This window comes from Paraburkholderia sp. Tr-20389, assembly GCF_017104565.1.
Classification (GTDB): domain Bacteria; phylum Pseudomonadota; class Gammaproteobacteria; order Burkholderiales; family Burkholderiaceae; genus Paraburkholderia.
In genome coordinates this window covers 56395-163137 of sequence record NZ_JAAGPD010000019.1, presented here as the reverse complement: position 1 = coordinate 163137, position 106743 = coordinate 56395, and the positions used below count along the sequence as shown (strand labels likewise).

The following is a 106743-nucleotide window of genomic DNA, read 5'->3' as shown; positions in this document are numbered from 1 at the left end:
ACTCCACCGGAAAGCCCGTCAATGCTGGCTCTCCCGCCCTTCTCCGTTTCTCCCGCGCCGCGTTGGCCGCAGCGCGAAAGACCGGAATTCTAGGCGCCTGAAGCAGCGCTTGCAAGCACTTTTTTGACGAATCCGATCAACGATGTTTGAAGACCGGTTTGCGCTTTTCAACGAAGGCCGCCATCCCCTCTTTCTGATCCTCAGTCGCAAACAGCGAATGAAACAGCCTGCGCTCGAAATGCACCCCTTCGGCCAGCGTCGTCTCATACGCGCGATTGACGGACTCCTTCACCATCATCACAGCCGGAATTGGAAACTCCGCGATCGTCGTGGCTGCAGCAATCGCCTCGTCGATCAGATTCGCAGCGGGAATCACGCGCGACACCAATCCCGATCGCTCCGCCTCGGCGGCATCCATGAACCGCGCAGTCAAACACAGATCCATTGCCTTCGCCTTCGACACAGCGCGAGGCAAGCGCTGCGTACCGCCCGCTCCCGGCATGATGCCCAGCTTGATTTCTGGTTGACCGAACTTCGCGGTGTCGGCGGCGAGGATGATGTCGCACATCATCGCCAACTCGCAGCCGCCACCCAACGCGAATCCGGCTACCGCCGCAATGATCGGCTTCCGAACTGATCGGATTGCCTCCCAGTTTCTTGTGATGTACTCGCCCTTATAGACATCCATATAGGAATAAGTCGCCATCATTCCTATATCAGCGCCCGCCGCGAATGCCTTTTCGCTTCCGGTGATGACAATGGCACCAATGTTTTCATCCGAGTCGAACGCGCGCAACGCCTCTCCCAGTTCGTCCATCAGAGCGTCGTTAAGCGCATTCAGCGCCTTCGGACGATTCAGCGTAATCAAACCTACGCGGCCACGTGTCTCAACCAGAATGTTCTCGAATGCCATGCACTCCTCCTAAGTGTTTACCTGCAGACGCAAGGGGCTCGCGTCACATCTCAATAATGCTAACATTCACCAACCAACCGGTCGGTCAATAAATCGACAAGGTTCCTTCCACCGTTCAGTCTGAAACTTGCCCGCCATGACCCACTCACTCTTCACGAAGCACGAAGACACGCTGCAGAAAGCGCTCGCCGCCATCGAAACCCGCGGCTACTGGAGCCCGTTCTCCGAAATGCCGAGTCCCAAAGTGTACGGGGAAACCGCCAGTGCGGACGGCGAATCGGCATTCAAAGCCCACCTGAACAAGAACTTCGAACTCGACCAGCCGAGCACGGGCGAAACGGTTGGCGCCGAGCAGTCGCCGTTCGGCTTTCCGCTGGGCATTCGCTACCCGAAATCGGATCCCGACGCGCTCGTCGCCGCAGCATCCCGCGCTCAGCGCCAATGGCGCGAAGCCGGCCCGAAAGCCTGGGTCGGCGTAAGCCTCGAAATCCTCGCGCGCATCAACCGTCTGAGTTTCGAGATCGGCTATAGCGTGATGCACACTACAGGCCAGGCATTCATGATGGCTTTCCAGGCGGGCGGCCCTCACGCCCAGGATCGTGCGCTCGAAGCCGTCACCTATGCCTGGGACCAACTGCGCCGGATTCCGGCCGACGCCCATTGGGAAAAGCCGCAAGGCAAGAACCCTCCGCTTGCGATGCAGAAGCGCTTCAACATCGTGCCGCGCGGTACGGGCCTTGTGCTCGGGTGCTGCACGTTCCCGACGTGGAACGGCTACCCTGGCCTCTTCGCAGATCTGGCGACCGGCAACACCGTGATCGTCAAGCCGCACCCGGGCGCAATCCTGCCGCTCGCCATCACGGTCCGCGTCGCCCGTGACGTCCTGCGTGAAGCCGGCTTCGATCCGAACATCGTCACCTTGCTCGCAACGGATCCAAACGACGGCGAACTCGTTCAGGCCCTCGCACAGCGCCCGGAAATCAAGCTGATCGACTTCACGGGCAGCACGCAAAACGGCACCTGGCTCGAACGCAACGCACATCAGGCCCAGGTGTTCACTGAGAAGGCCGGCGTGAACCAGATCGTGATCGACTCGGTCGACGACATCAAATCCGCCGCGCGCAACATCGCCTTCTCGCTCGCGCTGTACTCGGGCCAGATGTGCACGGCGCCGCAAAACATCTACGTGCCGCGCGACGGCATCCGCACGGCCGAAGGCCAGCTTCCGTTTGAAGCCATTGCCGAAGCGATCGCAAGCGCAGTCCAGAAGCTCGGCTCGGACCCGGCACGCGCAGTCGAACTGCTGGGTGCGATCCAGAACGAAGGCGTCGCACAGCGCATCGACGAAGCGCGCAAGCTCGGTCACGTTCTGGCTGACAGCCAGTCGCTCGAACACCCCGCATTCGCCGGCGCCCGCGTGCGTACTCCGCTGGTTCTGCAACTCGATGCCGCGAAGGACGAAGCGAAGTTCACGAAGGAATGGTTCGGCCCGATCTCGTTCGTGATCGCGACGGACTCGACCGGGCAGTCGCTCGAACTGGCCAGCCGGATCGCCGCCGAACACGGCGCGCTCACGCTCTCCGTTTACAGCACCGACGACAGCGTGATCGAAGCCGCCACGGAAGCTTCAATTCAAGGCGGCGTCGCGCTCTCGATCAACTTGACGGGCGGCGTATTCGTCAATCAGTCGGCAGCGTTCTCAGACTTCCATGGCACGGGAGCCAACCCCGCTGCCAATGCCGCGCTCGCCGATGCCGCCTTCGTCGCGAACCGCTTCCGTGTCGTTCAGAGTCGGGTTCATGTTGAACCGAAGACAGTCGCCGCATAAGCCGGCCGAACGATATAGGACGTTTGACCGACGTTTTGGCCTATAACTTCAGGCCCACTGAACATGCGTCAGACGTCGAACTAACATGCAGTCAAGGGCGAGCACATTCGCCCGCCTCTCCTCGCAGGAACTCCGACATGACCGACGCTTTTATCTGTGACGCGATCCGCACCCCCTTCGGCCGCTACGGCGGCGCATTGAAAGATGTCCGCGCGGACGATCTAGGCGCCATCCCGATCAAGGCGCTGATCGAACGGAATCCAGGCGTGGACTGGCGCGCGCTTGACGACGTGATCTACGGCTGCGCCAATCAGGCGGGAGAAGACAATCGCAATGTCGCGCGCATGTCGGCGCTGCTGGCAGGTTTGCCGACTGACGCCCCGGGCTCCACGATCAACCGGCTTTGCGGATCGGGCATGGATGCAGTCGGCACGGCAGCCCGCGCGATCAAGGCGGGCGAAGCACGCCTGATGATCGCGGGCGGTGTCGAAAGCATGACGCGCGCCCCCTTCGTGATGGGCAAGGCCACGTCGGCGTTCTCGCGCCAATCGGAGATTTACGACACGACCATCGGGTGGCGCTTCGTCAACGCGCAAATGAAGCGCGCACACGGCGTCGATTCGATGCCCGAAACAGCAGAGAACGTCGCCGTCGATTTCAACATCAGTCGCGCCGATCAGGACGCATTCGCGCTGCGCAGCCAGGAGAAGGCAGCGCGCGCGCAACGCGACGGCACGCTCGCGCAGGAAATTGTCCCCGTCGATATCCCGCAGAAAAAGGGCGAGCCGGTCCGCGTCACGCTAGACGAGCATCCGCGCGAAACGTCGCTCGAAGCGCTTGGCAAACTAAAGGGCGTGGTGGGTCCGGACGGTTCGGTGACGGCGGGTAATGCGTCGGGCGTCAATGACGGCGCGTGCGCACTGCTCATTGCCAACCGGGCAGCAGCCGAACAGTATGGCCTGCGTCGCCGCGCTCGTGTGATCGGCATGGCGACTGCCGGCGTCGAGCCGCGCATCATGGGTATCGGCCCGGCACCCGCCACGCAGAAACTGCTCAAGCAACTCAATATGACGCTCGGCCAGTTCGACGTGATCGAACTCAACGAAGCGTTCGCGTCGCAAGGTCTGGCCGTTCTGCGCCAACTCGGCTTGCGCGACGACGATCCGCGCGTGAACCCGAACGGCGGCGCTATCGCGCTGGGTCACCCACTCGGCGCTTCCGGCGCGCGTCTGATTACGACGGCGCTCTATCAGCTCGAACGCATCAGTGGCCGTTACGCGCTGTGCACGATGTGTATCGGTGTCGGTCAAGGCATTGCGCTCGCTATCGAGCGCGTCTGAGCGACCCGACATTCGAAACGTATGCAGACGAGGAGACAATCGATGGCCTTTGAAGCGATCCGCGTAGACATCGACGCCGCCACGCGCGTCGCCACCGTGACACTGAATCGCCCCGACAAGCTGAACAGTTTCACACGCGCGATGCATGATGAACTGAGCGCAGCGCTAGACGAAGTCGAGGCTTCCGGCGCCCGAGCCCTCGTGCTGACGGGTGCCGGTCGCGGGTTTTGCGCCGGCCAGGATCTGGCCGACCTCGACTTCACGCCGGGCGCCATGACGGACCTCGGCGACCTGATCGACAAGCACTTCAATCCATTGATCCGCCGTTTGCAGGCGCTGCCGCTGCCGGTCATCGCTGCGGTGAACGGCACCGCGGCGGGCGCAGGAGCGAATCTCGCGCTCGCCTGCGACCTGGTGTTGGCCGCGCGTTCTGCCAGCTTCATCCAGGCGTTCGTCAAAATCGGCCTGGTGCCCGATTCGGGCGGCACGTGGTTCCTGCCGCAACGCGTCGGCATGGCTCGCGCATTGGGACTGGCGATCACGGGCGACAAGCTCAGCGCCGAAAAGGCTGAAAGCTGGGGACTCATCTGGCAAGCCGTCGACGACACCGAACTGCAGGCGGCAGCCGGCAAGCTCGCTGCGCAACTCGCGCAACAACCCACCCGGGCGATCGCAGCCATCAAGCAGGCCATGCGCTCGAGCGCGACCCAAACGCTCGATCAGCAACTCGATCTCGAACGTGACATGCAGCGTGAACTCGGCGCGTCGTATGACTACGCGGAAGGTGTCCGCGCGTTCATCGAAAAACGCGCACCGCGCTTCGAGGGGCGCTGACATGTCCACGCAACCCGACTTGAGCAACACGATGACACCCGACGAACTCGCCCGCGCAACTGCCGAAGCCATGTATGCAAACGACGCCTGCAGCAAGGCGCTCGGCATCGAAATCGTCGAAGTACGCGCTGGCTACGCGCGCCTGCGCATGAACGTACGGCCCGACTTCCTGAACGGTCACCAGATCTGTCACGGCGGTCTGATGTTCACCCTGGCCGACTCGGCATTCGCGTTCGCCTGCAACTCGTACAACGTCAACACCGTCGCAGCGGGCTGCTCCATCGAATTCCTGCGCCCCGTGCAAGGTAATGACGTCCTCACTGCGGAAGCAGTCGAGCAGACATTGAGCGGCCGCAACGGCGTCTACGACATTCGCGTCACGAATCGCGCGAACGAGACCGTTGCGATGTTTCGCGGCAAGTCCGCGCAGATCAAAGGCACGGTGATCCCCGTCGACAACTGACGGGCCGCGTCACACCTTCACGTAATTGCGTCGCCTTTCGCGCGGCATCCTATTCTGATAAGCAAGGAGACATTCGATGACAACCCCGCTCCCGCTCGACCCGATCGAAAAGGCGAGCCGCGACGAACTTGCCGCGCTTCAACTCGAACGGCTGAAATGGTCGCTCACGCACGCGTATGAAAATTCGCCCGTCTATCGACGCAAATTCGACGAAGCAGGCGTGCATCCGTCCGAGCTGAAGACGCTCTCTGACCTGTCGCGCTTTCCCTTCACAACCAAGAAGGACCTCCGCGACAACTATCCGTTCGGCCTGTTCGCCGTGCCGCAAGAACAGATCTCGCGCATTCATGCGTCCTCCGGCACCACGGGCAAGCCGACCGTCGTCGGCTACACGGCGCGCGACATCGACAACTGGGCGAATCTGGTCGCGCGCTCCATCCGCGCGGCAGGCGCGCGACGCGGTGACAAGGTGCATGTGAGTTACGGCTACGGCCTCTTCACAGGTGGTCTCGGCGCGCACTATGGTGCCGAGCGGGCGGGCCTGACAGTCATTCCGTTCGGCGGCGGACAGACCGAGAAGCAGGTGCAGCTGATCCAGGATTTCCGTCCCGACATCATCATGGTGACGCCGAGCTACATGCTGTCGATCGCCGACGAACTTGAACGTCAGGGCGTCAATCCCAAAGATTGCTCGCTGCGCATCGGCATCTTCGGTGCCGAACCGTGGACCAACGACATGCGTCGCGCGATCGAAGAACGGATGGGCATCGACGCCGTCGACATTTACGGTCTGTCGGAAGTGATGGGACCGGGTGTGGCGTCCGAATGCGTCGAGACCAAGGACGGTCCGACGATCTGGGAAGATCACTTCTATCCCGAGATCATCGATCCCGAAACGGGCGAAGCGCTGCCTGACGGCGAACTGGGCGAACTCGTGTTCACATCGCTGACGAAAGAAGCGCTGCCGATCATCCGTTACCGCACGCGCGACCTCACGCGTCTGCTGCCGGGCACGGCGCGCACGATGCGTCGAATGGAGAAGATCACCGGTCGCTCGGACGACATGATGATCATCCGCGGCGTCAACGTGTTCCCGACGCAGATCGAAGAGCTGCTGCTCAAGCAGCACGCGCTCGCGCCGCACTATCAGATCGTGCTGACCAAGGAAGGTCCGCTGGACGTAATGACGCTGAACGTCGAACCCTGCCCGGAAACCGCGCCGGACACGGCCGCGCTGACGGCGGCGAAACAGGCGCTGGCTTATGACATCAAGGCGCTGATCGGCGTGACGGCGAACGTGGTGCTGCTCGGCGTGAACGGCATCGAGCGCTCGGTGGGCAAGGCGCGTCGCGTGGTCGACAAGCGCAAGGCGGGCGCGTAAGCGTCGATGCCGAAGGCAGCCGACTGAAAAAAGCAAAAGCCCGACGGCTGTGACAACAGCCGTCGGGCTTTTCAATTCAGGCAACGGCTCAACCGCAACCCGTTCTCACGACAACCTCAAGAATTAGGCAGTAGCAGCCACATCCGGCCCGCCTGCTTCATCTTGCCGGCCAGATCCCCTGCTTCATCGCCGAGTCCCCAGAAATAATCGGCACGCACGCCCCCCTTGATCGCCGACCCCGTGTCTTGCGCGAACACCAGGCGATTCATCGGTGCGTTCGTCAACGGACGCGTGGTTTGCAGGAAGACGGGCGTCCCGAGCGGAATCGACGACGGATCGACGGCAATCGACCGCTCGGGCGTCAGCGGCACACCAAGCGCACCGATCGGGCCGTCTGCACCACCGGCCGGCGCCGGTTCGTTCGACGCCATCTCGCGGAAAAACACGAAACGCGGATTCGTATCGAGCAGCGCATCGACGCGCGTCGGGTTCGCGCGCGCCCAGCCCTTGATTCCTTGCATCGTCGCCTGCGCCGGCGTGAGTTCACCGCGATCGAGCAGCCAGCGGCCGATCGACTTGTACGGCTGATTGTTCGTCCCGCCGAAACCGACCCGCATCACGCTGCCGTCTTCCATCACGATGCGTCCCGAGCCTTGCACCTGCAGGAAGAAAGCCTCGATGGGATCGTCGACCCAGACCAGTTCATTCCCGTTCAGCACGCCAGAGCGCTCGAGCTGCGCGCGCGCCGGCATCGGCGAACCGGGACGGTAGGCAGAAGGCCAGCGGTACAGGGCCGTCTGATACACCCCGCGACGCACACGCGAACCGCGCAGCAGCGGCTCGTAGTAGCCCGTCACGAGTCCGTCGAGCGTCCCGTCGGTGTTCGCGAACTGGAATGGCGTGAAGTAGGTTTCGAAAAAGGTGCGCGCGCTGGCCACGTCGAGATCGTCCAGCATCAGCGCGGCAGCGCAGGCGCGCCGCCACGTCGGCTGGGCCGCGAGGCGCGCACAGTTCTGGCGCAACGCCGCAGCGGCGCCGATCAGCGAATCGTCCTGCCAGCCCGGCACCTGTTGCCACGCTACCGCCGTCAACCGCTGCGAAGCGATCTGGCCGGGGATGATCGCGGCGCCCGTCGGCGGCGAAACGGAAGGCCGAACCACACCGCCGCCGCCGCACGACGCAAGCAGCACGGCAAACGACAGCGCTCCCGCCCAGCTCGCAGCCCGGCGGACAATGCGAATACAATGATTGTTCTCGATGGAAACTGCCATGTCTGATCTGCTCGACGAATACCCGATGCTCATCTTCGCGCTGGAGTCGCTCCTCGCGCTTTCCCTGCTGATTTTCATCGTTGTGTGGACAGCGTCCGGCAAGAAAAAGAATGCCGCACGCCAGAAGCAGGACGCAAAACAGGTCCCGCCGCAGCAACAGCCGCGTCGCTAACAGACTGCGCGCGGCGCTTTCCGTTCAATGCAGCGTGCGCGGCATGCGCAGAACGAATTCCGGCACGGGCGCGTCCCAGCGCTCGCCATCCTCCGCCACGCAGAAATACTCGCCGCGCATCGTTCCGACGGGCGTCGCGATCACGGCATAGCTCGTGTACTCGAACTGCTCGCCCGGCTTCAGCAGCGGCTGATGCCCGACCACGCCCAACCCTTTCACTTCCTGAACGCGATTTTCGCTATCCGTAATCACCCAGTGGCGCGCGATCAGTTGCGCGGTCACCTGGCCCGTGTTGCGGATGGTGAGCGTGTAAGCGAAAGCGTATTTCCGATGCTCCGGGTCCGACTCTTCGGCGATATACCGGACCTGGGAGGACACGCTGAATTCGTACTGACTCATGCTGATTCCGATGGTGAGCGTAGCGCGCGATGGGTCCGCGCGAGGCCGTGTGCTGGCGGCTCGCACGCGGATGACTGCGTGCCGGCGCAGGGCGTTGACATGGTTTGGCATTCTGCTTGATGCCGCGCAGGCCCGCAACCGCGACGGCCAACGGGACAAGGCCCGGGAAGATTACGCCTTGCATGCTGCGCGGGGCGCTCGCGCGAGGCCGCGGCGCGCCTGCCGGCGCTAAAATAGCGGTTTTCCGTCTCCCGCCCCACCCCACGCCATGACTCAATTCCGTATCGCTCCCAGCATCCTGTCCGCCGACTTCGCGCGGCTCGGCGAAGAAGTCCGCAACGTTGTCGCCGCAGGCGCCGACTGGATTCACTTCGATGTGATGGACAATCACTACGTCCCGAACCTGACGATCGGCCCGCTCGTATGCGAAGCGATCCGCCCGCATGTGCAGGTGCCCATCGACGTGCATCTGATGGTTCGCCCCGTCGACCGCATCGTCCCCGACTTCGCGAAGGCCGGCGCGAATCTGATCAGCTTCCATCCGGAAGGCTCGGACCACATCGATCGCACGCTGTCGCTGATCCGCGATCACGGCTGCAAGGCCGGCCTCGTGTTCAATCCCGCGACGCCGCTCAACTACCTCGATCACGTGATGGACAAGCTCGATCTCGTGCTGATCATGTCGGTGAATCCGGGCTTCGGCGGGCAGTCGTTCATTCCCGAGGCGCTGAACAAGCTGCGCGAAGCACGCGCCAAAATCGACGCCTACACGGAAAAGACCGGCCGCGAGATTCACCTCGAAGTGGACGGCGGCGTGAAGGTCGACAACATCGCGGAAATCGCGGCAGCGGGCGCGGACACCTTCGTGGCGGGCTCGGCAATCTTCGGCCATCCTGACTACAAGGCGGTCATCGACAAAATGCGCGGCGCACTGGCATCGGTTGAGCGCTGATATGGAAGCGACGCCTCGTTACCCTGCTCCCGCGTTCACGGCCGGGAAGATCCGCGCGGCTATCGTCGATCTCGACGGCACGATGGTCGATACCGCCGACGATTTCACGGCATCGCTGAACGGCATGCTCGCCCAGTTCGACGCGGAAGAAACCTCGCGCGAAGAAGTGATCGACTATGTCGGCAAAGGCTCCGAGCATCTGATCCGCAGCGTGCTCGCACCGCGCTTCGAGGCCGAGTTCGCGCAGTCGCGTTTCGACGAGGCGCTCGCGATCTATCAGGAGGAATACGCGAAGATCAACGGTCTGCACACGCGACTCTATCCCGATGTCGAAGCTGGCCTGATGGCACTGCGCGACGCAGGTCTCGAACTCGCGTGCGTGACCAACAAGCCGCACCGCTTCGCGAAGCAACTGCTCGAGCATCACGGGCTGCTGCGCTACTTCAGCGTCGTGCTGGGCGGCGACAGCGTCGCGGCGAAAAAGCCCGATCCGCTGCCGATGCTCACCGCGTGTGAACGGCTCGGCGTATCGCCCAAAGAAGCCGTGGCAATCGGCGATTCGCAGAACGATGCGTTCGCGGGCCGCGCGGCCGGCATGGCGACCCTGACCGTGCCGTATGGCTACAACCACGGCGAAGCTGTGCAAACCATAAAATCGGATGGTATAGTTGTGTCGCTGTTGGGCGCCGCCAAGGCGATCGCAGCGCACAATGCAGTAAAATGAGCGCCACCCAAGCAGCACTTAATCATTCGACTTAACAAAGTCTTCCTCATGTTTCTGAATAAAAAACGGAGTCTGAGCACGATCGACCGGGGAGCCTGGCCCTGGCGTCGCTGGTCGCGCTGATACCTCGCCCGAGGTACGCTGAAGCTCGTCTTTGGCACCCGTTTTTTCATTCGCTGCGCTTCCGCGCTGTTCCCGAACTGCCGGTTTCGACCGGTGCAACCTCGCTGTATCGAGTTTCAGCTAGCCGTCGCGTACCTTGCGTACTATCGTCGTGCTGTGAAGCCGTGCATGCGTCGTTGGGAAAGCGCGCGCCGGTCTCTTACCTGTGACGAGCACATTCGACCGGTAACGCAGCCATGCCATGTCCGACGCACCACACCGCCGGACACACGAACAGGATCGGAACATGACCGAACTCGAATTTCAGTCCCTCGCGAACGAGGGCTTCAATCGCATCCCGCTGATCGCCGAAGCGCTGGCCGACCTCGAAACGCCGCTCTCGCTGTATCTGAAGCTCGCGCAAACCGAGCGCAACGGCGCGAACTCGTTTCTGCTCGAATCGGTGGTGGGTGGCGAACGCTTTGGCCGCTACTCGTTCATCGGCCTGCCGGCGCGCACGCTGATCCGCACGAACAATGGCGTGACGGAAGTCGTGAAGGACGGCAAGGTCGTCGAGACGCACGAAGGCGACCCGCTTGAATTCATCCAGCAGTTCCAGGGCCGCTTCAAGATCGCGCTGCGTCCGGGCCTGCCGCGTTTTGCGGGCGGTCTGGCCGGTTATTTCGGCTACGACGCGGTGCGCTACATCGAAAAGAAGCTCGCGCACACGGCTCCGCCGGACGACCTGAATCTGCCCGACATCCAGCTGCTGCTGACGGAAGAAGTTGCCGTCATCGACAACCTCGCGGGCAAGCTGTACCTCGTGATCTACGCCGATCCGGCGGCGCCCGAAGCGTACACGCGCGCCAAGCAGCGTCTGCGTGAACTCAAGCAGCGCCTGCGCACGACCGTACAGCCGCCCGTCACGTCGGCGAGCGTGCGCACCGAAATCTTCCGCGAGTTCAAGAAGGACGACTACCTCGCCGCCGTGCGCAAGGCGAAGGAATACATCGCCGCGGGCGAACTGATGCAGGTGCAGGTCGGCCAGCGTCTGACCAAGCCGTATCGCGACAATCCGCTCTCGCTGTACCGCGCGCTGCGTTCGCTGAATCCGTCGCCGTATATGTATTACTACAACTTCGGCGATTTCCACGTGGTCGGCGCGTCGCCGGAAATTCTGGTGCGTCAGGAAAAGCGCAACGAAGACCGCATCGTCACGATCCGGCCGCTGGCGGGCACGCGTCCGCGCGGCAACACGCCCGAACGCGACGCCGAACTCGCCACTGAACTCCTGAACGATCCGAAGGAAATCGCCGAGCACGTGATGTTGATCGACCTCGCGCGCAACGACGTGGGCCGCATCGCGGAGATCGGCTCGGTGGCCGTGACCGACAAGATGGTGATCGAAAAGTACTCGCACGTGCAGCACATCGTGAGTTCCGTCGAAGGCAAGCTGAAGCCGGGCATGACCAATTTCGACGTGCTGCGCGCGACGTTCCCGGCGGGCACGCTGTCGGGCGCACCGAAGGTTCGCGCGATGGAACTGATCGACGAACTCGAACCCGTGAAGCGCGGCCTGTACGGCGGCGCCGTCGGTTACCTGTCGTTCACGGGCGAGATGGATCTCGCCATCACGATCCGCACGGGCGTGATCTGCAACGGCAATCTGTACGTGCAGGCGGCCGCGGGCGTGGTCGCCGACTCGGTGCCCGAATCCGAATGGCAAGAGACCGAGAACAAGGCGCGCGCCGTGCTGCGCGCCGCCGAGCAGGTCCAAGACGGCCTCGATAGCGACTTCTGACGGAGACTGACCATGCTGCTGATGATCGACAACTACGACTCGTTCACCTATAACCTGGTCCAGTACTTCGGCGAACTCGGCGAAGACGTGCGGACTTATCGCAACGACGAAATCACCCTCGACGACATCGCGAAGCTCAACCCCGAGCGCATCTGCCTGTCGCCGGGACCGAGCAATCCGCAACACGCGGGCATCACGCTCGACGTGCTGCGCGAATTTTCCGGCAAGTACCCGATTCTCGGCGTGTGCCTCGGCCATCAGGCGATCGGCGAAGCATTCGGCGGCCGCGTCGTGCGCGCGCAAACCATCATGCACGGCAAGGTGAGCCAGATCGAAACCGACTGCAAGGGCGTGTTCGCCGACCTGCCGAAGCATTTCACCGTCACGCGCTATCACTCGCTCGCGATCGAACGCGAGTCGCTGCCCGATTGCCTCGAAGTGTCCGCATGGACCGACGACGGCGAAATCATGGGCGTGCGTCACAAGACGCTGCCCGTCGAAGGCGTGCAGTTCCATCCGGAATCGATCCTGTCGGAACATGGCCACGCGTTGCTCGAAAACTTCGTGAAGCAGTCGAAAACTGCGGCACGCAGCGCCTGATTAAAAGAGGAGACGTCATCATGATTACGCCCCAGGAAGCGCTGCAACGCACGATCGAGCATCGCGAGATTTTCCACGACGAGATGCTGCACCTGATGCGCCTCATCATGCGCGGCGACATGTCGCCCGTGATGGCGGCCGCGATCATCACCGGCCTGCGCGTCAAAAAAGAGACCATCGGCGAAATCACCGCGGCCGCCACGGTGATGCGTGAGTTCGCGCGTCACGTCGACGTGCAGGACAACTCGAACTTCGTCGATATCGTCGGCACGGGCGGCGACGGATCGCACACGTTCAACATCTCGACGGCCACGATGTTCGTAACGGCGGCAGCGGGCGCGAAAGTCGCGAAGCACGGCAACCGCGGCGTATCGAGCAAGTCGGGCAGCGCGGACGTGCTCGAAGCACTCGGCGTCAACATCGATCTGCAGCCGGAACAGGTGGCGGCATCGATCGCCGAAACGGGCATGGGCTTCATGTTCGCGCCGAACCATCATCCCGCGATGAAGAACATCGCGCCCGTGCGGCGCGAACTCGGCGTGCGGACCATCTTCAACATCCTTGGTCCGCTGACGAACCCGGCCGGCGCGCCGAACCAGCTACAAGGCGTGTTTCACCCGGACCTCGTCGGCATTCAGGTTCGTGTGATGCAGCGTCTCGGCGCGCGGCACGTGCTGGTCGTGTATGGTAGGGACGGCATGGACGAAGTGTCGCTGGGCGCGGCGACGCTGGTCGGCGAACTGCGTAACGGCGAAGTGACCGAGTACGAGATTCACCCCGAGGACTTCGGCATGCAGATGGTGTCGAACCGCACGCTGAAAGTGGCGGACGCGACGGAATCGAAGGTGCTGCTGCTCGAAGCGCTCGACAACAAACCGGGCGTCGCGCGCGAAATCGTCACGCTGAACGCGGGCACGGCGCTGTACTCGGCGAACGTCGTGGAGTCGATCGCGGACGGCATCCAGCTGGCGCGCGAGGCGATCGCGAGCGGCAAGGCACGCGCGAAAGTCGACGAACTGGTCCGCTTCACGCAGCAGTTCAAGCATTGATCAAGTAACGGAATTCACATGAGCGATATTCTCGACCGCATCATCGACGTCAAGCGCGAGGAAGTGCGCGCCGCGCAGAAAAGCGCGCCGCTCGAAGAACTGCGTCTGCAGGCATCCACGCGCGATCTGCGCGATTTCGTCGGCGCGATCCGCGCCAAGCAAGAGGCCGGTCTGGCGGCCGTCATCGCCGAGGTCAAGAAGGCCAGCCCGTCGAAAGGCGTGCTGCGCGAGCACTTCGTACCCGCCGACATCGCGCGTTCGTACGCGAAGCACGGCGCGGCGTGTCTGTCCGTGCTGACCGACGTGCAGTTCTTCAAGGGCAGCGCACAGTACCTGGAAGAAGCGCGCGCCGCGTGCGAGCTGCCCGTGCTGCGCAAGGACTTCATCGTCGATCCGTATCAGATCCTCGAAGCGCGCGCGATGGGTGCCGACGCGATCCTGCTGATCGTCGCCGCACTCGAAACCTCGCAGATGCAGGATCTCGAAGCGTACGCGCATTCGCTGGGTCTCGCGGTGCTGGTGGAAGTGCACGACAAGAACGAACTGGTCGAAGCATTGACGCTGAAGACGCCGCTGATCGGCGTGAACAACCGCAACCTGCGCACGTTCGAAACGTCGATCGACACGACGCTCGGCCTGCTGGACATGATGCCGGCCGACCGCATCGTCGTGACCGAGTCGGGCATTCTGTCGCGCGTCGACGTCGAGCGGATGCGCGCGATGGACGTGAACACGTTCCTCGTCGGCGAGGCGTTCATGCGCGCCGAGGAGCCGGGCGCGGAACTTGCGCGAATGTTCTTCTGAGTACGGCGAACGTCTAAAGCGAGTCTGACGATGGGCATGGAACACGAGATCAAGCTGGCGCTGCCGACCGATCAGGTCGGCGCGGCGACGCAATGGTTCATTCAGCGCGCGGGCGGCGCAGGCCGCACGATCACGCTGGAAAACAGCTACTTCGACACGCCGTCGCTGACGCTCGCGCGCGCAAAAAGCGCGGTGCGCGTGCGCCGCACGCCGGACGGCTGGCTGCAGACGTACAAGACGGTCGGCGCGTCGAATGGTGGTTTGCATAGCCGCCATGAGTGGGAATTGCCCGTCAAGGGCAACGCGCTCGAAATCGACGCGCTGCTCGAAGCGTGCGACGACGAGCCGTCGAAAGCCGCGTTGCGCAGCGCCCGCGACGAACTGATTCCGCTTTTCGCCACGAATTTTTCGCGGACGATCTGGCACGTGAGCGTGGACGGCGCGGATATCGAAGCAGCCATCGATCAAGGCGCGGTACTCGCCGACGTGAACGGCGAACAGCGCCGCGCGCCGATCTGCGAGGTCGAGCTGGAATTGAAGCACGGTGACGCGAGCGCGCTGAGCACGTTGTCGGCAGAACTGGCGAAGGCGGTTCACGGCCTGCGTCCCGATGACGTCAGCAAGGCGCAGCGCGGCTATCGTCTGCGCGAAGGCGGCACGACGTAACCAACGACGCGGGTCGAAAGCGGCAGCAAACCTGCAAGCGAACGCGACGAACCTTGAGTGCGTCCGCGTTTGCTGCCACACTAGCCCGCCATGAATTCCGCAAAACGCTCCCGCATTCCGCCGACGCAGCCGTCGCTTTTCACCGACGACGACACCAGCGCCGCGCCTTCCCCCACTGTCGACACCCAGAATACCCAGACGCTCGAATCGCAATTCGAAGCGTTGCCGCCTGCATGGCGTGCGCATCTGAAGCCGTTCATCGACAGCGACACCTACACGCCGCTGTGCCGTTTCGTCGATGGCGAGCGTGCGGCCGGCAAGACCGTCTATCCCGCCGACGTGTTCCGCGCACTGCGTCTGACCAGTCCCGACGACGTCAAGGTCGTGATTCTCGGCCAGGATCCGTATCACGGCGAAGACCGAGGCACGCCGCAGGCACACGGACTCGCATTCTCGGTGCCGCCTTCGGTGCGCCCGCCGCCGTCGCTGCGCAACATCTTCAAGGAAATCGCGGCGAGCCTCGGCTATGAGACGCCCCAGCACGGCTGCCTCGACGCGTGGGCGCGCCAGGGCGTGCTCCTGCTCAACACGGTACTGACGGTCGAACGCGATCGCGCGGCGAGCCACGCGAAGCGCGGCTGGGAAAAGTGCACCGACACGCTGATCCACGAACTCGCGATGCGTCACGAAGGGCTTGTCTTCATGCTGTGGGGCGCGCATGCGCAGGCGAAGCGTGCGTTGCTCGAAGGCAAGTCGCATTGTGTGCTGGAAGCGCCTCATCCTTCGCCGCTGTCCGCGCATCGGGGCTTTCTCGGCTGCCGGCACTTCGCGCTCGCAAACGAATTTCTGGAAGCGCACGGCCGGCCGGCCATCGATTGGCGTTTGCCGGAAACGGGCGAAGTGTTCGCCTGAAGCGCCGTCCAAGGTTCAACAGAAGCCCCAACGAAAAACGCCACGGAATCATGTTCCGTGGCGTTGTATTTTGCCGTCTCGATTCGGCCGATCACCGGATCGGACAGGCGGGCGGCTCGCCGGATGGCTTGCCGCGCGACTGCTCAGACGTCTCAGGCTGCGGCGATCGCTTCGCGTGCACCGGCCAGTGCCGCGTTCGCTGCGTCCGGGCCCATGTTCAGGCCTTCCGCGTAGATGAAGTTCACGTCCGTCATGCCGAGGAAACCGAGGAACGTCGTCAGGTAAGGCGTCTGCGAGTCGCCCGGCGTGCCGACGTACTTGCCGCCGCGTGCCGAAACCACGAACACCTTCTTGCCCGTCACGAGGCCTTCCGGACCATTCGCGCCGTACTTGAACGTGATGCCGGCACGTGCGATGAAGTCGAAGTACGTCTTCAGTTGCGACGAGATACCGAAGTTGTACAGCGGCGCGCCGATCACGACGATGTCGGCGGCTTGCAGTTCGGCGATCAGCGCTTCGCTGCGCGCTGCAATCGCTTGCTGCTCGGCCGTGCGCTGTTCCGCCGGCGTAAAGAAGGCGCCGAGAATCGCGTCGTCGAGGTGCGGCAGCGCGTCTTCTTGCAGATTGCGGACGACGACTTGCGCGCCCGGATTCGATTGTTGCAGCTTTGCCGTCAGTTCGTTGGCGAGCAGCGTCGATTGAGCGCCTTGCGAGCGAGCCGACGAGTTGATTTGCAGGATCGTGGTCATCTGTGACTCCAGTGAGGGGCGCGCTGTGTTGCGCGAGTGGAGTCATTGTGTTTTTTTACCCGCCCGGGAAAAAGTAGCGCGGCGGCGACGGATTGTTGCAACGGTAGAACAATCCGCCGCCGGGCTTTTGGCTGGCGGACGGTGAGCGGACCCTTATTGACGCCCAGCGAAGCCTTGTTGACGGTGGGCGCGAACCCTTACTTGCCGCCGAGCCAGCGCTTGCGAGCCGTCACGGCCGCTGCCCGCTTGTCATTCGCGGCGAGCTTGTAGCGCGAGACTTCGGGGCCGTCCAGCCTGACCTGCGCGACGCGCAGCTCATCGCGCCGGAACGCGTGCACCTCGACCTTCGCGCCCGGCTGATAGCGCGACAGCAGCGCGTCGAGATTCGAACCCGTCACGCGCAAGCCGTCGACGGCGATCAGCACGTCGCCCGCCGAAAGGCCCGCCTTCTGCGCCGCGCTGCCGTCGTGAACGGCCGCCAGCGTGCAGTCTGCGCCACCGCGCACCCGCGCGCCGAGCGACGGCTTGCCCTTGGGATCGACATCCGGCTCGACCGTCACGCCGAACGGCGCGAGCAGCGTGTCGAGCGGCAGATCGCGCGTGCCGCGCACGCCGTCCGCGAACAGCTCGGACAAATCGGCGCCCGTCGCTTCGGCGAACAGCGCCTCGACGTCCGCTTCCTCGATACCCTCGCCCTTGCCCTTGTAGAAATCGCGTCCATAGCGCTGCCACAGCAGGCGCATCACGTCGTCGAGCGATTTGCGGTTCTGCGTTTGCGCGCGAATCGTCAGATCGAACGCCAGCGCGACCAGCGAGCCCTTCGTGTAGTAGCTGACGATCGCGTTCGCCGCGTTCTCGTCCTGCCGGTAGTACTTGACCCACGCGTCGAACGAACTTTCGGCGACCGTCTGCTTCAGACGCCCGCTGCCGCGCAGCACGCCGCCAATCGTCTTGCCGAGCAGCGTGTAGTAGTCGGCTTCCTTGATGAGACCGCTGCGTACCAGCATCAGGTCGTCGTAGTACGACGTGAAGCCCTCGAACAGCCACAGCAGCGACGTGTAGTTCTCCTGGGTCAGATCGTAAGGCGCGAACACCGCCGGCTTGATGCGCTTCACATTCCAGGTGTGGAAGTATTCGTGGCTGCACAGACCGAGATACGTGCGATAGCCGTCCGTCGTCTCGTCACGGCCGGTCACAGGCAAATCCGAGCGGTTGCAGATCAGCGCCGTCGACGCACGATGCTCCAGTCCGCCGTAGCCATCGGTGACGGCCTGCGTCATGAACACGTAACGGTCCATCGGCGCCTTTTTCGTGCGCGGCTCGAACAGTGCGATCTGAGCCTCGCACACGCGCTTCAGATCCGCCGACAGCCGTTCCATGTCCAGCCCGATCACACGTCCCGCGATCACGATGTCATGCGGCACGCCGTGCGCCTTGAATGTGGCGAGTTCGAATTCGCCGAGCGTGACGGGATGATCGATCAGCTCGTCGTAGTTCTGTGCGGTGTATTCGCCGAAGCCGTAGCGCTTCGTCGCGCGCGCTTCCGTGAGCGCCGTCGCGACGCGCCAGTTGCGGAACTGCGGACCGGCCGGCTTCTGGATATCGACGACGCACGGTGCGCCCTCGAAGCCGAGCGGCGACAGAAACACGCTCGTGCCGTTGAAGAAGCCCGTCGTGTCGTCGAGATGCGCGGCGCGCACTGACATGTCCCACGCGTAGACCTCGTAGCGCAACGTCAGCGCGCCCTTGACGGGCGCTGCCTGCCACGCGTGCTTGTCGGTCTTTTCGATGCGCACCTTGCGGCCCGCGTCGTTGAACGCGCGCAGCGTGACGATGTTGCGCGCGAATTCCCGGACCATGTAGCTGCCCGGAATCCACACTGGCAACATGAAGCGCTGGCCCGCCGGATCGGGTTCGGCGACCGTGACGGTGACTTCGAAGAGATGGGCGGCGGGTTGCTTCGGAACGATGGCGTAGCGGATCGGCTTCATCGGCGCTCGTGTGTGGAAATTCGTGAGGAGATTCGGAAGGCTTCAAAACACAGGAGGCGCCGCGCGCCTCCTTTCAACAACATTCAGACGATGCGCGCCACTCAGCGCACCGACGACAGCGCCTTATCCAGTTCGTCTGCCGGAACCGCGCCCGGCAGGCGGCGGCCGTCCGCGAGGAATACAGTCGGCGTGCCGCTCACGTTCATCGACTGGCCGAGTGCGAGATTCTTGTCGATCGCGGCTGTATCGCAGGTTCCCGGCGCGGTCGGCGCGCGGTGATCCTGCATCCACGATTCCCACGCCTTCGCGCGGTCGGCGGAACACCAGATCGACTTCGACTTCACGGTCGAATCCGGCGACAGCACCGGGTACAGGAAGGTGTAGACGGTGATGTTGTCCATCGACTTCAGCGTCGTTTCGAGTTGCTTGCAGTACGGACAGTTCGGATCGGAGAACACGGCGATCTTGCGGCTGCCGTTGCCCTTCACCACCTTCACCGCGTTCGCGAACGGCAGGCTCGCGAAATCGATGCGGTTGGTTTCGGACAGGCGCGCTTCCGTCAGGTTCTTGCGGGTCTTCGAGTCGACCATGTCGCCGAGAATCAGATGGTCGCCCGATGCGTCGCTGTAGATGATCTGCGAGCCGAGGTTCACTTCGTAAAGGCCGTCGATCGGCGACTTCGACACGCTCTTGATCGTCGCTTCGCTGAGACGGGCCTGCAGCGTCGATTTGAGCTTGTCGGTGGTCTGATCGGCCTGCGCCGAACAGCCGAGGCCGATGGTCGCGACGGCCAGCGCCAGCGCGGCGATACGGATATGTTTCTTCATGCTGCTGCTCCTGATTCAGTTCGGCGCGCGGCCGTTTGCCGCTCGTTAGCGCCTGTGTTCAAGTTCCGCGCGCCTTGCGCAGATGGTATGCCTTGCGTGCGATCCTGTCAGACGTGCGCGCCGCCGTGCGGTTCAACGCGCGCGCCGTCAGCCGAAGCGTCAGCCCAGCGCCGCCGACACCAGCCAGCGCTTGATCAGCGGCTGCGCGCCGACGAACGCCATGCCCGTATTGCGGACCGCGCGCGCGATATTGCCGGGCAGCCCGAACAGCTTTTGCAGGCCGTCGGTGGCGATGGTCAGCGCGCGGATGTCTTCGCTGCGCGAACGCTCGTAGCGGCGCAACAGCACCATGTCGCCGATATCGCGGAACGCCTCCTTCTTCACGATCACATCGACCAGCGACGCCACATCGCGCAACCCCAGATTCATGCCCTGCCCGGCGAGCGGATGGATCAGATGCGCGGCATCGCCGACCAGCGCGACGCGCGGCGCGACCAGCCGGTCGACCGTTTGCAGCGCGAGCGGAAAGCCCTGGGCGGGTGTCACGCATTCGAGCGTGCCGAGTGCGCCCATCGTCGCGCGCTCGACTTCCGCTGCGAGTTGCGCCGGATCGAGCTTGACGAGGGTATTCGCGTGATCGGTCAGCGCCGACCAGACTAGCGACACGTGACCGTTCGGCAGCGGCAGCAGCGCGATGATCTCGCCGTCGCGGAACCACTGGTACGCGGTCTCACCGTGCGGACGCTCGGCCTTGAAGTTCGCGACGACGCCCGTCTGCCGGTAGTCGCGCCGGTTCACCTTCGAGCCGATCTGTGCACGCACCCAAGAATGCGCGCCGTCCGCGCCGACCACGAGGTCCGCTTCGAGCACATTGCCGTTTGCAAGACCGATCGTCGCGCCGCCCGTCTTGACGTCGAGTCCCTGCGCGCGCGTATCGATCCACGTGAGATTGGGCTGGAAACGCAGCGCGGCATCGAGCGCATGCTCGATCAGCGACGATTCCCCGATCCACGCGAGCTGCGGCACCGAGGCCTGAAACGCTGAGAAATGCAGTTCGGCGTGAGCGTCGCCGTAGACGCGCATGTCGTACACGGGCGCGAGCCGCGATGCGTCGAGCGCCTGCCACACCCGCAGGCGTTCGAGCAGCGCCTGCGAACTCGCGGACAGCGCGTAGACGCGCGAGTCGAACACGGCGCCGGCGGGCAGCGGCTGACAGTGCTGCGCGAGCAGCGCGACGCGCAGTCCGCTCTGCGTGAGCGCGAGCGCCGCCGTCTTGCCGACGAGCCCGCCGCCGATCACGGCGACGTCGAAAGACTGATGGTGAGCATTCATCCGGGCATTATAGCCGCGAGGGGTGGCGGGGACGGATCGGCCGGGCCGTCTTTCGAGGGCATTTTGGCTTTGTTTGACGGGGTGTTTGATGCTGGTCGGGTGCAAATGTGAGCGAGTGGGAAGGGCTCGCCCGTGGCGAGCCGGCGACAAGCGGCATGCGTGTCCACGCCTGCGCTGCCGCGAATGCAGCGCCGGACAGGGTTACAATTGCGGTTTTCGGTTATCCGGCACCCCGGCGCGCGTTTTCAGCGCGGCGGGCGTCATACGACAGTCCGCCTGTGCCGCGCCATCCGGCGAGCGGACCTGCGGGCCGCAGCCGGCATCGCGTCGCGCTGCGTGCAGCCCGTGCGGCAAGTCCGCTCCGTTCGCCGAAGCCTGTCACCACCTGATTTGTAGAGAACCTTCATGAGCCTCAAATGCGGCATCGTCGGCCTGCCTAACGTCGGCAAGTCCACCCTGTTCAACGCGCTGACCAAGGCGGGCATCGCCGCCGAAAACTATCCCTTCTGCACGATCGAACCGAACGTCGGCGTGGTCGAAGTGCCGGATGCGCGTCTGAAGGCGCTCTCCGAAATCGTCAAGCCGGAGCGCATCGTGCCCGCCGTCGTCGAGTTCGTCGACATCGCGGGCCTCGTCGCTGGCGCAAGCAAGGGTGAAGGCCTCGGCAACCAGTTCCTCGCGAACATCCGCGAAACCGACGCGATCACGCACGTCGTGCGCTGCTTCGAAGACGAGAACGTGATTCACGTCGCGGGCAAGGTGGACCCGGTGTCGGACATCGAGGTCATCAACACGGAACTGGCGCTCGCCGACCTCGCCACCGTTGAAAAGGCGCTCACGCGTTATGCGAAGGCCGCGAAGTCCGGCAACGACAAGGAAGCGGTGAAGCTCGCAGCCGTGCTGGAGAAGGTTCGCGTGCAGCTGGACCAGGCCAAGCCGGTGCGTGGCCTCGACCTGACGGAAGAAGAGCGTCTGCTGATCAAGCCGTTCTGCCTGATTACAGCCAAGCCGGCCATGTACGTCGCGAACGTCAAGGAAGACGGCTTCGAGAACAATCCGCATCTGGACGCGGTGCGTAACTATGCGGAAACGGAGAAAGCGCCCGTGGTCGCCGTGTGCGCGGCGATCGAGGCGGAAATCGCCGACCTCGCCGATGAAGACAAGGAAGTGTTCCTCGCGGACATGGGCATGGACGAACCCGGCCTGAACCGCGTGATCCGCGCCGGCTTCAAGCTGCTCGGACTGCAGACCTACTTCACGGCGGGCGTGAAGGAAGTGCGCGCGTGGACGATCCATATCGGCGATACCGCGCCGCAGGCGGCGGGCGCGATCCATACGGACTTCGAACGCGGCTTCATTCGCGCGCAGACGATCGGCTTCGACGACTACATCACGTACAAGGGCGAGCAAGGCGCGAAGGAAGCGGGCAAGATGCGAGCCGAAGGCAAGGAGTACATCGTGCACGACGGCGACGTGATGAACTTCCTGTTCAACGTCTGACGATCAATTGTCAAATGTGTCCCCGCCGCCCCGAGCGGGGTTCGCACATCACATCAGGCCGCGCTACGACGCGGCCTTTTTTTCGCCTTCGTTGCCCGCGCATCCATCGGTGCTCCGGGTAATCGCGCTTTCTCCAGTTATTCTTACGATGTTAAATTGCCCGTTCGACGACGAGACTTACACATCGAAAACTCACCGACGCTTTCCTGTCATCGACCACAACTAGAATCGCGCGACCGCGATTTCGCGCTTTCCACCATCAGGAGACTCTCGATGCATTGCAAGCCGCTGTTCCGTTCGCTGTCCGTTGCTGCCGTCCTCGGCTTCGGCGCATACCAAAGCGCCTACGCCGCTACTGAAATCCAGTTCTGGCACGCGATGGAAGCCGCGCTCGGCGAGCGCCTGAACACGATCGCCAACGACTTCAATGCATCGCAGAGCGATTACAAGATCGTCCCGGTCTTCAAGGGCACCTACGACCAGACGCTAGCGGCAGGCATCGCCGCCTATCGCAGCGGCAACGCGCCCGCGATCCTGCAGGTCTACGAAGTGGGCACGGCGACAATGATGCAGGCGAAGAAGGCCGTCGTCCCGGTCTCCGATGTGTTCAAGCAGGCGGGCATGACGCTCGACGAAAAGGCGTTCGTGCCGACCATCGCCAGCTACTACAGCGACTCGAAGACGGGCCATCTGATCTCGATGCCGTTCAACAGTTCGACACCCGTCCTCTACTACAACAAGGACGCCTTCAAGAAGGCCGGTCTCGATCCGAACACGCCGCCGAAGACCTGGGCCGAACTCGAACAGGACGCGCAAAAGCTGAAAGCAGCGGGCATGTCGTGCGGCTATTCCTCGGGCTGGCAAAGCTGGATTCAGCTGGAGAACTACAGCGCGTGGCATGGCGTGCCGTTTGCGACGGAAAACAACGGCTTCGACGGCGCCGACGCGAAGCTCGAATTCAACAAGCCGCAACAGATCGCGCACATCACCTTCCTGCAGAAGATGGCCAAGGATGGCACGTTCACCTATGCGGGCCGCAAGGACGAGCCGGTGTCGAAGTTCTATAGCGGCGACTGCGGGATCATCACGAATTCGTCCGGCTCGCTCGCGACGATCCGCAAGTACGCGAAGTTCAACTTCGGCACGGGCATGATGCCGTACGACGCGAACGTCAAGGGCGCGCCGCAGAATGCAATCATCGGCGGCGCCAGCTTGTGGGTGCTGTCGGGCAAGGACCCTGCCGTCTACAAGGGCGTCGCGAAGTTCCTCGCGTATCTCAGCTCGGCGCCTGTCGCCGCGAAGTGGCATCAGGACACGGGCTACCTGCCCGTCACCACGGCCGCCTACGAACTGACACAGCAACAAGGCTTCTACGAGAAGAATCCCGGCAGCGACACGGCCATCAAGCAGATGCTGAACAAGCCGCCTCTGCCGTACACGAAGGGCCTGCGTCTGGGCAACATGCCGCAGATCCGGACGATCATCGACGAAGAACTCGAACAGGTCTGGGCCGACAAGAAGACGCCCAAGGATGCGCTCGATTCGTCGGTGTCGCGCGGCGACGAGCTGCTGCGCCGCTTCGAGAAAGCGGGTAGTTGATCCGCGCGTTAATTCACGCACCGGGCGTGCCTTGCTGCGAGTCATGACGCGTGGCAAACCAGGGCGCGCCCGCCTGGTCACTTTTGAAAGGGACGTCGATGGACAAGCGCTCCCGCTTCGGCACCGGCTTGCTGCCGTACCTGCTCGTCGCGCCGCAGCTCGCGATCACGCTGCTGTTCTTCCTGCTGCCTGCGGGTGAAGCGCTCTGGCAATCGACGCAGACGCAGGACGCCTTCGGCACGTCGAGCGAATTCGTGGGCTTGGGCAACTTCAAGCAGCTCTTCGCCGACCCGCTGTATCTCTCGTCGTTCGAAACGACGCTGATCTTCTGCACGCTCGTCACCGTGTGCGGCCTCGCGATTTCGCTGCTGCTCGCCGCGTGCGCCGATCGTGTGACGCGCGGCGCCAAGGCCTATCAGACGCTGCTGATCTGGCCGTACGCGGTGGCGCCCGCGATCGCCGCCGTGCTGTGGTCGTTCCTGTTCAATCCGAGCATCGGCCTCGTCACGTACTCGCTCGGCAAGGCGGGCATCGTGTGGAATCACGCGCTGAATCCGGGGCAAGCGATGTTCCTCGTCGTGCTCGCGTCCATCTGGAAACAGGTCAGCTACAACTTCCTGTTCTTCTACGCGGGCCTGCAGGCGATTCCACGTTCGCTGATCGAAGCGGCCGCGATCGACGGCGCAGGGCCCGTGCGTCGCTTCTTCGGCATCGCGCTGCCGCTGTTGTCGCCGACCACGTTCTTCCTGCTCGTCGTCAATCTCGTCTACGCGTTCTTCGACACTTTCCCGATCATCGACGCCGCAACCGGCGGCGGTCCCGGCCAATCGACGCGCACGCTGATCTACAAGATCTTCGCCGAAGGGTTCCAGGGACTCGACATCGGCAGTTCGGGCGCGCAGTCGGTCGTGCTGATGCTGATCGTCGTCGGGTTGACCGTCGTGCAGTTCCGTTTCATCGAGCGGAGGGTTCAATACTCATGATCGAGAATCGCCGCGGCTTCGATATCTTCTGCCACGCCGTGTTGATCGTCGGCGTGCTGCTGGTCGTGTTTCCCGTCTACGTCGCGTTCTGCGCGGCGACGATGAACGAGCACGAAGTGTTCAGCGTGCCGCTGTCGCTGGTGCCCAGCACGCATCTGTTCGAGAACATCGCCAACATCTGGACGCACGGCACGGGCAACGCCGCCAGCCCGTTCGGCACGATGCTGCTCAACAGCCTCGTGATGGCGCTCGTGATTGCGATCGGCAAGATCGCCGTGTCGATCATTTCGGCATTCGCGATCGTGTTCTTCCGCTTTCCGGGCCGCAACGTCGCGTTCTGGCTGATCTTCATCACGCTGATGCTGCCCGTCGAAGTGCGCATCTTTCCGACGGTGCAGGTCGTGTCGTCGATGCATCTGAGCAATACGTACGCCGGCCTCACTTTGCCGCTGATCGCGTCGGCCACCGCGACGTTCCTGTTCCGCCAGTTCTTCCTCACGCTGCCCGATGAACTGATGGAAGCGGCGCGCATCGACGGCGCGGGGCCGCTGCGTTTCTTCTGGGACGTCGTGCTGCCGCTGTCGAAGACGAACCTCGCGGCGCTCTTCGTGATCACCTTCATCTACGGTTGGAATCAGTATCTGTGGCCGATCCTGATCACGAACGAGCAGTCGCTGACGACGGCTGTGGTCGGCATCAAAAGCATGATCGCATCGGGCGACACCGCCACCGAATGGCATCTGGTAATGGCGGCCACGCTGCTCGCGATGCTGCCGCCGCTCGTCGTCGTGCTGACGATGCAGCGCTGGTTCGTGCGCGGTCTGGTCGATGCTGAAAAATAAGGATAAACAGTCATGTCTGCACTGACGCTCAAGGGCGTGAAGAAATCGTACGACGGCAAGCAGAATGTTCTGCACGGCATCAACGCGGATGTCGAGGACGGTGAATTCGTGGTGATGGTCGGGCCGTCGGGCTGCGGCAAGTCGACGTTGCTGCGGATGGTCGCGGGACTCGAAGCGATCACGGAAGGCACGATTTCGATCGACGGCAAGGTCGTCAACGAATTGGAGCCGAAGGACCGCAACATCGCGATGGTGTTTCAGAACTACGCGCTCTATCCGCACATGACGGTCGCGGAGAACATGGGCTATGCGTTGAAGATCGCGGGACTGCCGAAATCGAAGATCGAATCGCGCGTTTTGACCGCGGCGAAGATTCTTGAACTCGAACCGTTGCTTGCGAGAAAGCCGCGCGAACTGTCGGGCGGACAGCGGCAACGTGTGGCGATGGGGCGTGCGATCGTGCGCGAGCCTGCCGTGTTTCTGTTCGACGAACCGCTGTCGAATCTCGACGCGCGTCTGCGCGTGCAGATGCGGCTTGAAATCCAGCGTTTGCATGGGCGGCTCAAGACGACGAGTCTGTACGTGACGCACGATCAGGTCGAAGCGATGACGCTGGCGCAGCGGGTGATCGTGATGAACAAGGGACACGCTGAGCAGATCGGTGCACCGACCGAGGTTTATGAGCGGCCTGCTACGACATTCGTGGCGGGATTTATCGGCTCGCCGGGGATGAATTTGCTGAGCGGCTGGGTGTCGGAAGATGGCGCCTTCTTCGAAGTCGCGGGTGAAGGGCCAAAGCTCCCGCTCGATGGCGTGCCTTGCATCGGCCGCGAAGTCGCGAACGGGCGTAGCTGCGTGCTCGGTATCCGGCCGGAGCATATGGCGCCCGGTTTGGCCTCTGACACGTCATCGGCGACGCTTGCAGTCGATTCGTGCGAGCTACTCGGTGCCGATAATCTCGCGCATGGGCGCTGGGGAAAGCATGATGTCACCGTGCGGTTGCCGCATGGGCACCGGCCTCGCGCCGGTGAAATGCTGTCGGTCGCCTTGCCGGCGGGGCATTTGCATTTCTTCGATGAGGAAAGTGGGCGGCGGTTGAACTGAGGTTTTTTCTGTCTGCGACGCAGTCGCCATTCTTGCCTTCTCGGCGCGGGCTTCGCCTTTTGGTTTTCGCTCTGCGCTTTCGCTGGCGTCCGCGCTTTCGTAGTGGTTGTTCAGGCGTTGCCCCTGTGCGGGGCGGCACTTACTTTCTTTGCCGCCGCAAAGAAAGTAAGCAAAGAAAGCGGGCTCACACCGCCAGCCCGTGTTTTTGCCTGCGGGCCCCCAACGGGTCCCGCACTCCACACGGCATCACGCTGATTTGCGCCCGTTGCCAACGCCTTGAACTGGCGCATCACCCACTCCAATTACCCGCAGGCAGCCAGCGGCAGCGACTCGTCTGCGCCGCCCAGGTGGCAAACTGTGTGTAGGTGATCGCACCACATGCGTTGGCACTCCTACGACACCGATCCCGCTTTTCAGTCCGGAGTGGTGCACTTCCATCGCGACGGCCTACACACAGTTTGCCACCTGGGCGGCGGTGGACGTTTGGTAGCTCGGTCTGTGACGCGGGAGTGCGAAGCGGGTGATGCGTGAGTTAGCACGCTGGCAACGGGCGTGAAATACCGCGATGCCGTGCGAAGGACGGGGACGTCGAGAGACCTTGGGCAATCGCAAGAGCTAGCGGTGTGAGCGGCTTTCTTTTGCCTACTTTTCTTTGCCGCTGCAAAGAAAAGTAGGTGCCGCCCCGCACAGGGGCAACGTCAGCAGACCAGAAGCAAAACGCGGATGCCCGCAAAAGCGAAAGCGCTGAGCAGAAACCAAAAGGCCCAGCCCGCGCCGAGAAGGCAAAACACGGCGACTGCGTCGCAGACAAAAAGCCAGAACGAAGCCCAGCGAGTTCAAGAAGTACAATGCCACATCCATCCGCCCCAACCGGCGCCGAGCACGCGCAGTGCCAAACCCCATTCCATCTGTCAAGCAAAAATGGCCCAATACGTCTTCACCATGAACCGGGTCGGCAAAATCGTGCCGCCCAAACGCCACATTCTGAAAGACATCTCGCTGTCGTTCTTCCCCGGCGCGAAGATCGGTCTGCTCGGCCTGAACGGCTCGGGTAAGTCCACGCTGATCAAGATCATGGCCGGCGTCGACAAGGACATCGAAGGCGAAGCCACGCCGATGCCGAACCTCAACATCGGCTATCTGCCGCAGGAACCGCAGCTCGATCCGCAAAAGACCGTGCGCGAAGCCGTCGAAGACGGCCTCGGCGACGTCTTCCAGGCGCACAAGAAGCTCGACGAAATCTACGCCGCCTACGCCGAGCCGGACGCCGACTTCGACGCGCTCGCCGCCGAACAGGCGAAGTACGAAGCTATCCTCGCGACGTCGGACGGCGGCAGCCCTGAACAGCAGCTCGAAGTCGCCGCAGACGCGCTGCGCCTGCCGCCGTGGGACGCGAAGATCGAACACCTGTCGGGCGGCGAAAAGCGCCGCGTCGCACTGTGCAAGCTGCTGCTCGAAAAGCCCGACATGCTGCTGCTCGACGAACCGACCAACCACCTCGACGCCGAATCCGTCGAATGGCTGGAGCAGTTCCTCACGCGCTTCCCAGGCACCGTCGTCGCCGTCACCCACGACCGCTACTTCCTCGACAACGCCGCCGAGTGGATTCTCGAACTCGACCGCGGCCACGGCATTCCGTGGAAAGGCAACTACAGCAGCTGGCTCGACCAGAAGGAAGACCGCCTGAAGCAGGAAGAAGCGTCGGAATCCGCGCGTCAGAAAGCAATCAAGAAGGAACTGGAATGGGTGCGCCAGAACCCGAAGGGCCGTCAGGCAAAGTCGAAGGCGCGTATCGCCCGCTTCGAGGAACTGAACAGCCAGGAATACCAGAAGCGCAACGAAACCCAGGAAATCTTCATCCCCGTCGGCGACCGCCTCGGCAATGAAGTGGTCGAATTCAAGAACGTCAGCAAGTCGTACGGCGATCGCCTGCTCATCGACAACCTGAGCTTCAAGATTCCGGCAGGCGCGATCGTCGGCATCATCGGTCCGAACGGCGCCGGCAAGTCGACACTGTTCCGCATGCTGACGGGCAAGGAACAGCCGGACTCGGGCGAAATCGTTCAGGGTCCGACCGTCAAGCTCGCGTATGTGGATCAGAGCCGCGACGCGCTCGACGGCTCGAAAACCGTGTTCGAAGCGATCTCCGGCGGCGCAGACGTGCTGACGGTAGGCAAGTACGAAACGCCGTCGCGCGCGTATATCGGCCGCTTCAACTTCAAGGGCGGCGACCAGCAGAAGATCGTCGGCAACCTGTCGGGCGGCGAACGCGGCCGTTTGCATCTGGCGAAGACGCTGATCGCCGGCGGCAATATGCTGCTGCTCGACGAACCGTCGAACGACCTCGACGTCGAAACGCTGCGCGCGCTCGAAGACGCGCTGCTCGAATTCGCCGGCTCGGTGATGGTGATCTCGCACGACCGCTGGTTCCTGGACCGCATCGCGACGCACATCCTCGCGTTCGAAGGCGATTCGCAAGTCACCTTCTTCGACGGCAACTACCAGGAGTACGAAGCGGACAAGCGCGCGCGCCTGGGCGAAGAAGCGGCCCGTCCGAAGCGTCTGCGCTACAAGCCGATCAGCCGTTAAGCGTTCGTTGCACGACCATCCGCAATCGGGCCGCGCTCGCGGTTCGATGCGGACGGCATAAGAGTTGCTCCCCAATCCTCGCAGGATCGCATACGGTCCTCGTAGTTTTCCGATGCAGGCCTTCGCTGCCTGCGCCGCGCCTCGCGTGCACTCTTGTGCATCCTGCGCGGCACTCCGCGACACATAACCCGAACCACGGCCTGACAAGGACGAGGAGGTGGCATGGCGATGTCGAAGAGCAGCCGTGTGTTAGCGGCCATCGCAGGCGCGATCGTGCTGCTCGTCGTGCTCGCGCTGGGCGGATTGTATTTCGTGCAACGCGAAGTGAAAGCACGCGTCGTCGATGCGCTCGCGCCCGTTGGCACGGCTGACTCGATCGACGTTGGCTTTTCGGCGATCACGCTGCATCGTGTGCGGCTGACGGCGCCGAAAGACTGGCCGACGCCCGACGCCCTCACCGCCGACGAAATCACCATGACGCCCGACGTTCGCGATTACCTGTTCGCGCATCGGATGCATCTGCAGAGCGTCGTGGTTCGCGGCTTCAATCTCGCGCTCGTGCGCACCGCGAGCGGCAGGCTGGAAATTCTGCCGAAGCTGCGTGACTCGATGAGCCAGCCCGCGCAACCGGCAAGCGAGGCGAGTGGCGCCGTGTCGAACAAACCGCCCTTACCCGCCGAGAAACTCATCGACCACATCGCGTTCGCGGACGGCCAGTTCGTCTTCTACGACGAGACGATCAGCAAACCGCCGTACAAGGTAGTCGTCAGCGATGCGAGCGCGAGCGTCGACCACATCCATCTGCCCGACCTCACCGAGCCGACCAGTCTTTCGATGAAAGGCGCGATCAAGGGTCCGTCACACACCGGCCGCGTGACGTTCGACGGCTGGATGACAATCGCGAGCAAGGACTCGAAGACGACCACGACGCTGCACGGCGTCGACGTCGTCACGCTCGATCCGTATCTGTTGAAGAAGGCCGGCGCGAAGACGCAGGTAACGGGCGGCACGCTCGACCTCAATCTGCAGGCCACGGTGACGAGCTATCACATCCATGCGCCGGGCACGATCACGCTGCATCATCTGCAACTAGCCGAAACGGATGATCCGCTCGATACGTTCATGCAGATACCGACGCGCGCCGCCGTCGCCGCATTGAAAAAACATGGCGACGACATCACGCTGCACTTCACGATCGACGGCAACCTGCGCGATCCGAAGTTCAAGCTGAACGAAAGCGTGATGACGGAGTTGCGCGCGAACTTCGCGAAGGCGCTGGGTGTCAGCGCCGAGGGCGTCGCGAAGGGCGCGGGAGAGACGGTGAAGGGCTTGGGCAACGCGCTGAAAAATCTGCTTGGGCAATAACGCCCCTTCAGCGCGGCCTTCGTCGGCTCAGACGGGCAAACCGAGTTCGCGCAGTTTTGCTTCCGTCTGCGCGGCGTCCGTGTGATGCACGCCGTGCCAGCCGAGTTCGGTCGCGGCGCGCGCGTTCGCGATGTTGTCGTCGATAAAGACGAGTTCGTGCGCTTCGATGGCCGGCAGATGCGCGCGAATCCGGCGCAGCATCTCGGCAAAGATGGCGGGATCGGGCTTGACCATCTTCACGCGCCCCGACACGACGATGTCCTTGAAGCGCCGCAGCACAGGGTAATGCTCCCACGCATACGGAAAAGTCTCGTCCGACCAGTTCGTCAGGCCGAACAGCGGCACGTTCGCGTCTTCGAGCTTTTCGACGGTGGCGACGCCATCGTCGAGCACGCCCGCGACCATTTCATGCCAGCGCTCGTAAAACGCGCGAATCAACGCTTCATGCTCGGGAAACTTCGCGACCAGCTCGGCCGTGCCTTCCGCGATCGGCTGGCCGCCGTCCTGGCGGACCACCCAGTCCATCGTGCAGACGTTCGACAGAAACCATGCGCGCTCGGCGTCGTCGGGAATCAGCCGGCGATACAGATACTGCGGGCTCCAGTCGATCAGCACGCCGCCGAAGTCGAACACGACTGCCTTGATGCTCATGCGAACTCCGTTTGCAGAATGTCGGCGAGAGGGCGCACCTTGACGCGCCTGCCCGTCATCGACGAGTTGGACCAGACGAAATTCTGGTGCTCGACGATCTTGTCGGCGGCGAGATGCGGCTTGTCCTGCGTCGTGTGCAGGTCCGCGACGACCGTCGTGCGCAAGCCGAGCAGTTCGGCGCGCCGCGCCGTAGCGTTCACACAGAACTCGGACGCGTAGCCGCATATCAGCACGCTATCGATGTCTTTTTGACGAAGCTGATCCGCGAGCGGCGTCTCATGAAACGAGTCGCCGACGGTCTTGTAGATGGATGCGTCCGCTTGCTCGCGAACAAGTGCCGCAGGCAATTGCCACGCGTCGCTGCCGCGCGCGAGCGGTCCGTTCGCGTCGCTCTCGTGCTGCACGAAAAAGACGGGCGCGTTCGCCTTGCGCGCGGCCGACGTGAGCCGGTTGATGCCGTCGATCACTGCCTCGCCGCGATACGCGGGCGACGGCCCGCTGAAGAACATCTGCTGTACGTCGATCACGATCACGGCAACACGGGACATGCGAGCCTCGCTATTCATTGGTCGTTTCTTTCTGGGGCAAAGCTGGCGGCATCGAGCGAGCCGCCGTTTCGCGGCGGCTCGTCAGCGCAGCGTCAGACCGGCTGCGTACGGGTTTCGAGCCACGCCTTCGCGTCACCCGACACGCGCGGCGAGACGCGCTCGCGCACCATCGCGTGATATGCGTTGAGCCACGCGCGCTCGTCGTCGCGCAACAGGTTCAGCGCGACGCAGCGCGTGTCGATCGGGCACAGCGTCAGCGTTTCGAACTCGAGGAAATCGCCGAACTCGGTCTTTTCAGCCTCGCGGTTCAGCACCAGATTCTCGATGCGGATGCCCCACTTGCCCGGCCGATAGAGACCCGGCTCGATCGACGTGATCATGCCCTCTTCCATCGCCGTCCAGCTTTCGGCGGGCGCGTAGTGCGAGATCACCTGCGGGCCTTCATGAACGTTCAGGAAGTAGCCGACGCCGTGACCCGTGCCGTGGCCGTAGTCCGCGCCCGCTTCCCAGATCGGCGCACGCGCGATCGAATCGAGCATCGGCGAACGGATGCCGCGCGGAAACTTCGCGCGCGACAACGCCATCGTGCCCTTCAGCACCGTCGTGAAGTCGCGGCGATGTTCGTCCGTGATCGTGCCGACGGGCACGACGCGCGTGATGTCGGTCGTGCCGCTCAGATACTGGCCGCCCGAATCGATCAGCAGCAGGCCGTTGCCTTCGATCGTCGAATGCGACGCGGGCGTCGCGCGATAGTGCGGCATCGCGCCGTTCGCATTGAAGCCGGCGATGGTCGCGAAGCTCAGCGTGACGAAACCCGGCTGGCGTGCCCGCGCCGCCGTCAGCTTTTCGTCGATGGTCAGTTCGGTGACTTTTTCGCGGCCCAGCGCGCCTTCGAACCACGCGAAAAACTCGGCCAGCGCAGCACCGTCCTGCTCCATCGTCGCACGCACGTGCGCGGCTTCCGCTTCCGTCTTGCGCGACTTCAAGAATGTGGACGGATTCACCGACTCCACGATCGCCACCGACCCCGGCACCGATTGCAGCAACCCGAACGTGATGCGGCGCGGGTCGATCAGCAGCGTCTGTCCGTTCGGCAGCGCGGCGAGCGCATCCGCCGCCTTCGCGTAGGGCTCGACCTTGATGCCGTCGCGTGCGAGCGATTCGGCGAGCTGCGCGGGCACCTTGCCGTCCACCACGAACAGCGATGCACGCTCCAGCCCGATCAGCGCATGCGCGACGAACACCGGGTTGTAGTTCACGTCGGCGCCGCGCAGATTCAGCAGCCAGGCGAGGTCGTCGAGCGTCGAGATGAAATGCCACTGCGCACCCTTCTCCTGCATCGCACGGCGGATCTGATCCAGCTTTGCCGCGCGCGACACGCTCGCGTGCGGCGCGACGTGTTCGTAGACGGCCGCCGTCGGCAGCGACGGACGCTGCGGCCAGATGCTATCGAGCAGATCGAAATCGGTGCGCAGCTTCACGCCGCGCGCTTTCAGCGCGTCGTTCAGCGCACGCGCCGCCGCGACGCCGAGCACCGCGCCGTCGACGCCGACCGTCGCGCCCGACGGCACGTTCTGCGCGAGCCAGTCGATATGCGGCGCCGTCTGCTGGCCACCGAACATCTTCATCAGCTGAATGCCCGTGCCCGCCAGTTGCGTTTCGGCCTGAACCCAGTAGCGGCTGTCGACCCACAAGCCCGCGAAATCCGCCGTCACGACCAGCGTGCCGACCGAGCCGGTGAAGCCGGACAGCCATTCGCGCCCTTGCCAGCGGCCGGGCAGATATTCGGAAAGATGAGGATCAGCCGATGGCACCAGCCAGGCGGCGAACCCTTCCTGCTTCATTGCGCTGCGCAGTTGCGCGATGCGCTCAGGAATCGAGGCGGTTTCGGAGAGTCGTACGTTCATCGGTTTCACCTGCAAGAATTCATCGACGGGAAAACAGGCCGACCGTCACGGCAACGGCAACCAGCGCGATAGCAGTGCAGACGGGCCACTCGAGCGTGTCGCCGTCGTGGAAAAGCTGAATGACATTGCCTGCCATGTGCGCGATCACGGCACCCGCCACGCCGACCAGCATTGCCAGCCACAACGCGACGCGGCTCGCGCGCCTCAGCGGATGCAACCACCAGCTGGCTGCGCCGACGACGGCGCCGAGGATGATCAGTCCCGGCCAGCCCATCAGCACGCACCGCCCGTCAAATTAAGACTGCTCTGATAGGCGGCTGTTTTATCGATGGTTAGCATTTTTTTCTCATTCACCAGAAGGTCTGCACGGCTTTCTGCGTAGCGGTTGAGTTTAGGGGCCGGGGTAAGGTTAAGCAAGCTGAAAGCCTCCGCGCCAGATCGCTGCGCCCATCCCACCATCCATGCGAATCGCCCTTATTGAGCCTGACCTCCGGCACGCGGAAATAGTCGGCCGGCTCCTGCTTGCCGGGGGCCACGCCTGCCACCACTTTCCCGCCAGCGCGCCCTTTCTCGCGGGCGCCGAACACGAATTCTTCGATCTCCTTGTCACCGACGCGTTTTGCGGCGACGCCCCCGCGGAAGACGTTATCGTGCGTGTGCGGCAGGTTCTGCCGGGCCTTCCCGTCGTCGCCCTGATGAACGCCCCGCGCGAAAGCGAACTGGTCGCGATATTGCAGGCAGGCGCCGACGACTGCCTGTCCAAGCCTGTACGCGGCCCCGAAATGCTCGCCCGCATCGAAGCGCTGATGCGCCGCGCCGGAATCCGCCGGCCGCGTAACCGCGTGCGCGAGATGTTCGGCGAATACGCGTTCGATGCCGGCCGCTCCATCGTCAGCTTTCGGGGACAGAGCATCACGATGACACCGAAGGAACTCCAGTTCGCGCTGTTGCTGTTTACCAATATGTCGAGGCCGGTGTCTCGGGCGCATATCCTCGAAACGGTGTGGTCGCGCCGCCGCGACGTAAGGTCGCGTACGCTCGACACGCATGCATCGCGCATCCGCACCAAGCTCGAGCTGCGGCCCGAATTCGGCTACACGCTGACGCCGCTGTACGGCTACGGCTACCGTCTCGACCGGATTCCCGTCGAGAACCCGGATACCACGGATAAACCCTCGCCAACTGAAAGAATCGTGGAAACGCTATAATATTGGGCCTAACCATAGCCCCAATACGTCGCGCCAAAATCGCCGTAGCGTCCCCGTGCAACTGCTAACGATCGGAATCAATCACCACACCGCGCCTGTCGCCCTGCGCGAACGCGTGGCGTTTCCGCTCGAACAGATCGCGCCGGCGCTGTCGACGTTCAAGGACATCTTCCTCGGCCGCACGGCTCGCACCGCCCCGGAAGCGGCGATCCTCTCCACCTGCAACCGCACCGAACTCTACTGCGCCACCGACGACCACGCAGCCCGCGAAGCCGCGATCCACTGGCTGTCGAAGTACCACAACATCGGCATCAACGAACTCGCGCCGCATGTTTATGCGCTGCCGCAATCTGAAGCCGTGCGCCACGCGTTTCGCGTCGCGTCGGGGCTGGACTCGATGGTGCTGGGTGAAACGCAGATCGTCGGCCAGATGAAGGACGCCGTGCGCACGGCAACGGAAGCCGGCGCGCTCGGCACGTATCTGAACCAGTTGTTCCAGCGCACTTTCGCGGTCGCGAAGGAAGTCCGCACCACGACTGAAATCGGGGCGCAATCGGTTTCGATGGCTGCGGCGGCCGTGCGCCTCGCGCAGCGCATTTTCGACAAGGTGTCGAACCAGCGCGTGCTGTTCATCGGCGCGGGCGAAATGATCGAACTGTGCGCGACCCACTTCGCCGCGCAGCAGCCGCGCGAACTGGTGGTTGCGAACCGCACGGCCGAACGCGGCCAGCGCCTCGCCGAGAGCTTCAACGGCCGCGCGATTCCACTGTCCGAATTGCCGACGCGCATGCACGAGTTCGACATCATCGTGTCCTGCACGGCGTCGACGCTGCCCATCATCGGTCTCGGCGCCGTTGAGCGTGCAGTAAAAGCGCGTCGTCACCGCCCCATTTTCATGGTCGATCTCGCGGTGCCGCGCGACATCGAACCGGAAGTCGGCCAGCTCGAAGACGTGTTTCTGTACACCGTAGACGATCTCGGCGCGATCGTCCGCGAGGGCAATGCCTCGCGGCAAGCCGCCGTCGCGCAGGCAGAAACGATCATCGAAACGCGCGTGCAGAATTTCATGCAGTGGCTGGACGCACGCAGCATCGTGCCCGTCATCCGCCACATGCACACCCAGGCCGACGCGCTGCGCCGTGCCGAAGTCGAAAAGGCGCAAAAGATGCTCGCACGCGGCGACGATCCGACCGCCGTGCTTGAAGCGCTGTCGCAGGCGCTGACCAACAAGCTGATCCATGGTCCGACGCACGCGCTCAACCGCGCCAGCAGCGAAAACCGCGACCAGCTCATCGAGTTGATGGGCGGCTTCTACAAACACGCTCACTCTTCTTCCGAGCGTTAGCGGCGCTTCTCGCCGCGGCAGCGCGCGGGTGGCCGACCAGGCCCGCACGGTGCTTCATCTGCAGTGACACGGGTGCTTCCACCCGCTTCCCCGAATCCAGCCGTTCTTTCCGGACCCCGCTCCGACCGCCCCAATGAAAACGAGCATGCAAGCCAAGCTCGACCAGCTGACCACACGGCTGGCCGAACTGAACGACCTGTTGAGCCGCGAAGACATCACGGCGAACATCGATCAATACCGCAAGCTCACGCGTGAGCACGCGGAGTTGCAGCCGGTCGTCGAGCAATACGGTCTGTGGCGTCAGACGATGAACGACGCGGCCACTGCGCAGGAACTGCTGTCCGATACGTCGATGAAAGATTTCGCGGAAGAGGAAATCCGCGCGTCGCGGGAGCGGATGGAAACGCTCGAAAGCGAACTGCAGAAGATGCTGCTGCCGAAAGACCCGAACGACGACCGCAATATCTTCCTCGAAATCCGTGCGGGCACGGGCGGCGACGAATCGGCGCTGTTCGCTGGCGATCTGCTGCGCATGTATCTGCGTTACGCGGAACGCAACCGCTGGCAGGTCGAGATGATGTCGGCGAGCGAATCGGACTTGGGCGGCTACAAGGAAGTGATCGTGCGGATCGCGGGCGACGCCGCGTATTCGAAGCTCAAGTTCGAATCGGGCGGACACCGCGTGCAGCGCGTGCCTGCGACGGAAACGCAAGGCCGCATCCACACGTCCGCCTGCACGGTTGCGGTGATGCCGGAAGCGGACGAAATCGGCGAAGTCGAGATCAATCCCGCCGATCTTCGCATCGACACGTTCCGTGCGTCCGGCGCGGGCGGTCAGCACATCAACAAGACTGATTCCGCCGTGCGCGTGACGCACTTACCGACGGGCATCGTCGTCGAATGTCAGGACGACCGCTCGCAGCACAAGAACAAGGATCGCGCGCTGAAAGTGCTCGCGGCGCGCATCAAGGACAAGCAGTACCACGAGCAGCACGCGAAGGAAGCCGCGACGCGCAAGAGCCTGATCGGTTCGGGCGACCGTTCGGAGCGCATTCGTACGTACAACTTCCCGCAAGGCCGTCTCACGGATCACCGGATCAACCTGACGCTGTATCGCCTCGAATCGATCATGGAAGGCGATCTCGACGAACTGATCGCGGCGCTCGTGTCCGAGCATCAGGCGGAACTGCTCGCGTCGCTCGGCGACGCGGACTGAGCGGCGCGCATGGACAACTCCCAGACCGTCGATACCGTCGCCACACTGCTGCGCGCGTCGCCGCTGCCGGCGCTCGAAGCGCGCATTCTGCTTGGACACGTGCTTGGCTGGCGGCGCACGGAGCTGATCACGCGCGCAGACCATCCGCTGGATTTGGACCAGGTAGCGGCTTTTCGCGATCTGGAAACGCGGCGCGTGGCGGGCGAGCCGGTCGCGCAGCTGATCGGCTCGCGCGAATTCTTCGGGCTCGATTTCGAAGTCACGCGCGATGTGCTGATTCCTCGGCCGGAAACCGAACTGCTGGTCGAAACGGCCGTGCAGGCTTTGGAAGAACACAATGCGCGTTCGCGCGTGCTCGATCTCGGCACGGGCACGGGCGCGATCGCGGTGTCGATTGCGTGGTCGCGGCCGGACGCACGGATTTGGGCCGTCGATCGCTCAGAGGAAGCGCTGTCCGTTGCACGACGCAACGCGGTCAGGCTTCTTGAGCCGAAACGTCCCGGCGGCGATCCGCAATTCGCACAGAGCGACTGGTACACGGCGCTCGACGCGTCACTAGTCTTTGAAGTGATCGTCAGCAATCCGCCGTACATCGCGAGCGGCGACCCGCATCTGTCGCAAGGCGATTTGCGCTTCGAGCCGCGCGGCGCGCTCACCGACGAAGCCGACGGCCTGTCTGCGATCCGCGCGATCGTCGCTGGCGCCCCGTCGCGGCTCGTGCCGAACGGCGTGCTGTGGATGGAGCACGGCTACGATCAGGCGCAAGCCGTGCGAGCAATTCTCGCCGCGCAAGGTTTCGCCGACGTGCGCTCGGAATGCGACCTCGCCGGCATCGAGCGCATCAGCGGCGGACGCTGGCCCGGCTGATGCGCGTGTGACAACGCGCGCGCAGCCGTTCCAGCCGTCGGTCGGCATCGGCGAAATCCGCTATCATTTGTCTCTATCCCCAACAAACACCGGAATCGCAAGGTCAGTCATGGACACGCAACAACGCATCAAGCAAATCGTCGACGAAAATCCCGTCGTGCTCTTCATGAAAGGCAACGCGCAATTCCCGATGTGCGGCTTCTCGGGCCGTGCGGTGCAAATCCTGAAGGCATGCGGCGTCGATCAGTTCAAGACGGTCAACGTCCTCGAAGACGACGCCGTGCGCCAGGGCATCAAGGAATTCTCGAACTGGCCGACCATTCCGCAGCTGTACGTGAACGGTGAGTTCGTCGGCGGCTCGGACATCATGATGGAGATGTATCAGTCGGGCGAACTGCAGCAGCTCTTCGCCGCCGCCTGATCCACGCAGACGGGCGCCGCACGTCATGGAAACACGCGTCGCCCGTCAGGAAAACGCACGCCGCCTGATCGTCGCGATCACGGGTGCGACAGGCGCCATCTACGGCATCCGCCTGCTCCAGACGCTGCGCACAATCGGCGGCGTCGAAAGCCATCTGCTGATCTCCAGCGCCGGATGGCTCAATATCCAGCACGAACTCCAGTTGTCGCGTGACGACGTGCATCCGCTCGCGGATGTCGTTCATTCAGTGCGCGATGTCGGCGCGAGCGTCGCGTCTGGCTCGTTCGCCACCGACGGCATGATCGTCGCGCCCTGCTCGATGAAAACGCTCGCGAGCATCGCGCATGGCCTCTCCGACAATCTGATCACGCGCGCCGCCGACGTCACGCTCAAGGAACGCCGAAGGCTCGTGCTGATGATCCGCGAAACGCCGTTCAATCTCGCGCATCTGCGCAACATGACGGCGGTGACCGAAATGGGCGGCGTCATTTTTCCGCCGCTGCCCGCTTTCTACAATCGGCCCGAGACGATCGACCAGATGGTCGACCATACCGTCGCGCGCGTGCTCGATCTGTTCGCGCTGGGTCCGGCGCTGGCGCCCGCGTGGCAAGGGTTGAACCGCCCGCCGCAGTAACGCCCGGCCATCATGGCCCGGGTATTCACAACTGCTGCGAGACAATCAAATGCGGATTCGACCGTTTATCAAACGGCAGTGCGGCCTTATATTCGCTTCAAGCTAACCTTTTCTCCGCACTGCCATGACCCGCTTGCCTTCCCTGTTCCTGTCGCACGGCGCGCCAACGCTGCCGATCGATCCGTCGATGCCCCGCGCGCAATTCGCGTCGCTGTCGTCGGAAGTGCCGCGTCCGAAAGCCATCCTGATGCTGTCCGCGCATTGGGGTACGCTGCAACCCGCAGCGAGCACGTCGGACGCGCCTGAGACGATTCACGACTTCTACGGTTTCCCGCGTCAGTTGTATGAGATCCAATACCCGGCGCCGGGCGCGCCCGACGTCGCGCGCCGCGCCGCTGCGTTGCTCGGTGACGAGGGTATGCCGACGGCGACGCAGCCGCATGGTCTCGATCACGGCGCCTGGGTGCCGATGCTGCTGATGTTCCCGCACGCGGACGTGCCCATCGCACAACTGTCGATCCAGCCCCGGCTAGATCCCGCGCATCATTTCCGCGTGGGCCGTGCGTTGCGTCCGTTGCAGGAAGAAGGCGTGATGATCGTCGGTTCCGGGCAGATCACGCATAACCTGCGCGAAGCGGATTTCTCGGCGCGTCCGGAAGACGCGGATCCGCGAGTCACCGAATTCACCGACTGGTTCGAAACGCGCCTCGCCGAACGCGATATCGATGCGCTGCTCGACTATCGGCGCCAGGCGCCGCACGCCGAGTTCATGCATCCGACTGACGAGCATCTGCTGCCCGTGTTCGCCGCCCTTGGCGCCGCGCCGGATGACTACTCGCTCGGCATTCAATCGCTCGGGACGTTCCAGCGCTCGCTGGCGATGACAAACTACGTTTTCGGCAACGCCTGATCGCCCGCGCGGCACATCGCGTCGCGCAAAGAAAAAAGCCCGTCGGTCATCTGACGGGCTTTTTCTTGGGTCAGGCGGCGAAGCGCCGAGGATCAGGCGCCGATGCCTTCGAGAATCTCATCGTGCGACTCACGCTCGTTCAGATACTCGGTGCGATAACCCGTATGCACGCCCCAGTAGTAGAAGATCAGCGAGAACACGATCACGATCAGCATGTCCCAGCCGTACGGCAGCACGCCCATGCCGCCGAACTGCTTGCTGCCGATCAGCGACAGGATCGCCATCACGGGCAGATACGCCACCAGCCACCACGCCGCCTTCAGATCCTGATTGAAGCCCGAGAAGCCCGACTTCGCCTGGAAGTAGAAGAACACCGGCAGCGCGACGATCATCAGCAGGATGATCTCGCCCGTCAGCGGCCACTTCGCCCAGTACAGGATCAGCGACGCGCACACGAACGCGAACGGTGCGATCAGGCTCATGCCCGGAATGTGCAGCGGACGCTCGATGTCGGTCGCCGCGCGGCGCAGTGCCATCAGGCTGATCGGGCCCGTCAGGTACGAGATCACCGTCGCCACCGAAATCACGGCCGCCAGCGAACTCCAGCCGCGGAAGAAGAACAGGAAGATGAACGACACCAGCAGGTTGAACCACATCGCCGGACGCGGCACGCCGTACAGCGGATGCACGCTGCCGAAGATCTTCGGCATGGTGTTGTTGCGCTCCATCGCGTAGATCATGCGCGTGGTCGTCGCCATGTAGGTCGTGCCCGTGCCGCTCGGGCTCACGAACGCATCGACGTACAGCAGGATCGCGAGCCAGTTCAGATTCAGCGCGATCGCCAGTTCCGCGAACGGCGACTTGAAGTTGAACTGGTTCCAGCCCTTCATCACATCGGCCGGGTTCACTGAGCCGATGTACGCGACCTGCAGCAGCACGTAGATCACCAGCGCCAGCAGGATCGAGCCGATCACCGCGAACGGCACGCTCTTTGCCGGATTGCGCGCTTCGCCCGCCAGGTTGATCGGACTCTGGAAACCGTTGAACGCGAACACGATGCCGCTCGTCGCCACCGCCGTCAGCACCGCCGACCAGCCGTACGGCGCGAACGTCCCCGTGCCGCCAAAGCTGTCGCCGAGGTTTTCCTTGTGAAAGCCGCTCATCATCAGGCCGAGAATCGTCAGGCCGGGAATGATGAACTTGAAGATCGTAATGGCGGTATTGGCGCGCGCGAACACCTTCACGCCCCAGTAGTTCAGCATGAAGTAGATCACCACCAGCACCGCCGACAGCAGCAGACCAGGCGTGGTCAACGAACCATCGATGAACAGGTTATGCGCCCATTCATACGGCCACGTGCTCATGTACTGGATCGACGCTTCGGCTTCGATCGGAATCACCGATACGATCGCGATCCAGTTGGCCCACGCGCTGATGAAGCCCACCAACGCGCCATGAGAGTAACGCGCATAACGCACCATGCCGCCCGACTCGGGGAACATCGCGCCGAGTTCGGCGTACGTCAGCGCGATCGCGAGAATCACCACCGCGCCGATCACCCACGCGCACAGCGCCGCAGGGCCTGCAATCTTGGCCGCCTTCCAGGCGCCGAACAGCCAGCCGGACCCGATGATCGAGCCGAGCCCCGTCAGCATCAGCGCGAATGGGCCGATGTGCCGTTGAATAGAACTTTTCACGTCTTCTCCTATATCTGAAAGCACGCCGCTGCCGCGGCCATGAGACACGGCTAAAAGTCATAGGAAAGACTAGGCATACGGCGGACGGTCGCGAGCGCGATTGCGGGTTTTTACTAGTGCAACCGGTCGCGTGCGGGCCGTAGTTTAACGGTTGCACCATCCGATTGCAGTCGAAATACGCTCGCGCCCTACAAAAAAATCGGGAAAATAGCAAGCTTTGTAAGCAAGCGGTGTGCCTAAAAACCCTCGGCTCATATGAGGATTTAAAGATTACGGTTGACCTTCTCTCGAAATGCCCGTATAAAGATCCTGCAGGATTTCAAGCGGCGAGTGAATTGGTTCTTTCGTAGTTCGCCCATCAACGGTACTCCGGTTGGTCCCATTACCCTTCCTTGATTTTCATGCACCCTCGGGCTTCGGCCTTGTTCACCATTTTTAGGAAAAAGTAATATGGAAACCGGTACCGTCAAGTGGTTCAATGACGCAAAGGGCTTTGGCTTCATCACCCCGGACGCTGGCGGCGAAGATCTGTTCGCGCATTTCTCGGAAATCCGCGTCGAAGGCTTCAAGACGCTGCAGGAAAACCAAAAGGTTACCTACGACGTCAAGACGGGCCCGAAGGGCAAGCAAGCCGCTAACATCAAGCCGGCCTAAGCTTAGCTTCCTTCTGGAACGCAAAAACCCCGCCTCGGCGGGGTTTTTTGTTTTTCGGCCTCAATCGATTTTTCGGCGCGAAATCCGGAATCTTTACCGGAATACGCGTCGGGCGTGAATGCCCAATCCGGTTGCGACGCTGGCGAGCCGGTCGCCGAATACCGGCCGCGCATCGGGAAAAGCCGCTGCCAGCGCGCCCGACAGGAACGCCAGCCCCGTCGAGCCACCCGTGAAGTAGAGCGCATCGACCTCACGCGGCGCGACGCCCGCGCGTTGCACCGTCTCGCGTGCTGCCTGAACGATGCGCTGCGTCTCGTCCTTGCCGGCCGCGATCAGTTGCGCTTCGTCGAAGGCGAGCCGCAAATCTTCCTCGACGATCTCCAGATCGATCAACGTCTCGCCGCCCGCTGCGACGCCGATTTTCGCCTCTTCCGCGTGCGCCGCGAGCGCATGGCCGAAGCGCTGCTCGACGACGCGCATCAGCCGGTCGTGATGCCGCGTGTCCGAATACAGATGCCGCATCAAGCCGAGCTCGGATACACGCTTGGGCGTATAAACCGTGTTGATCAGGTGCCAGGTGGCCAGGTCGAAGTAAATCCGGTTCGGCACCTCGCGCCCTTCCGGATCGAGCGACTGGTAGCCGAGCTCGCGCAGAACGGTCGCAAGTTCGACACGCCTGTCGAAGTCCGTGCCCGCGACGTGCACGCCGTGATGCGCCAGCACGTCGTCCTTGCGCTCGAGGCGCTGCATCCGCTCCGGCCCGACACGCACCAGCGAGAAGTCCGACGTACCGCCGCCAATGTCCGCCACCAGCACCAGCCCCTCTTGGGTCAGATGCGCTTCGTAATCGAATGCGGCTGCGATCGGCTCGTACTGGAAGTGAATTTCATTCAGACCCACCGAGCGCGCCGCCGCTTCGAGCTGTTGCTGCGCGAGTTGATCAGCGCGTGGATCGTCGTCGACGAAAAACACCGGGCGGCCGAGCACCGCGCGACTGATCGGCGTGCCCGCCGTCTGCTCCGCGCAGCGCTTCAGATGCGTGACGAAGATCGCGATCACGTCCGTGTACTTGATCGCCGAGCCGTCGCCGAGATCGGTGGTGTTGTCGGCGAGCGCGGAGCCGAGAATGCTCTTCATCGAGCGCATCAGCCGGCCGTCGAAGCCGTCGATATACGCTTCGAGCGCCGCGCGGCCATACGCACGCGTGTTTTCGTCAGTGTTGAAGAACACGGACGTGGGCAGCGTCGTGTAGGCGCCTTCAACGGGCGCCAGCTTCAGCGTTGCCTGATCGGCCGCCGGGCCGCCAACAGGGACGGCAACTGCCGAATTAGACGTGCCGAAGTCAATCGCGCAATAGGTCATGGCAGGATTCGCCGCTCACGCTGGCGCGAACAGAAAGAGGACGGGCTTTGTAACATGAAAGCGGTGACACCATCAACCGACACCGGACGGTCACCGCCGCCGTGACGGGGAATGCAGTTTGCTTCATCGAAGGGTCGCGCCGGGCTCGAATGAATCCGACAGGATACGCTGTTCGCCCGCCGGCTTATAGGAGCCTCCGAAAATTCGCCGGCTGACCAGTTTGCGTATCAGCATTGGCTTGCTCATCCAAGGAGACCCGATGCAGGAACCCTCCACTGCCACGGTCCGCGCCGAACCGTCCGGCATTGTCGAAACCGATCTGCCGTCGCGCCTCGACCGCCTGCCCTGGGGCCGCTTTCACTCGCTGATCGTGGTCGCGCTCGGCGTGACGTGGCTGCTCGATGGGCTGGAAGTGACACTCGCGGGGTCGGTGGCGAGTGCGTTGAAGTCGAGCGACGTGCTGCGCTTCTCGAACGCGGACGTGGGGCTCGCAGGCAGCGCGTACATTGCCGGCGCTGTGCTGGGCGCGCTCGGCTTCGGCTGGCTGACCGACCGCCTCGGACGGCGCAAGCTGTTCTTCGTCACGCTCGCGCTCTATCTGGCGGCGACGGCCGCGACGGCGTTCTCGTGGAGTCTCACGAGTTTTCTGGTGTTTCGCTTTCTGACGGGCGCGGGCATCGGCGGCGAATACACAGCGATCAACTCGACAATCCAGGAGTTCACGCCCGCCCGCGTGCGCGGCCACACCGATCTCGCGATCAACGGTACGTTCTGGGTCGGCGCGGCGCTCGGCGCGATCGGTTCGCTGGTGCTGCTCGATCCGCATCTGCTGCACGGCGACTGGGGCTGGCGCGCGTGCTTCTTCATCGGGGCGGCACTCGCGCTGGCGATCCTGCCGATGCGCGTCTGGATTCCCGAAAGCCCGCGCTGGCTGCTGACTCACGGCGAAGAGAAGGAAGCGCGCGCGATCGTCGAAGGCATCGAGGCGCGCTTTCGCGCGGAAAACCACACGCTTCCCGACGACGCGCTCAAACGTCTGCGTCTGCGTGCCCGCGAGCGCACGACGCTGCGCGAGGTCTTCCACACTCTTTTCGTGTTGCACCGGCGCCGCGCGCTGGTCGGGCTGTCGCTGATGACGGCGCAGGCGTTCTTCTACAACGCGATCTTCTTCACCTATGCGCTCGTGTTGACGGACTTCTATCACGTGCCGGGCGATCACGTCGGCTGGTACATCCTGCCCTTCGCGCTCGGCAATTTCGCGGGACCGCTTCTGATCGGCAGGCTGTTCGACGTGATCGGGCGCCGCAAGATGATCGCCGCGACCTACGCCATCTCCGCGATCCTGCTGACCGTGAGCGGCTATCTGTTCGAGCAGCAGTTGCTCACGGTGACGACGCAGACGATCGCGTGGATGGTGATTTTCTTCTTTGCGTCGGCGGCGGCGAGTTCGGCGTATCTGACCGTCAGCGAATCGTTTCCGCTCGAAATCCGCGCGCTCGCGATCGCGGTGTTTTACGCATTCGGCACGGCGCTGGGCGGCATCGCGGGGCCGGCGTTCTTCGGCCGGCTGATCGACACGCAGCAGCGCAGCGAAGTGTTTTCCGGCTATCTGGTCGGCTCGGCGCTGATGCTGGCCGCGGCGCTGGTCGCGGCGATCTGGGGTGTCGATGCCGAGCGGCGTTCACTGGAGACTGTCGCGGCGCCGTTGTCGGCCGTCGAGGATGAGTAAGGTCGCCGCGCCATAAAAAAACGCGGCCGAATTGGGCCGCGTTGTATGTTCCTGCCGTCAAGAACTGACGATCGCTCAGAACGCCTTGTTCCACGCGCCCGCAAACGCGACGTCGCCTAAGGGCACCCGCGTGCGCGCCGCCTTTTCCCGCTCGCGCAGCACCGGATCGAGTTTATCGACGTCGCCGTAGTGCGCGATCGAAATCATCGCGATCACCTCGATGTCGTCGGGCACGGCGAACGCCTTGCGGAACGCGTTGACGTCGAAGCCGCTCATCTGATGCGCGGCGAGTCCCAGCGCATGCGCCTGCAACACCAGCGACAGCGCCGCTGCGCCGGCGTCATACGGCGCGCAGCGGTTGATTTCGCCCTTCGGCGTCAGCGTCTGCGCCGTCACGCAGATCAGCACCGGCGCGTTCGCGTTCCAGCCCTGATTGAACGGCACGAGCGTGTCGAACGCCTTCTTGAACGAGACTTCGTCGGTCGAGCGGTCGAACACCACGAAGCGCCACGGCTGCATGTTGTACGACGAAGGCGCCCAGCGCGCCGCTTCGAGCACCGAACGCAGTTGTTCGCGGCTCACCGGCTCGCTCGAATAGGCGCGCGGGCTCCAGCGGCCTGCGATCAGTTCATGAATGGGAACGTCGGTGGGTGCGGGTTTGTTGGTCATGCGCATCTCTCGGTCGGAATTCATGATCGGCGGGCAGCAGCCCGATGGGCCACTAGCATAACCCGAGGCGGACGGTTCCCGCCTTTCAGGTCGCGCACATGCATATCGCGAAAGCCCATAAGAAAAGCGCGGGGCGGCTCGCAAGCCGCCCCGCGCCTCATAGCCGCGCCGGTTACGACGTCACACCGCCTGTGCCGCAACGCTCCGCTCGCCGCGATTGATCCGCAGCACGATGATCGACGCAATGATGCACAGACCGCCCGAAATCATCGACGCCACCGTGTACGTGCCGAGGCTCGCGCGCAGCATGCCCGCGCCGAGCGCCGCGAACGCCGCGCCGAGCTGGTGGCCCGCCACGACCCAACCGAACACGACGGGCGCCGATTCCTTGCCGTAGACGTCGGTGGCAAGACGCACGGTGGGCGGCACGGTCGCGATCCAGTCCAAGCCGTAGAACACGGCAAACAACGGCAGACCGAAAAAGTCGATGCCGAACGCGTGCGGCAGATAGATCAGCGACAGGCCCCGGAGCCCGTAGTACCAGAACAGCAGCACGCGCGCGTTGAAACGGTCCGACAGCCAGCCCGACAGCGTCGTGCCGAACAGATCGAAGATACCCATCGCGGCGAGCAGCGACGCGCCCTGCACTTCCGTCATCCCGTAGTCACCGCACATCGCGATCAGGTGCGTGCCGACGTAACCGTTCGTGCTCGCGCCGCAAATGAAGAAGCTGAAGAACAGCAGCCAGAAGTCGCGCGTCTTGCTGGCCATCGCCAGCGTGCCGAAGGCGATCGCGAGCGGATTCTTGTTGCTGACGTCGGAGCGGATCGGCGCGTCGGCGGGCTCGCCGAACGGACGCAGCGCCATGTCGGCGGGACGCTCCGGCAAGAAAAACGCGACGAGCGGCACCACGACGGCAGCCGCTATCGCGACCGTCCACACGACGGGGCGCCAGCCATGATGCTGCGCAATCGCTGCCAGCAACGGCAGAAACACCAGTTGGCCCGTCGCCGAACTGGCCGTCAGAATGCCCATCACCAGACCGCGGTGCGTGGTGAACCAGCGGTTCACGACCGTCGCCGACAGCGTGAGTGCCGCCACGCCCGTCGCGCCACCCACCATCACACCCCACACGAGAATCATCTGCCACGGATGCGCCATCAGCGACGACAGCGCGACGCCTGCCGCCATCGTACCGAGCGCCGTCAGAATGGTCGGCCGTACGCCGAAACGCTGCATCGCCGCCGCCGCGAACGGGCCCATCAGTCCATACAGCGCGATGTTCACCGAAATCGCCAGCGAAATCGTCGCGCGGCTCCAGCCAAAGTCGTGCTCGAGCGGCACCATCATCACGCTCGGCGTCGCGCGCGTGCCGGCTGCCGCAAGCAGCACCAGAAATACCACCGCCACGGCCAGCCAGCCGTAGTGGAAGCGCCCTCCAATCACTCTTGCTGCCCAGTTCATCGGTTCTCCAAGGTTCCGCTGCGGCTGACGACTATCGCGATGCGAGCCGCATCTCATTCTTACCACTTTCGTAAAGGACTTGTGACTGACCTGTCACAATCGGTCTTGCGATCTTAGTTACCGCTCGGTAACATGTCAAGGCGTCTTAACTTGAACCACAAGACCATCATGGCTAATTCAGGCACCACCAAACCCGTATCGAGTCGCCGTACGCAGACGGCGGGCTCCGACGCGCAGCAGCATCTTCTGCGCGCCGCCGCCGACCTTTTCTACAAGGAAGGCGTGCGCGCGGTGGGCGTCGATGCCGTCGTCGAGCGCGCGGGCGTCAACAAGATGAGCCTGTATCGGCAGTTCTCGTCAAAAGACGATCTGGTGGTCGCGTATCTGGAACAGTCCGACACGCACTTCTTCAGGCGCTTCGACGAAAGCCTCGCCAGGCATCCGGGCGAGCCGAGGAAGCAGATCATCCAGTATTTCGAGGATCTCGCCGGGCGAGCGTCGAAGGAAGACTATCGAGGCTGCCCGTTCGTCAATGTGTCGGCGGAGTTTCCGGACCCGTCACATCCCGCGCGGGTTTGCGTGCTGAACAACAAGACCAGGCTGATGCAGCGTCTGAACGAACTCTGCACGCAAGCAGGCGCGCGCGATCCGGAAGAACTCGCGAACTCTCTCGCGCTGTTGATCGAAGGCGTGTATGCGTCGAGCCAGACGTACGGCCCGGGCTGCGGGCCGATCAAGGTTGCGCCACGCGTCGCGGAACAACTTGTCGCGCAGGCATGTGATGAGGCGTCGGTAAAATAGCGGTTTGGCTTTTTCGCTGGCATCACCATGTCTTCGCCGTCCCCCGCTTCCCACGACAACATTCTCGACGCCACGCGCCACTGGCTGACGCGCGCCGTGATCGGGCTGAACCTGTGCCCGTTCGCGAAGGCGGTGCACGTGAAGAACCAGATTCGCTATGTGATCAGCGAAGCCGCCGACATGGAAGGCGTGCTAACCGATCTGGAAACGGAGCTTCGCACGCTTGCAGACTCCGATGCCGCCGACATCGACACGACGCTGCTGATCATCCCGCACGCGCTCGGCGATTTTCTCGAGTACAACGATTGCCTGTTCTTCGCGGAACGGATGTTGAAGCAGTTGCGTCTGGAAGGCACGCTGCAGATCGCGAGCTTTCACCCGCGTTATCAATTCGAAGGCAACGAGCCGGACGATATCGAGAACTACACGAATCGCGCGCCCTACCCGATCCTTCATCTGCTGCGCGAAGCGAGCATCGAGCGCGCGGTCGACGCGTTTCCGGACGCCGCCGACATCTACGAGCGAAACGAAGCAACGATGCGGCGTCTCGGACTGGAAGGCTTGCAAAAATGGATGAGCGAGCCGGCCAAAGACTGACCGGACCGCGCTCTACCTGTCTCAAGCCTCGGCGTAGAAGCGCTCGCGCAATTCCGTGATGCCGAGCGTTTCCAGCACTTCGTTGAGCCGCTCGGCAGGGCGCCGGCGCGGCAAATCTTTATAGGTCGCGATGATCAGCTCGTTTTTCATCGAGTGCTCCCAGCCGACCAGTTCCGTCACGTTCACCTGATAACCGTGCGCCTCCAGTTGCAGGCAGCGGAGCACATTGGTGATCTGGCTGCCGAACTCGCGCGTATGCAGCGGATGCCGCCAGATTTCCGTCAGCGCGTTGCCGAGCGACTTGCCCTTGTTCTTGCGCAGCACGCCCGCCACTTCCGCCTGACAGCACGGAACGACGACGATGTATTTCGCATGTTTTTCCAGTGCGAAGCGGATTGCATCGTCGGTGGCCGTATTGCACGCGTGCAAAGCCGTGACGATGTCGATGTTCGGCGGAAGTTTGTCCGATGCAATCGACTCGGCTACAGAAAGATTAAGAAACGACATACCCTTGAAGCCTAGGCGCTCCGCCAGCTCCTCCGACTTCGACACGAGTTCCTCGCGCGTCTCAATGCCGTAGATATGCGAGTTATCGCGCAGTTCCTTGAAGAACAGGTCGTAGAGAATAAAGCCGAGATAGGACTTGCCCGCGCCGTGATCGATGAGGGTTAGTTCACCTTTCGTTTCTTTCAGGTCTTTGAGCAAGGGCTCGATGAACTGAAACAGGTGATAGACCTGCTTGAGCTTGCGGCGGCTGTCCTGGTTCATCTTGCCGTCGCGCGTAAGGATATGGAGCTCTTTAAGCAGTTCGACGGATTGATTAGGACGGACTTCGTAGGATTTGCTGGACATCGAATGAGCACGCCACCGATTGCATCGCGAACGTGCGTCAGGTGACGGAAAAAGGGAAAAGTGTCTGTCAGTTTACCCAAAGCGCGAAGGACGGTCCCGATTCTTACGCGTCGACGGCGACACCCTTGCCCCGCCTGGAACGTTTCCTGCACGGAACCGTCGATTTCTAGCCGGCTGGGAAACGTGTCGCATGGCAGTCGTCTGTTGCAAGTCTGAAGGAATCTGACGGCTTGCAGGATGCATGAAGAATGACAAGCTACCGGTTGCTGCGAGCGTCGCGATACGCCGGTACGCGTGGGGGAGGTCGGGCCGGAGCACCGGTTCGAACGTTACGTAACCTGAAGCGCACCGGGACTGAAACGAAGCGCGCTCAGATCTGATGAGGCGGCAAATGGAAACGACACCCAACGGAAACGCCGAGCAGAAGTTTCAGGAGCTCATGGCGAAGCTGCTGGCCACGCCCGAGTGGACGGAGAAGCAGCAACTGGAACTCGAAATGGCGCGCGACATCTCGGTCGAGATGCTGCGTCTCGCGGAAGCCATGCGCGACGGCAGCGTCGACATGGAGACGTGCCTCACCCTGCTCAAATACGCGAAAGTGCTGGACTTCGTGATGACGACGCTCGCGTCGCGCCGCGACATCAAACCCCAGACGCTGCGCGTGATCTTCAAACTGGCCGGGCTCAAGGTCGACGAGGCCTATCCGGGCTGATTCCACGGACGGCTGCGCGACGCGCTCGCGTAGCCGATCCATGCGCTGTTCATTGCGGCTCGCGTTGCCGCTCGTGGACGGCTTTGGTTTTTCGCCCCTTCTCCCGCGCGGCTGCGAATGCCGCGCTCTCCTTGCTAGCGCTTCGAACGCGTCCTCAGCCGCTCTGCATGCCGTGGCGTCGTCGCATGCTTCGGGCGCTTTCAGCGTCGCCAGTCAAGCGGCAGCGGGCGCACCGAGCGGCGGCGTGCCGTCGTGGAACATCGACTTCAGCTGCGCGCGCAGTTCGGGCGAATCGCTGTGCTTGTGCGCCTGGATCGCGTGCGCGACGGCGGCTTCGAGCAGTTCGTTTTCCGAATCGGCGCACAAGGCGACGGTGCAGTTGATGTCGCTCGGGCATTCACGGCAATCGATGTATTTGCGGCCCATGACAGACTCCTCGATCAAAGGCGTCGCGCGCAATACGTGCGCTGACGTGGCCTCACCAAGTTCCGCTCGAGGCTCGGGCAGCGGCTGGATGCGTGAGTTGTGCGCGGCAGTGCGGCGCGAGTGCGCCGGGAAACGAAGGTGGGTAAGAAAAGTATAGGTCGCATGACGGTCGTTTCCTGGTCCCATAGCGGCCGTCTGCTGATCGCGTGTGGCCCGTTTGCCCCGCTCCCGGGCCGGTGGGACAATACCGGCCTTCGCGCCGAACGCGCTTTCCACCATTCATCGTCCACTTTCCATCGATGTCGAACTCGCCCGATCTCACCGCGAATCACGTCCGCGTCGCTGTCATCGGCGGCGGCCCTGCGGGGCTGATGGCCGCCGAAGCGCTGGCTCGCGGCGGCGTGCGTGTCGACGTGTACGACGCCATGCCGTCCGTCGGCCGCAAGTTTCTGATGGCGGGCAAAGGCGGCATGAACATCACGCATTCGGAGCCGATCGAGCCGTTTCTCGACCGCTACGGCAAGCGCCGCGCCGACATCGCGCCGCTGCTCGACGTGTTCGGGCCCGAAGCGCTGCGTGGCTGGCTCGACGCACTGGGCGTCGCGACGTTCGTCGGCAGTTCAGGGCGCGTGTTTCCGACCGACATGAAGGCCGCACCGATGTTGCGCGCGTGGCTACATCGGCTTCGCGAAGCGGGCGTGCAGTTCCACATGCGACACAAGTGGATTGGCTGGTGTGCGTCCGGGTCATCCGATGACCACGGCTTGCGTTTCACGACGCCCGACGGCGAGCGCGAAGTGACGGCTGACGCCGTCGTGTTCGCGTTGGGCGGCGGCAGTTGGGCGCGCCTCGGCTCCGATGCCGCCTGGGTTCCGCTGATGCAGCAACGCGAGATTCCCATCGCGCCTCTCCTGCCGACCAACTGTGGCTTCGACGCCGACTGGACCGACTACTTCCGCGATCGCTACGCGGGCCAGCCGGTGAAGCCGGTTTCGATCGCCGTCGAAGGCGTGGACGGCACGGTCCAGCTTCGACAAGGGGAGTTCGTCGTGACGTCGACGGGGATCGAGGGAAGTCTCGTGTATGCGATGTCTTCGACGATCCGCGACCGCCTTCTGGCTGACCGTGACGTGACCATACGGCTCGATCTCGCGCCGGGTCTGAGCGCGCAACGCGTGATCGACGAAGTGACGCGGCCGCGCGGCTCGCGCTCGATGTCGAGCCATCTGCATAGCCGCATCGGCATCACGGGCGTGAAGCTGGGCTTGCTGCACGAGTGCGTGTCGAAGGACGATTTCACCGATGCCGTGAAGCTCGCACAAGCGATCAAGTCCCTGCCGTTGCGGCTGACACGCACGCGGCCCATCGACGAGGCAATCAGCAGCGCGGGCGGCATCCCGTTCGAAGCGCTCGATGATGCGTTGATGCTTCGCCAGTTACCGGGCGTGTTCTGCGCGGGCGAGATGCTCGACTGGGAAGCACCGACGGGCGGTTATCTGCTGACCGCGTGCTTCGCGAGCGGCCTCGTGGCGGGCAACGGCGCGTCGGCCTACGTCCGGAACGACTGACCCGCCGACTCGCGCCTCACTTGGCCTTGAGCCGCCAAAGCGATGTGATTTCAGCCACGCGCGCCGCATGCAGCGGATCCGAAGCGTCGGTCGACTTCGGATGCCGCGGCTTGATGTCCTCTCTCCCGGCAACTGTCAAACCCGCGCTATCGATGGCCGCGAGCAGCCAGTCGTGCGTGCGCATGCCAAGATGCTCCGCGAAGTCCGACAGGATCAGCCAGCCTTCGCCGCCCGGTTCGAGATGAGCGGCGAGTCCGTTCAGAAAGCCCAGCAGCATGCGGTTTTCGTAGTCGTACACGGCGTTTTCGATCGGCGACGCCGGCCGCGCCGGCAGCCACGGCGGATTGCAGACGACCAGCGGCGCCCGTCCATCGGGGAACAGGTCCGCTGCGATCAGATCGACCTGTTCGCTGTAGCCAAGCCGCGTCAGATTTTCTTCGGCGCACGCGAGCGCGCGCGGATCCTGATCCGTCGCGACGATGCGTTTGACGCCCCGTTTCGCAAGCACCGCCGACAGGACGCCCGTCCCGACGCCGATATCAAAAGCGAGTTCCTGCGACGGCAACGGCGCCCGCGCGACGAGATCCACATACTCGCCTCGCACGGGTGAAAACACGCCGTAGTGCGGATGGATGCGCTCCGCCAGCGCGGGAATCTCGACGCCCTTTTTGCGCCACTCATGCGCACCGATCAGGCCGAGCAGTTCGCGCAGCGAGACCACGGAGGCTTCCTGTGCCGACGGCCCGTAGACCTCTTCACACGCCTGCTGAACGTTGGGCGCGCGGCGCAACGGAATCGTGTAGTCGCCTTCGAGCGGAATCAGCAGCATGCCGAGCGTGCGTGCGCGCTGCGATTGCGCCTGCCGGTGCAGATTGAAGGCATCGAGCGGACTGGCGGCCTGCTTGCGCGGCTTGCGTTCGAGGCGACGCGTCATCGCCTGCAGCAACTGACGCGCGTTCTGGAAATCGCCACGCCACAGGAGCGCCGTGCCTTCGCACGCGAGGCGATAGGCGGCGTCGGCAGTCGTGCGATCGTCTGCGATCACGACGCGCTTCGCGGGCGGCACAGCGGCCTCCGAGCGCCAGCGGGCGGAGCGCGGGCCGTCGGCTTCGGGCCAGGTGAGAGTGGGTTGATCGGTCATGAGTGCGGAGTGTGGTGCGAAAGGCGAGGCATGGACGCATGCATCGCGCGGATTCGCTTCGATCTTCGTATTGTATTGAACGTTCCAGCGATGCCGCGCTTCGGCGGTCGCAACGCTTCGCTCGGTACGGAGCCGCGGAACGCCCCAAAAGCAAAACGGGCCACGCGTTGCCGCGTGGCCCGTTTCTTGATGCTGGCGCCGGCTGCAGGACTCGAACCCGCCACCTCATGATTACAAGTCAAGCGCTCTACCTGATGAGCTAAGCCGGCCTTGAGTCCGCGATTCTACTTCATTTCACGACTTTGAGGTGGCCTCTTCCACCACCTTTCGATCCATCGTCGTCGGGGGCCGGGCCTTCATCCGTTTCACTGACTTTTTCAGCCGCCGCCGCAGGCGCCGCTTCCGGCGCTTCCTCGATCACGGCTTCATTGTCCTCGGAATCCGTCGCCTCGCCGCCTGCCGACTCGACCGGGAACGCCATGCCCTGACCGTTCTCTCGCGCATAAATGGCAAGCACGTTGGCGACAGGCACCTCGATCTTGTGCGACTTGCCGGAGAAACGGGCGTGAAACTCGATCCACTCGTTGCCCATCTGCAGCTGGCTCGTCGCCTCGAAACTGATGTTCAACACGATCTCGTTGTCGCGCACGAACTGGCGCGGCACGCGCGTCTGGTTGTCGACACGCACCGCGATATGCGGCGTATAGCCGTTATCGGTACACCATTCGTACAGCGCGCGCAGCAGGTACGGTTTCGTGGAAATCTCTTGCATCAACTGTCCTCGTGCCGGGCTGGCGCGCGAACCAGAACGTAACGCCGCGCGCCGTACCCGAAGCCAATCTCAAACTCAGCGGCGCATCACCTTTTCCGACGGCGTCAGCGCTTCGATATAGGCCGGACGGCTGAAAATACGCTCGGCGTACTTCATCAGCGGCGCGGCGTTCTTCGACAGTTCGATGCCGTAGTGATCCAGACGCCACAACAGCGGCGCGATCGCGACGTCGAGCATCGAGAACTCTTCGCCGAGCATGTACTTGTTCTTCAGGAAGATCGGCGCGAGCTGCGTGAGGCGGTCGCGGATCGCGAGGCGCGCCTTTTCGTGGTTCTTCTCGGCTGCCTTGCCCTTCTCGTTTTCGAGCGTGCCGACGTGGACGAACAACTCTTTCTCGAAGTTCAGCAGAAACAGACGCGCACGGGCACGCTGGACGGGATCAGCCGGCATCAGTTGCGGATGCGGGAAGCGTTCGTCGATGTACTCGTTGATGATGTTCGATTCGTACAGGATCAGATCCCGTTCGACGAGGATCGGCACCTGGCCATACGGATTCATCACGGCGATGTCTTCCGGTTTGTTGAACAGGTCGACGTCGCGGATTTCGAAGTCCATGCCCTTTTCGAACAACACCAGCCGGCAGCGCTGGGAGAACGGGCAAGTTGTGCCGGAATACAGAACCATCATGTTTGCGTTTCCTCAAAAAACTTAAAGGGCCAGCGAGCGGGAAAAACCGTCATGCAGGTCTTCCCTTGCGCCGGCCCCACACCAGTTACGGCGTGACTATTTGATATCTTTCCAGTACGCGGCGTTCAGTCGCCAGGCGAAAAAGCTCAGAACGCCCAGGAACAGCAGCACCCAGACGCCAAGCTGACGACGGGTTTTCTGCGTCGGTTCGGACATCCATGACAGGTACGACACGAGGTCGGCCACAGCAGAATCATAATCTACCGGCGACATCGTCCCCGGCGTGACCTGCTGGTATCCCACGAATTTCTTGACCTTTTCCTTCGTGTGTTCGTCGATGTCGTCTTCGAACTTCGCCGTTCTCTGCCCCTGAAGCTGCCACAGCACGTGAGGCATGCTCACGTTCTCGTACACCATATTGTTCCAGCCGGTCGGCCGTGTGTCATCGCGGTAGAAACTGCGCAAATACGTGTACAGCCAGTCACGGTTCCTGGCCCGCGCTTCCACCGACAGATCTGGCGGCGTCGCGCCGAACCACGCTTTCGCGTCGTCGGGCCGCATTGCGACCGTCATCGTGCTGCCGACCTTATCTGCCGTGAACAGCAGGTTCTTTTCAATTTCCTTCTGCGAAATGCCGATATCCTGCAATCGGCTGTACCGCATCAGGTTCGCGCTGTGGCAATTCAGGCAGTAGTTTACAAACAATTGGGCGCCATGCTGCAACGAGGCAATATTCTCCGCGTTGTCGGGCGCACGGTCGAGCGGAAACTCGCCTTCCGCGCGTGCAGGCGTTGCGGACAGCGCCAGCACGGTTGCACCGAGCAGCGCGAGCGTCGAAAGCAGTTTTTTCATCTTCGTTTTCTCCTGGCTCGCGGTTAGTGGGGTTTGAACCGCACTCGTTCGGGCGGCTGCTTGAACTTGCCAAGCGGCGTCCAGAACGGCATGCCGAGGAAAAACGCGAAGTAGACCAGCGCGCAAATCTGCGCGATCAGCGTGGCAGCAGGCGATGGCGGTTTCGTGCCGAGGAACGCCAGCGTCAGGAAAGCCAGCACGAAGATCGCGTAAAACACCTTGTGGAAAAACGGCCGGTAGCGGATCGATTTGACGGGCGACCGGTCGAGCCACGGCAGGAAGAACAGCGACACCACCGCGCTGCCCATCACCACGACACCCCAGAATTTCGACTCGGTGAACGCCATCGCGAGAATCACGAGCACGGCGAGCACGGGCAGGCCGAGCTTCCACTTGCCGCGCGCGCGGATCAGCGCGAACAGGCCGAGCAGGCCGATCACGGTCATCAGCACGATCTTGAACGGGTCGGTGGTCGCGCGCAGCATCGCGTAGAACGCGGTGAAATACCAGACGGGCGCGATTTCGGGCGGCGTCTGCAGCGGATTGGCAGGGACGAAGTTGTTCGATTCGAGGAAATAGCCGCCCATCTCCGGTGCGAAGAAGATGATCGCCGCGAACACCATCAGGAACACGCACACGCCCATGAAGTCGTGCACCGAGTAGTACGGGTGGAACGGGATGCCGTCGAGCGGGATACCCTTCGCGTCCTTCTTTGCCTTGATCTCGATGCCGTCCGGGTTGTTCGAGCCCACTTCATGCAGCGCGACGATGTGCGCGACCACGAGCAGCAGCAGCACCAGAGGAATCGCGATCACGTGGAACGCGAAGAAGCGGTTCAGCGTGACGTCGGACACGACGTAGTCGCCGCGAATCCACAGCGACAGGTCCGGACCGATGAACGGGATCGCCGAGAACAGGTTCACGATCACCTGCGCGCCCCAGTACGACATCTGGCCCCACGGCAGCAGATAGCCAAAGAACGCCTCGGCCATCAGGCACAGGAAAATCGCGCAGCCGAAGATCCATACCAGCTCGCGCGGCTTGCGATACGAGCCGTACAGCAGGCCGCGAAACATGTGCAGATACACGACGACGAAGAACATCGACGCGCCCGTGGAGTGCATGTAGCGGATCAGCCAACCCCACGGCACCTCGCGCATGATGTACTCGACCGAGGCGAACGCGAGCGTCGCATCGGGCTTGTAGTTCATCGTGAGGAAAATGCCGGTGACGATCTGGTTGACCAGCACCAGCAGCGCGAGCGAACCGAAGAAGTACCAGAAGTTGAAGTTCTTCGGCGCGTAGTACTCGGAGACATGGGCCTTCCAGGTCGCCGTCAGCGGAAAGCGGCGATCGATCCAGCCCGTAAGACCCGTCGTTTCTACCTCTTTTTCGGTCGTCGCCATTACGCTTCTCCTTTCTCGTCCTTGCCGATCACGAGCGTGTTGCCCGTGATCATGTAAGGCGGGATATCGAGGTTTTGCGGCGCAGGTTTGTTCTTGAAGACGCGGCCGGCCATGTCATAGGTCGAACCGTGGCACGGACAGAGAAAGCCGCCCGGCCAGTCGTCGGGCAGGTTCGGCTGCGCGCCTTCCTGGAAACGCGGGGTCGGCGTACAGCCCAGATGGGTGCACACCGCAACGGCAACGAAAAGGTTCTTGTGGTCGGCGCGCGAGCGGAACTCGTTCTTGCAGTAGTCCGGCTCGGGCATCGAAAAGGGATTCTTGCTTTCCGGATCGGCGACTTCCTTGTCGGCCTTCTGAACGTCGGCCAGCATCTTGTCGGTGCGATTGATGATCCAGACGGGCTTGCCGCGCCAGGCGACGGTGAGCATGTCGCCGGGCTTCAGATTGGAGATATCGACTTCAACGGGGGCACCCGCCGCCTTGGCTTTCTCGGATGGTGCAAACGAACTAACAAAGGGTACGACGGTGGCGACTCCTCCGATGCCACCTGCTACGGTCGTCGCAATCAGCCAGCTACGGCGGCCGCCATCGACGCGTTCATCTTCCTTGTCTCGCATCACACGCCCCACTTCTGAGTTGGATTTTTCCTTCACGTCGGGTCTACCGCCGCTAGTTTGCTCGAATGGAGTCGCCATTTACAAGGGCCGATTGCCAAAAACCGTGCGAAGTCATTGATAAATCAGGGTTTCCCCGCACGAATCGCAAACTTTTTTGCGGCTTTTATTAAGCATTTCCTCCAGTTTTCAAACCTTTTGATCGCGTAATCCGGCCGATATTCAAACCGGGTTGTGAATATCGATAAACAGGTGTTCGAGTTCGAACTGCTCGGACAGATGCGCGCCCAGCGCCTGCACGCCGTAGCGCTCGGTGGCGTGATGGCCCGCGGAGATGAACGCGACGCCGCTTTCCGCCGACATATGCGTGACCGGCTCGGAAATCTCGCCCGTCAGGTAAACGTCCGCCCCCGCTTCGATAGCTGCCTCGAAGTAGCCCTGCGCGGCGCCCGTGCACCACGCGACGCGGCGCAGATTCTTGTCGGGGTCACCCAGTACGAGCGGCGTGCGGCCCAGCGTCTGCTCGACCTCCGCGCTGAAATGCGCGAGCGTGATCGACATGGGCAGCGTGCTCATCCAGCCGATGTCGTTGTCGCCGAAGCGGCCATCGGGAATCAGACCGAACTTCGCGCCGAGCTGCGCATTGTTGCCGTAGAGGGGATGATCGTCGAGCGGCAGATGGAACGCGAACAGGTTCAGATCGTTCGCGAGCAGCGCCTTCAGCCGGTGATATTTGCGGCCCGTGACCTGCGGCGCTTCGTTGCGCCAGAAGTAGCCGTGATGGACGAGAACGGCGTCGGCGCCCCACTCCAGCGCCGCTTCCAGAAAGGCCAGCGAGGCCGTCACACCCGTCGCGATTTTGTCGATTTTGCGCCGGCCTTCGACTTGCAGACCGTTCGGGCAATAGTCCTTGAAGCGCGAGGTTTCAAGGAGATTGTTCAAGTACAATTCGAGTTCGATCCGATCCATATACACCTCTAATTTTCAGATGCTCAGACGCTTTTGGCTGTTCTTCGCCCAGGCGGTGACCGTGCTGCTGGCGCTGATGTTCATCATTGCGACCCTCAAACCGCAGTGGCTGCAACGTCAAGGGCAGTTCGGCAAGCAACTGGCCGAGCCGATCGTCGCGCTCCGAGAGGTGGCACCCGGAATGGGCAGCGGCGGCTCGGTCCAGAATTCCTACGCCGACGCGGCGCAAAAGGCGATGCCCGCCGTCGTCAACGTGTTCTCCAGCAAGGACGGCTCGCTTCCGCCGGATCCGCGCGCCAAAGACCCTCTCTTCCGCTACTTCTTCGGCGACAAGAACAAAAAGCAGCAGCAAGAGCAACCCGCGGCCAACCTCGGCTCGGGAGTTATCGTGAGTTCGGAAGGTTACATTCTAACGAACCAGCATGTCGTCGATGGCGCGGATCAGATCGAAATCGCGCTCGCCGACGGCCGCACGACTAATGCGAAGGTGATCGGCGTCGATCCCGAGACCGATCTGGCCGTGCTCAAGGTCAATATGACCAACCTGCCCACGATCACGCTCGGCCGCATGGACCAGACGCGCGTCGGCGATGTGGTGCTCGCGATCGGCAATCCGTTCGGCGTCGGGCAGACGGTGACGATGGGTATCGTCAGCGCGCTGGGCCGCAATCACCTCGGCATCAACACGTTCGAAAACTTCATCCAGACCGACGCGCCGATCAATCCCGGCAATTCGGGCGGTGCGCTGGTCGACGTGAACGGCAATCTGCTCGGCATCAACACGGCGATCTATTCGCGCTCCGGCGGCTCGCTGGGCATCGGCTTCGCGATTCCCGTGTCGACCGCGCGCAGCGTGCTGGAAAGCATCATCACGACGGGCACGGTGACGCGCGGCTGGATCGGCGTCGAGCCACAGGATGTGACGCCGGAAATCGCCGAATCGTTCGGGCTGGATCAGAAATCGGGCGCGATCGTCGCGGGCGTACTGAAAGGCGGCCCTGCCGACAAGGCCGGCATCAAGCCCGGCGACATTCTGGTGTCGGTCAACGGTCAGGACATCACCGATACGACGCGCCTCCTGAACGTGATCGCGCAGATCAAGCCAGGCACTGACGCGAAGGTGCATCTGGTGCGCAAGAACAAGGAAATGGATCTGACGGTGATGATCGGCAAGCGCCCGCCGCCGCCGAAGCAGCCTTCGGACGAAGGCGACGACGAAGACGGCGGTTGAAGTCTGGTTGCACGGTTCAGGCCGCGCACGCAAGCAAAAAGGGCAGTCTCCAACGGAGCACTGCCCTTTTTGTTGCTGCCTGACCGTATGCGTATGCGTATGCGGTTCAGGAAAAACCGCGCTTTCGACAACGGCGGCTAACTCGCCGCGTTCTCTTCGTTTTCCGCGGTCGCGACCGGCTTGCTGACGAAGAGCCGTGCAGCGATGATGCCCGCCTCGTACAGCACGATAAGCGGGATCGCGAGGATCAGCTGCGAGAACACGTCCGGCGGCGTCACCACAGCCGAAATCACGAACGCGCCGACGATCACGTACGGGCGGATTTCCTTGAGCTTTTTGATGGTCAGCACGTTCATGCGTACGAGCAACACGACGACGATCGGCACTTCGAACGTCACGCCGAAGGCGATGAACATCGTCAGCACGAAGCTCAGGTAGTTGTCGATATCCGTTGTCATCTCCGCGCCTAGCGGCGCGTTGTAGTGCGCCATCACGCGGAAGATGGTTGGAAACACGACGAAGTACGCGAACGCCATGCCGCACAGGAACAGCGTGTAGCTGCTGCCGACCAGCGGCCCGACCAGCTTCTTCTCGTGCTGATACAGCCCCGGCGCGACGAACGCCCAGATCTGATACAGCACGATCGGCAACGCGATCACGAACGCGACAAGCATCGTCACCTTCATCGGCACGAAGAACGAGCCGGTGACGTCGGTGACGATCATCTTGCCGTCCTTCGGCAGATTGTTCATCAGCGGGCGCGCGAGCAGCCGGAAGATGTCGGGTGCCCAGTAGACGAGCCCGACGAACACGACGATCACCGCAATACCGGCGCGGATGATGCGGTCGCGCAGTTCGACGAGATGCGAGATGAAGGTCTCTTCAGCGCCTTCGTTCTGGTTTTGGGGGTCGCTCACACCGGCCCTCGGTTGGAGTTTGATGCACGGGACATCGGAAGATCAGAAGAAGCGTGTCGGCCGACGCAGGCTGACAGGCGTATGCCGTGCGACGCGCGCCGCGCCCGACTGCACGCGGGTGCGCCGCGAAACTGCGCGCTTGTACCAGGTCGGCGTAGCCGTCTGCTTGACGCGCCAGTTCTTGCGTTTCGACGCAGCAGCATTCGAGCGGCGCCACGACGTGCCGTCTGTTCCAGCGGAAGAAATGTCCGTGGCGGAGGCAAGGTCTTCCGTCGCGCCGCCCGCGATGCTCGGCGACACCGACGTGCCTTGCGACCACGCCTCGTTCAGTTCGGTTTCGTGCTTGCGCAGGTTGTCGTGAATCGTGGTCTCGACGTTTTGCGCCGCCGACTCGAACTCGGTCTTCATGCGGCGCAATTCGTCGAGTTCGATTTCACGCGTGACTTCGGCCTTCACGTCGTTGATATAGCGTTGCGCGCGGCCGAATAGCGCGCCCGCCGTGCGGGCCACGCGCGGCAAGCGCTCAGGCCCGAGCACGACCAGCGCGACCACGCCGATCAACGCCATCTTGGTCAAACCGAGGTCCAGCATGGATTGGGCTTCCCGTCAGTGCGCGCGTGTCAGCGCAAGCTCGGCTGGCGCCGGATTAGCGGGAATCGCCGGAATGCGGCGCCTTTTCCTTTGCGTCGACATCGACGGTGTTCGTGCGCGACAGCTGGTCACGCTGCTGTCCTTCGGGCGTTTCGCCGTCCTTCATGCCTTCCTTGAAGCCCTTCACCGCGCCGCCCAGATCGCTGCCGATATTGCGCAGCTTCTTCGTGCCGAACACCAGAGCGACGATCAGCAAAACGATCAGCCAATGCCAAATACTCAACGAACCCATAAAAATCTCCTTAACCCCCGCCGTCGTACTTGAGCGACGGCAACTGTGTGCCTTGCGGCCTGAACCGGAGCGCCTCGTCGGACGCGCCCCATTTGCGATACTACCGCCGGCGCCCGTTTATTGCGCCGGAACCCTCGGTCCCATTATGGACACGTCTGCGAGTCGATGTCGTTACATCCCTACATAAAATAACGACCTCGCAGCGCCGGGCCTGCCATTGTGCGCAGTCAAAAAGCGGATGCGGCGAATCTTTGTCGATCGGCTTCATGGCCGGCATTGGTGACGCGGCCAGTCAGCCGCCCTTGCCCCGACCTGCGCCGGCGGCGCTTAGCCCATCCTCAGCCACGGGCGCGGTCCCGCCAGCAGATGCGCGTGCAAGTGATAGACCTCCTGACCGCCGCCCGGCCCGGTATTGATGACCGTGCGGAAACCCGTCTGGCCGCCCTTGTACGCGACGCCGAGCTGGTCGGCGAGACGTGCAACCAATATCAACATTTTACCAAGCAGGACGGAATCGCTTTCCGTGCAATTGGACAGCGTTTCTATGTGTTTTCGCGGAATCACGAGCACATGCGTTTCGGCTGCGGGGCGGATGTCGCGGAACGCGACGAACTCGTCGTCTTCATGGACTTTCGTCGACGGGATCTCGCCCGCGGCGATCTTGCAGAAAAGGCAGTTCGGATCGTGGCTCATGGTCTTCGTGGACAGCGGGCGCGGTGCGCGCCCGATGCAGCGTGGGTCAGAACCAGCCGCGCGGATTCGTCAGCGGCTTGTTGTCGTACAGATACAGCCAGCCTTTGATGATACGGTACAACGTCCAGATCGCGACAGCCCACAGGATGGGCACGCCGATCAGCACGATGAAGAGCGCGACGCCGATCAGATGGCCGATCAGCCCCATCCAGAACGTGCGGATCTGCCAGTCGAAATGCTGCTCGTACGGCGTGCCGACGGTCTCCGGCCGCTTGATGTAATTGAGGATGATCGCGACCAGCACCGAGATGCCGCCCGTCAGCCAGTACACGGCATAGAGCGCGTAGATGATGTGCGTCAGCGTGCGCAGGCTGCGCTGCCGATCGATCTCGACTGAGCTTTGATACGACGGTGGCGGGTAACCGCCGTGCGACTGTTCCATGCTTGCGTCCTCCTCGAGGGTGCCAGTGGATGCCAATTGCAATGTCGTGCCGACAGCGGATTTTTCAAGCCTGCCGGTTGGTGCGTCGGCGGTTGGTCCTCGCACTCGCAGTGCGAAACATCCGCCTGCGCCCGCTCAGTCGCCGTTCTGCTCGCGCTCTCGGCTCTTGCGCAACGCCTTTTCTTCGATGCCTGACAGGCCTTCGCGGCGCGCCAGTTCGGCGATCACGTCCGCGGGGCTCAAGTCGAAGTGCGACAGCATGACGAGGCAATGAAACCAGAGATCGGCCGTTTCGCTGACAAGCGCCTTGCGCTCCGCGCCGAGGCGCACGTCCTTCGCGGCCAGCACGACTTCCGTGGCTTCCTCGCCGATCTTCTTCAATACCGCGTCGTCGCCCTTGTGAAAGAGGCGCGAGACGTACGAAACATCGGGATCGCCGCCCTTGCGGCTGTCGATGACGGCTGCGAGGCGCAGAAGCGTGTCGCCCGTCGATTGCGTATCTTGCGTCATTTGTAGATGTGTTCGGGGTCTTTCAGCACGGGATCGACGGCAACCCAGTTGCCGGAATCGACCGAGCCTTCGAATTTCTGGAAAAAGCACGAATGCCGGCCGGTGTGACACGCGATACCCGACACCTGCTCGACTTTCAGCAGCACGACGTCTTCGTCGCAATCGAGCCGCACTTCATGAACGTGCTGCACGTGGCCCGACTCCTCGCCCTTGAACCACAGACGCTGACGCGAGCGCGAAAAATAGACCGCGCGGCCCGTTTCGATCGTCTTCGACAGCGCCTCGCGGTTCATCCACGCGAACATCAGCACGTCGTTCGTCGACGCTTCCTGCGCGATCACGGGCACGAGGCCGTTCGCGTCCCACTTCACCTTGTCGAGCCAGCCGACTTCAGACGGATTGACCACGTTACAACCTCACCGAAATGCCCTGATCGGCCATGAAGCGCTTGCACTCGCCAACCGTGTGCTCGCCATAATGGAAGATGCTCGCGGCCAGCACGGCGTCCGCGCGGCCTTGCGTGATGCCGTCGGCGAGATGCTGCAGCGAGCCAACGCCGCCCGACGCGATCACGGGAATCGACACCGCGTCCGACACCGCACGCGTCAGCGCGATGTCGAAGCCGCTCTTCGTGCCGTCGCGATCCATGCTGGTCAGCAGGATTTCTCCCGCGCCGAGTTCGGCCATCTTGCGCGCCCATTCGACGGCGTCGAGCCCCGTGTTCTTGCGGCCGCCATGCGTGAAGACTTCCCAGCGCGGTGTCTCGCCTTCGGCGGACACGCGCTTCGCGTCGATCGCGACGACGATGCATTGCGAGCCGTATTTGTCCGTCGAATCGCGCACGAGCTGCGGATTCGCGACTGCCGACGAATTCATGCTGACCTTGTCCGCGCCCGCGTTCAGCAGACGCCGGACGTCTTCGACCGCGCGCACGCCGCCACCGACGGTAAGCGGAATGAACACCTGCGAGGCGACGGCTTCGATGATCGGCAGGATCAGGTCGCGCTGGTCGGAGGTGGCCGTGATATCGAGGAAGGTGAGTTCGTCGGCGCCCTGCTCGTCGTAGCGGCGCGCGATTTCGACGGGATCGCCCGCATCGCGCAACTCGACGAAATTGACGCCCTTGACCACGCGGCCAGCCGTGACGTCCAGACAGGGAATGATGCGTTTAGCTAAAGCCATGATCTTGCTAGTTCTTGCCAATACCGCTGGTGAGGCCGTCCGCCCGTGAATGATTCGCAGGAGAACGGCGCAAGGCCGGCACGCCGGGCGCTCTTCATCGCACCCTACGCTGCTGGCATGAGGTCAGCAGCGCTGGATGCGCAGTGAACAGGCGCTCAGGCGTCGTCCGATTCGCGCAAGCGATCCGCGTGCGTCTGCGCCGCGGCGAAGTCCAGGTCGCCCGAATAGATCGCGCGGCCGCAGATCACGCCTTCGATCCCTTCGTCTTCCACTTCGCACAGCGCTTCGATGTCGCCCATGTTGGACAGGCCGCCGCTCGCGATCACGGGAATCTTCACCGAGCGCGCGAGGCGCACCGTCGCCTCGATATTGATGCCCTGAAGCATGCCGTCGCGGCCGATGTCCGTGTAGATGATCGACTCGCAGCCATAGTCCTCGAACTTGCGCGCGAGATCGGCGACTTCGTGGCCCGTCAGCTTGCTCCAGCCGTCGGTGGCCACCTTGCCGTCCTTCGCGTCGAGGCCGACGATGATATGGCCGCCGAACGCCGTGCAAGCTTCGAGCAGGAAGCCCGGGTTCTTCACCGCCGCCGTGCCGATGATCACGTACTCGAGGCCGTCATCCAGATAGCGTTCGATCGTGTTCAGATCGCGGATGCCGCCGCCCAGCTGCACGGGAATTTCGCCGCCGACTTCTTCGATGATCGCGCGAATCGCGTCTTCGTTCTTCGGCTTACCGGCAAATGCGCCATTCAGGTCGACGAGGTGCAGGCGACGCGCGCCGCGATCGACCCAATGTCGGGCCATCACCGCCGGTTCCTCGTGGAAAATCGTCGCCTGGTCCATATCGCCTTGTTTGAGGCGTACACACTGACCGTCTTTCAGGTCGATGGCGGGGATCAGCAGCATAGCAATCGGGTGTTGTCAGGGAAAAAAGTTGAAGTTCGGCTGGCGGGAAAACCGTCTGCGGCCCGCGCCAGGCCGTTCCGCTAGTTTAGTACATGTCTTTCGGCGACCTTGCCAACGTTCTTCACATGCGTGTGCATGCGAGCGGGGCGAGGGACGGGGAAGGAAAACATGGACCGTTAAGGAGATGAATGCCGGGACTGACGGCAGTGATCAGGGATTCCAGTGCACGAAGTTGCGATACACTCGCAGGCCCGCGTCGGCGCTCTTTTCCGGGTGGAATTGGGTCGCGAAAATGTTATCCCGCGCCACCGCCGAGGTAAAGGGCACGCCGTACACCGTTTCGCCCGAAGTATGCGCGGCGTTTTCAGGCACGACGTAGTAACTGTGCACGAAGTAGAAGAACGCGTTGTCCGCGACACCGTCCCACAGCGGGTGCGGCTGCGCCTGACGGACACGGTTCCAGCCCATCTGCGGCACCTTGAAGCGCGAGCCGTCGTCCTGCAACTGGCCTTCCAGATCGAATCGCACCACCTTGCCGGGCAGCAGCCCGAGACCGTTGGTGTCGCCTTCCGCGCTCCAGTCGAACAGCATCTGCTCACCGACGCACACGCCCATCAGCGGCTTGTTGCGCGACGCTTCGATCACTGCTTCCTGCAAACCGGATTCGCCGAGCGAGCGCATGCAGTCGGGCATCGCGCCCTGGCCGGGCAGCACCACGCGGTCTGCCGCGCGGATCGCTTCGGGCTTGTCGACGATCGCCACGTCCGCTTCCGGTGCGGCTTTCTTCAACGCCTGGGCAACCGAACGCAGGTTGCCCATTCCGTAATCCACAATAGCTATCGAAGTTTTCATTTCAAGTTAGGCAGCAACGCCTTTAATCCGTTGACGATGAACTCCACCGCCAGCGCCGACAACATCAAACCCATCAACCGCGTGCCGATATTGATTCCCGTCCGACCGACCCAGCGGGCAATCGGTTCAGCAAGACTCAGCGATCCGAAACACAGCGCCGCAATCACTGCACCAATGGCGATCAGACTAATCCGCTCGTACCAATGAGGATAGCTGGCCGAATAGACAAGGACGGTACTGATCGAGCCCGGCCCTGTCAGCAGCGGAATCGCCAGCGGCACGACGGCGATGTTGTCCTTCATTTCGGCTTCGTGCCGCTCTTCCGGCGTCGAGCGGGCGTTGCCGACCTGCGCGTTCAGCATGCTGATCGACATCAGCAACATGATGATGCCGCCGCCTACTTCAAGCGCGCCGATCGAAATCCCGAAGAAGCGGATGATCTGCTGCCCCAGCAAGGTCGACACGGCGATCACGCAGAACACCGAAATCGATGCGACGCGAATGGTACGGCGCTGCTCGGCGATCGATTGCTGCGACGTCAGACTCAGAAAAAACGGTATGGCGCCGACGGGATTGATCAGCGCGAGCAGCGAAATAAACGACTTGATGATATCCATCGCAAGCCGGACGCGCGCGACGCGGCCGGTCCCAGTGGTGACGGTTGGTCGCGCAGTGAGTCGTTTAGAGGCTGCCCTTGGTCGACGGAATCTGCCCCGCCGCACGTTCGTCGAGTTCGGTGGCCATGCGCAATGCACGACCGAACGCCTTGAACACCGTTTCCATCTGATGATGCGCGTTCAGTCCGCGCAGGTTGTCGATATGCAGCGTGACACCCGCATGATTCACGAAGCCGCGGAAAAATTCGATGGAGAGATCGACGTCGAACGTGCCGATACGCGCGCGCGTGAACGGCACGTGAAATTCGAGGCCCGGACGGCCGGAAAAATCGATCACGACACGCGACAGCGCTTCGTCGAGCGGCACGTAAGAATGACCGTAGCGGCGAATGCCCTTCTTGTCGCCGACGGCCTTCGCGATGGCTTGACCGAGCGTAATGCCGACGTCTTCGACGGTATGGTGGTCGTCGATATGCGTATCGCCATGCGCTTCGATGTCCAGATCGATCAGCCCGTGGCGGGCGATCTGGTCGAGCATGTGATCGAGGAACGGCACGCCCGTGGCCAGCTTTTGCTGACCGGTGCCGTCCAGGTTGATCTTCACACGGATCTGCGTTTCGCTGGTGTTGCGAACGACTTCCGCAAGGCGCATGGCAATTCCTCGAATCTGACTTTAAAAAGTATTGGGTTGGAAAAGTGCCGCTTTCAGTTCAGCACGAGTTTCAGTGCAGCGAGCATCTGGGCGTTTTCTTCCGGCGAACCGACCGTCAAACGCACGCAATTCGCGAGCAATGGGTGCATTTTACTCACGTTTTTGATCAAAACCCGCGCTGTGAGCAGGGTTTCGAACGTCGCCGATGCATCCGGCACGCGCACCAGCAGGAAATTACCCGCGCTCGGGAACACTTCTGCGCCCGGCAGCGCGGCCACGGCCTGCGCCAGCTTCGTGCGCTCCGCACGCAGTTGCGCGGCCTGTGCGTCGAGCACGTCAACGTGATCGAGCAGGAAATCGGCCGTCGCCTGCGTGAGCACGTTGATGTTGTAGGGCGGGCGCACCTTGTCGAGTTCGTTGATCCATTCCGTGCGGCCGGCCATGTAGCCAAGACGGATGCCCGCGAGCCCCAGCTTCGACACGGTGCGCATCACGACGACGTTGTCGAACTCGCCCGCGCGCGGCATCCAGCTTTGCTGCGCGAACGGCTGATACGCCTCGTCGATCACGACGAGGCTTCGGTTCGCCGCGGCAATGATGCGTTCGATGGCGGCGGCGTCGTAAAGCGTGCCCGTCGGGTTGTTCGGATACGCAAGATAGATGACGGCCGGTTGATGCTCGGCGATCGCGGCGAGCATGGCTTCCGTATCGAGCGTGAGATCCGCATTCAGCGGCACGCCGACGAACTCCATGTTCGCGAGCTTCGCCGACATCGCGTACATCACGAAGCCCGGCACGGGCGCCAGCACCTTCGCGCCCGGCGTCGCGCAGGCCATCGAAATCATGCTGATCAGTTCGTCCGAACCATTGCCGAGCAGTACTTCGCAATTCTCCGGCACGTTCATCACGCGCTTGAGCTTGTCGAGCAGCGCCTGGGGACGCGGCGCCGGATAACGGTTCAACGCGACGCCCGCCAGATGCTCGCCGAGCTGCGCAGCGAGCGCTTCGGGCAGCGGAAACGGATTCTCCATCGCGTCGAGCTTCACGAGGCCCGTCGCGTCGGCAACGGGATAACTCGTCATCGCGAGCACGTCGCGGCGAATGATGTCTTGTGGTGTCGTCATGGCGTGGGGGCGCGCCTCTCGCAGCAGGTGGCGCAATTGGGGCGACTCGCGGCCGCCCCGGGTTGAACTCTCTGTCTTTCGTGAAGACGTTCGTGAAAACGTCGGCCGTCTCGAATTCAGCGCCCGAAACAACCATCCGTCGCCTGGATCAGCCGTTGTTCTTCATCCGGTATTCGGCGCTGCGCGCATGCGCTTGCAGACCTTCGCCATAGGCAAGCTCGGCGGCGATTTCACCCAGCGTCTGCGCGCCTTCCGCGCTAACCTCGATCAGGCTCGAGCGCTTGAAGAAATCATAGACGCCGAGCGGCGACGAGAAACGTGCGGTGCGCGACGTCGGCAGCACATGGTTCGGTCCCGCGCAGTAGTCGCCGAGGCTCTCGCTCGTGTAGCGGCCAAGGAAGATCGCGCCCGCGTGGCGGATCTGCTGCGCCCACTGCTGCGGCTCCAGCGCGGAGATTTCGAGGTGTTCCGGCGCGATGTCGTTGGCGATCGCGCAGGCTTCCGCCATATCGCGCACCTTGACCAGCGCGCCGCGGCCTTCGAGCGACGCCTGGATCACATCGCGGCGCGGCATCGTCGGCAGCAGTTCGTTGATCGCGTCTTCGACGCGCGCGATGAAGCCATCGTCCGGACACAGCAGGATGGATTGCGCGAGCTCGTCGTGCTCGGCCTGCGAGAACAGATCCATCGCGACCCAGCGCGGGTCGGTCGTGCCGTCGCACAGCACCAGAATTTCCGACGGGCCCGCGATCATGTCGATACCGACCACGCCGAACACGCGGCGTTTCGCCGACGCGACATACGCGTTGCCGGGACCGCAGATCTTGTCGACGGCAGGAATGGTTTGCGTGCCGTACGCGAGCGCGCCGACTGCCTGCGCGCCGCCGATCGTGAACACGCGATCGACGCCGCCCAGCAGCGCCGCCGCCAGCACGAGCGGATTCTTCACGCCGTCCGGCGTCGGCACGACCATGACGATCTCGCGCACGCCGGCCACGCGCGCCGGAATCGCGTTCATCAGCACCGACGACGGATACGCCGCCTTGCCGCCCGGCACGTAGATGCCCGCGCGATCGAGCGGCGTCACCTTCTGGCCGAGCACGGTGCCGTCGGCTTCCGTGTACTGCCAGCTATGGCTGCCGCATTCGATCTTCTGCTTCTCGTGATACGCGCGCACGCGCGCCGCCGCCGCTTCGAGCGCCGCGCGGCGCTTCGGTTCGAGCCCTTCGAGCGCAGCTTCCAGCTCCGACATCGGCAATTCGAGCGCGCCGACGTCCTGCGCGTTCAGACGGTCGAAACGGTTCGTATAGTCGAGCACGGCGGCATCGCCGCGCGCCTTCACGTCGGCCAGAATCTGCGCGACCGAGCGCTCGATCGCTTCGTCTTCGCTCGCTTCGAACGCGAGCACCGCATGCAGCGACTTCTGGAAAGCTTCAGTGCTGGAATCGAGTTTGCGAATCTTGATAGACATGCTGGTATCCGTTTCGGTAAGGCGCGCGCGTCGGCGGCGACGTGCTTCGGTTCGTCAGGCCGTCGCGCCAGTGCGTTGCGACGCGCGCTGGAACGCGTCGAGAATGGGTGCCAGCGCGGCGCGCTTCAGCTTCAGCGCCGCCTGGTTCACGACGAGGCGCGACGAGATATGCATGATCTCTTCGACCTCCACAAGGTTGTTCGCGCGCAGCGTGCCGCCCGAACTGACCAGGTCGACGATCGCGTCAGCGAGGCCGACCAGCGGCGCGAGTTCCATCGATCCATACAGCTTGATCAGATCGACGTGCACGCCCTTCGATGCGAAGTGCTCGCGCGCGGTTTCGACGTACTTCGTCGCGACGCGCAGGCGCGCGCCCTGGCGCACCGCGTTCGCATAGTCGAAACCGGCCGCCACGGCCACCGACATCCGGCAGCGCGCGATATCCAGATCGATCGGCTGATACAGGCCGCTGCCGCCGTGCTCGATCAGCACGTCCTTGCCCGCGACGCCGAAATCGGCGGCGCCGTATTCGACGTACGTCGGCACGTCGGTGGCGCGCACGATGATCACGCGCACGTTCGGGTCGTTGGTCGGCAGGATCAGCTTGCGCGACGTTTCCGGGTCTTCCGTCACTTCGATGCCCGCTGCCGCGAGCAGCGGCACCGTTTCCTCGAAGATGCGGCCCTTGGACAATGCGAGCGTCAGCGGCTTGCCCGCTGCGGGCGACGACGACGTTTGCGGCAATGCGCTCATGCCTGATTACCCTTGATGCGGCGCACCTTCGCGCCGACTGCGGTGAGTTTCGATTCCATCCGGTCGTAGCCGCGATCGAGGTGATAGATACGGTCGATCAGCGTTTCGCCGTCCGCGCACAGGCCCGCGATCACGAGGCTCGCCGACGCGCGCAGGTCGGTCGCCATCACCTTCGCGCCCGACAGCTTCTCGACGCCGTTGACGAGCGCCGTCTTGCCGTCGATCGTGATGTTCGCGCCGAGACGGTTCAGTTCCTGCACGTGCATGAAGCGATTTTCGAAGATCGTCTCGACCACTTGCGACGTGCCTTCCGCGAGCGTGTTGAGCGCCATGAACTGCGCCTGCATGTCGGTCGGAAACGCCGGGTATTCCGACGTGCGGAACGACACGGCCTTCGGACGCTGGTTCATGCGCACGCGCATCCAGTCGTCGCCCTCTTCGATCGTCACGCCTGCGTCGCGCAGCTTGTCCGTGACGGCTTCGAGAATCTGCGGGCGCACATGACGCAGCGTCACGTCGCCGCCGGCCGCCGCGACCGCGCACAGGAAGGTGCCCGCTTCGATGCGGTCCGGCACGACCGTGTGCTTCGCGCCGTGCAGCTTGTCGACGCCTTGAATGACCAGACGATCGGTGCCGATGCCGTCGATCTTCGCGCCCATCGCGACGAGCAGATTCGCCAGATCGCCGACTTCCGGCTCGCGCGCGGCATTTTCGATGATCGTTTCGCCATCCGCCAGCACGGCCGCCATCAGCAGGTTTTCGGTGCCCGTGACGGTGATCATGTCGGTGATGATGCGCGCGCCCTTCAGACGCTTCGCGCGTGCTTCGATGAAACCGTGCTCGATGTTGATCTCGGCGCCCATCGCCTGCAGGCCCTTGATGTGCTGATCCACGGGCCGTGCGCCGATCGCGCAGCCGCCCGGCAGCGACACCTTCGCCTCGCCGAAACGCGCGACGAGCGGGCCCAGCACGAGGATCGACGCGCGCATCGTCTTGACGAGTTCGTACGGCGCGACGAGATTGTCGACCTTCGACGCGTCGAGCGACACCTTGCCGCCGGCGCTTTCCGTGCGCACACCCATCTGGCCGAGCAGCTTGAGCGTGGTGCGCACGTCCTGCAGATCGGGCACGTTGTCGAGATGCACGGGCTCCGCGCTCAACAAGCCTGCGCAAAGAATCGGCAGCGCCGCGTTCTTCGCACCCGAAACAACGATCTCACCAGCGAGCTTCTGCCCGCCTTCAATCACGAGTTTGTCCATGCCTGTTTGTTCCTGGTCTGCCCGTCCGCCAACGGGCGTCTTGTGGGCGGTTGCTGCGGCGCCGTGCGCGGCGTCGCGACTATCTTGTGTGTCTTGTGTGATACGCACTGATGTTCCAGCAAATTTGCAGCTACGTCTGAAGCTTATTGTGCAGCTTGTTTTTCCGCTCTTCCTGCAGCCAGTTTATGAGCGCCGTCCCCCGACAGACAGCATGTCCTATGCGTGACCTTTTATGCGCAAGTCAGGCGCTTTGCCATTCGGCCGGCGTCAGCGTCTTCATGCTGAGCGCGTGAATCTCTTCGCGCATGCGGTCGCCGAGCGCCGCGTACACGAGTTGATGCCGTTGAATCAGGCGCTTGCCTTCGAAATTCGTCGACACGATGGTCGCGAAGAAATGCTGGCCGTCGCCTTCCACTTCGAGATGCTCGCAAGGAAGGCCCGCCGCGATGTAATTCTTGACCTGTTCGGGTGTGGGTAGCATTTCAGTGCTCCTAGTGACGCAGCTTGTAGCCGGACGCGAGCATGCGCATCGCCAGCACGGCCAAGACGACGAAGAAACCGCCGACGATCAGCAGGCTCCACAGCGGATCGATGTCCGACATGCCGAAGAAGCCGTAACGAAAGCCGTCGATCATGTAGAAAAACGGATTGAGCCGTGACACCTCGCGCCAGCCGGACGGCAGCGTATGCGTCGAGTAGAACACGCCCGAGAGGAACGTGAGCGGCATGATCAGAAAATTCTGGAACGCGGCGAGCTGATCGAACTTTTCGGCCCAGATGCCGGCGATCACGCCGAGCGTGCCGAGAATCGCCGAGCCGAGCACCGCGAACGCAATGATGTAGAGCGGCGCCGTGAAGCTCATCGGAATGAACCAGACCGTCACGACGAACACGCCCAACCCGACGCACAGTCCGCGCACGACGGCCGCGAGCACATAGGCTGCGTACATCTCGTAGTGCGACAGTGGCGGCAGCAGCACGAACACGAGATTGCCCGTGATCTTCGACTGAATCAGCGACGACGAACTGTTCGCGAATGCATTCTGCAGCACGCTCATCATCACGAGGCCGGGCACGAGGAAGCTCGTGTACTGCACGCCAGGATAGACCTGCACGTGATCGCGCAGTGCGTGGCCGAAGATAGTCAGATACAGCAGCGCGGTGATCACGGGCGCGAGCACCGTCTGGAACGCGACTTTCCAGAAGCGCAACAGCTCTTTGTAGAACAGGGTACGAAAACCGCTCATGCCAACCCCTCGACCACTTCCGGCCCGCTCATCACCTGCAGGAAAACATCTTCGAGGTCGGCCTTGCGCACCTCGATTTCGTCGAACGTGCAGCCCGCCGCGCGGCACTGCGCAAGAATGCGCTCGACGTCGTCATAGCTCGCGAGGCGCAGCAGATGCTGGCGTCCGTTGACGTTGCCGGGATCGACTTCGAGCGGACGCAATTCGGCGGGCAGTACGCCCTGCGCGAACCGGACGAACAACTGCGTGCCCGCGAAGCGTTCGAGCAGCGTGCTCGTGCGCTCCAATGCAACGACTTCACCTCGCCGCAGCATCGCGATGCGATCGCACAGCGATTCGGCCTCTTCGAGGTAATGCGTGGTCAGCACGATCGTGTGGCCTTCGCGGTTCAGGCGCGAGATGAATTTCCACAGCGTCTGCCGGAGTTCGACGTCGACGCCCGCCGTCGGCTCGTCGAGCACGATCACGGGCGGCCGATGCACGAGCGCCTGCGCGACGAGCACGCGGCGTTTCATCCCGCCCGACAGCGCGCGCATGTTCGCGTCGGCTTTTTCGGTGAGATCGAGATTGGCCATCACTTCGTCGATCCAGTCGTCGTTCTTGCGCAAACCGAAGTAACCCGACTGGATGCGCAGCGTTTCGCGCACGGTGAAGAACGGATCGAACACGAGTTCCTGCGGCACGACGCCGAGCGCGCGGCGCGCAAGACGGAAATCGTCGACGACATGGTGGCCGTGAACCGTGATGCTGCCTTCATCGGCGCGCGCGAGACCGGCGAGGATGCTGATGAGCGTCGTCTTGCCCGCGCCGTTCGGGCCGAGCAGCCCGAAAAACTCGCCTTGTTCGACGGTGAAGCTGACGCCTTTGAGCGCTTGCAGATCCTTGTAGCGCTTTTTGACGTTACGAATTTCAATCGCTGACATGACTGTGCGCCGTCGAGGTGGACAGCGCCTGATAGGTCGCCCGGCAAGGGCGCGAAAGCATGGGGAAAACGAAATTGGGGCCGGGTGCAAACGACTGCTTGCGCTGCTGCTGCAACCGCTACGACCGTTTCCTGGATACGAAACGAAACGGCGAGGCGCCAAAAAACGTTTGATTATAGGGCAAAAGTCGAAACGGCCGACTTGCCTTGGGAGAACGTGAGCCCGCGCGAACAGCGAAATGCGGTGCGAGGCTCACTGACGCGCGAGCGTCAATGTCGTGCGGTGAGGAGTGTATCGACGCCGTACGCTTGAGCGAGGCTGGACAGCCCCGCAGGCAGGTTGACGATGGCGAGCGGCGTGCCGCGTGCGCTCGCCGCGCGTTGCCATGCGAGCAGCACGGCCAGCGCGGACGAATCGAATTGCGTGAGCGGCGCGCAGTCGACTGCAGTCGCGCCGCCGCCGATGCGCGCGAGCCCTGCAGCGAGCGCGGCTTTCGCGCTCGCGTGGGTCAGCGTGGCGCCCGTTTCGAACGAGTTGGTGGGCGTCGTCACCGGCGCGCTTGCAAAGTTGTTCACGACTGTTTGCCGCCCGCGAGTTGCTGGTTGCGTGCCGTCAGGAACTGGATCAGACCGTCGACGCCGCTCTTCTGGATCTGCTCGTTGAACTGCTGCTGGTACGCCTGGATCAGCCATGCGCCGAGCACGTTCAGGTCATACACGCGCCAGCCTTGCGGCGTCTTGTACAGACGGTAGTCGAGTTCGACGGGCGAGCCGTTGTTCATCACCACCGAGCGCACCACCACGTCGGTATCTTCCGGGTTTGCGCGGAACGGCTTGTATTCGATCTGCTGGTCCTTCACCTGTGCGAGCGCGCCCGAATACGTGCGGATCAGCAGCGTCTTGAACTGCTCGACCACGGCGTTCTGCTGCTCGGGCGTCGCGGCACGCCAGTTGCGGCCCATCGCGAGTTGCGTCGTACGGCGAAAGTCCGTGTACGGGAGAATCTTTTCGTTCACGAGCTTCGTGACGGCGCCGATGTTGCCCGTCTGGATGGTCTTGTCGGCGCGCACGGCGTCGATCACCTGCTGCGTGACGGTCTTGACCATCACGTCGGGATTGTTTGTATCGACGGTTTGCGCGGACGCCGCGCCACCGAACGCAAAGAGCGCTGCAATAAACGGGATGAAGAAGAAGAATTTTTTCATTTCCAGTCCTGCCAAAAAAATAAGCTTAGCGTTGGAGGCGACAATATCACGCGAGTTCAGCCGCAATCCACGCCCAAACTGCGAGATTCGTATCCGAGTGTTACGGCAGACAGATACGTCCCTCGCATTTGACATGCCTTAGCGCAGCTTCAGCGACGGGTAGCCGAAATGCGCCGGCGGCACGATCTGGCCGCCCGGAACGGTCGGCGGTGCACTCGTGTCGGATGCAGGCTGTGCAGCACCCGCCGCGCCACCCGTTGCATCGTTCGACGTCGTGCCCGACGCCGCTTCGGGCGCCGATGCCGCAGCGGGCGCTGCAGGCGTCGCGGCAGCGCCGCCGTCGACATCTTCGTACTTCGGCAGCGGTGCTTCGCTGCCGTAGTCAGGCAGCCCCGTCGATGCAGTGCCGCCCGTCAGCAGATAGCGGCGGCGTTGCAGGTATGCATTGCGCACGAACGAATACTTGTCGAGGGCCGCGCCTTCGAGCACATCGCTCGCGCTCAGCAGGTTCGCGCGCGTGTTGACGACGTTCAGCCCATACAGCGCCCAGCTCAGGCTGTCCGGCTGCACATACGTGAGCGGGTTGATGAAGTAGTTGCCGACCATGCCCACGCCGTCGCGCACCGTGCTCGGCCCGAACAGCGGCAGCACCAGATACGGCCCCGGCGGCACGCCGTAGTGACCGAGCGTCAGACCGAGGTCGTTGTCGTGCTTCGGCAGCTTCGCGAGCGTCGCGACGTCGAACAGACCGCCGACACCGAAGATCGTGTTGATCACGATACGCATGATGTCCGACACGCCGTCGGCGATCTTCAATTGCAGCAGGTTGTTCGCGGCGATGTAGACATCGCCGATGTTCGAAAAGAAGTTCGTGACACTGTCACGCACAGGCTGCGGCGTGACGAACACGTAACCCTTCGCGACGGGCTTCAGCGCGTATTTGTCGACCGTGTCGTTGAACGTGAAGATCGTACGGTTGAAACCCTCGATCGGATCTTCCTTCGTAGGGTTCTGAACGGTTGCACAACCGGCAAACGTTGCCACAGCAAGCGCGATCCCCGCGACACGTAAGCGTGTCGTCATCATTTGTTGTTCTCTCCTTATTGCCCGGATGCACCCGAAGCAGCCGCAGCAGGCGCTGCGGGAGCCGGTGCTGCAGGCTCGGGAGCCGCAGCGGATGCACCGGATTTGGCAGCCCCGGAATCCGCTGCCTTGTTGTACAAGAACTGCCCGATCAGATTCTCCAGGACGATCGCCGATTGGGTCATCGAGATCGTGTCGCCGGCTTTCAGCATTTCGCTGTCGCCACCCGGCTCAAGACCGATGTACTGCTCACCCAACAGGCCCGACGTCAAAATCTTCGCGGACGTGTCTTTCGGAAATTGATATTGCTTGTCGAGATCGAGCGTCACGAGCGCCTGATACGAATTGCTGTCGAAGCCGATCGACGCCACGCGCCCCACCGTCACGCCCGCGCTCTTCACAGGCGCGCGCGCCTTGAGGCCGCCGATATTGTCGAATTTCAGCTTGACCGGGTACGTCGCCTGAAACGACAGCGAGCTCATGTTGCCCGCCTTCAGCGCGAGGAACAGCAACGCGATGAACCCGAGCACCACGAACAGACCTACCCAGAAATCGAGAGCAGTTTTTTTCATCTTCATCCCAAAGAGAATCTATGCCGCTGCGGCGTGTTGCCTGCGCGGCGCGGCGCGCGTGTATTGGCGCGACGCCGCCTAGCTGAACATCAGCGCGGTCAGCAGGAAATCCAGACCGAGCACGGCGAGCGATGCGTAGACGACTGTTTTGGTCGTCGCGCGCGACACGCCTTCCGGCGTGGGCTTCGCTTCGTAGCCCTGGTAGAGCGCGATGAACGTCACCGCGAAGCCGAACACGATGCTCTTGATCACGCCGTTGCCGACGTCGCGATAGGCATCGACGCCGCCCTGCATCTGCGACCAGAACGCGCCGGCATCGACGCCGATCATCAGCACGCCCACGATATAGCCGCCGATCACGCCCACGGCGCTGAAGATGGCCGCAAGAACCGGCATCGCGATAATGCCCGCCCACATGCGCGGCGCGACGACCACCTTCAATGGGTCAACGGCCATCATTTCCATTGCCGTGAGTTGCTCGCCCGCCTTCATCAGGCCGATCTCGGCCGTGAGCGACGTGCCCGCGCGTCCGGCGAACAGCAGTGCCGTCACGACGGGCCCGAGTTCGCGTACGAGCGACAGCGCGACCAGCAAGCCGAGCGCCTGTTCGGAGCCGTAGCGGTTGAGGGTGTAATAGCCTTGCAGCCCGAGCACGAAGCCGACGAACAGCCCCGACACCGCGATGATCACCAGCGAATAGTTACCGACGAAGTGGATCTGCTTCGTGACAAGACGCGGACGGCGCAGCAGCGGGAAAAATTCGAGCACGAGGCGCAAGAACATGCGCGCCGCGTACCCCGTCTGCCCGAGCCCGCAGATGACGGAACGACCGATGGTGCTGATCATGCGCGGCCTCCGCCGATGCCGAAGTCCGCCGCCAGCGGCGTGTTGCTCGGATAGTGAAATTTGAAGGGGCCGTCGGGCGTGCCGTCGATGAACTGACGCACGGTCGGATCCGTCGATGCACGCAACTCCGCCGGCGTGCCCTCGGCGAGGACGCCGCCGTTCGCGAGGAAGTAGACGTAGTCGGCGATGGCGAACGATTCGGGCACGTCGTGCGTGACCAGAATGGACGTTGCGCCCAGTGCGGTGTTGAGTGCGCGGATCAGGTTCGCCGTGATACCGAGCGAAATGGGGTCGAGACCGGCGAACGGCTCGTCGTACATCATCAGTTCGGGATCGAGCGCGATGGCGCGGGCCAGCGCCACGCGGCGCGCCATACCGCCCGAAATCTCCGAGGGCGCGAGGTCGCGCGCACCGCGCAGACCGACCGCGTTGAGCTTCATCAACACGAGGTCGCGGACCAGATCATCGGGGAGGTCGGTGTGCTCACGCAGAGCGAAGGCGACGTTGTCGAACACCGACATGTCGGTGAACAGCGCGCCGAACTGGAACAGCATGCCCATCTTGCGGCGCAACGCGTACAGGCCGTCGCGCGTCTGCGCGCCGATGTCCTGGCCGTGGAACAGCACCTGGCCACGCTGCGCGCGCACCAGGCCGCCGATCAGGCGCAGCACCGTGGTCTTACCGCACCCCGAGCCGCCCATGACCGCGACCACCTGGCCGCGTTTGAAGCGCAGGTTCAGGTTCGACAGGACGAGCCGCTCGCCGTAGCCGAAATCGACGTCGCGTAGCTCAAGGAGGGTCTCGGAAGAGGATGGCACGAAACTGTCAGTCCTTTACACGGAAGGGCGAATTATAGGGCCTTCGTGCAAACCCTGCCTTGACGACGCTAACGATTTAACTTTTCTAAACTTTTTCTTGCAAAAATATGTTTTGTAGCCCTGCGGTGGCGGAAGCGGGCTCGGCGGCCTCGGTGATTGCGCGAACCACGGCTGCGCTTTTCACACCCGTCTTCAGCACTTGCGGCAGTACATCGCCGCTGATCCCGCCGATCGCGACGAGCGGCACGACGCCTTCCAGCAGCTTCACGTAGCGCGCGAGCCGCACCAGACCTTGCGGCGCTGTGGGCATCACCTTCGTCGTGGTCGGGAACACTGCGCCCAGCGCAACGTAGCTCGGACGGAAGTGCAACGCCGTCAGCATTTCGTAGTAGCCGTGCGTCGACAGCCCCAGACGGACGCCGGCTGCCGACAACGCATGCAGATCGGCCGTATGCACGTCTTCCTGGCCTAGGTGCACGCCATAGGCGCCAGCGTCGATCGCGGCCTGCCAGTGATCGTTGATGAAGACGTGCGCGTCGTGCTCGCGGCCCGCCGCGACCGAGCGCGCGATCTCGCGTTGCAGTTCGGCGTCGGCCGCCTTGTGGCGCAGCTGCACCGTCTTCACGCCGAAGCCCGCCACGCGTTCGACCCACTCCGCCGTCGGCAGCACGGCATAGAGGCCGAGCGCGTCCGGGCAGGCCGCGAACGGTTGCGCCGGTGCGTCCGGCAAACCGGCAACACGCGGGAAGCGCGACAGATCGCACGGCCACGCATCGTCCGACTCCGTCTCGTCGCCGTCGCGCCACGCAAGCGCGAGCGTCAGCGCATCGTGCGGATCGAAGCCGCAATCGAGGAACGCCGCCAGCGCGGAGATCCAGTCCTCGGCGAGATGGCCTTCCAGCTGGTAGCGCACGCCGCCCAGATGCAGCACCGCTTTGCCCTCCGCCGCTTCGATCACGCCTGCACCGTGCGTGACCCAGCGGGCGATCTGCTCGAGATGTTGCGCGTCGTTCCGTTTCAGATCGGTGAAGACGATCAGGTCGCCGCCATTCGCGTCGTCGGGCGCCGTCAGACAGATGCGCCACTCGACGTGCGTCGGCGGCCAGTCGCCGAGGCGCGCGCGAATGCGCTCGACGGCTTCCGTGAGTTCATCGGCGGGCGGCCAGAACAGGTCGCGGCCCGACAGTTTCAGTGTTTCCGTCATGCTGCAGCGCTCCCATCCTGATGCCAGAACGGCATGCCGACGACGGGCGTGCTCGCATGGGCAGTTTCACGTTCGGCCATCGGGCCGGCCAGATATGCCTCGCGGCCCGCTTCGACGCCCATTGCGAAGGCGCGCGCCATCGTTTCGGGATGCGTGGCCTGCGAGACGGCCGTGTTCAGCAGCACGCCGTCGAAGCCCCATTCCATCACCTGGCAGGCATGCGACGGCACGCCGAGCCCGGCATCGACGATCAGCGGCACATCGGGGAGACGTTCGCGCAGCACGCGCAGTCCATACGGATTGACGACGCCCTTGCCGGTGCCGATGGGCGCGCCCCACGGCATCAGCGCCTCGCAGCCCGCGTCGAGCAGACGGCGTCCGATCACGAGGTCCTCCGTGCAATACGGCAGCACCTTGAAGCCGTCCTTCACCAGTTGCGCCGCCGCTTCGATCAGTCCGACAGGGTCGGGTTGCAGCGTGTAGTCGTCGCCGATCAGTTCGAGCTTGATCCAGTCGGTTTCGAATACTTCGCGCGCCATGTGCGCCGTCGTGACCGCCTCGCCGACCGTCTGGCAACCGGCCGTGTTCGGCAGGAGGGGCACGCCGTGGCGCTTGAGCAGATCGAAGAAGCCAGCTTCCGCGCCGCCTTCGCTCATCTGCCGGCGCAGCGCGACCGTCACCATGCCCGGCTTCGATGCCGCGATCGAATCCGACAGCGATTGCAGCGACGGATAGCGCGACGTGCCGAGCAGCACGCGGCTCTGGAAGGTTTGGCCGTAAAGCGTGAGCGCGTCGGCGGGAGCGTTCGCGTGTGAGTTCATGTGTGATTCCTTGTCAGTGACAGTGCGTCGCGAGCTTTGGCCTCAGCCGCCCGCGACGGGATGCACGACGTCGAGCCGGTCACCCGCCTGCAACGCGCGCGCCGCATGCTGCGTGCGCGCGACGAAATTGCCGTTCAGCGCGACGGCGAACGGCGGCCGCGCGCCGAACGCGCTGAGCGCGTCGGCGACGGTCGCGCCTTCGGGCAGCGACAGCGGCTTCTGGTTGATCTGAATATCCATGTCTGTGTGTTCAAACGTTGAGAGTGACGGCAGGCCGGGTCTCTTCCCGATCGTGCGTGCCGTCGAGCCGGAACAGCTCGCTCCAGCGCGCGTTGCGCTGCCAGTCGAGGAAACCGTCCGCATCGGCGACGCGGCCATCGAGCAGCGCGGACGCGAAACGCACCGCTTCGCCCGCGACTTCGGGCGCGATCATGTAGCCGTGCCGGTACAGGCCATTCACGCGCAGCGTGCCCGCGCCGTCCCACAGCAGCACGGGACGATGGTCGGGCAGCGTCGGCCGGCACTGCGAGTTCAGTTCGAGAATGCGCGCCTCGCCGAACCCCGGATGCACCGAGAACGCCGCGCTCAGCAATTCGAGCGCCGACCGCACGCTGACGGGCGACATGTCCTCGCCTTCCACTTCCGTCGCACCGATCACATACAGATCGTTCTGCTTCGGCGCGATATACAGCGGATAGCGCGGATGCAGCAGGCGCACCGGCCGCGTCAGTCCGATGCCAGGCGCGTGCACGCGTGCGACTTCGCCGCGAATGCCGCGCAGCGTCGGCATCGCCGGTTTCGCGCCGAGTCCGCGGCAGTCGATCGTGATCTTGGCGGGCGGCATCGCGTGGTCGTCGACAGCTGTGTTCCAGTGCGTCTCCACGCCGCGCCCGGCGAGCCCCGCAGCCAGTGCCGACAGCACCTGACGGTTGTCGAGCTGACCTTCGTGCGGCAGCAGCCAGCCTTGCGTGAAGCGGCCCGCGAGCGCCGGCTCGGACGCGCCGACCTGTGCACCGGCAAGCGCCACCAGTCCACCGTCGAGCAGTTCGGCGGGCGCATTCGCGCGCAAGCGTCGCTCGAACAGCGGCGCTTCGGCCCGATCGCTGTGATGCCAGACGATCAGCGAACCGTTGCGCTGGAAGAACACGGGCTCGGGCAACTGCGCGAGCAGCGCCGGCCAGGTTTCCAGCGACGCCGCGCCCAGCCGCGTGATCAGCAGCTCGGCACTGGCGGCCTCGGCGAGCGGCGCGAGCATCGCAGCAGCAACCCATGCAGCCGCATTCGAGCCGGCGGCGTCGCCGCGTTCGTACAGCGCGACGCGATACCCGTCGCCCGCGAGCTGCCACGCGACGAGACGCCCGCACAGCCCGCCGCCGATCACGGCGAAATCCGGTTGAGCAGATGTCCTCATCGCGCGGCTCCGAAGCAAACTCCGGACGCCGCAAACCGCGCGCCCATGGCGAACCGGCCGGCAAAGCCAGCAGCGACGAGACAAATAACTGAAGAATGAACGGTCATCGAATCCTTTCCGTACGGCAGAAGTGCGCTCGTACCCAAGGACGAAACCGGCGGGCAAGGCCGGCCGGGAATGGGCGCTCGCGATGCAACGGGAGCGCCGCCCCGGCGGAAGGAGAACTTCCAGGAAAAACTTCCCGAAAACTTCCCGCGCCGGTATTACCCGGATCGGGTGCGAAGGGTCTCTCTCAGCCTCGCCGCGACGACTGCCCGCGCACGAAGCACCCCTGTTTCGTCCAGTCCATTAGACCATAAAAGGCGCGCGCGCCGCAAACCCGGACAGACCGCAATCGGTGCCGGCTGATTTTGGCGAGGTTCCCTGTTGCTCTGGCACAATGGCACGCGTCAATGCGGACGGAATGCCGCGCCGCTGCAAGGCCGCTGTCGGGTCGGGCGGCGGGTTGCAGGTGCGGCAATACGTCCGTTTAAGTTCAGATTAAGTCGCTGCCGAAACAATCGCAGCCCGGGCCACGAACTCGCAGGCATGCAGCAGCGCAATGCGGCTACGCAATACATCGCGCCGCCGCCCGGGCCGACCGTATGAAAGGACGCTTATGATCGACAACTCGAAAAATCCGTCGGACATCACCGCGTGGGGCCTCATCAAGCCCTACTGGGTGTCCGAGGATCGATGGAAGGCACGGGGGCTGCTCGCGCTCGTCATTGCGATGAACATGACGATGGTCGCGGCCAACGTCTGGTTCAACAGCTGGCAGCGCACGTTCTTCGACGCGATCCAGCAGTACAACTATCCCGTCTTCAAATACTCGCTGCTGCAGTTCACGGTCATCGCGCTTGCGCTGATCCTGCTCGGCTCGTACCGGACCTACTTCCGCCAGATGCTCGAGTTCCGCTGGCGGCAGTGGCTCACGAACCGCTATCTGCACGACTGGCTCGGCGACCGCGCGTATTACCGGATCGAGCGCGACAGTCTCGCCGACAACCCCGACCAGCGGGTTTCCGCCGACCTGCAAGGGTTGGCCAGCGCCACGCTGAATCTGTCGCTCGGACTGCTGTCGACCACGGTCACGCTGTTCTCGTTCATCGTGATCCTGTGGAACCTGTCGGGCGCGCTCGCGTTCCACATGTTCGGCACGGAATTCTCGATTCCGGGCTACATGGTGTGGGCTGCCCTGATCTACGCGGCGCTCGGCTCGTGGGTCACGCACAAGGTCAACCATCCGCTGGTGTCGATCAACTACCAGCAGCAGCGCGTCGAAGCCGACTTCCGTTTCTCGCTGATCCGCATCCGCGAGAACGCCGACCAGATCGCGCTATATCAGGGCGAGCGGTCTGAAGAGCAGGCGCTCAACGGCGTGTTCGGACACATCCGCGACAACTGGCGTCTGATCATGCGTTTCACGCGGCGCTTCAACATCGTCGTGATCAGTTACTCGCAACTGGCCATCGTCTTTCCGTACATCGCCGCCGCGCCGAAGTATTTTTCGAAGTCGATTTCGCTCGGCGTGTACCAGCAGGTGACGGGCGCATTCGGCACGGTCAGCGACTCGTTTTCCTGGTTCATCAACAATTACGATTCGCTCGCCGAGTGGCGCGCCACCGTCAACCGTCTGCGGGAATTCAATCGCGTGATGCGCTCGCAGCATCTGCATGAGTCGGTCGTCGAAGGCACGGCGCACGGCGGCATCAACGTGCATCTGACGGACATCGATTCGATCGACGTGACGGACCTGCGTCTGCAGCGCCCCGATGGTGAAGCGCTGGCGAACGTCGGCTCGTTCCACATCGCGCCGAAGTCGCGCTGGCTCGTGCGCGGCCCGTCGGGTGCGGGCAAGAGCACGCTGATGCGCACGCTCGCGGGGCTGTGGCCGTTCGGCGAAGGCACGATCGAAATGCCTGCCGGCGCGAAGCTGCTGTTCATCCCGCAGCGGAGCTATCTGCCCATCGGCACGCTGAAGGCGGCGCTCTGCTATCCATCGGATGCGTCCGCGTTCTCCGACGAGATGTGCCGCGAAGTGCTCGGCGTCTGCCGTCTGTCCGAGTTCGCGGACCGGCTCGGCGAATCGGCGCACTGGGAACGTTCGCTGTCGCCGGGCGAGCAGCAGCGTCTCGCAGCCGCGCGCGCGCTGCTGCAGCAGCCCGACTTCCTGTTCCTCGACGAAGCGACGAGCGCGCTCGATCCCGACAACGAAAGCAACATCTACAACGCGCTGCTCGAGCGCCTGCCGAACGCGGCGATCGTCAGCGTCGCGCATCGCAAGACGCTCGAAGCATTCCACGATCAGACGCTGTTCATCGAACGCGCGATCGAACGCGAAGCGGCCTGAGCGAAGCCCCGCTCGAGCGGTTCGAATGCGTGGTGCCCGTGACGGGCGCGGACTCTTGCAGAGAGGCCGTGCTCGCGCGGCGCAGTCCGGCCCCACGCGTCGCGCGAATGCTGCATGCGAGCGGCGCGACTGCGGCATCACGCGGGCGGCTCGAACACATTGCGACGCGCTGATACACAGGCAAGCGAGGAGCGCGGACGAAAGCACAAGTCTTACGCGCCGACGACGGGCGCAACATCCGGAAAGATTCTCGAACAGTTCGAAAGCACTTTCGAAGCGCATGCGCTGTTCCGTGCTTTGCGCGCGGGCAATTCCAGCGACGATTGCATCGTGGGCCAAACGCACCCCTGGCGAAGCCCGCGACGCATATTCACCGTCACTGGAAATACCTGCCATGTCACTCGACCGCCGCCTCCCTTCGCTTTCCCGTTTTCCTTTTAACCTCGCACAGTCCGGCCGCAACGCCGCGCTGACGACCACGGCCGCGCTGCTGTTCGCGACGGCTGCGAACGCCGCGCAGACCACGCCCGTCAAACAGGCCGAACCTGCCGACGTCTGTCCGGCGCTGTCGCACATCGTGTCGTCCGCTGACTTCAAGAAGCTGCGCGACGAACCGGCTGCGAAGCTGCCCGGCGTCGATCAGATCGACGACTGCCGCGCCAATGCGCATTCGTACGACTGCCGCTGGCGCGCGCACTGGGAAGCCGACGGCTTCGTCAACGATCCGCTCGAAGAAATCGGCGCGGACATTGCCGCGTGCTTTCCGAACGTCGTGCACGACCTCAACACGCCGACCCGCCAGCACTTCATCGTGAAGACGGCTGACCGCCGCGTGAGCGTCACGGCGAGCGTGGAAGGCCAGAACGAACTGCGTCTGCGCATCGCGCGCTAAGCGTTCGTCCTTCTACTGACGTCATTTCGACAACGTGTTCGCGAGCGCATCGTGATCGTCCCTTCTCTCGCGTGTGTCTTGAGGCTCGTGCTCGCGGCGCTGTGTCTGCTGTCGCTGGGCGGTTGCGCCTGGACGCTGATCACGGCCGCCGACGCGACGGGCTCCGTGATTCAGGCGGGCTATGCGATCGCGTCGAACTATTCGTCGCCGACGTTCATCAACGGACGGCCTGCGAAGATCCGCACCGTTTGTATCGAGGTGAACCAGCTGGTGTCCGTCGGCGACTTCGTACCCGCGCTGCAGCTCGCGCTCGACAAGCGCGGGATTCGCTCCGACGTGTATAACCCCGGCACGTCGCCGGCCGGGTGCGAGGCGCGACTCGTGTATAACGCGTCGGTCGACTATGGCCGACGCTCGTTTAGCGATGAGGCGACGCAGTATCTATCGATGATCGATCTCACGCTGATCCAGCATGGGAGGATTCTCGTTACCGCGCGGTATCAGACGGGTGGGCTCGGGGTCGATCGGTTTTCTAGCGCTTCTGTGAAGCTCGATGGGTTGATCGACAAAATGGTAGTTAATCAGCTCGATCTCTCGCCTGAGACTATTCAAACGTCTGCTCTTGGGAATTGATCTTTTCCTTCGCTAACGCGGGTTTTGTTTTTTGACCTTTTGTTGCTGGCATCCGCGTTTTGTCTTTGGTTTGCTGGCGTTGCCCCTGTGCGGGGCGGCACCTACTTTTCTTTGCAGCGGCAAAGAAAAGTAGGCAAAAGAAAGCCGCTCACACCGCTAGCTTTTGTACTTGCCTGCGGGCCCCCAACGGGTCCCGCACTCCAGACGGCAACGCGCTTCTTTCTGCCCGTTGCCAGCGCCTTGAACAGGCGCATCACCCACTTCAGTCACCCGCAGGCAGCCAGCGGCAGCGACTCGTCCGCGCCGCCCAGGTGGCAAACTGTGTGTAGGTTGTCGCACGATATGCGTTGGCGATCCTACGACACCGATCCGCTTTTCAGTCCGGAGTGGTGCACTTCCATCGCGACGGCCTACACACAGTTTGCCACCTGGGCGGCCGCGAACGTCTGGTAACGCGATCAATGACGCGGGAGTGTGAAGCGGGTGATGCGTGAGTTAGCACGCTGGCAACGGGCGCAAACAAGCGTGCTGCCGCGTGGAGCGTAAGAACTGATGGGGGCCCGCAGGCAACAACTAGCACTGGCGGTGTGAGCCCGCTTTCTTTGCTTACTTTCTTTGCGGCGGCAAAGAAAGTAAGTGCCGCCCCGCACAGGGGCAACGCATGAACAACCACTACGAAAGCGCGGACGCCAGCGAAAGCGCGGAGCAAAAACCAAACGGTGTAGCCCGCGCCGAGAAGGCAAAAACTGGCGACTGCGTCGCAGACAAAAAAACGAGACCTCTTACTTCCGAAAGATTTGGAAAGCACCCCAACCTTCCGCGCGAAGCGCCAAATCACTACTATCGCCAGGATGAACTCATCCATTATGGTCGTCGACGACGACCCCGTCGTCCGCGACATCGTGCGCGACTACCTGCAAGGCCGCGGCTTCACGGTATCCGTGCTCGAAAACGGCATGGCGTTGCAGCAGGCACTCCAGCACGAGCGGCCCGCACTCGTCGTGCTCGACATCATGATGCCGGAGCTCGACGGCATCAGCGCACTCCGCGCACTGCGCCTCGCGGGCGACAACATCCCCGTGATCCTGCTGACCGCGCGCGCGGATGTGATCGATCGCGTGATCGGTCTCGAACTCGGCGCGGATGACTATCTCGGCAAGCCGTTCGATCCGAGCGAACTCGTCGCGCGCATTCGCAGCGTGCTGCGCCGGCGTGAAAGCGCAGCACCCAGCGCGCCGGAAAATCGCGCGCCGTATCGCTTCGGCCGCTTCGAAGTGAACTTCCCCGCGCGCGAACTGCGCCGCGACGGCGAACGCATCGCGCTGCGCTCCAGCGAATTCGCCATGCTCAAGGTGTTCGTCTCGCACGCGATGACGGTGCTCACCCGCGCGCAACTGCTCGAAAAACTGCACGGCGGCACCGATACGCATCGCAATCGCAGCCTCGATGTGTCCATCTGGCGCCTGCGCCGGCTGATCGAAGTCGATCCCTCCGAGCCGCGCTACGTGCAGACCGTATGGGGCAAAGGCTATGTGTTCGTGCCGGACGGCGAGATCGGCGCAGCGGAACGCTACGACGCACCCGTCGCGAATCTCTGACGCGACGCAGGCCACCACATAGAAGAAAGCGCGGGCCAGCGAAACCCGCGCAATAGAATCAGAACGTCAACACGCTCATGAACATGCGCTGCAACCAGCCGAGCGTCGTCGAATCGGCCAGCATGCCCTGACCCGCCTGCTCGATGCGAGCGTTCGCCACCTTGCTCGACGCGACGTAATTGCCCGCCTCGATGTCCTTCGGGTTCACGATGCCCGACAGCCGCAGCCGGTCGCGGTTGCCGCCCATCGAGATCAGCTTCTCGCCCGATATGACCAGATTGCCCGTCGGCATCGTGCCGATCACCGTGACGGCAAGCGTGCCCGTCATGCCGCTGGTGTCGGCGATCGATCCTTGCCCCTTGAACGTCGTGCTCGCCGAGCCAATGTTGAAGAGCCGCGCCAGACGCGCTGCCGTGCCCGTCGATTTGTCGGCGGCCTCGGCGGTGATGTCGCTCGCCCGGCTCGCCTGCGCGTTCGCGCTGTTCGAGCCCGTGTACGACTCGGAGAGCCGGATCGTCAGCACGTCGCCGATATGCTGCGCACGCGGCGTCTCGTACAGCAGCAGACTCTGGCCCGCCTGATAGATCGAGCCCTGCGTGTTCACGTTGATCGGCGCGCTCGCGAGCGGCGGCAGCATCGGCGTGTCGACGATCGAATCCTTCGTGCTGCCGCAACCGGCGAGCGCGTAGAAAGCGATGGCGCTCGTCAGCACGGCGACAGCGCGCGGCATGTGCATGGCGTTCATGATGTGTCCTGCCTGTGCGTCAATTGAAGCGTTGAAGCCAACCGGATAAGTGTTCAGCCCGCGTCGGCGCTGCTCGTCTGCCACTGCCGAACCACCGACTTCATATATGCGTCGGGATCCTTCAGCAGATACGTGAGCGTCGCGTTGTGCGTCGCGGGCAACAGGCACAACGTGATCGAACTGACATCGTTTTCCCAGATATAGACGGGCAGCGTGCCGGCCGTCGGCGAAGCGACCTGGGTCGACGTGCGCGGCGAGCCGTAGCGGTCTTCGAACGCGTCGCGCAAATCGTCGGCCGTGATCTCGTCGATCACGAACGAAATCTCATACAGACGAAACGCGCTTTGCCCATCGACGCGCACGAAGCGCAGCACATGCTCGTCGGCGGGCGAGCCGTCCACGACCGCGCGCGACACCGCCCAGCCGTCCGCCGCGCGATGCGCCCATTGGCACGCGATCGTCAGGCTCTGCGATGTCTTCAACCGCATGCCGAGCGAACCCGCGACGTTGTCCGTCTCGCAGACGGGCACGCTGCCAAGCGGCGTCGCACGGACGCGCGAGACGGCGCGAAACTCATCAAGCGTGATGCCGAGCGGAATGCCGCGAAACGCAAACGGCTTGTCGACGGCGTGTTTCTTCGCGGCCGCCGACATGCGCAACGCAGCAGCCTGTTGCGGCGACAACATGTTCTGCGCGACGGCAGCAAACGGCATCAGTGCGCACGACATGGCGACGGCGCATGCCGTCAGCGCGCGTCCAATCGAAGTGAGGTGCATGGCTCGCCTCGCGTAATCGATGGTCGCAGCTCAGTCGATGGCTGCGGCACAGGCGTCGAACGGCGTCGCGGCCACATGGCCGACGACGGGCAGAATCTTCAGCGTCGCCGAAGTCAGCCGGCACGGCAGCGCCGCGACGGCACAACCGTCGAGCGGCAGCACTGCCGCACCAACGGCCGACCAGATCGCGAGACGCGCCGCGGCACGCCGCGCGCGAGTGAAAAAGCGTGATTTCGGCACGGCGAACTCCGGCAGCTCAGGCCGTCGTATTGACGTGATTGCCGACCAGGCCGACGGGCGATGCAGACGTTTGCGTCGCTGCCGCCTTGTCGCCCGTCGACGATGCAGCTGCCGCGGTGGACGTGCTGCGCGACGACGTCTTGTCGGTCGCGGCCGGTCGCGCGACGCCCTGCAGTTGCGTGGTGAAGTGATTGTTCTGAACAGTCATGGCAAACCTCATGAAGTGCGAGAGTCTTCGGAACGCCGTGCACATCGCGGAGGCATCGCTGCATCCGGCGCACACGGCGGCTTATGGCGTAGCGAATGATCCCGTCTGACCCGCTCTCACGATGGCTCAAGCAACGCACGGATTTCTGAGGTGCTTACGACCGCTTGCGAATGCACGCCAAATCTTTCAGACGTCGCATTCCGGACACTTTTTGGCCTGACATCCGAAAGGCGCGCACGGGGAATATTGCCGACTGCAACGCGCGCGACGACTCGCGAAACCCCGCGCAGCAAGGGTCGTTTGTGTAACGCCCCGCCACACACCGGCTGGTTGAGAGTTTGAGTAAGTGTTGGTAAGGAAGACTTCAACCGCCGAGCCACGATGCCGGACTAGAATTTCGGTATGAATCCACAGGTCCTCATCGTCGACGACGATCCCGTCGTGCGCGATCTGCTTTGTCGCTTCCTCCAATCGAACGGCTACGATGCATCCGTGCTGCATGACGGCACGCATCTGCAACGGCGTCTCGAACGGGAGCGGCCTTCCGTCGTCGTGCTCGACATCATGATGCCGAACACGGACGGCCTGCGCGCGCTCACCGCCTTGCGCGCCGCCGGCGACGACATTCCCGTGATCTTCGTGACGGCGCGCGGCACGGTGGCCGATCGCATCATCGGGCTATCGCTCGGCGCCGACGACTATCTGACGAAGCCGTTCGATCCACGCGAGCTGCTCGCGCGCATCCAGACAGTGCTGCGGCGGCGCGGCCCCGCGACGACGAGCGCCCCTGAAGCGCGCAAGCGCTATCGCTTCGGTCCGTTCGAACTGGACTTCGCGACGCGCACGCTGTCGCGCGACGAAACGCGCGTCACGCTGCGCGATAGCGAGTTCGCGCTGCTGAAGATCTTCGTCAACAATCCGTACAAGGTGTTGTCGCGCGTGCTGATTCACGACCTCGTGCATCGCGACGACCTGCCGTTCCGCGACCGCAGCCTCGATGTGCCCATCTGGCGTCTGCGCCGCGTGATCGAAAACGATCCGTCGAATCCGTGCTATGTGCAAACTGTGCGCGGCAAAGGCTATGTGTTCGTCCCCGATGCGGATCCTGATGGCGCGCCGTTCGCCGCCGATCCTGCGTGATCTCCGCGTGACCCGTATCAGGAATCCGCTGAATACGCTGTTCGGCCGGATGGCGTTGCTTTCGTCGGCGGTGCTGTTTGCGATTCAGGCCGGCTGGTTCGTGCTCGTCGTGATGCAACCGCCGCATCACGAAGTGGACGGCTACGCGCGCGGCATCCTGCTCGCGTTGCAGGCCGCGAACGGCGAGCCCGTCAACGGCGCCGACGTCGCGCCCGCGCTGCGCGTGCATCTCGTGCCGACGTGGAACATGCCGGCCACCGTCCATCTCGAACCGCCGACGCGCCGCCCGTTCATCGACCTCACGCGACGTCTGCGCGCGAGCCTGCCGCCCGGCACCGAAATCGCCGTCGACGACACACATATGCCGCGTCTGTGGGTGCGCTTTCCGCGCAAATCGATGTGGGTCGTGATTCCCGTCGACGTGCCGCCGCGTCCGCGCTTCGTGATCGAATCCGTTTCGATGCTGCTGGCCGCGTTGCTGCTGTCGTTGCTCGCGGTGTGGCAGATGCAACGGCCGCTCACGCGGGTCGCACATGCGGCTCGCGCGTTCGGTTCGGGCGGTCGGCCCGAGCCCGTCTCCGAACAGGGACCGCGCGAGCTGCGCGATCTGATCGGCTCGTTCAACGACATGATGCGGCGCCTGAACGAAGCGGGCGACGACCAGGCTGTGATGCTCGCGGGCGTCGCGCACGATCTGAAGGCACCGCTCACACGCCTGAAGCTGCGCGCGAGCGTGCTCGCCGACGAGAACGAACGCGCGGGTCTGATCCGCGATGTCGATTCGCTGACGAATATCGTGCAGCAGTTCCTCGAGTTTGCCGGACAGTCGGCGGAATCGGGACCGATGACGGAAGTCGACGGTTTCCTGCGCGAGCAGTTTTCCGCCACGGACGGCAATGAAACCGTCGATGGCGACGATGGCGAGGCAACGCTCTTCACGCTCGATCTGCAGGCGGGTCCGCGCTTTACGCTGCCGCGCACGCTGCTGGACCGTCTCGTCACCAATCTCGTCGACAACGCCTTCGAGCACGGTGCGCCGCCCGTCGATATCGCGACGTCGCGCGACGATGAGCAATGGATCATCGACGTTCGCGATCACGGTCCAGGCATCCCCGAAGACCGCATCGCCGCGGCGATGAAGCCGTTCGTGCGGCTCGACGCGGCACGCGGCGGCGAAGGACATTGTGGACTGGGTCTCGCGATCGTCGTGCGCCTCACGCATCATCGCGGCGGCAAGTGCACCGTGGAGAATCATCCGGAAGGCGGCCTGCACGTGCGCATCGCAATGCCTGTCACCGTGCCGGATGCGTGAAGCAGCGCCGCGTTTTATTACGCACGCGGCGGTTGCGCTTACCTTGCCTTACGATTGCCCCGTTTCCGATGGGTTGAGATCTATAGTGCAATCCGGCGTCCTCGGCGCCTCCCTGTTCGGTCCGTCCCGCTGCCACCTGGGACGGGCCGTTTTTTCTTTGTGCGGGGAAAAAGGACGTCAGAGAAGCAGACGGTCGCGCAGTGTATCGACCGTCGATTGCATCAGGCCGAGTCCGCGCGTCAGATAGCCCGACATCGTGCCGTAGCTTGCCTGCACCTGATCGAAAGATGCCTGCAGATAACTGCTCTGCACGCTCGCGAGCGGCATTTCGATGCTGGCGGCAAGATCGCCGCCTTCCTGGCGGCGCGCTTCGACGCGCGCCGATATCGAATTGGCCAGATAGGTGTTCGACAGCAGGTAGTCCTGCATGATGACATCGAACGGCACGTTCGCGATGCTCAGCAGCAGTGCCGCCGCCCAGCCCGCGCGGTCCTTGCCCGCGCTCGAGTGAATCAGCTGCGGGCCGGGCGTAGTGGCGAGCTGCGTGAGCAGCGAACCGAACGCCGCGCGCTGCACGGGATCCGTCACGTAGAACCGTTGCGCGTGTTCCATCGACGACACCGCGCTTGCCGCGCTATCCGCTGCGGGCATCATCACGTCTTCGTGTCCTGTGACGTTGATCTTCTGATACAGCGCGTTGGCGGGCAGCATATCGGCGGCGCGGTCGATTTCAGCGGGCGTGCGAAGATCGTAGACAGCCGTGATGCCCAACGAATCGAGCACGGCTGCATCGGCGGTATTCTCCGTCAGCGCATTCGCGCGAAAAAACGCATTGCGCCGCACGACACGGCCGTCGACGGTCGGATACCCCGCCGCCGTGCCGCCCACGTCACGAAAGTTTTCCAGCGACGCGAGGCGCGGCGTCGGTGCCTGATCCGCGCCGGCATTGGTCCCGCCGCACGCCGTCAGCAGCGAACTGCCCATACCGGAGAGCAGCAGCGCGCCCGCCGTGCCCTTCAGGAAGCGGCGGCGCGACGCGCGCTCTGCGTTCGCGAACGCGTGCAGATCCGGCATCGCGAGCGGCGAAGCACGAAAGGCGTGTAAAGCGGCACGCGAAAGGTCCGCTTTCGCAGTGAGAGTCATCGTGTGTTTCTACAAGTTGCGGGCACAGCGCAAGCGCGGCGCAGGAGCGAAAGACGCACGCGGTGCGCGTGCACGTGGACGGCCTCGCCGTCGGATTAAGGCGCCGATGCGGAGTGTAATGGACGAAAACAGTTTTCAGGTTACGCGGTAGCAGTCAGTAAGGAATCGCAATGAAGGCCTGCCGGACGCCCTGCTGGAGAGTAGCCGGCCAGCGCACGGCGGGTGCGCAAGTTTCTTACACGGTTTCTTCTGCGTCGCGAGGTTCTGTTTCTGTTCGCGCTTCGCGCCAAGCACTTCACTCGTAGACGACGGGCGCGCTCGCCAGCGACCTGTAACGCGCGCCATTGCGCGCAAGCGTGCTCGAATACAGCGTCAACGCTTCGAAGCGTGCGATGAGTGCTACAGGCAATTCCGCCGCATGACCGACAGCGGCGGCATCGCGGCGATAGCGGGCGAGCGTCACGTGCGGCCTGAACGTGCGCGCATCGACGGGCAGGCCGAGCGCGATCATCGTCGAGCGCACACGCCAGTCGAGGGCGACGAACTCGTCGGACATCGCGAGCGTCGCCACCGTCAGGCGCGGATGCGATGCGCCCGGCCAATGCTCGATCTTCGTGATGGGCGCTAGCTTGAGCGGCACGGACTCGCGCGTGACGGCGTCGATCAACGCAGCGCTCCTGTCGAGCGGCAGCGCGCCGATGAAAGTGACCGTCAGGTGCAATTGCTCGTAGGGTACGCGACGTGCTGCGGGCGGCACGGGAATGTCCGACAGAGCAGCGCGCGTCGCCGTGTCGGGTACGAGGGCGATGAAGCAGCGCTGGTAGTCGCGCTGCGGATCGGCGGCTTCCCTCTCGCCGTTCGCGCGAGCGGCGTCAAGCTCCGCTTCGTCGCGGTCCATTGAACCGGCCTGCGGATCTGACTGACGTTCGGTACGCTGCATCGCCGATACCTCCGTGCACGTTTGCGCCGATCGCCACATTATCGCGCCATGTCAGAAAAAAACCGGGTCGCTCTTGCGAGCGCCCGGTTTCCTGACCTGCTTCTACTGCTTTTACGTGACTAGCCGGCGTCGAAGCGCCGGTGCCCGCGTCTGTCTCCACATCCTCCTGCAAAACAGGGCGGCTTGCCGCGCGACATATGCAGCGCGGCATCGCCGGGACGATCGAGACTTAGCGCGGCAACTCCGAATGGCCCATCAGATAGGCATCGACCGAACGTGCGCACTGGCGGCCTTCGCGGATCGCCCATACCACGAGCGACTGACCACGGCGCATATCGCCTGCCGTGAACACCTTGTCGACCGACGTGTAATAGGCCTTGTCGCCTTCCGTCGCGGCACGCACGTTGCCGCGCGCATCCTTGTCGACACCGAACGCCTCCAGCACGGGCGAAACGGGCTGCGTAAAGCCCATCGCCAGCAACACGAGATCGGCCTTCATTTCGAATTCGGAGCCCGGCACTTCGACCATCTTGCCGTCCTTCCATTCGACGCGCGCCGCAATCAGCTTCTCGACCTTGCCGTTCTTGCCTTCGAAACGCTTGGTCGCCACGGCCCAATCGCGCTCGCAGCCCTCTTCGTGCGACGACGACGTGCGCAGCTTGACCGGCCAGTACGGCCACACGAGCGGCTTGTTTTCCTCTTCCGGCGGCTGCGGCAGCAGTTCGAACTGCGTGACGCCCTTCGCGCCGTGACGGTTCGACGTGCCGACGCAGTCCGAGCCCGTATCGCCGCCGCCGATCACGACCACATGCTTGCCCTTCGCGAGCAATTGATCAGCGACCTTGTCGCCGGCGTTGACCTTGTTCTGCTGCGGCAGGAATTCCATCGCGTAATAGATGCCGGAGAGTTCGCGGCCCGGCACGGGCAGATCGCGCGGCGTCTCGGAACCGCCAGTCAGGATCACGGCGTCGAACTGTTCCTTCAGTTCTTCCGGCGTGATGGTTTCCTTCGCGGTATTGCCGATGTGCGCCGGCAGTGCGTCCTTGCCGATGAACACGTTCGCGCGGAACGTCACGCCTTCGGCTTCCATCTGGCGCATGCGGCGGTCGATCAGCCACTTCTCCAGCTTGAAGTCGGGAATGCCGTAACGCAGCAGGCCGCCGATGCGGTCGTTCTTCTCGAACACCGTCACGTCATGGCCGGCGCGTCCGAGTTGCTGTGCAGCGGCCAGGCCCGCCGGGCCCGAACCGACGACGGCGACTTTCTTGCCCGTCTTGTGCTTCGACGGCTGCGGCGCAACCCAGCCTTCGGTCCACGCCTTGTCGATGATCGCGTGCTCGATCGATTTGATGCCGACCGGGTCGTCGTTGATGCCGAGCGTACATGCCGCTTCGCACGGCGCCGGGCAGATGCGGCCCGTGAACTCGGGGAAATTGTTCGTCGAGTGCAGGACGTCGATCGCGTTCTTCCAGTCCTGACGGAAGACCAGGTCGTTGAAGTCCGGAATGATGTTGTTGACAGGGCAGCCGTTATTGCAGAACGGGATGCCGCAATCCATGCAACGTGCGCCCTGGATCTTCGCTTCGTCGTCGGTCAGTGCCGACACGAATTCCTTGTAGTGCTTGACGCGGGTGAGAGGTGCTTCGTACGCCTCGTGACGGCGCTCGAACTCGAGAAAACCGGTTGCCTTGCCCATGTGGTTCTCTATGTCTATCTGAATCGGTGAGGGGATCGGCGCCCGCCGCATCGCGTTTTGCACGCAGGCGGCGGGTGCGCTTCGTTATGTCGTCAGGGGTTGGGTCGGGAAACGATCAGGCCGCGAGCACTTCCTTGGCAGCCTTCTTCGCACCCATTTCGCCCAGCGCGCGCTTGTATTCGGTCGGGAACACCTTCACGAACTGACGGCGCGACGCATCCCAGTTTTCGAGCAGCGCCTTGGCGCGCGGCGAACCCGTGAACTGGAAGTGACGTTCGATGAGCCCCTTGAGCAGCGCTTCGTCGGTCTGGCCCAGATGCCACAGTGCCTTGTCGACCGTGCGCTCCTGTTCGGCCTGTTGCAGCACCGGGTCGAGCGCGACCATCGACTTGTTGCACTTCGCAGCGAACGAACCGTCGACGTCGAACACATAGGCGACGCCGCCCGACATGCCCGCCGCGAAGTTACGGCCCGTTTCGCCGAGCACGACCACCGTGCCGCCCGTCATGTATTCGCAGCCGTGGTCGCCCGTGCCTTCGACGATCGCCGTCGCGCCCGAGTTACGCACGCAGAAGCGCTCGCCCGCGACGCCGCGGAAGAACGATTCGCCTTCGATCGCGCCGTACATCACCGTGTTGCCGCAGATGATGTTTTCTTCGGACTTGCCGCGGAAGTCGTTGGTCGGACGGATGATGATGCGGCCGCCCGACAGGCCCTTGCCAACGTAGTCGTTACCGTCGCCGACCAGATCCAGCGTGATGCCCCTGGCGAGGAACGCGCCGAAGCTCTGGCCCGCCGTGCCCTTCAGCTGGATGTGGATCGCGTCGTCGGGCAGACCGTCGTGGCCGTACTTCTTCGCGACCGCGCCGGACAGCATCGCGCCGACCGTACGGTTCACGTTGCGCACCGGCTGGATGAACGACACGTGCTCGCCCTTCTCGATCGCGGCCTTCGCCTTCTCGATCAGCGTGTGATCGAGTGCGCGGTCGAGACCGTGATCCTGGGATTCGACATGCAGACGCGCGACGCTTGCCGGAACGCTCGGCTGATAGAACACGCGCGAGAAGTCGAGACCCTTCGCCTTCCAGTGCTCGATGCCCTTCTTCATATCGAGGTATTCGCTGTGGCCGATCAGGTCGTCGAACTTGCGGACACCCAGTTGCGCCATGATTTCGCGCACTTCTTCAGCGATGAAGAAGAAGAAGTTCACGACGTGTTCCGGCTGGCCCTGGAATTTCGCGCGCAGAACCGGGTCTTGCGTCGCGACGCCGACCGGGCACGTGTTCAGATGGCACTTGCGCATCATGATGCAGCCTTCGACGACGAGCGGCGCCGTCGCGAAGCCGAATTCATCTGCGCCGAGCAGCGCGCCGATCACGACGTCGCGACCTGTCTTCATCTGGCCGTCGGCCTGCACGCGGATGCGGCCGCGCAACTGGTTCAGCACCAGCGTCTGCTGCGTTTCGGCGAGGCCGAGTTCCCACGGCGTACCGGCGTGCTTCACCGACGACAGCGGCGATGCGCCCGTGCCGCCGTCATGGCCTGCGATCACGACGTGATCGGCCTTCGCCTTCGCAACGCCCGCGGCAACCGTACCGACCCCGACTTCCGACACCAGCTTCACCGAAATGCTCGACGACGAGTTCACGTTCTTCAGATCGTGAATCAGCTGCGCGAGGTCTTCGATCGAATAGATGTCGTGGTGCGGCGGCGGCGAAATCAGGCCGACGCCCGGCACCGAGTAACGCAGCTTGCCGATGTACTCGGACACCTTGTGACCCGGCAGCTGGCCGCCTTCGCCCGGCTTCGCGCCCTGCGCCATCTTGATCTGGATCTGGTCCGCCGACGCGAGGTATTCCGCCGTCACGCCGAAACGGCCCGACGCGACCTGCTTGATCTTCGAGCGCAGCGAATCGCCTGCCTTCAGCGGAATGTCGGTCACGATCTCGTCGCCGATGATGGACTTCATCGTGTCGCCGTTCTTGATCGGAATGCCGCGCAGTTCGTTGCGATAGCGGTTCTCGTCTTCGCCGCCTTCACCCGTGTTCGACTTGCCGCCGATACGGTTCATCGCAACGGCCAGCGTAGCGTGCGCTTCCGTCGAGATCGAGCCGAGCGACATCGCGCCCGTTGCAAAGCGCTTGACGATGTCCTTCGCCGATTCGACTTCGTCGAGCGGAATCGCCTTCGACGGATCGACCTTGAATTCGAACAGGCCACGGAACGTCATGTGACGCTTCGTCTGATCGTTGATCAGATGCGCGTATTCCTTGTACGTCTGATACGAGTTGCTGCGTGCCGAGTGCTGCAGCTTCGCGATCGCGTCCGGCGTCCACATGTGGTCTTCGCCGCGCACGCGGTACGCGTACTCGCCGCCCGCGTCGAGCATGTTCGAAAGAACCGGGTTGTCGCCGAATGCGTCGCGGTGCAGACGGATCGCTTCTTCCGCGACTTCGAACAGGCCAATGCCGCCGACCTTCGATGCCGTGCCCTTGAAGTACTTGTTCACGAGTTCTTCAGCGAGACCGACCGCTTCGAAGATCTGCGCGCCCGTGTACGACATGTACGTCGAAATGCCCATCTTCGACATGACCTTGTGCAGGCCCTTGCCGACTGCCTTCGTGAAGTTGTAGACGGCCTTTTCCGCCGACAGGTCGCCCTTCATGCCCGCAGCCATCTGCGCGAGCGTTTCCATCGCGAGGTACGGGTGAACGGCTTCCGCACCGTAACCCGCGAGCAGCGCGAAGTGGTGCGTCTCGCGCGCCGAGCCCGTTTCGACGACGAGGCCCGTGCTCGTGCGCAGACCTTGCTGCACGAGGTGCGTGTGGATGGCCGAGGTGGCGAGCAGCGCCGGGATCGCGACGTTGTCGCGGTCCGTCTTGCGGTCCGATACGATCAGCATGTTGTAGCCGGACTTCACGGCGTCGACGGCTTCCGCGCACAGCGAAGCGAGGCGCGCTTCAATGCCTTCCTTGCCCCATGCAGCCGGATAGCAGATGTTCAGTTCGTACGAGCTGAACTTGCCGCCCGTGTACTGATCGATTGCGCGGATCTTCGCGATGTCCTTGAAGTCGAGCACCGGCTGCGACACTTCGAGACGCATCGGCGGGTTGATGTTGTTCGTGTCGAGCAGGTTCGGCTTCGGACCGACGAACGACACCAGCGACATCACCATGTTTTCGCGGATCGGGTCGATCGGCGGGTTCGTCACCTGCGCGAACAGCTGCTTGAAGTAGTGATAGAGCGTCTTGTTCTTGTTGGACATGACGGCCAGCGGCGAGTCGTTGCCCATCGAGCCAACGGCTTCTTCGCCTGCCTGCGCCATCGGCGCCATCAGGAACTTGACGTCTTCCTGGGTATAGCCGAACGCCTGCTGGCGGTCGAGCAGTGCCGCCGCTTCGCGGCGCTCCGTGGCGACGTCGTCGGCATTCGGTTCGATTTCGTCGAGCTTGATGGTCACCGCGTCGATCCAGCTCTTGTACGGCTTCGCGTTTGCGAGGTTGTCCTTGAGCTCCTTGTCGTCGATGATGCGGCCGTGCTCCATGTCGATCAGGAACATCTTGCCCGGCTGCAGGCGCCACTTCTTGACGATCTTCGACTCGGGAATGGGCAGCGTGCCCGCTTCCGACGCCATGATGACGAGGTCGTCGTCGGTGATGATGTAGCGCGCCGGACGCAGGCCGTTACGGTCGAGCGTCGCGCCGATCTGACGGCCGTCGGTGAACGCGATCGCAGCGGGGCCGTCCCACGGCTCCATCATGGCGGCGTGGTATTCGTAGAACGCGCGACGGTTGTCGTCCATCAGCGTGTGCTGTTCCCATGCTTCGGGAATCATCATCATCACTGCGTGGACGAGCGGGTAGCCCGCCATCACGAGCAGTTCGAGACAGTTGTCGAACGAAGCCGTGTCCGACTGGCCCGGATAGATCAGCGGCCAGAGCTTCGGCAGGTCGTCGCCGAGCACGTGCGACGCGATCGCGCCCGTACGTGCGTTCAGCCAGTTGACGTTGCCCTTCACCGTGTTGATTTCGCCGTTGTGGGCGATCATGCGGTACGGGTGAGCCAGTTCCCATGCCGGGAACGTGTTGGTCGAGAAGCGCTGGTGCACGAGCGCCAGCGCCGACACGACGCGCTCGTCCTGCAGGTCGCGGTAGTACACGCCGACCTGGCCCGCCAGCAGCAGACCCTTGTAGACGACCGTGCGCGCCGAGCACGACGGCACGAAGTATTCCTTGCCGTGCTTGAGCTTGAGCGCCTGGATGCGGTGGCTCGCGGTCTTGCGGATCACGTACAGCTTCCGCTCGAGCGCGTCCGTCACCATGATGTCCTTGCCGCGGCCGATGAAGATCTGGCGGATCAGCGGCTCGCTCGCCTTCACGGTCGGCGAGATCGGCATGTTGTGGTCGACGGGGACGTCGCGCCAGCCGAGCACGACCTGGCCTTCGGCCTTCACCGTGCGCTCCAGCTCCTGTTCGCAAGCGAGACGCGAAGCGTGTTCCTTCGGCAGGAAGATCATGCCGACGCCGTATTCGCCCGCGGGCGGCAGCGTCACGCCCTGCTTCGCCATTTCCTCGCGGTAGAACGCGTCCGGAATCTGGATCAGGATGCCCGCGCCGTCGCCCATCAGCGGGTCGGCGCCGACGGCGCCCCGGTGATCGAGGTTCTCGAGGATCTTCAGGCCTTGCTGGATGATCTCGTGGCTTTTCTTGCCCTTGATATGCGCAACGAAGCCGACGCCGCATGCGTCGTGCTCGTTCTGCGGGTCGTAAAGACCCTGCGCGGCGGGAACCGTGGAAATCGGCTGCTGGTGGTCGTTCATGGGGACACCGTCTGTCAGGGGCCGTGGGGGCCGTTAAACCAGTTTTTCTCGTTGCCGCGGTTTGCGGGTCAACCGCGCGGGGCGTCCGCTGAATGTGCGATGCGGGATGTTGCAGTTGCACATCGGGAAGCCGGAAATCGGAATATACGCGACGAATCAACGGAATAGCAAACAAAATGTGATGGTCGAACCCCAATTATCAATATGGTGCATTTGCGCCCCATTTAATTGGTGCCATATCTAATATGGGCAAAAGAAAACGGCATGCAGGGATGCCGTTCGCTTTTCGATTCAGTCGCCAAACATTTGATTACAAAGACATTATTGCGTTTGAGGCGTCTCGCGGACCTTGCGCGGCCGCCCTCTCGGCAGCGGAGAGACTCGCCGGTTCGCCGCCCGCGCCGCCCACTCCCGGTACGAGTCGCTACCCAGCACCCAGCCCTTCAAAGTGGCCTGTTGAAGCTGATTGGTCTCGCGTTCGTCAAGCGGCTGCTCGCACAGTTCGCGATACGCGCGCTGACGTTCGAACGGCGTATTGCCCAATGACCAGTACAAACGATGGTCGGTGATCAAACTGTCTAAGGTCAGGCCGATGTGATGCCGATAACTGGACCATCGGTAGTCTTCGGGCGTGCTCACCAGCTGGGTGCGCACAGGCGACAACTCGACCACGCGGCTTGCGAGCAGGAAGTACTTCTCGCCTTCGATGACCGTCGCGCGATAGCGGCCTTCCCACAACGTGCCGCGTCGCGAGTAACGGCGATTGAAGTGCGCGACGTAACGCCTGCCGACAGCCTGCATCGCTTTCGGCAGGCTCGATTCGTCGGTGGGCGTGACGAGCAGTTGCACCGCGCCTGGCATCAGCGCGTATGCATGCACGGACAGATGGTGATCGCGTGAAGCCGCCTTCAGGCAATCGATGAACAGCTCGTAATCCTGGTCGTCGACGAAAGCGGGCTGCTGGTCGAGTCCGCGCAGGATCACGTGCTGCGGCTGGTCGGGGACATAAAGACGTGCAAGCCGTGCCATGCTGGATTATCCAAAGTCGCGTTGGTACATACCCGAAGGTCCGAAAAACTGTGCCGGCGCGGCCTTACGCGCCATGCGGGTCTGCCGGAAACCGCATGAAACCTAGGCAGAACGCTCTAACCGGCGCGTATGGTTTGTTTGAAACGTTGTGGTCATAATTGGCGGGCCTTTTTTGGAGGAGCACAAATGAAATTAAAACAGGCCTTGGGGGTCGCGGCACTTGCTTGCATAACAACCACAGCGCACGCGCAATCGGCCGGCAGTATGTTCGTTACGACAGGGTGGTTCCATCTCGCGCCTCAGTCCAGTAGTCAGCCGTTGAGAGAGACAAACGTCAACGGCACGCCCGTCAACATCACCGTGCCCAATACGGGCGCCGAACTCGGTGATGGCGACACCATCGGTTTCACTGCCGGCTACTTCGTCACCGATCACATCGCCACTGAATTCGTGATCGGCGTGCCGCCGCAATTCGACCTGAAGGGCACGGGCTCATTCCAGCAATACGGCAAGCTCGGTTCAGCGAAACAGTGGAGCCCGACGCTGCTGTTCAAGTACTACTTCAACCAGCCGCAAGCGAAGTTCCGTCCGTATCTGGGCATCGGTGTGAGCCGTGTCTGGTTCACAGACGAGAAGATTTCGAACGGCGCGTTCCAGAGCAACGTACTTCATGGTCCGACCACGGTCACGACGGATAGTTCGTGGGAGCCCGTGTTTAATGCCGGCTTCACTTACGCCTTCACCGATCACTGGTTCGCAGGCTTCTCGATCTCTTACCTGCCGCTTTCCACGACGGCCAAGCTGAACACCACGGCGAATACGCCTATCGGTCCCGTCAACGTGCAATCGGAAACGAAGATTCGTCTGAACCCGATCGTCACGTATGTCAACCTGGGCTATCGGTTCTAACACAACAGGTTAGACGAGATTTTCGGGCTTGAACAACGCCGATTCGCAAAAGCGTGTCGGCGTTGGTCCATGCAATCACGATACCTGTATGTCTATGCGTTCGTCTTCGGCGAATCGCGACATCATTCCCGTCACACGCGCCCTCTGTCGCGAGATCCGCGTGATCCGTTGTAAATTTGACTGAGGCACACGCGCTGCCGGTGCAATTTGTGCCGGATGCCGCGTGCATCGACGCTGCTCGACGCCCACGCGGCACATACCGCCTGGCGGGCACCGAAGTTGCGTCAGAGGATATTTCCCGCGCTGTGTTGCGGGGATGTTCAAACCACCCTCATCGACGGAGCGACCATGACTGCACTACCTAATACGCGAGATGCCCTCGGCGAATCCTGGACCACGGCAGGCCGTCGTGCGCGCCGCATTGCGCGCCATAGTCGACATGCTGCTGAAGACATTGCCAGCGAACTGCGCACGCTCATGAACGAACTCGAGAACACACTTGGCGACGGCACGCAGGCCGACGCGGCAGTACTCCGGACGCAATTGCGCAAGCGCCTCGACGACGCGCGCTCGCGTCTGAACGACACGCGTGACGTGATGCGCGATCGAGCGCAGGCTGCCATGCACGATGCGGATGACTTCGTGCATGAAAATCCATGGCGGACGATTGCCGTCGTCGGCGGGCTTGCGTTGATCGCCGGCGCGTTGATCGCTCGCGGCGGCTCACGCTGACGTTGCGGTCACGCTTTGCTCGCGTGAGCGGCTAGTCTGCTGGAAGACCGGCATCGGGTGATCGCTGCGAGGCACGGGCGCGGCGCATGCTCTGCGCGCCGCTTTGCGCTCGCGCTCCGTCCGCGTGACGGATGCGTGTTTCGTCGCGCATCGACGCGTCAATCGCCGTCGACGACGAATAATCGTTGATATTCCTTCGACGCGTAACGGTCCGTCATGCCCGCGATGTAATGCGCGATCAGGCGCGGCTGCTTCGCCGCATCCGTCGTCTGATAGTTCGGCGGCAGCAGGCGAGGATCGTCGATGAACGCGTCGAACAGCCCGGCGATCACGCGCCGCGCCTTGTTCGCCATCCGCATCACGCGATAGTGCCGATACAGGTTCTTGAAGAGAAACCGTTTCAACACGACAGCCTGTTCGGCAGTGGCATCGCTATGCGCGACGAGCGGCGGCGCACGGCGCACATCGTCGAGCGAAGCGGGTGCATGCCGCGCGATGTTGCGCGTCGTCGTGTCGATCAAGTCGACGATCAGCGTGTTGATGATCCGGCGCACGGTTTCGTGAACCAGCCTGCGCCCCTCGATCCGCGGATAGTCGCGCCGCGCTGCTTCGTAGTGCATGCGCCATAGCTCGACTTCGGCGAGCTGACTGATCGTGAGCAATCCCGAACGCAGGCCGTCGTCGACGTCGTGATTGTTGTAGGCGATCTCGTCGGCGAGATTGGCGATCTGCGCTTCGATCGACGGCTGCCGGCCTTCCAGAAAACGCTCGCCCAGTTCGCCGAGACGTCGCGCGTTTTCGCGTGAGCAGTGCTTGAGAATGCCTTCGCGCGTTTCGAAGCACAGGTTCAGGCCGTCGAATGCGCCGTAATGCTCTTCGAGATCGTCGACTACCGCGAGGCTTTGCAGATTGTGTTCGAAGCCGCCATAGTCGCGCATGCATTCGTTGAGCGCGTCTTGCCCTGCGTGGCCGAACGGCGTATGACCCAGATCGTGCGCGAGCGAGATCGCTTCGACGAGATCTTCGTTCACGCGCAGATTGCGCGCGACGGAACGCGCGATCTGCGCGACTTCCAGACTGTGTGTGAGCCGCGTGCGAAACAGATCGCCTTCGTGATTCACGAAGACCTGCGTCTTGTACTCGAGCCGACGAAACGCGGTGGAGTGAACGATGCGGTCGCGGTCGCGCTGAAATTCAGTGCGTGCGCTAGGCGGCGTTTCATGATGACGCCTTCCACGCGACTGCGAGGAATGCGCGGCATACGGCGCGAGATGCGTTTCGAGCGCGGCGGTGGTGGGCAGCGACGCGACGCCCGTGACAGGCGTCGCCGGAACGTCGATCGATTCGCTCAGATTGTCGCTGCGTATTTCACTCACCGATATCTCCGAATCAGACGCGACGGCCGCTGATTGTGTCGCTATGCGTCGTGTCAGGTGCCGACGCTGGCGTCGAGTGTTTTGAGCACCGCGTCGTCGGGCGCACGGGTGATCAGTGTGTCGCCGAAACGCTTCAGCAGGATGAACTTGATTTCGCCCGCTTCCGCTTTCTTGTCGACTCGCATCAGATCGACGTAGCGCGCCGCGCCGAGCGCGGGCGCCTGAACGGGCAGATGCGCCGCCTCGATGACGCCGACGAGCCGCTTGCGCGCGGCTTCATCCAGATGGCCGAGACGCACGGACAGGTCGGCTGCCATCACCATTCCGCAACCCACCGCTTCGCCATGCAGCCACTCGCCGTAGCCGAGTCCCGCTTCGATCGCGTGGCCGAACGTGTGGCCGAAATTGAGGATGGCGCGCAAGCCGCCTTCGCGTTCGTCCGCGGCGACCACGGACGCCTTGATCTCGCACGAACGCTTGACCGCTTCGGCCAGCGCTTGCGGATCACAGGCGTTGAGCGCTTCGATGTTCGCTTCGATCCAGTCGAAGAACTCAGCGTCGGCGATCGCGCCCGTCTTGATGACTTCGGCAATGCCCGCCGCCAGTTCGCGTGACGGCAGCGTGCGCAGCGCGCCGATGTCCGCGATCACGGCCTGCGGCTGGTAGAACGCGCCGATCATGTTCTTGCCGAGCGGATGGTTGATACCCGTCTTGCCGCCCACCGACGAATCGACCTGCGACAACAGCGTGGTCGGCACCTGGATGAACG

Annotated in this window: 107 protein-coding genes, 1 tRNA gene and 1 riboswitch (1 of these 109 only partly in view); of the genes, 43 read left to right on the top strand and 65 right to left on the bottom strand. The window is 63.2% G+C overall.

All coding sequences use genetic code 11. The features are described 5' to 3' along the window. Positions 1–136 precede the first annotated feature (136 nt). Positions 137–913 (bottom strand): enoyl-CoA hydratase, encoded by a 777-nt coding sequence (locus G3N95_RS19795; protein WP_205971751.1) that lies wholly within the window; start codon positions 911–913, stop codon positions 137–139. 136 nt (positions 914–1049) lie between these two features. Here G3N95_RS19795 and paaN point away from each other — a divergent pair, with 136 nt between their 5' ends. From paaN to paaK, 5 genes are all read left to right on the top strand, one after another. Continuing rightward, complete coding sequence (paaN, locus tag G3N95_RS19790; protein WP_205971750.1) at positions 1050–2741, top strand: phenylacetic acid degradation protein PaaN; 1692 nt, start codon at positions 1050–1052, stop codon at positions 2739–2741. 137 nt (positions 2742–2878) lie between these two features. Continuing rightward, positions 2879–4081: a 3-oxoadipyl-CoA thiolase gene (pcaF, locus tag G3N95_RS19785; RefSeq protein ID WP_205971749.1), complete on the top strand. Its 1203-nt coding sequence runs from the start codon at positions 2879–2881 to the stop codon at positions 4079–4081. 42 nt (positions 4082–4123) lie between these two features. Then, positions 4124–4915: a 2-(1,2-epoxy-1,2-dihydrophenyl)acetyl-CoA isomerase PaaG gene (gene paaG / locus G3N95_RS19780; RefSeq protein ID WP_205971748.1), complete on the top strand. Its 792-nt coding sequence runs from the start codon at positions 4124–4126 to the stop codon at positions 4913–4915. Between the two features lies 1 nt (position 4916). Further along, on the top strand, positions 4917–5378 hold the full coding sequence (paaI, locus tag G3N95_RS19775; protein ID WP_205971747.1) for a hydroxyphenylacetyl-CoA thioesterase PaaI: 462 nt from the start codon (positions 4917–4919) through the stop codon (positions 5376–5378). Between the two features lie 76 nt (positions 5379–5454). Beyond that, entirely contained in the window at positions 5455–6759 is a 1305-nt protein-coding gene (gene paaK, locus G3N95_RS19770) for a phenylacetate--CoA ligase PaaK (protein ID WP_205971746.1), read from the top strand. Between the two features lie 116 nt (positions 6760–6875). Here paaK and G3N95_RS19765 read toward each other — a convergent pair whose 3' ends face one another. Beyond that, a complete protein-coding gene (locus tag G3N95_RS19765; RefSeq protein ID WP_205971745.1) occupies positions 6876–8108 on the bottom strand; it encodes an MltA domain-containing protein in 1233 nt (410 codons plus the stop codon). Between G3N95_RS19765 and G3N95_RS19760 the strand changes: the two genes are divergently transcribed. Continuing rightward, complete coding sequence (locus tag G3N95_RS19760) at positions 8029–8202, top strand: hypothetical protein (RefSeq protein WP_007580649.1); 174 nt, start codon at positions 8029–8031, stop codon at positions 8200–8202. The genes G3N95_RS19765 and G3N95_RS19760 overlap by 80 nt on opposite strands. 24 nt (positions 8203–8226) lie before the next feature. Here G3N95_RS19760 and apaG read toward each other — a convergent pair whose 3' ends face one another. Further along, a complete protein-coding gene (gene apaG / locus G3N95_RS19755) occupies positions 8227–8601 on the bottom strand; it encodes a Co2+/Mg2+ efflux protein ApaG (protein ID WP_109481538.1) in 375 nt (124 codons plus the stop codon). Between the two features lie 268 nt (positions 8602–8869). Between apaG and rpe the strand changes: the two genes are divergently transcribed. From rpe to G3N95_RS19715, 8 genes are all read left to right on the top strand, one after another. Continuing rightward, on the top strand, positions 8870–9553 hold the full coding sequence (rpe, locus tag G3N95_RS19750; protein WP_205971744.1) for a ribulose-phosphate 3-epimerase: 684 nt from the start codon (positions 8870–8872) through the stop codon (positions 9551–9553). Position 9554: 1 nt separating this feature from the next. Then, positions 9555–10277: a phosphoglycolate phosphatase gene (locus tag G3N95_RS19745; protein ID WP_205971743.1), complete on the top strand. Its 723-nt coding sequence runs from the start codon at positions 9555–9557 to the stop codon at positions 10275–10277. Positions 10278–10686: 409 nt separating this feature from the next. Next, on the top strand, positions 10687–12180 hold the full coding sequence (gene trpE, locus G3N95_RS19740; RefSeq protein WP_205971742.1) for an anthranilate synthase component I: 1494 nt from the start codon (positions 10687–10689) through the stop codon (positions 12178–12180). A 12-nt stretch (positions 12181–12192) separates the two neighbouring features. Beyond that, on the top strand, positions 12193–12780 hold the full coding sequence (locus tag G3N95_RS19735) for an aminodeoxychorismate/anthranilate synthase component II (protein WP_205971741.1): 588 nt from the start codon (positions 12193–12195) through the stop codon (positions 12778–12780). A 17-nt stretch (positions 12781–12797) separates the two neighbouring features. Then, positions 12798–13829: an anthranilate phosphoribosyltransferase gene (gene trpD / locus G3N95_RS19730; protein WP_205971757.1), complete on the top strand. Its 1032-nt coding sequence runs from the start codon at positions 12798–12800 to the stop codon at positions 13827–13829. 18 nt (positions 13830–13847) lie between these two features. Further along, positions 13848–14633 (top strand): indole-3-glycerol phosphate synthase TrpC, encoded by a 786-nt coding sequence (gene trpC, locus G3N95_RS19725; RefSeq protein ID WP_205971740.1) that lies wholly within the window; start codon positions 13848–13850, stop codon positions 14631–14633. A 30-nt stretch (positions 14634–14663) separates the two neighbouring features. Beyond that, the gene (locus G3N95_RS19720; protein ID WP_205971739.1) at positions 14664–15299 is read left to right on the top strand and encodes a CYTH domain-containing protein; all 636 of its coding nucleotides are present in this window, start codon (positions 14664–14666) and stop codon (positions 15297–15299) included. A gap of 90 nt (positions 15300–15389) precedes the next feature. Beyond that, complete coding sequence (locus tag G3N95_RS19715; protein ID WP_205971738.1) at positions 15390–16211, top strand: uracil-DNA glycosylase; 822 nt, start codon at positions 15390–15392, stop codon at positions 16209–16211. Positions 16212–16363: 152 nt separating this feature from the next. Here the strand turns inward: G3N95_RS19715 and G3N95_RS19710 are convergent, their stop codons facing one another. From G3N95_RS19710 to G3N95_RS19695, 4 genes are all read right to left on the bottom strand, one after another. Further along, positions 16364–16960, bottom strand: coding sequence for an NAD(P)H-dependent oxidoreductase (locus tag G3N95_RS19710; RefSeq protein WP_205971737.1), 597 nt, complete (start codon positions 16958–16960; stop codon positions 16364–16366). Positions 16961–17157: 197 nt separating this feature from the next. Then, positions 17158–18951 carry a PDZ domain-containing protein gene (locus tag G3N95_RS19705; protein WP_205971736.1) on the bottom strand — a complete coding sequence of 598 codons (1794 nt, stop codon included), beginning with the start codon at positions 18949–18951 and terminating at the stop codon, positions 17158–17160. Positions 18952–19052: 101 nt separating this feature from the next. Beyond that, positions 19053–19778 (bottom strand): DsbC family protein, encoded by a 726-nt coding sequence (locus G3N95_RS19700; RefSeq protein ID WP_205971735.1) that lies wholly within the window; start codon positions 19776–19778, stop codon positions 19053–19055. Positions 19779–19937: 159 nt separating this feature from the next. Next, a complete protein-coding gene (locus tag G3N95_RS19695; RefSeq protein ID WP_205971734.1) occupies positions 19938–21110 on the bottom strand; it encodes a UbiH/UbiF family hydroxylase in 1173 nt (390 codons plus the stop codon). 405 nt (positions 21111–21515) lie between these two features. On the opposite strand from G3N95_RS19695, the gene ychF reads away from it, so the two are divergent. The 7 genes from ychF to G3N95_RS19660 all read left to right on the top strand — a co-directional run bounded on the left by ychF (position 21516) and on the right by G3N95_RS19660 (position 31092). Continuing rightward, on the top strand, positions 21516–22610 hold the full coding sequence (gene ychF / locus G3N95_RS19690) for a redox-regulated ATPase YchF (RefSeq protein WP_205971733.1): 1095 nt from the start codon (positions 21516–21518) through the stop codon (positions 22608–22610). A gap of 273 nt (positions 22611–22883) precedes the next feature. After that, positions 22884–24209, top strand: a complete 1326-nt coding sequence (gene ugpB, locus G3N95_RS19685) for a sn-glycerol-3-phosphate ABC transporter substrate-binding protein UgpB (RefSeq protein WP_205971732.1) — start codon at positions 22884–22886, stop codon at positions 24207–24209. Positions 24210–24307: 98 nt separating this feature from the next. Beyond that, on the top strand, positions 24308–25192 hold the full coding sequence (ugpA, locus tag G3N95_RS19680; protein ID WP_205971731.1) for a sn-glycerol-3-phosphate ABC transporter permease UgpA: 885 nt from the start codon (positions 24308–24310) through the stop codon (positions 25190–25192). Next, positions 25189–26034 (top strand): sn-glycerol-3-phosphate ABC transporter permease UgpE, encoded by an 846-nt coding sequence (gene ugpE / locus G3N95_RS19675; RefSeq protein ID WP_205971730.1) that lies wholly within the window; start codon positions 25189–25191, stop codon positions 26032–26034. The genes ugpA and ugpE overlap by 4 nt, the downstream gene beginning before the upstream one ends. 12 nt (positions 26035–26046) lie before the next feature. After that, complete coding sequence (locus G3N95_RS19670) at positions 26047–27138, top strand: sn-glycerol-3-phosphate import ATP-binding protein UgpC (RefSeq protein ID WP_205971729.1); 1092 nt, start codon at positions 26047–26049, stop codon at positions 27136–27138. Between the two features lie 921 nt (positions 27139–28059). Then, positions 28060–29727: an energy-dependent translational throttle protein EttA gene (ettA, locus tag G3N95_RS19665; protein WP_205971728.1), complete on the top strand. Its 1668-nt coding sequence runs from the start codon at positions 28060–28062 to the stop codon at positions 29725–29727. A 222-nt stretch (positions 29728–29949) separates the two neighbouring features. Continuing rightward, positions 29950–31092 (top strand): DUF748 domain-containing protein, encoded by a 1143-nt coding sequence (locus tag G3N95_RS19660; RefSeq protein ID WP_205971727.1) that lies wholly within the window; start codon positions 29950–29952, stop codon positions 31090–31092. Positions 31093–31119: 27 nt separating this feature from the next. Here the strand turns inward: G3N95_RS19660 and G3N95_RS19655 are convergent, their stop codons facing one another. The 4 genes from G3N95_RS19655 to G3N95_RS19640 form a co-directional block, all read right to left on the bottom strand. After that, positions 31120–31743, bottom strand: a complete 624-nt coding sequence (locus tag G3N95_RS19655; protein WP_205971726.1) for an HAD family phosphatase — start codon at positions 31741–31743, stop codon at positions 31120–31122. After that, on the bottom strand, positions 31740–32291 hold the full coding sequence (locus G3N95_RS19650; RefSeq protein WP_205971725.1) for a cysteine hydrolase family protein: 552 nt from the start codon (positions 32289–32291) through the stop codon (positions 31740–31742). Before G3N95_RS19650 ends, G3N95_RS19655 begins: the two co-directional genes overlap by 4 nt. A 92-nt stretch (positions 32292–32383) precedes the next feature. Continuing rightward, a complete protein-coding gene (locus tag G3N95_RS19645) occupies positions 32384–34198 on the bottom strand; it encodes an aminopeptidase P family protein (RefSeq protein WP_205971724.1) in 1815 nt (604 codons plus the stop codon). 19 nt (positions 34199–34217) lie between these two features. Next, positions 34218–34472: a hypothetical protein gene (locus tag G3N95_RS19640; protein ID WP_205971723.1), complete on the bottom strand. Its 255-nt coding sequence runs from the start codon at positions 34470–34472 to the stop codon at positions 34218–34220. Positions 34473–34659: 187 nt separating this feature from the next. On the opposite strand from G3N95_RS19640, the gene G3N95_RS19635 reads away from it, so the two are divergent. From G3N95_RS19635 to G3N95_RS19605, 7 genes are all read left to right on the top strand, one after another. Beyond that, positions 34660–35406: a response regulator transcription factor gene (locus G3N95_RS19635; protein WP_205971722.1), complete on the top strand. Its 747-nt coding sequence runs from the start codon at positions 34660–34662 to the stop codon at positions 35404–35406. A gap of 55 nt (positions 35407–35461) precedes the next feature. After that, positions 35462–36751, top strand: coding sequence for a glutamyl-tRNA reductase (gene hemA, locus G3N95_RS19630; protein ID WP_205971721.1), 1290 nt, complete (start codon positions 35462–35464; stop codon positions 36749–36751). Positions 36752–36884: 133 nt separating this feature from the next. Beyond that, positions 36885–37967, top strand: a complete 1083-nt coding sequence (gene prfA, locus G3N95_RS19625) for a peptide chain release factor 1 (RefSeq protein WP_205971720.1) — start codon at positions 36885–36887, stop codon at positions 37965–37967. Between the two features lie 9 nt (positions 37968–37976). Further along, positions 37977–38834, top strand: coding sequence for a peptide chain release factor N(5)-glutamine methyltransferase (prmC, locus tag G3N95_RS19620; RefSeq protein WP_205971719.1), 858 nt, complete (start codon positions 37977–37979; stop codon positions 38832–38834). 109 nt (positions 38835–38943) lie between these two features. Further along, positions 38944–39255 (top strand): Grx4 family monothiol glutaredoxin, encoded by a 312-nt coding sequence (gene grxD, locus G3N95_RS19615; RefSeq protein WP_054918684.1) that lies wholly within the window; start codon positions 38944–38946, stop codon positions 39253–39255. A 25-nt stretch (positions 39256–39280) separates the two neighbouring features. Continuing rightward, entirely contained in the window at positions 39281–39889 is a 609-nt protein-coding gene (locus G3N95_RS19610) for a UbiX family flavin prenyltransferase (protein ID WP_205971718.1), read from the top strand. Positions 39890–40013: 124 nt separating this feature from the next. After that, the gene (locus tag G3N95_RS19605; RefSeq protein ID WP_205971717.1) at positions 40014–40799 is read left to right on the top strand and encodes a class III extradiol ring-cleavage dioxygenase; all 786 of its coding nucleotides are present in this window, start codon (positions 40014–40016) and stop codon (positions 40797–40799) included. Positions 40800–40891: 92 nt separating this feature from the next. Here the strand turns inward: G3N95_RS19605 and G3N95_RS19600 are convergent, their stop codons facing one another. Next, positions 40892–42496: an APC family permease gene (locus tag G3N95_RS19600; protein ID WP_205971716.1), complete on the bottom strand. Its 1605-nt coding sequence runs from the start codon at positions 42494–42496 to the stop codon at positions 40892–40894. Between the two features lie 450 nt (positions 42497–42946). On the opposite strand from G3N95_RS19600, the gene G3N95_RS19595 reads away from it, so the two are divergent. Continuing rightward, positions 42947–43150 carry a cold-shock protein gene (locus tag G3N95_RS19595; RefSeq protein WP_012402098.1) on the top strand — a complete coding sequence of 68 codons (204 nt, stop codon included), beginning with the start codon at positions 42947–42949 and terminating at the stop codon, positions 43148–43150. 93 nt (positions 43151–43243) lie between these two features. On the opposite strand, the gene G3N95_RS19590 is transcribed toward G3N95_RS19595, so the two are convergent. Further along, positions 43244–44512, bottom strand: a complete 1269-nt coding sequence (locus G3N95_RS19590) for an Hsp70 family protein (RefSeq protein WP_205971715.1) — start codon at positions 44510–44512, stop codon at positions 43244–43246. Positions 44513–44771: 259 nt separating this feature from the next. Between G3N95_RS19590 and G3N95_RS19585 the strand changes: the two genes are divergently transcribed. Next, the gene (locus tag G3N95_RS19585) at positions 44772–46241 is read left to right on the top strand and encodes an MFS transporter (RefSeq protein WP_205971714.1); all 1470 of its coding nucleotides are present in this window, start codon (positions 44772–44774) and stop codon (positions 46239–46241) included. Positions 46242–46316: 75 nt separating this feature from the next. Here G3N95_RS19585 and G3N95_RS19580 read toward each other — a convergent pair whose 3' ends face one another. Together G3N95_RS19580 and G3N95_RS19575 are read right to left on the bottom strand one after the other, a co-directional pair. Further along, positions 46317–46910 (bottom strand): nitroreductase family protein, encoded by a 594-nt coding sequence (locus G3N95_RS19580; RefSeq protein ID WP_205971713.1) that lies wholly within the window; start codon positions 46908–46910, stop codon positions 46317–46319. 180 nt (positions 46911–47090) lie between these two features. Then, on the bottom strand, positions 47091–48374 hold the full coding sequence (locus tag G3N95_RS19575; RefSeq protein ID WP_205971712.1) for an MFS transporter: 1284 nt from the start codon (positions 48372–48374) through the stop codon (positions 47091–47093). A 168-nt stretch (positions 48375–48542) separates the two neighbouring features. Here G3N95_RS19575 and G3N95_RS19570 point away from each other — a divergent pair, with 168 nt between their 5' ends. Next, positions 48543–49175, top strand: coding sequence for a TetR/AcrR family transcriptional regulator (locus G3N95_RS19570; protein ID WP_205971756.1), 633 nt, complete (start codon positions 48543–48545; stop codon positions 49173–49175). Positions 49176–49202: 27 nt separating this feature from the next. Beyond that, positions 49203–49772 (top strand): DUF1415 domain-containing protein, encoded by a 570-nt coding sequence (locus tag G3N95_RS19565; RefSeq protein ID WP_205971711.1) that lies wholly within the window; start codon positions 49203–49205, stop codon positions 49770–49772. A 21-nt stretch (positions 49773–49793) separates the two neighbouring features. Here the strand turns inward: G3N95_RS19565 and G3N95_RS19560 are convergent, their stop codons facing one another. Beyond that, positions 49794–50624 carry an SAM-dependent methyltransferase gene (locus G3N95_RS19560; RefSeq protein ID WP_205971710.1) on the bottom strand — a complete coding sequence of 277 codons (831 nt, stop codon included), beginning with the start codon at positions 50622–50624 and terminating at the stop codon, positions 49794–49796. Between the two features lie 391 nt (positions 50625–51015). On the opposite strand from G3N95_RS19560, the gene G3N95_RS19555 reads away from it, so the two are divergent. Beyond that, entirely contained in the window at positions 51016–51336 is a 321-nt protein-coding gene (locus G3N95_RS19555) for a DNA-binding protein (RefSeq protein ID WP_205971709.1), read from the top strand. A gap of 213 nt (positions 51337–51549) precedes the next feature. Here the strand turns inward: G3N95_RS19555 and G3N95_RS19550 are convergent, their stop codons facing one another. Beyond that, the gene (locus tag G3N95_RS19550; protein ID WP_205971755.1) at positions 51550–51762 is read right to left on the bottom strand and encodes a DUF1059 domain-containing protein; all 213 of its coding nucleotides are present in this window, start codon (positions 51760–51762) and stop codon (positions 51550–51552) included. 299 nt (positions 51763–52061) lie between these two features. On the opposite strand from G3N95_RS19550, the gene G3N95_RS19545 reads away from it, so the two are divergent. Beyond that, positions 52062–53330: a TIGR03862 family flavoprotein gene (locus G3N95_RS19545; protein WP_205971708.1), complete on the top strand. Its 1269-nt coding sequence runs from the start codon at positions 52062–52064 to the stop codon at positions 53328–53330. Between the two features lie 16 nt (positions 53331–53346). On the opposite strand, the gene G3N95_RS19540 is transcribed toward G3N95_RS19545, so the two are convergent. The 8 genes from G3N95_RS19540 to G3N95_RS19505 all read right to left on the bottom strand — a co-directional run bounded on the left by G3N95_RS19540 (position 53347) and on the right by G3N95_RS19505 (position 59771). Beyond that, positions 53347–54471 carry a class I SAM-dependent methyltransferase gene (locus G3N95_RS19540; RefSeq protein WP_205971707.1) on the bottom strand — a complete coding sequence of 375 codons (1125 nt, stop codon included), beginning with the start codon at positions 54469–54471 and terminating at the stop codon, positions 53347–53349. Positions 54472–54664: 193 nt separating this feature from the next. Then, positions 54665–54740, bottom strand: a tRNA-Thr gene (locus G3N95_RS19535). Between the two features lie 20 nt (positions 54741–54760). Continuing rightward, on the bottom strand, positions 54761–55243 hold the full coding sequence (locus G3N95_RS19530; RefSeq protein ID WP_205971706.1) for a ClpXP protease specificity-enhancing factor: 483 nt from the start codon (positions 55241–55243) through the stop codon (positions 54761–54763). A gap of 75 nt (positions 55244–55318) precedes the next feature. Next, a complete protein-coding gene (locus G3N95_RS19525) occupies positions 55319–55930 on the bottom strand; it encodes a glutathione S-transferase N-terminal domain-containing protein (RefSeq protein ID WP_006052302.1) in 612 nt (203 codons plus the stop codon). A gap of 96 nt (positions 55931–56026) precedes the next feature. After that, a complete protein-coding gene (locus tag G3N95_RS19520; RefSeq protein WP_205971705.1) occupies positions 56027–56782 on the bottom strand; it encodes a cytochrome c1 in 756 nt (251 codons plus the stop codon). Between the two features lie 23 nt (positions 56783–56805). After that, positions 56806–58188 carry a cytochrome bc complex cytochrome b subunit gene (locus tag G3N95_RS19515; protein ID WP_205971704.1) on the bottom strand — a complete coding sequence of 461 codons (1383 nt, stop codon included), beginning with the start codon at positions 58186–58188 and terminating at the stop codon, positions 56806–56808. Continuing rightward, positions 58188–58805 (bottom strand): ubiquinol-cytochrome c reductase iron-sulfur subunit, encoded by a 618-nt coding sequence (gene petA / locus G3N95_RS19510; RefSeq protein WP_205971703.1) that lies wholly within the window; start codon positions 58803–58805, stop codon positions 58188–58190. The genes G3N95_RS19515 and petA overlap by 1 nt, the downstream gene beginning before the upstream one ends. 219 nt (positions 58806–59024) lie before the next feature. Beyond that, positions 59025–59771, bottom strand: a complete 747-nt coding sequence (locus G3N95_RS19505; RefSeq protein WP_205971702.1) for a Nif3-like dinuclear metal center hexameric protein — start codon at positions 59769–59771, stop codon at positions 59025–59027. 19 nt (positions 59772–59790) lie between these two features. On the opposite strand from G3N95_RS19505, the gene G3N95_RS19500 reads away from it, so the two are divergent. Further along, positions 59791–61002, top strand: a complete 1212-nt coding sequence (locus tag G3N95_RS19500) for a Do family serine endopeptidase (RefSeq protein ID WP_012402115.1) — start codon at positions 59791–59793, stop codon at positions 61000–61002. A 137-nt stretch (positions 61003–61139) separates the two neighbouring features. Here the strand turns inward: G3N95_RS19500 and tatC are convergent, their stop codons facing one another. The 29 genes from tatC to G3N95_RS19355 form a co-directional block, all read right to left on the bottom strand. Then, positions 61140–61919 (bottom strand): twin-arginine translocase subunit TatC, encoded by a 780-nt coding sequence (gene tatC / locus G3N95_RS19495; protein ID WP_205971701.1) that lies wholly within the window; start codon positions 61917–61919, stop codon positions 61140–61142. Positions 61920–61961: 42 nt separating this feature from the next. Further along, the gene (tatB, locus tag G3N95_RS19490) at positions 61962–62510 is read right to left on the bottom strand and encodes a Sec-independent protein translocase protein TatB (RefSeq protein WP_205971700.1); all 549 of its coding nucleotides are present in this window, start codon (positions 62508–62510) and stop codon (positions 61962–61964) included. Positions 62511–62565: 55 nt separating this feature from the next. Then, positions 62566–62802 (bottom strand): Sec-independent protein translocase subunit TatA, encoded by a 237-nt coding sequence (gene tatA, locus G3N95_RS19485; protein WP_012402118.1) that lies wholly within the window; start codon positions 62800–62802, stop codon positions 62566–62568. A 327-nt stretch (positions 62803–63129) separates the two neighbouring features. Next, positions 63130–63495 (bottom strand): histidine triad nucleotide-binding protein, encoded by a 366-nt coding sequence (locus G3N95_RS19480; RefSeq protein ID WP_205971699.1) that lies wholly within the window; start codon positions 63493–63495, stop codon positions 63130–63132. A 46-nt stretch (positions 63496–63541) separates the two neighbouring features. Then, a complete protein-coding gene (locus G3N95_RS19475) occupies positions 63542–63937 on the bottom strand; it encodes a membrane protein (protein ID WP_012402120.1) in 396 nt (131 codons plus the stop codon). Between the two features lie 135 nt (positions 63938–64072). Then, the gene (locus tag G3N95_RS19470) at positions 64073–64447 is read right to left on the bottom strand and encodes a phosphoribosyl-ATP diphosphatase (RefSeq protein ID WP_205971698.1); all 375 of its coding nucleotides are present in this window, start codon (positions 64445–64447) and stop codon (positions 64073–64075) included. Further along, the gene (hisI, locus tag G3N95_RS19465; RefSeq protein WP_205971697.1) at positions 64444–64854 is read right to left on the bottom strand and encodes a phosphoribosyl-AMP cyclohydrolase; all 411 of its coding nucleotides are present in this window, start codon (positions 64852–64854) and stop codon (positions 64444–64446) included. The genes G3N95_RS19470 and hisI overlap by 4 nt, the downstream gene beginning before the upstream one ends. Position 64855: 1 nt before the next feature. Further along, the gene (gene hisF, locus G3N95_RS19460) at positions 64856–65629 is read right to left on the bottom strand and encodes an imidazole glycerol phosphate synthase subunit HisF (RefSeq protein WP_205971696.1); all 774 of its coding nucleotides are present in this window, start codon (positions 65627–65629) and stop codon (positions 64856–64858) included. A 155-nt stretch (positions 65630–65784) separates the two neighbouring features. Further along, the gene (gene hisA, locus G3N95_RS19455) at positions 65785–66537 is read right to left on the bottom strand and encodes a 1-(5-phosphoribosyl)-5-[(5-phosphoribosylamino)methylideneamino]imidazole-4-carboxamide isomerase (protein ID WP_205971695.1); all 753 of its coding nucleotides are present in this window, start codon (positions 66535–66537) and stop codon (positions 65785–65787) included. A 210-nt stretch (positions 66538–66747) separates the two neighbouring features. Continuing rightward, a complete protein-coding gene (gene hisH / locus G3N95_RS19450; protein ID WP_205971694.1) occupies positions 66748–67389 on the bottom strand; it encodes an imidazole glycerol phosphate synthase subunit HisH in 642 nt (213 codons plus the stop codon). Beyond that, positions 67386–68006: a MarC family protein gene (locus G3N95_RS19445; protein WP_205971754.1), complete on the bottom strand. Its 621-nt coding sequence runs from the start codon at positions 68004–68006 to the stop codon at positions 67386–67388. Before G3N95_RS19445 ends, hisH begins: the two co-directional genes overlap by 4 nt. A 64-nt stretch (positions 68007–68070) precedes the next feature. Further along, a complete protein-coding gene (gene hisB, locus G3N95_RS19440) occupies positions 68071–68658 on the bottom strand; it encodes an imidazoleglycerol-phosphate dehydratase HisB (RefSeq protein ID WP_028367589.1) in 588 nt (195 codons plus the stop codon). Between the two features lie 53 nt (positions 68659–68711). Further along, positions 68712–69782 carry a histidinol-phosphate transaminase gene (gene hisC, locus G3N95_RS19435; RefSeq protein ID WP_205971693.1) on the bottom strand — a complete coding sequence of 357 codons (1071 nt, stop codon included), beginning with the start codon at positions 69780–69782 and terminating at the stop codon, positions 68712–68714. Positions 69783–69930: 148 nt separating this feature from the next. Beyond that, positions 69931–71253, bottom strand: coding sequence for a histidinol dehydrogenase (hisD, locus tag G3N95_RS19430; RefSeq protein WP_205971692.1), 1323 nt, complete (start codon positions 71251–71253; stop codon positions 69931–69933). A gap of 54 nt (positions 71254–71307) precedes the next feature. Then, positions 71308–72006 (bottom strand): ATP phosphoribosyltransferase, encoded by a 699-nt coding sequence (hisG, locus tag G3N95_RS19425; RefSeq protein WP_205971691.1) that lies wholly within the window; start codon positions 72004–72006, stop codon positions 71308–71310. Beyond that, positions 72003–73265 (bottom strand): UDP-N-acetylglucosamine 1-carboxyvinyltransferase, encoded by a 1263-nt coding sequence (murA, locus tag G3N95_RS19420; protein ID WP_205971690.1) that lies wholly within the window; start codon positions 73263–73265, stop codon positions 72003–72005. The genes hisG and murA overlap by 4 nt, the downstream gene beginning before the upstream one ends. Positions 73266–73506: 241 nt before the next feature. After that, complete coding sequence (locus G3N95_RS19415) at positions 73507–73746, bottom strand: BolA family protein (RefSeq protein WP_109478291.1); 240 nt, start codon at positions 73744–73746, stop codon at positions 73507–73509. A gap of 10 nt (positions 73747–73756) precedes the next feature. After that, the gene (locus G3N95_RS19410) at positions 73757–74512 is read right to left on the bottom strand and encodes an ABC transporter permease (protein WP_205971689.1); all 756 of its coding nucleotides are present in this window, start codon (positions 74510–74512) and stop codon (positions 73757–73759) included. Further along, the gene (locus G3N95_RS19405; RefSeq protein ID WP_205971688.1) at positions 74509–75435 is read right to left on the bottom strand and encodes an ABC transporter ATP-binding protein; all 927 of its coding nucleotides are present in this window, start codon (positions 75433–75435) and stop codon (positions 74509–74511) included. The genes G3N95_RS19410 and G3N95_RS19405 overlap by 4 nt, the downstream gene beginning before the upstream one ends. Positions 75436–75704: 269 nt before the next feature. Further along, entirely contained in the window at positions 75705–76010 is a 306-nt protein-coding gene (locus G3N95_RS19400) for an STAS domain-containing protein (protein ID WP_205971687.1), read from the bottom strand. Then, positions 76007–76639 (bottom strand): ABC transporter substrate-binding protein, encoded by a 633-nt coding sequence (locus G3N95_RS19395; RefSeq protein ID WP_205971686.1) that lies wholly within the window; start codon positions 76637–76639, stop codon positions 76007–76009. Before G3N95_RS19395 ends, G3N95_RS19400 begins: the two co-directional genes overlap by 4 nt. A 138-nt stretch (positions 76640–76777) precedes the next feature. Beyond that, positions 76778–77725, bottom strand: a complete 948-nt coding sequence (locus G3N95_RS19390) for a VacJ family lipoprotein (protein WP_205971685.1) — start codon at positions 77723–77725, stop codon at positions 76778–76780. Between the two features lie 14 nt (positions 77726–77739). Then, the gene (mlaD, locus tag G3N95_RS19385; protein ID WP_205971684.1) at positions 77740–78294 is read right to left on the bottom strand and encodes an outer membrane lipid asymmetry maintenance protein MlaD; all 555 of its coding nucleotides are present in this window, start codon (positions 78292–78294) and stop codon (positions 77740–77742) included. 78 nt (positions 78295–78372) lie between these two features. Beyond that, a complete protein-coding gene (gene mlaE / locus G3N95_RS19380; protein WP_012402139.1) occupies positions 78373–79140 on the bottom strand; it encodes a lipid asymmetry maintenance ABC transporter permease subunit MlaE in 768 nt (255 codons plus the stop codon). Beyond that, positions 79137–79958 carry an ABC transporter ATP-binding protein gene (locus tag G3N95_RS19375; RefSeq protein WP_205971683.1) on the bottom strand — a complete coding sequence of 274 codons (822 nt, stop codon included), beginning with the start codon at positions 79956–79958 and terminating at the stop codon, positions 79137–79139. Before G3N95_RS19375 ends, mlaE begins: the two co-directional genes overlap by 4 nt. A gap of 85 nt (positions 79959–80043) precedes the next feature. After that, positions 80044–81162 carry a thiamine phosphate synthase gene (thiE, locus tag G3N95_RS19370; protein ID WP_205971682.1) on the bottom strand — a complete coding sequence of 373 codons (1119 nt, stop codon included), beginning with the start codon at positions 81160–81162 and terminating at the stop codon, positions 80044–80046. Further along, the gene (locus G3N95_RS19365; RefSeq protein WP_205971681.1) at positions 81159–81983 is read right to left on the bottom strand and encodes a thiazole synthase; all 825 of its coding nucleotides are present in this window, start codon (positions 81981–81983) and stop codon (positions 81159–81161) included. Before G3N95_RS19365 ends, thiE begins: the two co-directional genes overlap by 4 nt. A gap of 42 nt (positions 81984–82025) precedes the next feature. Further along, complete coding sequence (gene thiS, locus G3N95_RS19360; protein WP_205971680.1) at positions 82026–82223, bottom strand: sulfur carrier protein ThiS; 198 nt, start codon at positions 82221–82223, stop codon at positions 82026–82028. A 10-nt stretch (positions 82224–82233) separates the two neighbouring features. Continuing rightward, positions 82234–83394, bottom strand: a complete 1161-nt coding sequence (locus G3N95_RS19355) for an FAD-dependent oxidoreductase (protein ID WP_205971679.1) — start codon at positions 83392–83394, stop codon at positions 82234–82236. Between the two features lie 232 nt (positions 83395–83626). Beyond that, a riboswitch (TPP riboswitch) is annotated at positions 83627–83737 on the bottom strand. Between the two features lie 315 nt (positions 83738–84052). On the opposite strand from G3N95_RS19355, the gene G3N95_RS19350 reads away from it, so the two are divergent. From G3N95_RS19350 to G3N95_RS19335, 4 genes are all read left to right on the top strand, one after another. After that, positions 84053–85786 (top strand): ABC transporter ATP-binding protein/permease, encoded by a 1734-nt coding sequence (locus tag G3N95_RS19350; RefSeq protein ID WP_205971678.1) that lies wholly within the window; start codon positions 84053–84055, stop codon positions 85784–85786. A gap of 394 nt (positions 85787–86180) precedes the next feature. Next, positions 86181–86678: a hypothetical protein gene (locus tag G3N95_RS19345; RefSeq protein WP_205971677.1), complete on the top strand. Its 498-nt coding sequence runs from the start codon at positions 86181–86183 to the stop codon at positions 86676–86678. 51 nt (positions 86679–86729) lie between these two features. After that, positions 86730–87311, top strand: coding sequence for a hypothetical protein (locus tag G3N95_RS19340; RefSeq protein WP_205971676.1), 582 nt, complete (start codon positions 86730–86732; stop codon positions 87309–87311). 851 nt (positions 87312–88162) lie between these two features. Continuing rightward, on the top strand, positions 88163–88909 hold the full coding sequence (locus tag G3N95_RS19335; RefSeq protein WP_009771308.1) for a response regulator: 747 nt from the start codon (positions 88163–88165) through the stop codon (positions 88907–88909). 58 nt (positions 88910–88967) lie between these two features. On the opposite strand, the gene G3N95_RS19330 is transcribed toward G3N95_RS19335, so the two are convergent. The 4 genes from G3N95_RS19330 to G3N95_RS19315 form a co-directional block, all read right to left on the bottom strand. After that, a complete protein-coding gene (locus G3N95_RS19330) occupies positions 88968–89645 on the bottom strand; it encodes a flagellar basal body L-ring protein FlgH (protein ID WP_241018725.1) in 678 nt (225 codons plus the stop codon). A gap of 62 nt (positions 89646–89707) precedes the next feature. Next, positions 89708–90430 (bottom strand): hypothetical protein, encoded by a 723-nt coding sequence (locus G3N95_RS19325; RefSeq protein ID WP_205971675.1) that lies wholly within the window; start codon positions 90428–90430, stop codon positions 89708–89710. 30 nt (positions 90431–90460) lie between these two features. Then, positions 90461–90670 carry a DUF6726 family protein gene (locus tag G3N95_RS19320; protein ID WP_205971674.1) on the bottom strand — a complete coding sequence of 70 codons (210 nt, stop codon included), beginning with the start codon at positions 90668–90670 and terminating at the stop codon, positions 90461–90463. Between the two features lie 16 nt (positions 90671–90686). Then, positions 90687–90878, bottom strand: a complete 192-nt coding sequence (locus G3N95_RS19315; protein WP_205971673.1) for a hypothetical protein — start codon at positions 90876–90878, stop codon at positions 90687–90689. Positions 90879–91280: 402 nt separating this feature from the next. On the opposite strand from G3N95_RS19315, the gene G3N95_RS19310 reads away from it, so the two are divergent. Further along, positions 91281–92018, top strand: a complete 738-nt coding sequence (locus G3N95_RS19310) for a response regulator (RefSeq protein ID WP_205971672.1) — start codon at positions 91281–91283, stop codon at positions 92016–92018. A 16-nt stretch (positions 92019–92034) separates the two neighbouring features. Continuing rightward, positions 92035–93330 (top strand): ATP-binding protein, encoded by a 1296-nt coding sequence (locus G3N95_RS19305; RefSeq protein WP_205971752.1) that lies wholly within the window; start codon positions 92035–92037, stop codon positions 93328–93330. Positions 93331–93507: 177 nt separating this feature from the next. Here G3N95_RS19305 and G3N95_RS19300 read toward each other — a convergent pair whose 3' ends face one another. The 5 genes from G3N95_RS19300 to G3N95_RS19280 all read right to left on the bottom strand — a co-directional run bounded on the left by G3N95_RS19300 (position 93508) and on the right by G3N95_RS19280 (position 102957). Further along, entirely contained in the window at positions 93508–94473 is a 966-nt protein-coding gene (locus tag G3N95_RS19300; protein ID WP_205971671.1) for a tyrosine-protein phosphatase, read from the bottom strand. 295 nt (positions 94474–94768) lie between these two features. Beyond that, positions 94769–95413, bottom strand: coding sequence for an RNA 2',3'-cyclic phosphodiesterase (gene thpR / locus G3N95_RS19295; protein ID WP_205971670.1), 645 nt, complete (start codon positions 95411–95413; stop codon positions 94769–94771). Positions 95414–95642: 229 nt separating this feature from the next. Beyond that, entirely contained in the window at positions 95643–97109 is a 1467-nt protein-coding gene (locus G3N95_RS19290) for a glutamate synthase subunit beta (RefSeq protein WP_205971669.1), read from the bottom strand. A 115-nt stretch (positions 97110–97224) separates the two neighbouring features. After that, the gene (locus G3N95_RS19285) at positions 97225–101928 is read right to left on the bottom strand and encodes a glutamate synthase-related protein (RefSeq protein WP_205971668.1); all 4704 of its coding nucleotides are present in this window, start codon (positions 101926–101928) and stop codon (positions 97225–97227) included. A gap of 321 nt (positions 101929–102249) precedes the next feature. Then, on the bottom strand, positions 102250–102957 hold the full coding sequence (locus G3N95_RS19280; RefSeq protein ID WP_205971667.1) for a transposase: 708 nt from the start codon (positions 102955–102957) through the stop codon (positions 102250–102252). A gap of 186 nt (positions 102958–103143) precedes the next feature. Between G3N95_RS19280 and G3N95_RS19275 the strand changes: the two genes are divergently transcribed. Continuing rightward, a complete protein-coding gene (locus G3N95_RS19275; RefSeq protein ID WP_205971666.1) occupies positions 103144–103866 on the top strand; it encodes an OmpW family outer membrane protein in 723 nt (240 codons plus the stop codon). Between the two features lie 348 nt (positions 103867–104214). Further along, positions 104215–104598, top strand: a complete 384-nt coding sequence (locus G3N95_RS19270; protein WP_205971665.1) for a DUF883 family protein — start codon at positions 104215–104217, stop codon at positions 104596–104598. A gap of 158 nt (positions 104599–104756) precedes the next feature. Here the strand turns inward: G3N95_RS19270 and G3N95_RS19265 are convergent, their stop codons facing one another. Next, entirely contained in the window at positions 104757–105938 is a 1182-nt protein-coding gene (locus G3N95_RS19265; protein WP_346778386.1) for a deoxyguanosinetriphosphate triphosphohydrolase, read from the bottom strand. An 89-nt stretch (positions 105939–106027) separates the two neighbouring features. After that, positions 106028–106743, bottom strand: the 3' portion of a protein-coding gene (gene aroB / locus G3N95_RS19260) for a 3-dehydroquinate synthase (RefSeq protein ID WP_205971663.1). Its footprint extends 376 nt past the window's final position; the window shows 716 of its 1092 coding nt (coding positions 377–1092); its start codon lies off the right edge, out of view; the stop codon is at positions 106028–106030.

Bases quoted from the DNA above. Each gene is read 5' to 3' on its own strand.
- G3N95_RS19345 (WP_205971677.1), top strand. From the start codon at position 86,181: ATGTCACTCGACCGCCGCCTCCCTTCGCTTTCCCGTTTTCCTTTTAAC.
- hisH (WP_205971694.1), bottom strand. From the start codon at position 67,389: ATGAAAACTTCGATAGCTATTGTGGATTACGGAATGGGCAACCTGCGT.
- G3N95_RS19590 (WP_205971715.1), bottom strand. From the start codon at position 44,512: ATGACCTATTGCGCGATTGACTTCGGCACGTCTAATTCGGCAGTTGCC.
- ettA (WP_205971728.1), top strand. From the start codon at position 28,060: ATGGCCCAATACGTCTTCACCATGAACCGGGTCGGCAAAATCGTGCCG.
- ugpA (WP_205971731.1), top strand. From the start codon at position 24,308: ATGGACAAGCGCTCCCGCTTCGGCACCGGCTTGCTGCCGTACCTGCTC.
- G3N95_RS19330 (WP_241018725.1), bottom strand. From the start codon at position 89,645: ATGCACATGCCGCGCGCTGTCGCCGTGCTGACGAGCGCCATCGCTTTC.
- G3N95_RS19545 (WP_205971708.1), top strand. From the start codon at position 52,062: ATGTCGAACTCGCCCGATCTCACCGCGAATCACGTCCGCGTCGCTGTC.
- G3N95_RS19480 (WP_205971699.1), bottom strand. From the start codon at position 63,495: ATGAGCCACGATCCGAACTGCCTTTTCTGCAAGATCGCCGCGGGCGAG.
- rpe (WP_205971744.1), top strand. From the start codon at position 8,870: ATGACTCAATTCCGTATCGCTCCCAGCATCCTGTCCGCCGACTTCGCG.
- G3N95_RS19670 (WP_205971729.1), top strand. From the start codon at position 26,047: ATGTCTGCACTGACGCTCAAGGGCGTGAAGAAATCGTACGACGGCAAG.
- G3N95_RS19405 (WP_205971688.1), bottom strand. From the start codon at position 75,435: ATGTCAGCGATTGAAATTCGTAACGTCAAAAAGCGCTACAAGGATCTG.
- G3N95_RS19710 (WP_205971737.1), bottom strand. From the start codon at position 16,960: ATGACCACGATCCTGCAAATCAACTCGTCGGCTCGCTCGCAAGGCGCT.
- mlaD (WP_205971684.1), bottom strand. From the start codon at position 78,294: ATGAAAAAAACTGCTCTCGATTTCTGGGTAGGTCTGTTCGTGGTGCTC.
- G3N95_RS19720 (WP_205971739.1), top strand. From the start codon at position 14,664: ATGGGCATGGAACACGAGATCAAGCTGGCGCTGCCGACCGATCAGGTC.
- G3N95_RS19355 (WP_205971679.1), bottom strand. From the start codon at position 83,394: ATGAGGACATCTGCTCAACCGGATTTCGCCGTGATCGGCGGCGGGCTG.
- hisB (WP_028367589.1), bottom strand. From the start codon at position 68,658: ATGCGCCTTGCGGAAGTCGTTCGCAACACCAGCGAAACGCAGATCCGT.
- thpR (WP_205971670.1), bottom strand. From the start codon at position 95,413: ATGCAGCGTACCGAACGTCAGTCAGATCCGCAGGCCGGTTCAATGGAC.
- ugpE (WP_205971730.1), top strand. From the start codon at position 25,189: ATGATCGAGAATCGCCGCGGCTTCGATATCTTCTGCCACGCCGTGTTG.
- G3N95_RS19335 (WP_009771308.1), top strand. From the start codon at position 88,163: ATGAACTCATCCATTATGGTCGTCGACGACGACCCCGTCGTCCGCGAC.
- G3N95_RS19315 (WP_205971673.1), bottom strand. From the start codon at position 90,878: ATGACTGTTCAGAACAATCACTTCACCACGCAACTGCAGGGCGTCGCG.
- G3N95_RS19700 (WP_205971735.1), bottom strand. From the start codon at position 19,778: ATGAAGAAACATATCCGTATCGCCGCGCTGGCGCTGGCCGTCGCGACC.
- G3N95_RS19645 (WP_205971724.1), bottom strand. From the start codon at position 34,198: ATGAACGTACGACTCTCCGAAACCGCCTCGATTCCTGAGCGCATCGCG.
- G3N95_RS19325 (WP_205971675.1), bottom strand. From the start codon at position 90,430: ATGCACCTCACTTCGATTGGACGCGCGCTGACGGCATGCGCCGTCGCC.
- hisD (WP_205971692.1), bottom strand. From the start codon at position 71,253: ATGTCTATCAAGATTCGCAAACTCGATTCCAGCACTGAAGCTTTCCAG.
- G3N95_RS19580 (WP_205971713.1), bottom strand. From the start codon at position 46,910: ATGACCAACAAACCCGCACCCACCGACGTTCCCATTCATGAACTGATC.
- G3N95_RS19655 (WP_205971726.1), bottom strand. From the start codon at position 31,743: ATGAGCATCAAGGCAGTCGTGTTCGACTTCGGCGGCGTGCTGATCGAC.
- trpC (WP_205971740.1), top strand. From the start codon at position 13,848: ATGAGCGATATTCTCGACCGCATCATCGACGTCAAGCGCGAGGAAGTG.
- G3N95_RS19715 (WP_205971738.1), top strand. From the start codon at position 15,390: ATGAATTCCGCAAAACGCTCCCGCATTCCGCCGACGCAGCCGTCGCTT.
- G3N95_RS19555 (WP_205971709.1), top strand. From the start codon at position 51,016: ATGGAAACGACACCCAACGGAAACGCCGAGCAGAAGTTTCAGGAGCTC.
- G3N95_RS19500 (WP_012402115.1), top strand. From the start codon at position 59,791: ATGCTCAGACGCTTTTGGCTGTTCTTCGCCCAGGCGGTGACCGTGCTG.
- G3N95_RS19595 (WP_012402098.1), top strand. From the start codon at position 42,947: ATGGAAACCGGTACCGTCAAGTGGTTCAATGACGCAAAGGGCTTTGGC.
- G3N95_RS19605 (WP_205971717.1), top strand. From the start codon at position 40,014: ATGACCCGCTTGCCTTCCCTGTTCCTGTCGCACGGCGCGCCAACGCTG.
- G3N95_RS19705 (WP_205971736.1), bottom strand. From the start codon at position 18,951: ATGAAGCCGATCCGCTACGCCATCGTTCCGAAGCAACCCGCCGCCCAT.
- G3N95_RS19525 (WP_006052302.1), bottom strand. From the start codon at position 55,930: ATGATGGTTCTGTATTCCGGCACAACTTGCCCGTTCTCCCAGCGCTGC.
- G3N95_RS19475 (WP_012402120.1), bottom strand. From the start codon at position 63,937: ATGGAACAGTCGCACGGCGGTTACCCGCCACCGTCGTATCAAAGCTCA.
- grxD (WP_054918684.1), top strand. From the start codon at position 38,944: ATGGACACGCAACAACGCATCAAGCAAATCGTCGACGAAAATCCCGTC.
- G3N95_RS19515 (WP_205971704.1), bottom strand. From the start codon at position 58,188: ATGGCGACGACCGAAAAAGAGGTAGAAACGACGGGTCTTACGGGCTGG.
- pcaF (WP_205971749.1), top strand. From the start codon at position 2,879: ATGACCGACGCTTTTATCTGTGACGCGATCCGCACCCCCTTCGGCCGC.
- G3N95_RS19395 (WP_205971686.1), bottom strand. From the start codon at position 76,639: ATGAAAAAATTCTTCTTCTTCATCCCGTTTATTGCAGCGCTCTTTGCG.
- G3N95_RS19695 (WP_205971734.1), bottom strand. From the start codon at position 21,110: ATGAATGCTCACCATCAGTCTTTCGACGTCGCCGTGATCGGCGGCGGG.
- thiE (WP_205971682.1), bottom strand. From the start codon at position 81,162: ATGACGGAAACACTGAAACTGTCGGGCCGCGACCTGTTCTGGCCGCCC.
- G3N95_RS19520 (WP_205971705.1), bottom strand. From the start codon at position 56,782: ATGAAAAAACTGCTTTCGACGCTCGCGCTGCTCGGTGCAACCGTGCTG.
- G3N95_RS19585 (WP_205971714.1), top strand. From the start codon at position 44,772: ATGCAGGAACCCTCCACTGCCACGGTCCGCGCCGAACCGTCCGGCATT.
- mlaE (WP_012402139.1), bottom strand. From the start codon at position 79,140: ATGATCAGCACCATCGGTCGTTCCGTCATCTGCGGGCTCGGGCAGACG.
- G3N95_RS19765 (WP_205971745.1), bottom strand. From the start codon at position 8,108: ATGAAAATCAGCAGGGAAAGCGCGAGGAGCGACTCCAGCGCGAAGATG.
- G3N95_RS19270 (WP_205971665.1), top strand. From the start codon at position 104,215: ATGACTGCACTACCTAATACGCGAGATGCCCTCGGCGAATCCTGGACC.
- murA (WP_205971690.1), bottom strand. From the start codon at position 73,265: ATGGACAAACTCGTGATTGAAGGCGGGCAGAAGCTCGCTGGTGAGATC.
- G3N95_RS19275 (WP_205971666.1), top strand. From the start codon at position 103,144: ATGAAATTAAAACAGGCCTTGGGGGTCGCGGCACTTGCTTGCATAACA.
- ugpB (WP_205971732.1), top strand. From the start codon at position 22,884: ATGCATTGCAAGCCGCTGTTCCGTTCGCTGTCCGTTGCTGCCGTCCTC.
- trpE (WP_205971742.1), top strand. From the start codon at position 10,687: ATGACCGAACTCGAATTTCAGTCCCTCGCGAACGAGGGCTTCAATCGC.
- hisA (WP_205971695.1), bottom strand. From the start codon at position 66,537: ATGCTGCTGATCCCCGCCATCGACCTGAAAGACGGTCAGTGTGTACGC.
- G3N95_RS19415 (WP_109478291.1), bottom strand. From the start codon at position 73,746: ATGCTACCCACACCCGAACAGGTCAAGAATTACATCGCGGCGGGCCTT.
- prfA (WP_205971720.1), top strand. From the start codon at position 36,885: ATGAAAACGAGCATGCAAGCCAAGCTCGACCAGCTGACCACACGGCTG.
- hisC (WP_205971693.1), bottom strand. From the start codon at position 69,782: ATGACGACACCACAAGACATCATTCGCCGCGACGTGCTCGCGATGACG.
- hisF (WP_205971696.1), bottom strand. From the start codon at position 65,629: ATGGCTTTAGCTAAACGCATCATTCCCTGTCTGGACGTCACGGCTGGC.
- hisG (WP_205971691.1), bottom strand. From the start codon at position 72,006: ATGAGCGCATTGCCGCAAACGTCGTCGTCGCCCGCAGCGGGCAAGCCG.
- G3N95_RS19650 (WP_205971725.1), bottom strand. From the start codon at position 32,291: ATGTCCCGTGTTGCCGTGATCGTGATCGACGTACAGCAGATGTTCTTC.
- G3N95_RS19310 (WP_205971672.1), top strand. From the start codon at position 91,281: ATGAATCCACAGGTCCTCATCGTCGACGACGATCCCGTCGTGCGCGAT.
- G3N95_RS19735 (WP_205971741.1), top strand. From the start codon at position 12,193: ATGCTGCTGATGATCGACAACTACGACTCGTTCACCTATAACCTGGTC.
- G3N95_RS19350 (WP_205971678.1), top strand. From the start codon at position 84,053: ATGATCGACAACTCGAAAAATCCGTCGGACATCACCGCGTGGGGCCTC.
- petA (WP_205971703.1), bottom strand. From the start codon at position 58,805: ATGCGAGACAAGGAAGATGAACGCGTCGATGGCGGCCGCCGTAGCTGG.
- G3N95_RS19610 (WP_205971718.1), top strand. From the start codon at position 39,281: ATGGAAACACGCGTCGCCCGTCAGGAAAACGCACGCCGCCTGATCGTC.
- G3N95_RS19540 (WP_205971707.1), bottom strand. From the start codon at position 54,471: ATGACCGATCAACCCACTCTCACCTGGCCCGAAGCCGACGGCCCGCGC.
- G3N95_RS19410 (WP_205971689.1), bottom strand. From the start codon at position 74,512: ATGAGCGGTTTTCGTACCCTGTTCTACAAAGAGCTGTTGCGCTTCTGG.
- G3N95_RS19640 (WP_205971723.1), bottom strand. From the start codon at position 34,472: ATGGGCTGGCCGGGACTGATCATCCTCGGCGCCGTCGTCGGCGCAGCC.
- G3N95_RS19565 (WP_205971711.1), top strand. From the start codon at position 49,203: ATGTCTTCGCCGTCCCCCGCTTCCCACGACAACATTCTCGACGCCACG.
- G3N95_RS19660 (WP_205971727.1), top strand. From the start codon at position 29,950: ATGGCGATGTCGAAGAGCAGCCGTGTGTTAGCGGCCATCGCAGGCGCG.
- G3N95_RS19280 (WP_205971667.1), bottom strand. From the start codon at position 102,957: ATGGCACGGCTTGCACGTCTTTATGTCCCCGACCAGCCGCAGCACGTG.
- G3N95_RS19635 (WP_205971722.1), top strand. From the start codon at position 34,660: ATGCGAATCGCCCTTATTGAGCCTGACCTCCGGCACGCGGAAATAGTC.
- G3N95_RS19530 (WP_205971706.1), bottom strand. From the start codon at position 55,243: ATGCAAGAGATTTCCACGAAACCGTACCTGCTGCGCGCGCTGTACGAA.
- ychF (WP_205971733.1), top strand. From the start codon at position 21,516: ATGAGCCTCAAATGCGGCATCGTCGGCCTGCCTAACGTCGGCAAGTCC.
- G3N95_RS19445 (WP_205971754.1), bottom strand. From the start codon at position 68,006: ATGGATATCATCAAGTCGTTTATTTCGCTGCTCGCGCTGATCAATCCC.
- G3N95_RS19290 (WP_205971669.1), bottom strand. From the start codon at position 97,109: ATGGGCAAGGCAACCGGTTTTCTCGAGTTCGAGCGCCGTCACGAGGCG.
- G3N95_RS19570 (WP_205971756.1), top strand. From the start codon at position 48,543: ATGGCTAATTCAGGCACCACCAAACCCGTATCGAGTCGCCGTACGCAG.
- G3N95_RS19300 (WP_205971671.1), bottom strand. From the start codon at position 94,473: ATGACTCTCACTGCGAAAGCGGACCTTTCGCGTGCCGCTTTACACGCC.
- G3N95_RS19285 (WP_205971668.1), bottom strand. From the start codon at position 101,928: ATGAACGACCACCAGCAGCCGATTTCCACGGTTCCCGCCGCGCAGGGT.
- G3N95_RS19760 (WP_007580649.1), top strand. From the start codon at position 8,029: ATGTCTGATCTGCTCGACGAATACCCGATGCTCATCTTCGCGCTGGAG.
- tatB (WP_205971700.1), bottom strand. From the start codon at position 62,510: ATGCTGGACCTCGGTTTGACCAAGATGGCGTTGATCGGCGTGGTCGCG.
- paaG (WP_205971748.1), top strand. From the start codon at position 4,124: ATGGCCTTTGAAGCGATCCGCGTAGACATCGACGCCGCCACGCGCGTC.
- paaK (WP_205971746.1), top strand. From the start codon at position 5,455: ATGACAACCCCGCTCCCGCTCGACCCGATCGAAAAGGCGAGCCGCGAC.
- G3N95_RS19795 (WP_205971751.1), bottom strand. From the start codon at position 913: ATGGCATTCGAGAACATTCTGGTTGAGACACGTGGCCGCGTAGGTTTG.
- paaI (WP_205971747.1), top strand. From the start codon at position 4,917: ATGTCCACGCAACCCGACTTGAGCAACACGATGACACCCGACGAACTC.
- G3N95_RS19550 (WP_205971755.1), bottom strand. From the start codon at position 51,762: ATGGGCCGCAAATACATCGATTGCCGTGAATGCCCGAGCGACATCAAC.
- G3N95_RS19575 (WP_205971712.1), bottom strand. From the start codon at position 48,374: ATGAACTGGGCAGCAAGAGTGATTGGAGGGCGCTTCCACTACGGCTGG.
- paaN (WP_205971750.1), top strand. From the start codon at position 1,050: ATGACCCACTCACTCTTCACGAAGCACGAAGACACGCTGCAGAAAGCG.
- tatA (WP_012402118.1), bottom strand. From the start codon at position 62,802: ATGGGTTCGTTGAGTATTTGGCATTGGCTGATCGTTTTGCTGATCGTC.
- apaG (WP_109481538.1), bottom strand. From the start codon at position 8,601: ATGAGTCAGTACGAATTCAGCGTGTCCTCCCAGGTCCGGTATATCGCC.
- G3N95_RS19390 (WP_205971685.1), bottom strand. From the start codon at position 77,725: ATGATGACGACACGCTTACGTGTCGCGGGGATCGCGCTTGCTGTGGCA.
- G3N95_RS19560 (WP_205971710.1), bottom strand. From the start codon at position 50,624: ATGTCCAGCAAATCCTACGAAGTCCGTCCTAATCAATCCGTCGAACTG.
- G3N95_RS19505 (WP_205971702.1), bottom strand. From the start codon at position 59,771: ATGGATCGGATCGAACTCGAATTGTACTTGAACAATCTCCTTGAAACC.
- prmC (WP_205971719.1), top strand. From the start codon at position 37,977: ATGGACAACTCCCAGACCGTCGATACCGTCGCCACACTGCTGCGCGCG.
- G3N95_RS19470 (WP_205971698.1), bottom strand. From the start codon at position 64,447: ATGACGCAAGATACGCAATCGACGGGCGACACGCTTCTGCGCCTCGCA.
- G3N95_RS19745 (WP_205971743.1), top strand. From the start codon at position 9,555: ATGGAAGCGACGCCTCGTTACCCTGCTCCCGCGTTCACGGCCGGGAAG.
- G3N95_RS19365 (WP_205971681.1), bottom strand. From the start codon at position 81,983: ATGAACTCACACGCGAACGCTCCCGCCGACGCGCTCACGCTTTACGGC.
- thiS (WP_205971680.1), bottom strand. From the start codon at position 82,223: ATGGATATTCAGATCAACCAGAAGCCGCTGTCGCTGCCCGAAGGCGCG.